Source organism: Microbacterium sp. NPDC019599 (genome assembly GCF_040632175.1).
Lineage (GTDB): Bacteria > Actinomycetota > Actinomycetes > Actinomycetales > Microbacteriaceae > Microbacterium.
Genome location: NZ_JBEYBL010000001.1, coordinates 626,188 through 741,530, shown reverse-complemented (window position 1 = coordinate 741,530; position 115,343 = coordinate 626,188). Strand labels below are relative to the sequence as shown.

Annotated in this window: 102 protein-coding genes and 4 tRNA genes (2 of these 106 only partly in view); 68 read left to right on the top strand and 38 right to left on the bottom strand. The window is 70.7% G+C overall.

What is annotated here, in order from left to right:
• Both rnc and mutM read left to right on the top strand, forming a co-directional pair.
• Positions 1-345, top strand: the 3' portion of a protein-coding gene (gene rnc / locus ABZ477_RS03345; protein WP_360127912.1) for a ribonuclease III. 330 nt of this gene lie to the left of the window's left edge; only the last 345 of its 675 coding nucleotides appear in the window; its start codon lies beyond the left edge, outside the window; it ends in the stop codon at positions 343-345.
• Positions 338-1,255 (top strand): bifunctional DNA-formamidopyrimidine glycosylase/DNA-(apurinic or apyrimidinic site) lyase, encoded by a 918-nt coding sequence (gene mutM, locus ABZ477_RS03340; RefSeq protein WP_360127795.1) that lies wholly within the window; start codon positions 338-340, stop codon positions 1,253-1,255. Before rnc ends, mutM begins: the two co-directional genes overlap by 8 nt.
• 111 nt (positions 1,256-1,366) lie before the next feature.
• Here mutM and ABZ477_RS03335 read toward each other — a convergent pair whose 3' ends face one another.
• From ABZ477_RS03335 to ABZ477_RS03325, 3 genes are all read right to left on the bottom strand, one after another.
• Positions 1,367-3,700 (bottom strand): cellulase family glycosylhydrolase, encoded by a 2,334-nt coding sequence (locus tag ABZ477_RS03335; protein ID WP_360127792.1) that lies wholly within the window; start codon positions 3,698-3,700, stop codon positions 1,367-1,369.
• 149 nt (positions 3,701-3,849) lie between these two features.
• Positions 3,850-4,944, bottom strand: a complete 1,095-nt coding sequence (locus ABZ477_RS03330; protein ID WP_360127789.1) for a GNAT family N-acetyltransferase — start codon at positions 4,942-4,944, stop codon at positions 3,850-3,852.
• Positions 4,937-6,025: a GNAT family N-acetyltransferase gene (locus ABZ477_RS03325; protein ID WP_360127786.1), complete on the bottom strand. Its 1,089-nt coding sequence runs from the start codon at positions 6,023-6,025 to the stop codon at positions 4,937-4,939. The genes ABZ477_RS03330 and ABZ477_RS03325 overlap by 8 nt, the downstream gene beginning before the upstream one ends.
• Positions 6,026-6,494: 469 nt before the next feature.
• Here ABZ477_RS03325 and smc point away from each other — a divergent pair, with 469 nt between their 5' ends.
• Positions 6,495-10,031 carry a chromosome segregation protein SMC gene (smc, locus tag ABZ477_RS03320; protein ID WP_360127783.1) on the top strand — a complete coding sequence of 1,179 codons (3,537 nt, stop codon included), beginning with the start codon at positions 6,495-6,497 and terminating at the stop codon, positions 10,029-10,031.
• A gap of 9 nt (positions 10,032-10,040) precedes the next feature.
• Here the strand turns inward: smc and ABZ477_RS03315 are convergent, their stop codons facing one another.
• Complete coding sequence (locus tag ABZ477_RS03315; protein WP_360127780.1) at positions 10,041-12,629, bottom strand: DUF4062 domain-containing protein; 2,589 nt, start codon at positions 12,627-12,629, stop codon at positions 10,041-10,043.
• Between the two features lie 107 nt (positions 12,630-12,736).
• Between ABZ477_RS03315 and ftsY the strand changes: the two genes are divergently transcribed.
• Both ftsY and ABZ477_RS03305 read left to right on the top strand, forming a co-directional pair.
• Positions 12,737-13,609 (top strand): signal recognition particle-docking protein FtsY, encoded by an 873-nt coding sequence (gene ftsY / locus ABZ477_RS03310; protein ID WP_360127778.1) that lies wholly within the window; start codon positions 12,737-12,739, stop codon positions 13,607-13,609.
• A gap of 67 nt (positions 13,610-13,676) precedes the next feature.
• Positions 13,677-14,177: a DUF2004 domain-containing protein gene (locus ABZ477_RS03305; RefSeq protein WP_360127775.1), complete on the top strand. Its 501-nt coding sequence runs from the start codon at positions 13,677-13,679 to the stop codon at positions 14,175-14,177.
• A gap of 100 nt (positions 14,178-14,277) precedes the next feature.
• Here ABZ477_RS03305 and lipA read toward each other — a convergent pair whose 3' ends face one another.
• Together lipA and lipB are read right to left on the bottom strand one after the other, a co-directional pair.
• Entirely contained in the window at positions 14,278-15,309 is a 1,032-nt protein-coding gene (gene lipA, locus ABZ477_RS03300; protein WP_360127772.1) for a lipoyl synthase, read from the bottom strand.
• Positions 15,306-15,944 (bottom strand): lipoyl(octanoyl) transferase LipB, encoded by a 639-nt coding sequence (gene lipB, locus ABZ477_RS03295; RefSeq protein ID WP_360127769.1) that lies wholly within the window; start codon positions 15,942-15,944, stop codon positions 15,306-15,308. Before lipB ends, lipA begins: the two co-directional genes overlap by 4 nt.
• A 105-nt stretch (positions 15,945-16,049) precedes the next feature.
• Here lipB and ABZ477_RS03290 point away from each other — a divergent pair, with 105 nt between their 5' ends.
• From ABZ477_RS03290 to ABZ477_RS03280, 3 genes are all read left to right on the top strand, one after another.
• Entirely contained in the window at positions 16,050-17,033 is a 984-nt protein-coding gene (locus ABZ477_RS03290) for a TetR family transcriptional regulator (protein WP_360127766.1), read from the top strand.
• 77 nt (positions 17,034-17,110) lie between these two features.
• Positions 17,111-18,679 (top strand): signal recognition particle protein, encoded by a 1,569-nt coding sequence (gene ffh, locus ABZ477_RS03285; RefSeq protein ID WP_360127763.1) that lies wholly within the window; start codon positions 17,111-17,113, stop codon positions 18,677-18,679.
• 206 nt (positions 18,680-18,885) lie between these two features.
• Entirely contained in the window at positions 18,886-19,734 is an 849-nt protein-coding gene (locus tag ABZ477_RS03280; protein ID WP_360127760.1) for a type IV toxin-antitoxin system AbiEi family antitoxin domain-containing protein, read from the top strand.
• Between the two features lie 113 nt (positions 19,735-19,847).
• Here ABZ477_RS03280 and ABZ477_RS03275 read toward each other — a convergent pair whose 3' ends face one another.
• Together ABZ477_RS03275 and ABZ477_RS03270 are read right to left on the bottom strand one after the other, a co-directional pair.
• Positions 19,848-21,011 carry a glutamate--cysteine ligase gene (locus ABZ477_RS03275; protein WP_360127757.1) on the bottom strand — a complete coding sequence of 388 codons (1,164 nt, stop codon included), beginning with the start codon at positions 21,009-21,011 and terminating at the stop codon, positions 19,848-19,850.
• An 83-nt stretch (positions 21,012-21,094) separates the two neighbouring features.
• Complete coding sequence (locus ABZ477_RS03270; protein ID WP_360127754.1) at positions 21,095-21,742, bottom strand: hypothetical protein; 648 nt, start codon at positions 21,740-21,742, stop codon at positions 21,095-21,097.
• Positions 21,743-22,081: 339 nt separating this feature from the next.
• Here ABZ477_RS03270 and rpsP point away from each other — a divergent pair, with 339 nt between their 5' ends.
• From rpsP to ABZ477_RS03245, 5 genes are all read left to right on the top strand, one after another.
• Positions 22,082-22,507: a 30S ribosomal protein S16 gene (rpsP, locus tag ABZ477_RS03265; RefSeq protein WP_360127751.1), complete on the top strand. Its 426-nt coding sequence runs from the start codon at positions 22,082-22,084 to the stop codon at positions 22,505-22,507.
• Positions 22,508-22,510: 3 nt separating this feature from the next.
• Positions 22,511-22,741: an RNA-binding protein gene (locus tag ABZ477_RS03260; protein WP_243075040.1), complete on the top strand. Its 231-nt coding sequence runs from the start codon at positions 22,511-22,513 to the stop codon at positions 22,739-22,741.
• 1 nt (position 22,742) lies between these two features.
• On the top strand, positions 22,743-23,414 hold the full coding sequence (rimM, locus tag ABZ477_RS03255) for a ribosome maturation factor RimM (RefSeq protein ID WP_360127748.1): 672 nt from the start codon (positions 22,743-22,745) through the stop codon (positions 23,412-23,414).
• Positions 23,415-23,449: 35 nt separating this feature from the next.
• Entirely contained in the window at positions 23,450-24,088 is a 639-nt protein-coding gene (locus ABZ477_RS03250; RefSeq protein WP_360127745.1) for a hypothetical protein, read from the top strand.
• A gap of 149 nt (positions 24,089-24,237) precedes the next feature.
• The gene (locus ABZ477_RS03245) at positions 24,238-28,341 is read left to right on the top strand and encodes a bifunctional nitrate reductase/sulfite reductase flavoprotein subunit alpha (protein ID WP_360127742.1); all 4,104 of its coding nucleotides are present in this window, start codon (positions 24,238-24,240) and stop codon (positions 28,339-28,341) included.
• Positions 28,342-28,793: 452 nt separating this feature from the next.
• Here the strand turns inward: ABZ477_RS03245 and ABZ477_RS03240 are convergent, their stop codons facing one another.
• Positions 28,794-30,209: an MFS transporter gene (locus ABZ477_RS03240; RefSeq protein WP_360127739.1), complete on the bottom strand. Its 1,416-nt coding sequence runs from the start codon at positions 30,207-30,209 to the stop codon at positions 28,794-28,796.
• Between the two features lie 164 nt (positions 30,210-30,373).
• Between ABZ477_RS03240 and trmD the strand changes: the two genes are divergently transcribed.
• Positions 30,374-31,048, top strand: a complete 675-nt coding sequence (gene trmD / locus ABZ477_RS03235) for a tRNA (guanosine(37)-N1)-methyltransferase TrmD (protein WP_360127736.1) — start codon at positions 30,374-30,376, stop codon at positions 31,046-31,048.
• Positions 31,049-31,146: 98 nt separating this feature from the next.
• On the opposite strand, the gene ABZ477_RS03230 is transcribed toward trmD, so the two are convergent.
• The 5 genes from ABZ477_RS03230 to nirB are packed head-to-tail and all read right to left on the bottom strand — an operon-like array spanning position 31,147 to position 37,178.
• Positions 31,147-31,851, bottom strand: a complete 705-nt coding sequence (locus ABZ477_RS03230; protein ID WP_360127733.1) for a CbiX/SirB N-terminal domain-containing protein — start codon at positions 31,849-31,851, stop codon at positions 31,147-31,149.
• On the bottom strand, positions 31,848-32,990 hold the full coding sequence (locus ABZ477_RS03225) for a uroporphyrinogen-III synthase (RefSeq protein WP_360127910.1): 1,143 nt from the start codon (positions 32,988-32,990) through the stop codon (positions 31,848-31,850). Before ABZ477_RS03225 ends, ABZ477_RS03230 begins: the two co-directional genes overlap by 4 nt.
• Positions 32,990-34,222 carry a uroporphyrinogen-III C-methyltransferase gene (gene cobA, locus ABZ477_RS03220; RefSeq protein ID WP_360127730.1) on the bottom strand — a complete coding sequence of 411 codons (1,233 nt, stop codon included), beginning with the start codon at positions 34,220-34,222 and terminating at the stop codon, positions 32,990-32,992. Before cobA ends, ABZ477_RS03225 begins: the two co-directional genes overlap by 1 nt.
• The gene (gene nirD / locus ABZ477_RS03215) at positions 34,219-34,599 is read right to left on the bottom strand and encodes a nitrite reductase small subunit NirD (protein WP_360127727.1); all 381 of its coding nucleotides are present in this window, start codon (positions 34,597-34,599) and stop codon (positions 34,219-34,221) included. Before nirD ends, cobA begins: the two co-directional genes overlap by 4 nt.
• Complete coding sequence (nirB, locus tag ABZ477_RS03210; protein WP_360127724.1) at positions 34,596-37,178, bottom strand: nitrite reductase large subunit NirB; 2,583 nt, start codon at positions 37,176-37,178, stop codon at positions 34,596-34,598. The genes nirD and nirB overlap by 4 nt, the downstream gene beginning before the upstream one ends.
• A 301-nt stretch (positions 37,179-37,479) precedes the next feature.
• On the opposite strand from nirB, the gene ABZ477_RS03205 reads away from it, so the two are divergent.
• From ABZ477_RS03205 to treZ, 5 genes are all read left to right on the top strand, one after another.
• Entirely contained in the window at positions 37,480-38,898 is a 1,419-nt protein-coding gene (locus ABZ477_RS03205) for an aminotransferase class V-fold PLP-dependent enzyme (RefSeq protein WP_360127721.1), read from the top strand.
• Positions 38,899-38,996: 98 nt separating this feature from the next.
• On the top strand, positions 38,997-40,427 hold the full coding sequence (gene pyk / locus ABZ477_RS03200; protein WP_360127718.1) for a pyruvate kinase: 1,431 nt from the start codon (positions 38,997-38,999) through the stop codon (positions 40,425-40,427).
• A 115-nt stretch (positions 40,428-40,542) separates the two neighbouring features.
• Positions 40,543-42,753: a glycogen debranching protein GlgX gene (gene glgX, locus ABZ477_RS03195; protein WP_360127715.1), complete on the top strand. Its 2,211-nt coding sequence runs from the start codon at positions 40,543-40,545 to the stop codon at positions 42,751-42,753.
• 4 nt (positions 42,754-42,757) lie between these two features.
• Entirely contained in the window at positions 42,758-45,136 is a 2,379-nt protein-coding gene (gene treY, locus ABZ477_RS03190) for a malto-oligosyltrehalose synthase (RefSeq protein ID WP_360127712.1), read from the top strand.
• Positions 45,133-46,866, top strand: a complete 1,734-nt coding sequence (gene treZ, locus ABZ477_RS03185) for a malto-oligosyltrehalose trehalohydrolase (protein WP_360127709.1) — start codon at positions 45,133-45,135, stop codon at positions 46,864-46,866. Before treY ends, treZ begins: the two co-directional genes overlap by 4 nt.
• Positions 46,867-46,876: 10 nt before the next feature.
• Here treZ and map read toward each other — a convergent pair whose 3' ends face one another.
• Complete coding sequence (gene map, locus ABZ477_RS03180; protein ID WP_360127706.1) at positions 46,877-47,659, bottom strand: type I methionyl aminopeptidase; 783 nt, start codon at positions 47,657-47,659, stop codon at positions 46,877-46,879.
• A gap of 114 nt (positions 47,660-47,773) precedes the next feature.
• Between map and ABZ477_RS03175 the strand changes: the two genes are divergently transcribed.
• From ABZ477_RS03175 to ABZ477_RS03160, 4 genes are all read left to right on the top strand, one after another.
• Complete coding sequence (locus tag ABZ477_RS03175; RefSeq protein ID WP_360127704.1) at positions 47,774-48,289, top strand: MFS transporter permease; 516 nt, start codon at positions 47,774-47,776, stop codon at positions 48,287-48,289.
• Between the two features lie 173 nt (positions 48,290-48,462).
• Complete coding sequence (rplS, locus tag ABZ477_RS03170) at positions 48,463-48,810, top strand: 50S ribosomal protein L19 (protein WP_360127701.1); 348 nt, start codon at positions 48,463-48,465, stop codon at positions 48,808-48,810.
• 170 nt (positions 48,811-48,980) lie between these two features.
• The gene (gene lepB, locus ABZ477_RS03165; RefSeq protein WP_360127698.1) at positions 48,981-49,793 is read left to right on the top strand and encodes a signal peptidase I; all 813 of its coding nucleotides are present in this window, start codon (positions 48,981-48,983) and stop codon (positions 49,791-49,793) included.
• Positions 49,790-50,449, top strand: coding sequence for a ribonuclease HII (locus ABZ477_RS03160; protein WP_360127690.1), 660 nt, complete (start codon positions 49,790-49,792; stop codon positions 50,447-50,449). Before lepB ends, ABZ477_RS03160 begins: the two co-directional genes overlap by 4 nt.
• Positions 50,450-50,532: 83 nt before the next feature.
• On the opposite strand, the gene ABZ477_RS03155 is transcribed toward ABZ477_RS03160, so the two are convergent.
• Positions 50,533-50,856, bottom strand: a complete 324-nt coding sequence (locus ABZ477_RS03155; protein ID WP_325723706.1) for a DUF2469 family protein — start codon at positions 50,854-50,856, stop codon at positions 50,533-50,535.
• Between the two features lie 134 nt (positions 50,857-50,990).
• On the opposite strand from ABZ477_RS03155, the gene ABZ477_RS03150 reads away from it, so the two are divergent.
• The 4 genes from ABZ477_RS03150 to ABZ477_RS03135 all read left to right on the top strand — a co-directional run bounded on the left by ABZ477_RS03150 (position 50,991) and on the right by ABZ477_RS03135 (position 55,117).
• The gene (locus ABZ477_RS03150; protein ID WP_360127685.1) at positions 50,991-51,353 is read left to right on the top strand and encodes a YraN family protein; all 363 of its coding nucleotides are present in this window, start codon (positions 50,991-50,993) and stop codon (positions 51,351-51,353) included.
• On the top strand, positions 51,350-52,879 hold the full coding sequence (locus ABZ477_RS03145; protein ID WP_360127682.1) for a YifB family Mg chelatase-like AAA ATPase: 1,530 nt from the start codon (positions 51,350-51,352) through the stop codon (positions 52,877-52,879). Before ABZ477_RS03150 ends, ABZ477_RS03145 begins: the two co-directional genes overlap by 4 nt.
• Positions 52,876-54,141, top strand: a complete 1,266-nt coding sequence (dprA, locus tag ABZ477_RS03140; RefSeq protein ID WP_360127679.1) for a DNA-processing protein DprA — start codon at positions 52,876-52,878, stop codon at positions 54,139-54,141. Before ABZ477_RS03145 ends, dprA begins: the two co-directional genes overlap by 4 nt.
• 70 nt (positions 54,142-54,211) lie before the next feature.
• A complete protein-coding gene (locus ABZ477_RS03135) occupies positions 54,212-55,117 on the top strand; it encodes a tyrosine recombinase XerC (RefSeq protein WP_360127676.1) in 906 nt (301 codons plus the stop codon).
• A gap of 28 nt (positions 55,118-55,145) precedes the next feature.
• Here ABZ477_RS03135 and ABZ477_RS03130 read toward each other — a convergent pair whose 3' ends face one another.
• A complete protein-coding gene (locus ABZ477_RS03130; protein WP_360127673.1) occupies positions 55,146-55,667 on the bottom strand; it encodes a M23 family metallopeptidase in 522 nt (173 codons plus the stop codon).
• A gap of 318 nt (positions 55,668-55,985) precedes the next feature.
• On the opposite strand from ABZ477_RS03130, the gene rpsB reads away from it, so the two are divergent.
• From rpsB to ABZ477_RS03085, 9 genes are all read left to right on the top strand, one after another.
• A complete protein-coding gene (rpsB, locus tag ABZ477_RS03125) occupies positions 55,986-56,894 on the top strand; it encodes a 30S ribosomal protein S2 (protein ID WP_360127670.1) in 909 nt (302 codons plus the stop codon).
• Positions 56,895-57,024: 130 nt separating this feature from the next.
• Complete coding sequence (gene tsf, locus ABZ477_RS03120) at positions 57,025-57,852, top strand: translation elongation factor Ts (protein WP_360127667.1); 828 nt, start codon at positions 57,025-57,027, stop codon at positions 57,850-57,852.
• Positions 57,853-58,015: 163 nt separating this feature from the next.
• Entirely contained in the window at positions 58,016-58,735 is a 720-nt protein-coding gene (pyrH, locus tag ABZ477_RS03115; protein ID WP_360127664.1) for a UMP kinase, read from the top strand.
• A 51-nt stretch (positions 58,736-58,786) separates the two neighbouring features.
• Positions 58,787-59,341, top strand: a complete 555-nt coding sequence (frr, locus tag ABZ477_RS03110) for a ribosome recycling factor (RefSeq protein ID WP_360127661.1) — start codon at positions 58,787-58,789, stop codon at positions 59,339-59,341.
• 8 nt (positions 59,342-59,349) lie between these two features.
• Positions 59,350-60,396 (top strand): phosphatidate cytidylyltransferase, encoded by a 1,047-nt coding sequence (locus tag ABZ477_RS03105; protein WP_360127659.1) that lies wholly within the window; start codon positions 59,350-59,352, stop codon positions 60,394-60,396.
• A gap of 5 nt (positions 60,397-60,401) precedes the next feature.
• The gene (locus tag ABZ477_RS03100) at positions 60,402-60,971 is read left to right on the top strand and encodes a DivIVA domain-containing protein (RefSeq protein ID WP_360127656.1); all 570 of its coding nucleotides are present in this window, start codon (positions 60,402-60,404) and stop codon (positions 60,969-60,971) included.
• A gap of 107 nt (positions 60,972-61,078) precedes the next feature.
• Positions 61,079-61,792 (top strand): lytic transglycosylase domain-containing protein, encoded by a 714-nt coding sequence (locus ABZ477_RS03095; protein ID WP_360127653.1) that lies wholly within the window; start codon positions 61,079-61,081, stop codon positions 61,790-61,792.
• A 4-nt stretch (positions 61,793-61,796) separates the two neighbouring features.
• Positions 61,797-62,081: a hypothetical protein gene (locus ABZ477_RS03090; RefSeq protein WP_360127650.1), complete on the top strand. Its 285-nt coding sequence runs from the start codon at positions 61,797-61,799 to the stop codon at positions 62,079-62,081.
• Between the two features lie 21 nt (positions 62,082-62,102).
• A complete protein-coding gene (locus tag ABZ477_RS03085) occupies positions 62,103-62,837 on the top strand; it encodes an alpha/beta fold hydrolase (protein WP_360127647.1) in 735 nt (244 codons plus the stop codon).
• 74 nt (positions 62,838-62,911) lie between these two features.
• Here ABZ477_RS03085 and ABZ477_RS03080 read toward each other — a convergent pair whose 3' ends face one another.
• Positions 62,912-63,964, bottom strand: a complete 1,053-nt coding sequence (locus tag ABZ477_RS03080) for an AI-2E family transporter (RefSeq protein ID WP_360127644.1) — start codon at positions 63,962-63,964, stop codon at positions 62,912-62,914.
• 164 nt (positions 63,965-64,128) lie between these two features.
• Between ABZ477_RS03080 and ABZ477_RS03075 the strand changes: the two genes are divergently transcribed.
• Both ABZ477_RS03075 and ABZ477_RS03070 read left to right on the top strand, forming a co-directional pair.
• A complete protein-coding gene (locus ABZ477_RS03075) occupies positions 64,129-65,949 on the top strand; it encodes a glycosyl transferase (protein WP_360127642.1) in 1,821 nt (606 codons plus the stop codon).
• Complete coding sequence (locus ABZ477_RS03070) at positions 65,946-66,887, top strand: tetratricopeptide repeat protein (protein WP_360127639.1); 942 nt, start codon at positions 65,946-65,948, stop codon at positions 66,885-66,887. The genes ABZ477_RS03075 and ABZ477_RS03070 overlap by 4 nt, the downstream gene beginning before the upstream one ends.
• 87 nt (positions 66,888-66,974) lie before the next feature.
• On the opposite strand, the gene glgB is transcribed toward ABZ477_RS03070, so the two are convergent.
• From glgB to glgX (ABZ477_RS03055), 3 genes are all read right to left on the bottom strand, one after another.
• On the bottom strand, positions 66,975-69,155 hold the full coding sequence (gene glgB, locus ABZ477_RS03065; RefSeq protein WP_360127636.1) for a 1,4-alpha-glucan branching protein GlgB: 2,181 nt from the start codon (positions 69,153-69,155) through the stop codon (positions 66,975-66,977).
• A complete protein-coding gene (locus ABZ477_RS03060; protein WP_360127633.1) occupies positions 69,155-71,236 on the bottom strand; it encodes an alpha-1,4-glucan--maltose-1-phosphate maltosyltransferase in 2,082 nt (693 codons plus the stop codon). Before ABZ477_RS03060 ends, glgB begins: the two co-directional genes overlap by 1 nt.
• 66 nt (positions 71,237-71,302) lie before the next feature.
• Entirely contained in the window at positions 71,303-73,387 is a 2,085-nt protein-coding gene (glgX, locus tag ABZ477_RS03055) for a glycogen debranching protein GlgX (protein ID WP_360127630.1), read from the bottom strand.
• Between the two features lie 59 nt (positions 73,388-73,446).
• Between glgX (ABZ477_RS03055) and ABZ477_RS03050 the strand changes: the two genes are divergently transcribed.
• The 4 genes from ABZ477_RS03050 (at position 73,447) to ABZ477_RS03035 (ending at position 78,684) form a co-directional block, all read left to right on the top strand.
• Positions 73,447-74,637 carry a cysteine desulfurase family protein gene (locus ABZ477_RS03050; RefSeq protein ID WP_360127627.1) on the top strand — a complete coding sequence of 397 codons (1,191 nt, stop codon included), beginning with the start codon at positions 73,447-73,449 and terminating at the stop codon, positions 74,635-74,637.
• Between the two features lie 9 nt (positions 74,638-74,646).
• Entirely contained in the window at positions 74,647-75,744 is a 1,098-nt protein-coding gene (gene mnmA / locus ABZ477_RS03045; protein WP_360127624.1) for a tRNA 2-thiouridine(34) synthase MnmA, read from the top strand.
• A 29-nt stretch (positions 75,745-75,773) separates the two neighbouring features.
• Positions 75,774-78,113: an NAD-dependent DNA ligase LigA gene (gene ligA, locus ABZ477_RS03040; protein ID WP_360127621.1), complete on the top strand. Its 2,340-nt coding sequence runs from the start codon at positions 75,774-75,776 to the stop codon at positions 78,111-78,113.
• 76 nt (positions 78,114-78,189) lie between these two features.
• Positions 78,190-78,684 (top strand): DUF4262 domain-containing protein, encoded by a 495-nt coding sequence (locus tag ABZ477_RS03035; RefSeq protein ID WP_360127618.1) that lies wholly within the window; start codon positions 78,190-78,192, stop codon positions 78,682-78,684.
• Between the two features lie 29 nt (positions 78,685-78,713).
• Here ABZ477_RS03035 and ABZ477_RS03030 read toward each other — a convergent pair whose 3' ends face one another.
• On the bottom strand, positions 78,714-80,420 hold the full coding sequence (locus ABZ477_RS03030) for a long-chain-fatty-acid--CoA ligase (RefSeq protein ID WP_360127615.1): 1,707 nt from the start codon (positions 80,418-80,420) through the stop codon (positions 78,714-78,716).
• Between the two features lie 57 nt (positions 80,421-80,477).
• Between ABZ477_RS03030 and gatC the strand changes: the two genes are divergently transcribed.
• The 6 genes from gatC to ABZ477_RS03000 all read left to right on the top strand — a co-directional run bounded on the left by gatC (position 80,478) and on the right by ABZ477_RS03000 (position 86,149).
• Positions 80,478-80,777, top strand: coding sequence for an Asp-tRNA(Asn)/Glu-tRNA(Gln) amidotransferase subunit GatC (gatC, locus tag ABZ477_RS03025; protein ID WP_360127612.1), 300 nt, complete (start codon positions 80,478-80,480; stop codon positions 80,775-80,777).
• A complete protein-coding gene (gatA, locus tag ABZ477_RS03020) occupies positions 80,774-82,297 on the top strand; it encodes an Asp-tRNA(Asn)/Glu-tRNA(Gln) amidotransferase subunit GatA (RefSeq protein ID WP_360127609.1) in 1,524 nt (507 codons plus the stop codon). The genes gatC and gatA overlap by 4 nt, the downstream gene beginning before the upstream one ends.
• The gene (gene gatB / locus ABZ477_RS03015; protein ID WP_360127606.1) at positions 82,297-83,826 is read left to right on the top strand and encodes an Asp-tRNA(Asn)/Glu-tRNA(Gln) amidotransferase subunit GatB; all 1,530 of its coding nucleotides are present in this window, start codon (positions 82,297-82,299) and stop codon (positions 83,824-83,826) included. The genes gatA and gatB overlap by 1 nt, the downstream gene beginning before the upstream one ends.
• Before the next feature lie 106 nt (positions 83,827-83,932).
• Positions 83,933-85,192 carry a DNA polymerase IV gene (gene dinB, locus ABZ477_RS03010; RefSeq protein WP_360127603.1) on the top strand — a complete coding sequence of 420 codons (1,260 nt, stop codon included), beginning with the start codon at positions 83,933-83,935 and terminating at the stop codon, positions 85,190-85,192.
• Positions 85,193-85,260: 68 nt separating this feature from the next.
• Positions 85,261-85,581 carry a hypothetical protein gene (locus ABZ477_RS03005; protein ID WP_360127600.1) on the top strand — a complete coding sequence of 107 codons (321 nt, stop codon included), beginning with the start codon at positions 85,261-85,263 and terminating at the stop codon, positions 85,579-85,581.
• Positions 85,556-86,149, top strand: a complete 594-nt coding sequence (locus ABZ477_RS03000; protein WP_360127597.1) for a hypothetical protein — start codon at positions 85,556-85,558, stop codon at positions 86,147-86,149. The genes ABZ477_RS03005 and ABZ477_RS03000 overlap by 26 nt, the downstream gene beginning before the upstream one ends.
• 4 nt (positions 86,150-86,153) lie before the next feature.
• On the opposite strand, the gene ABZ477_RS02995 is transcribed toward ABZ477_RS03000, so the two are convergent.
• The 6 genes from ABZ477_RS02995 to ABZ477_RS02970 form a co-directional block, all read right to left on the bottom strand.
• Complete coding sequence (locus ABZ477_RS02995) at positions 86,154-86,657, bottom strand: DUF2017 family protein (RefSeq protein WP_360127594.1); 504 nt, start codon at positions 86,655-86,657, stop codon at positions 86,154-86,156.
• Entirely contained in the window at positions 86,654-86,962 is a 309-nt protein-coding gene (gene clpS / locus ABZ477_RS02990) for an ATP-dependent Clp protease adapter ClpS (RefSeq protein ID WP_360127591.1), read from the bottom strand. Before clpS ends, ABZ477_RS02995 begins: the two co-directional genes overlap by 4 nt.
• A complete protein-coding gene (locus ABZ477_RS02985; protein ID WP_360127588.1) occupies positions 86,953-87,303 on the bottom strand; it encodes a metallopeptidase family protein in 351 nt (116 codons plus the stop codon). Before ABZ477_RS02985 ends, clpS begins: the two co-directional genes overlap by 10 nt.
• A gap of 22 nt (positions 87,304-87,325) precedes the next feature.
• Positions 87,326-87,401 (bottom strand) — tRNA-His (locus ABZ477_RS02980).
• A 37-nt stretch (positions 87,402-87,438) separates the two neighbouring features.
• Positions 87,439-88,065 carry an oligoribonuclease gene (orn, locus tag ABZ477_RS02975; RefSeq protein ID WP_360127585.1) on the bottom strand — a complete coding sequence of 209 codons (627 nt, stop codon included), beginning with the start codon at positions 88,063-88,065 and terminating at the stop codon, positions 87,439-87,441.
• A gap of 119 nt (positions 88,066-88,184) precedes the next feature.
• A tRNA-Arg gene (locus ABZ477_RS02970) sits at positions 88,185-88,257 on the bottom strand.
• Positions 88,258-88,409: 152 nt separating this feature from the next.
• Between ABZ477_RS02970 and ABZ477_RS02965 the strand changes: the two genes are divergently transcribed.
• Positions 88,410-88,622, top strand: coding sequence for a methyltransferase (locus ABZ477_RS02965; RefSeq protein ID WP_360127582.1), 213 nt, complete (start codon positions 88,410-88,412; stop codon positions 88,620-88,622).
• Here the strand turns inward: ABZ477_RS02965 and ABZ477_RS02960 are convergent.
• Entirely contained in the window at positions 88,582-89,223 is a 642-nt protein-coding gene (locus ABZ477_RS02960) for a hypothetical protein (RefSeq protein ID WP_360127579.1), read from the bottom strand. The two genes, ABZ477_RS02965 and ABZ477_RS02960, sit on opposite strands and share 41 nt — an antisense overlap.
• 61 nt (positions 89,224-89,284) lie before the next feature.
• Between ABZ477_RS02960 and ABZ477_RS02955 the strand changes: the two genes are divergently transcribed.
• Positions 89,285-90,706: a PLP-dependent aminotransferase family protein gene (locus ABZ477_RS02955; RefSeq protein WP_360127576.1), complete on the top strand. Its 1,422-nt coding sequence runs from the start codon at positions 89,285-89,287 to the stop codon at positions 90,704-90,706.
• Positions 90,707-90,710: 4 nt separating this feature from the next.
• Here ABZ477_RS02955 and ABZ477_RS02950 read toward each other — a convergent pair whose 3' ends face one another.
• Complete coding sequence (locus ABZ477_RS02950) at positions 90,711-90,974, bottom strand: hypothetical protein (protein WP_360127573.1); 264 nt, start codon at positions 90,972-90,974, stop codon at positions 90,711-90,713.
• A gap of 244 nt (positions 90,975-91,218) precedes the next feature.
• Between ABZ477_RS02950 and ssb the strand changes: the two genes are divergently transcribed.
• The 4 genes from ssb to ABZ477_RS02930 all read left to right on the top strand — a co-directional run bounded on the left by ssb (position 91,219) and on the right by ABZ477_RS02930 (position 94,640).
• A complete protein-coding gene (gene ssb, locus ABZ477_RS02945; RefSeq protein WP_360127570.1) occupies positions 91,219-91,728 on the top strand; it encodes a single-stranded DNA-binding protein in 510 nt (169 codons plus the stop codon).
• 40 nt (positions 91,729-91,768) lie between these two features.
• On the top strand, positions 91,769-92,332 hold the full coding sequence (locus tag ABZ477_RS02940; RefSeq protein WP_360127567.1) for a hypothetical protein: 564 nt from the start codon (positions 91,769-91,771) through the stop codon (positions 92,330-92,332).
• A 108-nt stretch (positions 92,333-92,440) separates the two neighbouring features.
• Entirely contained in the window at positions 92,441-94,120 is a 1,680-nt protein-coding gene (gene ettA / locus ABZ477_RS02935) for an energy-dependent translational throttle protein EttA (RefSeq protein ID WP_360127564.1), read from the top strand.
• Complete coding sequence (locus tag ABZ477_RS02930) at positions 94,113-94,640, top strand: thioesterase family protein (protein ID WP_360127561.1); 528 nt, start codon at positions 94,113-94,115, stop codon at positions 94,638-94,640. Before ettA ends, ABZ477_RS02930 begins: the two co-directional genes overlap by 8 nt.
• 96 nt (positions 94,641-94,736) lie before the next feature.
• Here ABZ477_RS02930 and ABZ477_RS02925 read toward each other — a convergent pair whose 3' ends face one another.
• Positions 94,737-95,636 (bottom strand): acyl-CoA thioesterase II, encoded by a 900-nt coding sequence (locus ABZ477_RS02925; protein WP_360127558.1) that lies wholly within the window; start codon positions 95,634-95,636, stop codon positions 94,737-94,739.
• Between the two features lie 56 nt (positions 95,637-95,692).
• Between ABZ477_RS02925 and ABZ477_RS02920 the strand changes: the two genes are divergently transcribed.
• Both ABZ477_RS02920 and ABZ477_RS02915 read left to right on the top strand, forming a co-directional pair.
• Positions 95,693-96,367 (top strand): hypothetical protein, encoded by a 675-nt coding sequence (locus tag ABZ477_RS02920; RefSeq protein WP_360127554.1) that lies wholly within the window; start codon positions 95,693-95,695, stop codon positions 96,365-96,367.
• A 52-nt stretch (positions 96,368-96,419) separates the two neighbouring features.
• Positions 96,420-97,448 (top strand): magnesium and cobalt transport protein CorA, encoded by a 1,029-nt coding sequence (locus ABZ477_RS02915; protein ID WP_360127551.1) that lies wholly within the window; start codon positions 96,420-96,422, stop codon positions 97,446-97,448.
• 43 nt (positions 97,449-97,491) lie between these two features.
• On the opposite strand, the gene ABZ477_RS02910 is transcribed toward ABZ477_RS02915, so the two are convergent.
• The 4 genes from ABZ477_RS02910 to pepN are packed head-to-tail and all read right to left on the bottom strand — an operon-like array spanning position 97,492 to position 103,429.
• A complete protein-coding gene (locus tag ABZ477_RS02910; protein WP_360127549.1) occupies positions 97,492-99,159 on the bottom strand; it encodes an FAD-binding dehydrogenase in 1,668 nt (555 codons plus the stop codon).
• Positions 99,160-99,188: 29 nt separating this feature from the next.
• Entirely contained in the window at positions 99,189-99,728 is a 540-nt protein-coding gene (locus tag ABZ477_RS02905) for a globin (RefSeq protein WP_360127546.1), read from the bottom strand.
• On the bottom strand, positions 99,725-100,825 hold the full coding sequence (locus ABZ477_RS02900) for a mechanosensitive ion channel domain-containing protein (RefSeq protein WP_360127543.1): 1,101 nt from the start codon (positions 100,823-100,825) through the stop codon (positions 99,725-99,727). The genes ABZ477_RS02905 and ABZ477_RS02900 overlap by 4 nt, the downstream gene beginning before the upstream one ends.
• A 57-nt stretch (positions 100,826-100,882) precedes the next feature.
• Positions 100,883-103,429 carry an aminopeptidase N gene (gene pepN, locus ABZ477_RS02895; protein ID WP_360127540.1) on the bottom strand — a complete coding sequence of 849 codons (2,547 nt, stop codon included), beginning with the start codon at positions 103,427-103,429 and terminating at the stop codon, positions 100,883-100,885.
• Positions 103,430-103,612: 183 nt separating this feature from the next.
• On the opposite strand from pepN, the gene ABZ477_RS02890 reads away from it, so the two are divergent.
• The 7 genes from ABZ477_RS02890 (at position 103,613) to ABZ477_RS02860 (ending at position 110,775) form a co-directional block, all read left to right on the top strand.
• A complete protein-coding gene (locus ABZ477_RS02890; RefSeq protein ID WP_360127537.1) occupies positions 103,613-104,818 on the top strand; it encodes a ferrochelatase in 1,206 nt (401 codons plus the stop codon).
• A gap of 47 nt (positions 104,819-104,865) precedes the next feature.
• Positions 104,866-105,420, top strand: a complete 555-nt coding sequence (locus ABZ477_RS02885) for a ribose-5-phosphate isomerase (RefSeq protein ID WP_360127534.1) — start codon at positions 104,866-104,868, stop codon at positions 105,418-105,420.
• Positions 105,420-106,421 (top strand): DNA-formamidopyrimidine glycosylase family protein, encoded by a 1,002-nt coding sequence (locus ABZ477_RS02880; RefSeq protein ID WP_360127531.1) that lies wholly within the window; start codon positions 105,420-105,422, stop codon positions 106,419-106,421. The genes ABZ477_RS02885 and ABZ477_RS02880 overlap by 1 nt, the downstream gene beginning before the upstream one ends.
• Before the next feature lie 65 nt (positions 106,422-106,486).
• On the top strand, positions 106,487-107,125 hold the full coding sequence (locus ABZ477_RS02875; RefSeq protein WP_360127528.1) for an FMN-binding negative transcriptional regulator: 639 nt from the start codon (positions 106,487-106,489) through the stop codon (positions 107,123-107,125).
• Complete coding sequence (locus tag ABZ477_RS02870; protein WP_360127525.1) at positions 107,122-108,621, top strand: amidohydrolase family protein; 1,500 nt, start codon at positions 107,122-107,124, stop codon at positions 108,619-108,621. The genes ABZ477_RS02875 and ABZ477_RS02870 overlap by 4 nt, the downstream gene beginning before the upstream one ends.
• 91 nt (positions 108,622-108,712) lie before the next feature.
• The gene (locus ABZ477_RS02865; RefSeq protein WP_360127522.1) at positions 108,713-110,098 is read left to right on the top strand and encodes a sensor domain-containing protein; all 1,386 of its coding nucleotides are present in this window, start codon (positions 108,713-108,715) and stop codon (positions 110,096-110,098) included.
• Complete coding sequence (locus tag ABZ477_RS02860; RefSeq protein ID WP_360127519.1) at positions 110,095-110,775, top strand: response regulator transcription factor; 681 nt, start codon at positions 110,095-110,097, stop codon at positions 110,773-110,775. The genes ABZ477_RS02865 and ABZ477_RS02860 overlap by 4 nt, the downstream gene beginning before the upstream one ends.
• Positions 110,776-111,097: 322 nt before the next feature.
• Here ABZ477_RS02860 and ABZ477_RS02855 read toward each other — a convergent pair whose 3' ends face one another.
• Positions 111,098-111,583 carry a DNA starvation/stationary phase protection protein gene (locus tag ABZ477_RS02855; RefSeq protein ID WP_360127517.1) on the bottom strand — a complete coding sequence of 162 codons (486 nt, stop codon included), beginning with the start codon at positions 111,581-111,583 and terminating at the stop codon, positions 111,098-111,100.
• 124 nt (positions 111,584-111,707) lie between these two features.
• Here ABZ477_RS02855 and ABZ477_RS02850 point away from each other — a divergent pair, with 124 nt between their 5' ends.
• From ABZ477_RS02850 to ABZ477_RS02840, 3 genes are all read left to right on the top strand, one after another.
• Complete coding sequence (locus ABZ477_RS02850; RefSeq protein ID WP_360127514.1) at positions 111,708-112,250, top strand: gamma carbonic anhydrase family protein; 543 nt, start codon at positions 111,708-111,710, stop codon at positions 112,248-112,250.
• 1 nt (position 112,251) lies between these two features.
• Positions 112,252-112,620: a hypothetical protein gene (locus tag ABZ477_RS02845; protein ID WP_360127510.1), complete on the top strand. Its 369-nt coding sequence runs from the start codon at positions 112,252-112,254 to the stop codon at positions 112,618-112,620.
• 91 nt (positions 112,621-112,711) lie between these two features.
• A complete protein-coding gene (locus tag ABZ477_RS02840) occupies positions 112,712-113,023 on the top strand; it encodes a hypothetical protein (protein WP_360127507.1) in 312 nt (103 codons plus the stop codon).
• Positions 113,024-113,281: 258 nt separating this feature from the next.
• Here the strand turns inward: ABZ477_RS02840 and ABZ477_RS02835 are convergent.
• Together ABZ477_RS02835 and ABZ477_RS02830 are read right to left on the bottom strand one after the other, a co-directional pair.
• Positions 113,282-113,355, bottom strand: a tRNA-Gly gene (locus tag ABZ477_RS02835).
• Positions 113,356-113,395: 40 nt separating this feature from the next.
• Positions 113,396-114,301, bottom strand: a complete 906-nt coding sequence (locus ABZ477_RS02830) for an alpha/beta hydrolase (protein WP_360127504.1) — start codon at positions 114,299-114,301, stop codon at positions 113,396-113,398.
• A gap of 150 nt (positions 114,302-114,451) precedes the next feature.
• Here ABZ477_RS02830 and ABZ477_RS02825 point away from each other — a divergent pair.
• Positions 114,452-114,525 (top strand) — tRNA-Pro (locus tag ABZ477_RS02825).
• Between the two features lie 78 nt (positions 114,526-114,603).
• A protein-coding gene (gene tig / locus ABZ477_RS02820; RefSeq protein WP_360127501.1) for a trigger factor crosses the window boundary here: on the top strand, positions 114,604-115,343 show its 5' portion. Its footprint extends 685 nt past the window's final position; only the first 740 of its 1,425 coding nucleotides appear in the window; it begins with the start codon at positions 114,604-114,606; its stop codon lies off the right edge, out of view.

The window sequence follows — 115,343 nt, the reverse complement described above, 5'->3', positions numbered from 1 at the left end:
ATCCTCGCCGACACCGTCGAGGCCCTCATCGGCGCGACGTACCTCTCCGTGGGACCGGATGCGGCGACGGCCCTCGTGATGCGGCTCATCGAGCCGCTCTTCGCCGACCAGGACCGGTATGGCGCAGCGATGGACCCCAAGACGAGCCTTCAGGAGCTCGCGGCGCGGCGGCAGTCGCCCGCGCCCGTGTACTCCGTCGCGTCGACGGGACCCGACCACGAGCGCCGGTTCACGGCGACCGTCACGGTGGGTGAGATCAGCGCGCAAGGCGCCGGCACGAGCAAGAAGCATGCCGAGGCCGCGGCCGCCCTCGCGGCGTGGCGCATGCTCAGCGGGCGTGCCTGAGCTCCCCGAGGTCGAGGTCGTCCGCGCGGGCCTCGAGCCCGCCGTCTCGCACGCGACGGTCGTCGCGGTCACCGTCCACGACGAGCGGGCCCTGACGCGGCACGACGGCGGAGGCGCCGACTTCGAGACGGCGCTGACGGGCCGCGTCGTGGAGGGTGCCGCGCGGCGCGGCAAGTTCCTCTGGCTGCCGCTCGCCCCGCGCGACGGCGCGGCTCCCGATGAAGCCGTCGTGGGGCACCTCGGGATGAGCGGGCAGCTGCTCCTGCGCGCTCCCGGCGCGCCGGCCGAGCGCCACGAGCGCGTCCGGCTCGACATCCAGCATCCTTCCCATGGCGAACTGGCGGTCGTCTTCGCCGACCAGCGCACGTTCGGGTCGCTCGCGGTCGATCGCCTGATCCCGACGGAGGATGCCGCTCCCGGCGGCCGCGGCACGCACGCGGCCTCCGTGCCGAGCCAGGTCGCCCACATCGCGCGCGACCCGCTGGACCCCGCCTTCTCCGAGCGCGGCTTCCGCGCCGCGCTCGCGCGCAAGGACTCCGCCATCAAGCGCGTCCTGCTGGACCAGACCGTCGCGAGCGGGATCGGCAACATCTACGCCGACGAGGCGCTGTGGGCCTCGCGCATACACCCCCAGACGACGGCCCGGATGCTGTCCGCCCGCGCCGCCGGAAGGCTGCTGGCCGAGATCCGGGCGGTGCTCGAGAAGGCCCTCGCCGAGGGCGGCACGAGCTTCGATGCGCAGTACGTCAACGTCAACGGGCAGGCGGGCTACTTCGCGCACTCGCTCAACGCCTATGGACGCACGGGAGCGCCGTGCCCGCGCTGCGGCCGTCCGATCGTGCGGGTCTCGTTCATGAACCGGTCGAGCCACTTCTGCCCGCACTGCCAGAAGGCGCCCCGCGGGGCCTGACTTCTCGGTTCGTCTCCGTGGAACGTCGTCGTCGCCCGCGGAAATCGCGCGTTCGACGGAGACGAAACCCCTGGGGGCGGAAAGCTGTAGGGTGAGGCGCTCCGGCGCGGGTCAGGAGGCGGTGGCGAGGGAGTAGTCGCCGGCGGCGCAGCCGGTGACGAGCCACCCGCCCTCCACGGCGGTCGCCCGGATGCCGGTGACGCCGTCGGCCGTGACCTCGGGCTCGCGCGTGCCGGGCACCCACACCTGCAGCCCGCACGACTCCTCGGGGGCCGTGCCGGACAGCCGCAGGTCGGCACCCTCCGACTGCAGGGACGTGACCGTTCCGGGGGCGGACCGGGGGTACGCGCGGCTCAGGATCTCGAGCAGGTCGTCGCGCGGGGGAGCGTCGCCGCCTGTCGCGCAGTCCTGCACCATGAGGCCGTCGCCGGTCTCCTGGATGCCGTTCTGCGGGTCGCCGCACGCCTGCTTCCAGACCCAGTACGCGCTGCCGAGGACGTACGCGTCCTCCTCGGCGGCGTAGCGCTCGAGGCGCGCCACGCGGTCCTCGGAGTCGCCCCAGTAGCCGTACTCGCCCGACCACAGCGGCGCGTCGTACGCCTCGGCGACGCGCTCCGCGAGCTCGAACTGGCGCTCGATCCCGATGATGGGCGGGAGCCCCAGCGAACGGTCCATCGTGATGGACTCGGCGTAGAGGTGCGGCGAGAAGACGATGTTGTCGTCATCCGTGAAGCCGGGCGTCGGGCCCGCGTCGAATCCGAGCCCCGACCACAGGATGCTGGGCTCGAAGAACACGATCTGCGGAGCGCCGGCGGCACGGATGGCGGTGATGGCGCGGTCGTAGAAGCGGCCGAGCTGGTACGACGTCGTGACGGGGGCCGTCTCGCCGAAGCCGGGCTCGTTGAGCAGGTCGAATCCGGCGACGATCTGCTCGTCGCGGAAGCGCTGGGCGAGCATCGCCCACGTCTCGACGAGGGCCGACTGCACGCCGTCCGTGTCGAAGTAGAAGTTCTGGAAGGCGCGGTCGCCGGCGGGGGAGATGTCGCGCCCCGTGAAGGCGCAGCGCGGAGCGCCGTCGGTGATCGTCGCCCACTCCGGAGCGCCGTCGTAGCCCCACATGCGATCGGTCCCCGGGCGGCACTCGGTCCCCGGCGCCGTGGGGCCGTTCCACCAGCCGTCCTGGTGCATGTCGAGGACGACGTAGACGTCGTTCGCCTTCGCCCACGCGACGGCGTCCTCGATGCGGCCGAGGTACGCGTCGTCGATCTGTCCGCGCTCGGGCTCGAGCGCCGACCACGAGAAGCCGAGGCGCACGACGTTGAAGCCCTCGGCGGCGACGCCGGCGAAGTCCTTCTCGGTGAGGGCGCGGGTCGGGCTGACGTTGGCTCGCGCCTGGTAGAAGTCGACGAGCTGGTTGACGTTGACGCCGCGCAGGAGCACCTGATTGCCCTCGCCGTCCGAGATGACGTCGCCGTCGGCGCGGAGGAATCCGGCGGGGACAGCCGCAGCCTCATCCTCGGCGGCGTCGGCGGGGATCGCCGACGGCACGGCGATCGCGACGACAGCGACGACAGCGGCGATCGAGGCCGCGAGCCGCAGCGCCCGCGAAGAGCGGGTCGCGACCACGCGGTCGGCGATGAGCGCCGTGACGCCGACGACCCAGCCGAGCGCCGCGCCGAACGAGAGGCCGTCGGCCACCGCGACGTAGGTCGCCATGAGAGGCCAGAGCTCGCCCGTCCAGCCGGCGTCGACGACGAAGGCGACGACGCCCTGCACGAGGCCCATGGCACCGCCGGCGACGATCGCGGCGAGCCATCCGCCGAGGACGCCCGGGACGCGGCTGCGCATCCAGCGAAGGCACAGAGCTGTGAGGCCGGCGAGGAGCAGCATCCCGATGATGAGAGAGAGGGGTCCGCGATCGATGCGGGCGGCGGGGACGCCGGAGGCGTAGACGGCACCCGTCCACCACACCCCGGCGACGAGCGGCGCGAGGATCGCGAAGACGGCGGCACCGGGCCAGATCGACCCCGGCGCCCGGCGCGTGCGATCGACCGGGCCGCCCAGGAGGCGGGTTATCGCGGCGACGATGAGAGCCGCGGGCACGGCCTTCGCGGTGACGTACCCCGCCGCCCATGCGGCGATGCCGAGGTCCCATGTCATGACGAAGCATGCGGCGGCCTGTGCGAGCAGGACGGCCAGCGTGAAGCCCGGCACGAGGGTCCAGTAGCGGTCGCCGGCGCGCACGGCCACCCACGCCACGACCACCAGCAGCACCGGGAGGAACACGGCATAGGCCGCGAACGGCCAGACGCCCGCATCGAGCGAAGGGACGGCTCCGGACCAGCCGACGAGGGCGAGCAGCCCCGTGGGGTCGACGAGCGCCTGGACGAGGACGAGGGCGGTCATCGCGGACAGCGCGACGACGGCACGTCGGAACGGCTTCATTGCACTCCGTCGTGACGAGGATTTCGGGCCTGGAAAGCATCCGCGATCGGGCACCCGATGTCAAACCGAACGGCACTGCGTCCCAGCACATTCGAAGAGAGGGCGGATGCCGCGCGCAGCGTCGCTTCGCGCGCGCGGCATCCGCCGGCTCAGTCGAGGACCTTCTTCCAGGCTCCCGCGTACGACACGGGAGTGAAGCCGATGGCCTCGTTGATGTCGAGCATGTGCCGGTTCTCCTCGGCGTTGAACGTCGTGACGCGCGGCGACTCCGGCACGAGCTCGCGCCAGCGCAGGAGGTTCGCGCACTTCACGATGGTTCCGAGGCTCCGGCCCCGGTGCTCCTTGAGGACGAGCGTGCCCCACTGGAGCGTCGCCGCCGTGTGGTCGGACTGGATCGCGATCTCGTTGTAGGCCGCGATCCGGCCGGTCGGCACATGCTCGACGCAGGCGACCGACACTGTGTACCGCTGCGCCTGGAGCCGCTCGTCGCGGCGCCGGACCCGGTCGGCGTCCCACTTCTGCTCGTCGACGACGAGGCCGCCCTGCGGGGCGTCCGTCGCCATCCGTGATATGGCGTAGGCGAGACCCTCCCGGTACTGCTCGGGCGTCGGCGACGTCCAGACGACGGGCCGGTAGTCCGGTCCCGCCTTTTCGAGGGCGTCCTGGAGCATCCGCTCCACGACGTCGAAGGAGCCCTGCAGGTCGAAGGCGCTCGTGCGCTCCACCTGCTCGAGAGTGAAGCCGTTGTCGAGGTGGAACACGGTCTGCCGGTCGTCGGCGGGGATGGAGCCCCATCCCGTCGACGGCACGAGCGGCCGGCCGCCGTCGGCGGGCCGGTGGAAGGTGAAGATCTGGATCGTGCGCCGGCCGATGGCGAGCGCCTCGGCCTCGATCGCCGCGAGAAGCGCCTCCTCGGCGCCCTCGCCCCAGTGGTCCGGGTCGATCCAGAGCTCGAACTCCGCCGACTCGGCGTCCTCCTCCTTCTGGTACGAGAGCTCCGCGCCGCCGAGCACGACACCGTCGCGCTCGGCGAGGAATCCGACGTGACCCCAATCGACCTGGTCGTGCCACGACACGAGCGCCTCGTGGGGCTCGTAGTCGAGGTCCGAGTGGCCGGCGTCGTGCCGGCACGCGGCGTTCGCGATGCGGATGAAGTCGAGGAACGGGCCGGCATCCGGCGCGTCCAGGCTCTCGGGGATGGCCAGCCGGCCGATCGTGAGCTGCGACAGCGAGAGGTCAGTCATCCAGCACCTTCTTCCAGGCTCCTTCATAGGCGATGGGGACGAAGCCGATGGCTTCGTTGATGTCGAGCATGGGCCGGTTCTCCTCCGCGTTGTACGTGATGATGCGGGGCGACTCGGGGGCGATCTCGCGCCACGAGAGGAGCCCGCGGCACTTCACGAGCGTTCCGAGCTTGTGGCCGCGGTGCTCCTTCAGCACGAGGGTGTCTTCTTGATGCGACGCCGCCGTGCGGTCCTTGCCGATCACGAGCTCGTTGAACGCGCACAGCTCACCGGTCTCGATGTGCTGTGCCGCCGTCACGAGCAGGTGCCGTCCGACATCCGTGTAGGAGGCGTCGTGGACCGCGACGCGCGCGGCATCCCACACCTCCTCGTCGAACTCGAGGCCGGCGGCGGGCGCGTCGGTGGACATGCGGGACTTCATCCACGCATAGCCGTCGGCGTGCTCGGCGGACGTCGGCAGCGTCCACTGCACGACGCGGTAGCCCGTCGAGGCGGCCTCCGCCTCGGCGAGCAGGCGCTCGACGTCGTCGAAGGAGCCCTGGAGGTCGAACGCGCTGCTGCGCACGACCTGCTCCAGGCCATACCCGTTGGCCCGGTAGAAGCGAGCCGGGCGGTCGTCGGGAAGGGCGCCGAAGCCCGTCGGCGGCACGATGACGCGGTCGCCCTCGGCCGAGTGCTGGGCCCAGGACTGCAGCACGGTCCGGCCGTGCTCCCGAGCCGTGTCCTCGACGAGCGCATACGCGACCGAGCCGATGCCCTGGCCCTGCGCGCTCTCCAGCAGCTCGACGAGCCAATATGCGGCCTTCGAGCCTTCTTCGAAGGGGATGTCGACGCCGATGCGGCCGACCGGCTCGCCGTCGCGGACGATGAGCCACAGCAGTCGCAGTTCGTACTCGTCCGGCCGGTAGACGGGGATCATCTCGTCGGCGGGCATGCTGTGGTCGTCGTGGCCGGCGATCTCGCGGTAGATGCGGTTGCGGACGTCGACCATCGTGATGAAGTCGGCGGCATCCGCGGATTCGATGGATGCCGGGATCGTGAGTTGTCGGAATTCGATCCCGGTGAGTGTCGTGGTGTTCATTTCTGCTCTCTTGTCAGAGGAAGTGGGTGGGGATGCGCAGAGCGCGATCGTGTGTCGGAGGCGACGGCGGAGGCGCGGTGGCGCCCGAGCTCCCGTGGGCGGAGCCGCTCGGGTGGGAGGCGGATTCAGGACGCCGGCTGTCGCGTGACGAGCGACGGCGGGCGGAGTCCTCCTATGAGCGGATCAATGCTCCGCGTGCGGGAATGCGCCGAAGGAGCTGGTCGCCGGAATGGAGACGTTGCCGGGGAACGCTGGCGCAGTGGGCTGCGTACGGGCTTCCGTCATCATGGCGACCTCCTCTCGACTTCTGACGCGATCAGCGACGCTAGCGCAGCGGCGGGCGCGCGTCAAGGGTGGTCGGGCGAACGGCCGGTCGCGGCATCCGATCGACCGGCCCGCCTCCGGGGCCCAGGATGCCGTGTCGGGTACGGTGGACGGGATATCCACCGGCCACCGCGGAGGCGCGTCCATGCACCTGAAGAGCGTGACGCTCAAAGGGTTCAAGTCGTTCGCGCAGCCGACGACCTTCGTGCTCGAACCCGGCGTGACGTGCATCGTCGGCCCGAACGGCTCCGGGAAGTCCAACGTCGTCGACGCCCTCGCGTGGGTCATGGGCGAACAGGGCGCCAAGACCCTGCGCGGCGGCAAGATGGAGGACGTCATCTTCGCCGGCACGGCCACGCGCGGCCCGCTCGGGCGCGCCGAAGTCCAGCTCACGATCGACAACTCGGACGGCGCTCTGCCGATCGAGTACTCCGAGGTGAGCATCAGCCGGACCCTCTTCCGCAACGGCGCGAGCGAGTACGCGATCAACGGCGAGTCCTGCCGCCTCCTGGACGTGCAGGAGCTGCTGAGCGACAGCGGCCTGGGCCGCGAGATGCACGTCATCGTCGGTCAGGGACGACTGGACAGCGTGCTGCAGGCCTCGCCGGAGGACCGCCGCGGCTTCATCGAGGAGGCCGCCGGCATCCTCAAGCACCGTCGCCGCAAAGAGAAGACGATCCGCAAGCTCGAGGCGATGGAGGCGAACCTCATGCGCTTGAGCGACCTCGCGGGGGAGCTCCGGCGGCAGCTGAAGCCCCTCGGACGCCAGGCCGAGATCGCGCGCGAAGCCGCGACGATCGCCGCCGTCGTCCGCGACGCGAAGGCGCGGCTCTTCGCCGACGAACTCGTGGGGCTGCGCAACGAGCTCGCGGACCACACGCGCAGCGAGCAGGAGCGACACAGCGAGCGCCTCGTCCTGCAGGATCAGCTCGACGCCCAGCGCCTGCGCATCGAGCAGCTCGAGACCGATCAGCGCTCCGAGGCCGTCGACCGCGCCCGCAGCGACGCGTTCGGCCTCGAACGCGTGCAGGAGCGGATCCGCGGCCTCTACACCCTCGCCGGACAGCGCCTCGCGCTCCTCGGCGAGACGGATGCGGACGAATCGGCCGCCCACGCGACGGTGTCGCAGTCCATGATCGACGAGGTCCGCGCCGAGATCGACGAGATCGCGGGCGGACTGGGCGACGCACAGGATGCCGCGACCGAGGCCGCCCGCGACGTCGTGCGCGCCCGCGCCGAGCTGGACGCGCTGGACGCCGACATCGCGGCGCAGAGCGCGCTCGTCTCGGAGCACGACATGCGCATCACGGCGCTGCGCGGCACCGCGGAGGCGGCGGCATCCGCCCTCGCCGCCGTTCGCGCGGCGGTCGAGCGCCAGCAGCGCGCGCTGGATGCCGCGCAGCAGCGCCGCGCCGAGGCCGAAGGCGTGCTCGCGGGCATCGACCCGGACCTCGTCCCGGAGGAGTCCTCGGCCGAGCACAGCGCCGCCTACGAGCGCGCGCAGCGCCAGGCGACCGAGACCGAGGTGGCCGTCGGCGGCCTCCGCGAGCGCCTGCATGCGGCCGAGCGCGAAGTCGAGTCGCTCACGGCGCAGACGAAGACCCTGGGGCGCGCCCTCGATGTGCGCAACGCGGCGGCCGAAATCGTCGCGCGCGGCGGCGAAGGCGTCCGCGGCCTCATCGGCGACGCCATCAAGGTCCAGCCGGGCTGCGAAGCCGCGATCGCGGCGGTGCTCGGGCCGCTCGCGGAGGGCGTTCTGGTCGGCTCGGCCGACGACGCGTTCGGCGTCGCCGAGACCGCCCGCGACGGCGACCTGGGTGTCGTCGACATCGCGATCGCGTCCGTCGGCGGAGCCACGGCAGCGGCGCCCGAGATCGCCGGTGCGACGGCCGCACGCGATGTCGTGACGGCGCCCGACGGCATCCTCTCCCTCCTCGGGCGGGTCGTGATCGTCGAGGACCTCGACGCCGCGCGGGCCGCGCAGGCCGCAGCCTCGCAGGCGTCCGCGACGATCGTCACGCGGGCGGGCGAGGTCGTGACAGGACAGACGGTGCGGGCCGGATCGGGTCAGAGCCGCTCGCGCCTCGAGCTCGCGGCGGAGCGGGATGCCGCGGCCGAGCGCCTCGCCGAGATCGCGGTCGTCGCGGATTCGCTGCGCGAGGCGCTCGCCGACCGGGTCCACGACCTCGACGCCGCGCGCAAGCGCACCAAGACGGCTCTGGAGACCCTCCGCGCACACGATGCGGCCGCCGCCGCGCACGCCGAGCAGGTCAATCGCGCGACGGTGCGCCACGAGGCGGCGATCGCCGAGTGCGACCGGCTCGCGGCGGGCGTCGCGCAGGCGGAGGCCGCTGTCGCCGACGCCGAGGGCTCGGCCCGCGTCGCGGAGGATCAGCTCACGGTGGCGCTGGAGGCGCCGCGTCCGATCCTCGACGCGTCGGCGCGCGACGGTCTGCTGGCGGCGCTCGAGGCCTCCCGCGAAGCCGAGATGCGCACGCGCCTGGACGTCGAGACGCTCCGCGAGCGCGTGCGCGCAGGCGAGGCGCGCGTCGTCCAGCTCGAGAAGCAGCGCGAGCGTGAGCGCGAGGCCGCCGCCGAGGCCGCGCGCCGCGCCGTCATCCGACGCGCCCAGCGTGAGATCGCGGCGGATGTCGCAGCGCAGGTTCCCGCGCTCCTGGACTCGGTCGACCGGTCGGTCGCGCAGGCGCGTCTGGAGCTCGCCACCGCCGAGTCGGCGCGCACCGCCCTGACCCAGGAGCTGGCCACGCTCCGCGCCGCCGAGTCGGCCGTGCGGGAGCGGCTCGCGGGACTCACCGAGAGCGTCCACGGACTCGAGCTGCAGATCCACGAGAAGCGCCTCCACGTCACGAGCCTGCTCGAGCGCGTGGCATCCGAGCTGGGGCTGAGCGAGGAGGTGCTCGTCGCGGAATACGGGCCCGACCAGCCGATTCCGGTCGAGTCGGAGCTCGCAGCATCGAGCGCGGCCGACGGCGAGGAGACGACAGCATCCGTCCCCTTCGATCGGGCGGGACAGCGCCGGCGCCTGCAGGAGGCGGAGCGCAAGCTCACGCAACTGGGTCGCGTCAACCCGCTCGCCCTCGAGGAGTTCGCGGCGCTCGAGCAGCGCCACAAGTTCCTCACGGAGCAGCTCGCCGACCTCACGCAGACCCGCAGGGACCTCCTGACGATCATCGAGGAGCTCGACGAGCGGATGCAGGTCATCTTCCTCGCGGCGTTCGAGGACACGAAGGTCGCTTTCGGCGAGGTCTTCCCCGTGCTGTTCCCCGGCGGCACGGGCAGCATCTCGCTCACGGATCCCGACAATCCGCTCACGACGGGCATCGAGGTCGCCGTGCGGCCGGTCGGCAAGAAGATCGAGCGCCTGTCGCTGCTGTCCGGCGGCGAGCGGTCGCTTGCGGCGGTCGCGCTGCTGACGGCGATCTTCAAGGCGCGCCCGAGCCCCTTCTACATCCTCGACGAGGTCGAGGCGGCGCTCGACGACGCGAACCTCGGACGCCTGCTCGGCGTGTTCGAGCAGCTGCGCGAATCGAGCCAGCTCATCGTCATCACGCACCAGAAGCGCACGATGGAGATCGCCGACGCCCTGTACGGCGTCTCGATGCGCCAGGACGGCGTCTCCGCCGTGGTCGGCCAGCGCGTGGGGGAGCGCGTCGCCAGCTGAGTCGACGAGCTACTGCCCGGCGCTCAGCGCGTCGCGAACGAGGGCGAGCGCCTCCGGCTTGCGAAGCGCCGATCCGCGTTCGTACGCGCCCTGCCACTCGGAAGCGGGAAGCACGGTGCGCACCTCGCGCCGCAGATCGTCCTCCGTGCCCCGCGAGATGGGCCACGGCGTCACTCCCGCCCGCTGCCGCAGGCCGTCCATCGCGCCGAGCGCTGTCGCCGCGGCGGCTGGGTGACCCTCGAGGATCGACAGCCGGCCGAATGTCACCAGCACCAGGCACGCAGGCAAGGTCACCGTGCGGACGTCGTCGAGACCGTCCACTGCCCGCCGGAGATGAGCACGGGCCGACTCGATCTCTCCGGCGCGGGCATCGATGAGCGCCAGATGCGTGCGGGCGCTCATCGTCAGATACTCGATGCCGAGCTGATCGCCGATGTCATCGACCTCCTGCAGATGCCGACGAGCGGCCGCATCGTCTCCGACGAGCATGCGCAGGATGCCGAGTGTGAGTGCCGACGACGCCAGGTAGGGATCCCGGCGGGATGCGAATCCGTCGTGGGCGGCCGCCGCCGCGGCGAGGGCGCCCTCGATGTCGCCTCGGACGGGAAGGAGCCACGCCCACGCCAGGTGCAGCGCGTCGCTGAGGGGCGGATCGTCGAGATGGGGCCGAAGCGGCTCGGAAGCCTCGAGCGCAGCGAGAGCCGATTCGTCGTCCCCGACCTCCGAGGCCGTCACCGCGATCGAGCACAGCAGCTCCGCCATCGAATGGGCGTCCAGCTCCTGACCCTCCACCTTCTTCCGCAGCTCGCGGACGAGGCCCACCGCCTCCGAGATCCGGTCGGTGATCTGCCAGTGCAGCCAGAGGCTCCGCAGAAGGTGGGGAAGACGGGACACCTCGTTGTCGAAGAACCATCGGATGGCGACGCGGAGGTTCTCGTCGTCGGCTCGAAGGCGGTCGCTCCAGGCGACGACCTCATCCGGCTCGACTTCTTCCTCGGCGAGGGCGGCGAAGTACTCGGCGTGTCGGCGCTCGGCGTCGACGCGGGTCTGCCCGGTCAGCTGCTCGGAGGAGAACTCGCGGACTGTGGTCAGCATCCCGAAGCGGGGAGTGCCGGTGCCGGCCTCCACGCTGATGAGACTGTGGCCCGCAAGGATGTCGAGGAGATCGAGCATCGTGTCCTCGTCGGCACCGACGATCGCGGCGGCCGCCGTCAGAGTCCACCCGTCGACGAAGACCGACAGCGCGGTCAGGAGCGCTCGCTCCTCGTCGCCGAGCAGGCCGACGCTCCACTGGACGGTCGCGCGGAGGCTGCGCTGCCGCTCGGGCAGATCGACCGGCCCGGATCCGAGGGCGTCGAGGACGTTCGCCAGTCGCGCGAGCACGGCGGCGGGATCGAGGAGACGGCACCGCGCGGCCGCGAGCTCGATCGCCAGCGGGAGGCCGTCCACCCGCCGGCAGATCTGGACGACGGAAGCGACGTCCTGAGCAGTCCCGGCAACGGCGCGGCCCATTGCCGCAGCGCGGTCCAGGAACAGCTGCACCGCCGGGGCCGAGGCGGCATCGGCCGTCGCGGTATCCTGCGACGCGTCGCCGCTGGAGAGCGGGCCGAGCACGTACTCGTGCTCCGCCCGCAGACGCAACGCGATGCGGCTGGTCGCGAGGACCGCGAGCCCGGGGCTCGATGCGAGCAGCTCGTCCAGTTGCTGCGCCACCCCTGCCACCTGCTCGAGATTGTCGAGGATGAGCACGGTGGGAGCATCCGAGAAATGCTCGACGAGGATGTCGCGCGTGGGTCGCATCACCTCCAGGACGACTCCCGCGGCTTCGGCGATGCGCGGAAGGAGCTCCGAAGCGTCGGCGACGGCGGCGAGGGGGACGAACACGACCTCGGGCGGCGCATCGGCGGCGAGACGCTCGCCCACGGCGATGGCGACGCGCGTCTTCCCGATACCGCCGGGGCCGGTCACCGTGACCAGACGCACGTCAGCACGGGCGAGGAGCTCCTCGAGCGCCCGCACGCTCGCCTCGCGCCCGATGAGGGAGGTGGTCGGCACCGGCAATGAGCGCGATGCATGGCCAGGGGCCGTCTCCGGACGCTCGTCCTGCCGGCCGCTGACGAACCGCTCGCTGAGCAGCAGGGCCAGGTCATCGCGCACGAGCCGCCCCAGCTCGCGCGCCGATCGGAAGCTGCGATACGCGTCGCTTCCCTCGGCACGGATCTGCTCGATCATCGCCTCGAGGCGAGTCTGGCGCCCCGGCGCGGGCGACTTGAGGTACAGGAGTCTCGGCTTCCCCCTCGACAGCCGGAACTCGTCCTCCAGACCGGAGATGTCCATCCCGGGGCCGACCCAGCCGTAGCTCTCCCAGTACAGTCCGACGAAGACGTCCGACTGGGCGAGGTAGGCCCGGTAGAGCTCCTGAGGAGGGTGCGGTCGCGCCCCGAGCTCGAACATCACGGGCGCGAGCCCGAGAGAGGTGATCGCCCTGGCCACGGCGGCGCGTTCCTCGGCCAGCTCGGCGAGCGTCGAGCTCACGAACACGCGCAGCCGCTGATCGGGCGTGCGGATCGCGCAGTTACCGGCATCCGTCGGCGACATCGCAATCCTCCCACGCTCCATTGCGCCCGTCCTCAGGGTGGCGCAGGACCGCGCGCTTGTCCACGGTCGGACGCGAGTGTGCAGGCGGCGCCCGTAGGCTGGACGGCATGGCAGAAAGCCCCTGGTCCCTCGTTCGCGCCCTGCGTTCGATGTTCGCCGCGCCCGAGATCACGGAGCTCACGTGGCTCGACCTCGAGACGGCGCTCCTGACAGCGGACTTCGGGCCGACCACCACTGAGCGGATCATCGACGACCTGCGCGAGAAGGTCGATCGGTACCATACGAACGACCCCAAGGACCTCCAGCGGATGCTCAAGGAGAGCCTCGAGGAGCACTTCGCGAAGTTCGACACGACGCTCAAGCTCACCGAGCGCCCCGCCGTCGTGCTCGTCGTCGGGGTCAACGGCGTCGGCAAGACGACGACGATCGGCAAGTTCGCGAAGTTCCTGCAGCGCTACGGTCGCTCGGTCGTCGTCGGCGCCGCCGACACCTTCCGCGCCGCCGCCGTCGACCAGCTCGCGACCTGGGCGGAGCGTGCGGGCGCCGAGATCGTCCGGCCGCAGCAGGAGGGCCAGGATCCGGCATCCGTCGCCTTCCAGACGATCGACTACGCCAAGCGCACGGGAACCGAGATCGTGCTCGTCGACACTGCCGGTCGCCTTCACACGAAGGGCGGCCTCATGGACGAGCTCACGAAGATCCGGCGCGTCATCGAGAAGCAGGCGCCGATCAGCGAAGTCCTGCTCGTCCTGGACGCGACGACGGGCCAGAACGGCGTCATGCAGGCCGAGGCATTCCTCCAGCACGCGGGCGTCACGGGCCTGGTCATCACGAAGCTCGACGGCTCGGCGAAGGGCGGCTTCGTGCTCGCGGTCCAGGAGCGCACCGGCATCCCCGTGAAGCTCCTCGGGCAGGGCGAGGGGATCGGCGATCTGACGGGCTTCACGCCGCACGTCTTCGCGGCGTCCCTCGTCGAGTGACACGCCCGGCGTACGCCTGAAAGGCTCCGGGCTACCGCGGGGGCCACGGTGCTGGTTTCATTGGGACATGGCGATCGAGCACGACTTCTTCGGACTCCTGGAGTCCGGGCCGGACGGATCGATCTTCTGGTCCGAGACCGTCGAATTGGGCGATCAGACCGTGACGGTCGACCTCACGGCGCCGGACCAGGACGACGTGTCCGAGGCTGCGCTCGACGTCGCCGCCGGCCTCGTGTCGTCGCTCGAGGCGATCGACCGGAATGCCCGCAACGCCATGGTCTCCGAGCTCGACGATCGCACGAGCGAGGTGACGGAGTACATCCTGCAGCAGCAGGAGTCGCTCGGCGACGAGATCGAGGAAGTCCTCGTCGACGTGTCGGGCGACCTGCACATCGACGTCATCCGCTCGCTCCAGCTCATGAGCATGACCATCCTCGCCGACGAGCACGGCGGCTCCGAGCCGTTCGCCGTCCTCGAGTACGCGCTCGACCCCGACGCCACGGACGACGTCCTGCTGGTCAACCTCGGCTCGGACGGCGACGTGCTGTCCGTGACGAGCGCCGACTAGGCGCTCGACGTCGTCGGATCAGGAGAAAGCGCCGGGATCAGGACGGCTTCGGCCGCAGCGGCCTGATCCGGATGCTCGCTCCTGATCTCAGCGCTCCGGCTCAGACGGCCTGGGCGAACCCTCGGTCGACGTGCACGTCCTCCGCGATGTGCGCGAGGTTGGCCGGGATCTCACGGCCCTTCGAGATCATCGACTGCGCCCACAGGCGCCCCGCGCGATACGAGGATCGCACGAGCGGACCCGCGAGCACGCCGAGGTAGCCGATGCGCTCGGCCTCCTCCTTGAACTCGACGAACTCCTGAGGCTTGACCCAGCGCGCGACCGGGAGGTGCCGGGGCGTCGGCCGCAGGTACTGCGTGATCGTGATGATGTCGGTGCCGGCGTCGTGGAGGTCCTGGAGCGCCTGCACGACCTCTTCGGGCTCCTCGCCCATGCCGAGGATGAGGTTCGACTTGGTGATGAGGCCCGCTGCCCGCGCCTGCGTCAGGACGTCGAGCGAGCGCTCGTACCGGAACGCCGGGCGGATCCGCTTGAAGATCCGCGGCACCGTCTCGACGTTGTGCGCGAACACCTCGGGCCGGCTGTCGAAGACCTCGTCGAGGAGGGCCGGGTCCCCGTTGAAGTCGGTCGCGAGGATCTCGACGCCCGTATTCGGGTTCATGGCGTGGATCTGCCGCACCGTCTCTGCGTGCAGCCACGCGCCGCCGTCGGGAAGGTCGTCGCGTGCGACGCCCGTGACGGTGGCGTAGCGGAGGTTCATCCGCACGACGCTCTCGGCGACGCGGCGCGGCTCGTCGGTGTCGTAGTCGGCGGGCTTGCCCGTGTCGATCTGGCAGAAGTCGCACCGCCGCGTGCACTGCGAGCCGCCGATGAGGAACGTCGCCTCGCGGTCCTCCCAGCACTCGTAGATGTTGGGACAGCCGGCCTCCTGGCAGACGGTGTGCAGCTCCTCCGTCTTCACGAGGGAGTGCAGCGCCTGGTACTCGGGGCCCATCTTCGCCCGCGTCTTGATCCACTCGGGCTTGCGCTCGATGGGCGTCTGGGCGTTGCGCACCTCGAGCCGCAGGAGCTTGCGGCCTTCGGGAGCGGAGGCGGGTCCGGATGCCGCTCCCGGCGTCGCGCACGCGCTCATGCCGCGACCCCCGCGTACTCGGCCTCGAAGAGGCGGACGACCGAGTCGAGCACGTCGACGGGCGAGATGTCGGCGCCGACCAGTTCGCTGAGGGTCGTGACCCCGGCATCCGCGATCCCGCACGGGACGATGCCGCGGAAGCCCGCGAGCGAGTTGTCGCAGTTCAGTGCGAAGCCGTGCATCGTCACCCCGCGCTGGACGCGGACGCCGATCGCGGCGACCTTGTCCTCGCCGAGCGGCCGGCGGACCCAGACGCCGCTGCGTCCCTCGACGCGGTAGCCGTCGATGTCGTACTCCGCGAGGACGTCGATGAGAAGGCCCTCGAGCGTGCGGACATGCCCGACGACGTCGATCGGCTCGTGGAGGCGGACGATGGGGTAGCCGACGAGCTGGCCCGGTCCGTGCCACGTGATCTTGCCGCCCCGGTCGACGTCGACGACCGGCGTGCCGTCGGTCGGACGCTCGTGGCGCGCCGTGCGCGCGCCCGCCGTGTAGACCGGATCGTGCTCGAGCAGGATCAGCGTGTCGGGACGCTCGCCCGCGACGACGTCGGCGTGGACGCTCCGCTGGAGTTGCCAGCCGTCGTGATACGGCACGAAGTCGGGCGCGAAGCCGGGGGTCAGGATGTCGAGCACGGCGCTCCTTCGCTTGTGGCGAGTGGTGGCGAGTTTCTGGATCGCGTCCAACAATACGCCCCGGTCGCGATGGTCAGGCACGGCAGGGCCGGATAGCGTGGAGCGATGAGCACCGAGCCGCGCACCGGCCGCCCCCGCGCGTCGTCGCGCGAGATCCTCGCCGAGGCCGCCTGCGAGCTGTTCCTCGAGCGCGGCTTCGAGCAGACCTCCATCGCAGACATCACGTCGCGTGCGGGAGTGAGCCGCTCGAGCTTCTTCAACTACTTCGCCTCCAAGTCCGACGTCCTGTGGGCGGGCCTGGACGAGCGCATCGCGACGCTGGAGGCGCGGCTGAACGCCGGCACGGGAGCGGATGCCGCGCCCGCGGTCCACGCCGCGCTCACGGCCCTCGGAGAGGACTTCGCGCCGGACAGCCTCGCGCTCGCCCTCGTCAACACGGGCGCCATGGGCCTCGAGGGCGAGCTCGAGCGCGAGGCATCCGTCCGCCGCGCCCGGATCGCGGCAGCCGTGTCTGCGCGACTGCGCCTCGCGGGCGCCGAGGCGCTCGAGGCGGACGTCGCCGGCGCCGCCCACGGAGGTGCCGTGATCGCAGCGATCGAGGCATGGGCCCACGAGGGTGCCGGACGTGCGCCGCTCGCGGGGACTCTCGCCGAGGCGCTGCGCGCGGCGGGGCGGATCCTCCCGACGCCCGTCCGACAGCTGCGGGTCGTCGCCCTCGCCGAGGACTTCGAGGACGCGCTGCGCTTCTACCGCGACGAGCTCGGCCTCGTCGAGCAGGAGTCCTACGAGGGCGAGGGCGATGCCCGGGTCGTGATCCTCGCTGCCGGCGAGGCGACGCTCGAGCTGTCGAACCCCGGTCAGGTCGAGCTCATCGACCGGGTCGAGACCGACGGCGATGCGCCGAGCGAACCGATCCGCATCGCGTTCGAGGTCGGCGACACGGCGGCCGTCGCGGAGCGACTGGCCGCGGCGGGCGCCGAGGTCGAGGCATCCGCCCGCATCACGCCGTGGCGGTCGCTCAACGCGCGGCTTCGCGCGCCGGCAGGGCTCCAGGTGACGCTCTTCCAGGAGCTCGGGCCCGACCGCTGAACTTCGACCGGTCGCGCTGCGCGCCGGGAGCGCCTCACGGCGGGCGCGCACGTGGGCTCCCGTAGAATCGGGGGATCATGGCTACCTTCGGCACGCTCTCCGATCGTCTCACCGAGACCTTCCGCAACCTTCGCAAGAAGGGGCAGCTCACGCCCGCGGACGTCGACGGCACGGTGCGCGAGATCCGTCGCGCCCTGCTCGACGCCGACGTCGCGCTCGTCGTCGTCAAGGACTTCACGGCGAAGGTGCGCGAGCGCGCGCTCAGCGACGAGGTCAACCGCGCGCTCAACCCGGCTCAGCAGGTCGTGCAGATCGTCAACGAGGAGCTCGTGGCGATCCTCGGCGGCGAGCAGCGCCGGCTGCAGTTCGCGAAGAATCCGCCGACCGTCATCATGCTCGCGGGCCTGCAGGGTTCGGGAAAGACGACGTTCGCCGGCAAGCTCGCGAAGCAGCTCGAGAAGGACGGTCACACGCCGCTCCTCGTCGCGGCCGACCTCCAGCGCCCCAACGCCGTAGGCCAGCTGCAGGTCGTCGCAGGACAGGCCGGCGCCGCGGTCTACGCGCCGCAGCCGGGCAACGGCGTGGGCGACCCCGTGCAGGTCGCGCGGGACGGCGTCGAGATCGCGCGCCGCCAGCAGCACGACATCGTCATCATCGACACGGCCGGACGCCTCGGCGTCGACGCCGAGCTCATGAAGCAGGCCTCCGACATCCGCAAGGCGACGAACCCGGACGAGGTCCTGTTCGTCATCGACGCGATGATCGGACAGGATGCCGTCAACACGGCGAGGGCCTTCCAGGAGGGTGTCGACTTCACGGGTGTCGTGCTGTCCAAGCTCGACGGCGACGCGCGCGGTGGCGCCGCGCTCTCGGTCGCGTCGGTCACGGGCCGTCCGATCATCTACGCCTCGATGGGCGAGGGCCTCGACGACCTCGAGGTCTTCTACCCCGACCGCATGGCCAAGCGGATCCTCGACCTCGGCGACATCCTGACCCTCATCGAGCAGGCCCAGGCCGCGTTCGACGAGGAAGAGGCGATGAAGGTCGCCGAGAAGCTCGCGACCGACCAGTTCACGCTGGAGGACTTCCTCGACCAGCTTCAGCAGATGAAGAAGATGGGCTCGATGAAGAAGATGCTCGGGATGCTCCCGGGCATGGGCCAGATGAAGCAGCAGCTCGATGACTTCGACGAGCGCGAGATCGACCGCACCGAGGCCATCATCCGCTCGATGACGCCGGGGGAGCGCCGCAACCCCAAGGTGCTCAACGGCTCGCGGCGCCTGCGCATCGCGCGGGGCTCGGGCATGACCGTGACCGACGTCAACGCGCTCGTCAACCGCTTCGAGCAGGCCGCCAAGATGATGAAGACCGTCGCCCGCGGCGGGGTGCCGAACATCCCCGGCATGGGCCCCATGCCCGGTGCCCGTCCCGGTGCGTCCTCCAAGCGCGGCAAGCAGGTCAAGTCCCGTTCCGGCTCGCGCTCGGGCAACCCCGCCAAGCGCGCCGCCGAGAACGCGGGCATCGCGGCTCAGGCCGCCATCGAGGCTCCGACCGGCTCGGGCTTCGGCCTGGGCGCTGGGGCCGCGAAGGGCGAGCCCTCCGCCGAGGACCTCGCCGAGCTGCAGCGCATGCTCGGCCGCGGCTGACCCCAGCTCCCGGCATCCCGGTCCAACCGATCTACAGGTCAACCACGCGTTCGCAGGCCGATTCGCGGAAATCCATCCTGTAGCCGCGTGGTTGACCTGGGGATAGGGTGTTCCGTCGTCGTCTCCCAAGGCAGGCATGCACCGCCGCTATCCACGGAATTCGGGATGCTGCCCTCCACGGCTTTCCGCGAGTCGATCGTGGACGCATGCCCCAGCTCCGCCTCGCCGATTGGATCTCGGCCCACTCCGGTCTCGCGCATCGATCCCAAGTGCTCGCCTCGGGCTACAGCGACCACGCCATACGGTCTGCAGTCCGGTGCGGCGAACTGCGCCGGCTGCCCCGTGGATGGGTCGCCTTGCGCGACATCGACCCGGAGTTCGAAGCAGCCGCCTCGCTCGGCGGCCGGCTGACCTGCGTCACTGCCGCTCGGCGACATGGATTGTGGGTCCCACGAGGCGACGGCTCAAGTCTCCACGTCCGGGTGCCCGCGACCTCGTCGCGCCACGACGCGACGGACGTCGTGCTCCACTGGGGTGCGCCGCTCGCTCCCGTTGCGCGCTTTGCGCTCGTGGATCCGACACTGAACGTGCTCGAAGCGGTCGCACGATGCCTACCGTTCGAGCAGGCACGAGCCGTCTGGGAATCCGCAATCCGCCGGGGCGACGTATCCGTCGGATTCCTCCGTCTCGTCCGCTGGCGAAGCGTCATCGCGCGGCAGCTGGCCAACGCCGTCGGCAGCGATTCCGACTCGGGCCTGGAGACGATCTTCATCGACCGGCTCCGCCCGTACGGCCTTGCCGTCCGTCAGCAGGTATGGATCGACGGTCATCCGGTCGATGTGCTGATCGGTGAGCGCCTAGCTGTCCAGATCGACGGGTTCGAGCACCATGGCGAGGTCCGTCGACGGCGGAAGGACATCCGCGACGATGCAAGACTCGTGTTGCTCGGGTATACCGTCCTGCGGTTCGATTACCAGCAGGTGATGTTCGACTGGAGGCATGTCGAGGCATCCATCATCGGCGCCGTGGCGCAGGGCCGTCACCTCGTGGCCTGATCGGCAGGTCAACCACGCATTGACAGGACCAATCGGCCGAGTTCTTCCTGCGAATGCGTGGTTGACCTGTAGATCGTTGAGGCGCAGGACGACGAGGATGACCCTCGGCGGGGTCAGCCGGCGAGCTCGGCCAGGTGCTCGCGCAGGGTAGGGCCCGCGCGGAACTCGCGGATGAGGTGCTGCACGACTTCGCGCAGGTCGCCGTCCGCGGCATCTGCCACCATGAGCTGACGGGCGTACGACGCGCCCTGCGTCAGGGTGGTCTCGAGGCCCGCGAACTCGCGCGCGCACTTGAGCTCGACGGCGATGTCGGCGAGCCGCTCCATCGTTTCGCGCAGATGCTCGCGGACGGGCGCCTGCGCGCCGGCAGCGTCGACGATCACGCGTGCGTCCAGGCCGTAGCGCGCCGCGCGCCACTTGTTCTCGCGCACGAACCACGGCGGGATGACGGGGAGCTCGCGGCCCTCGTCGAGCTCGCGTGAGAAGTGCTCGACGAGCACCTGCACGAGCGCCGCGACGGCGGCAAGCTCCGGCAGCGTCGACATGCCGTCGCACGCGCGGACCTCGATCGTGCCCCAGCGGGGTGCGGGGCGGATGTCCCACCGCACCTCGGTCGCGTCGGCCATGACGCCGGTGCGGACCATCCCGTCGAGGTAGTGCTCGAATTCCGCCCAGTCCGCCAGGGGCCACGGCAGTCCCGCCGTCGGCAGCTGCTGGAACACGAGAGCGCGGTTGGACGCGTAGCCGGTGCGATCGCCCGCCCAGAACGGGGAGGATGCCGAAAGCGCCTGAAGATGCGGCAGGTACACCGACAGTGCGTGGATGATCGGGAAGACCTTGTTCACGTCCTCGACGCCGACATGCACGTGGATGCCCCAGATCATCATGTTGCGGCCCCACCACTGGGTCCGCTCGATGAGGGTGTTGTACCGCGTCTTGTCGGTGACCTGCTGGTCGTACCACTGCGCGAACGGGTGGCTCCCGGCGCACAGCAGCTCGATGCCGAGCGGGTTCGTCGCGGTGCGCACCGCCTTGATGGCGTCCGCGATGTCGTCGACGGCGGCCGCGACGGTGCCCCCGACGCCGCTCGTGACCTCGACCGTGTTCGTGAGCAGCTCGCCCGTGACGGTGAAGCGCTCCAGAGCCGTCGTCTCCTCGAGGGCTTCGAGGACTTCCGGTGCGCGCGGGACGAGGTCGCCCGTCCCGCCGTCCGCGAGCATGAGCTCCCACTCGAGGCCTACCGTGGATCGGGCGGATGTCGCGAAAGGCACCGTCATCCGCACAGTCTGGCACGCGGATGCCGCGACCCGGCCGGTCCCGGACGCGCGGTGTCACGCCGAGCGCGGCGAGGGGACCCGGCTCACTGCGGCACGGCGTACACGTCGATCGCGCTGCCGATGATCGTGAAGCGGAGCAGCGTGCCGTCGACGTCGCGCTCGACCTGGGCGGGCACACCGGCAGCCTCGCAGGCGACCTCCGAGAATCCGCCGCCGGTGAAGTTCGTGCGGATCAGGACGCAGCTGCCTGTGCCGTCCTTGAGTGGTGCGGTCCACGCCTGGATGCCGCCGACACGCTGGAAACCCTGCGCCCTGACATAGTCGATGCCCTGCTGGTCGAGCCAGCTGCGGGTGCCGAGCATGACGCGCTCATCCTGTGTCGGATCGGGCAGCGGCGTCACGTGCTCCCCTTCCGCAGGGGAGGCGATGCCGGGCAGCGACGGCTGCAATGCAGCCGGGTCGAACCCTTTCGGCTCTTCCGGCACGGTCCATGTCGGAACGGGCGTCGGAGCAACGGTGCGCGTCGGAACTGCGTCGGCCGGCGAGTCATCCTGAGGCGCGGTGTTCTGCGCGCTCGCCACGACGCCGCCGACCGTTCCCGCGACCAGGAAGGCAATGACTCCCACGAGGATCCATGTGCGCCGTGACACGGCGGGTCGGATTCGCCGCGTGCCGGCCGACTGCAGATCCGGCATGTCCTCGTGTTCGCGGGGTGTCAGCTGGTCGCTCATGGCACCACTCCCATCTGTGCGAGCTCGCCGGGGAGGCGAGCCTTCGCGCGCGCGAGCCGGGACCTGACCGAACCGTCCGCCAGCGGCACGGAAGCGCGCTTCCGCCTCAGTTCGATGAACGCGATCGCGACAGCATCCTTCGCCTCCATTGTCGGTCCCGGTGAGGGGGACTTCGAGCCGCGCGTTCGCGACGGCTTCGAGGGTGTGAGAGAATTATTGGTCGGAACGTGCGCTCGACCCTCTATCCAGCGTGCTGTTCCTCCCTCAGAGCTTCCGCCGGGTGTGCACCCCACTCTCCAGGCGATCGGTTCAATCACTTTCCACACATTCAGGAGAATCGTGGCTGTCAAGATCCGTCTCAAGCGCCTCGGCAAGATCCGTGCGCCGTACTACCGCATCGTCGTGGCCGACTCGCGCACCAAGCGCGATGGTCGTGTCATCGAGGAGATCGGCAAGTACCACCCGACCGAGGAGCCCTCGTTCATCGAGGTCGACTCCGAGCGCGCGCAGTACTGGCTGAGCGTCGGTGCGCAGCCGACCGAGCAGGTCGCCGCCATCCTCAAGCTCACGGGCGACTGGGGCAAGTTCAAGGGCGACGCGAACGCCGTCTCGACCGTCAAGACGGCCGAGACCAAGGCCGAGTTCGAGGTCGACTCCTCGAAGAAGTCGGTCATCAAGCCCAAGGCTGAGAAGAAGGCCGAGGAGCCCGTCGCCGAGGCTCCCGCCGACGAGGCCGAGGCCGCTCCGGCCGAAGACGCCGAGTAATCCGTGCTGGCCGCCGCGCTCGAGCACGTCGTCAAGGGGATCGTCGATCACCCTGACGACGTCCGCATCCACTCTTCGACGTCGCCCCGCGGCGACGTCCTCGAGGTGCACGTGCACCCCGATGACCGTGGTCGCGTGATCGGGCGCGGCGGACGCACGGCGAAGGCCCTGCGCACCCTCATCTCGGCGCTCGCCGACGGACGCCGCGTGCGCGTCGACGTCGCGGACGACTGACGTGAGCGAGAACGAATCGCCCGACTCCCAGAGCGCGGCGAAGAAGCCCACGCGTCCGCCGAAGACGCAGCTGCGCGTCGGCCGGCTCGTCAAGGCGCACGGGCTCAAGGGCGCCATCAAGCTCGAGCTGTACACCGACGACCCCGAGGGTCGCTTCACGCCGGGCGCCACCTTCACGCTGCAGGTGCCCGAATCCTCGCCGTGGCACGGCAAGCCGCTGACCGTCCGCGAGTTCAAGTGGATGAACAGCCACCCCGTCGCCTTCTTCGAGGGCGTCGACGACCGCAACGCGGCTGAGGAGCTCGTCCGCGCGATCCTGTGGATCGATCAGGATGCCGAGGCCACGGCCGACGAGGACGACGCGTGGTACGACCACCAGCTCGTCGGACTCGACGTCGTCCGTGACGACGGGGTCGTCGGCCGCGTCATCCGCGTCGACCACTTCCCGGCACAGGACCTCCTGAGCGTCCGCACGACGGCGGGCGAGGAGGTGCTCGTGCCGTTCGTCAAGGCGATCGTGCCCGAGGTCGACATCGCCGCGGGCCGCGTCGTCGTGACGCCGCCCGCCGGGCTCTTCGAAGAGCTCCCCGCCGCTGACGACGATGACGCCCCGCAGGCCGCTGAGCCCGACGGCGTCGAATCCGACACTCCGGAAGCCACCGACACCGCCTGATTGCACGCCCGCCTGCGGCTCGGCATAATCCGAGCATGCAGCGCCGCCCCCTCGTCGGCTGGCTCCTCGTCGGCGCATCGGCCATCGTGGCCGCCTTCGTGGTGTGGTTCGTGAGCGGATTCGCCCGGTTCTACGGACCGACGACCGGCGTTTGGGCCGACGGTGCGAGCTTCGCCTTCGAACAGGGCCTAGGCGGCTTGCTGCTGGCCGTCGGCCTGGCCGTCCTCGCGATCGTGTTCGGCAGAGGAGTGTGGGTGCGGGTCGCCGCCGCCCTCGTCCTCACGCTCACAGTCCTCGGTCTCGCCGCGGCCGGCGGAGCCGCGGCCGTCAGTCGCTACGAGACGGCTCCCAAGTCCCCGGCGTGCGCCGAGATGGTGCCGAACATCGATCCCGCGATCGAGGAGGCCTTCGACGAGCTCGAGCATCCCGGGTGGGTCGACACGATCGTGGTCGGGCCGAATGCCTGCGCGGTCGTGGTGCGCAATCTCGACGTCGACGAGCTTGTCGACTTCTACGGCGACCAGCTGACGGACAGGGGATGGACGGTCGTCGACGAGCCCGGATCGCGGTTCGTCGCCGAGCGAGGCGAATACCGCTTCGAGATCCTCGACTCGTGCGACGAGGAGCCGTACATCGCGATCAGGCGGGGCGAGATGGAGATGCCGGTCTGCTGAGCCGCGCGCGCACCGGCGGCTGCCGCATCCGTCGATCTCCCCTGACCGCAGCGCGCTCACACCGGTTCCCGGCGAACCGTGAGATCGCTGTGATCGAGCGGTAACACCGGGGAACCCGTCCCGGAACATCCGTCCGGGATCATCGGGACATGAGCCCTCTCGTCGATGCCGCGGCGGCGCGGATCGACGCGCCGTCGAGCGAGTCGCGGGCGGTGTGCTCCTACTGCGGCGTCGGCTGCGGCATCGCCGTCACGACGTCCGCGGAGGCCGACGGCCGACGCGTCACGAAGACCGTGGGCGACCGGCTGCACCCCGCCAACGGCGGCCGCCTGTGCACGAAGGGTGCGACTCACGTCGACCTCATGCACGCACCGGGCCGCATGTCGACGGCGTACATCCGCCCTGCGCGCGGCGAGGACGCCGTGCCCGCGCCTCTGGACACCGCGATCGCCGAGGCGGGCGCGCGCCTGCGCGCGATCGTCGACGAGCACGGACCGGACTCGGTCGCGCTCTACGTCTCGGGCCAGATGTCGATCGAGGCCCAGTACCTGTCGAACAAGCTCGTCAAGGGCTATCTGCGCGGCCTGCACATCGAGTCGAATTCGCGGCTGTGCATGGCCTCGGCGGGGACGGGCTACAAGCAGTCGCTCGGCGCCGACGGTCCCCCCGGATCGTACGAGGACATCGATCGAGCCGACCTGTTCTTCGTGATCGGGTCGAACATGGCCGACTGCCACCCGATCCTGTTCCTGCGCATGGCGGATCGGCTCAAGCAGGGCGCGAAGCTCATCGTGGTCGACCCGCGGCGCACGGCGACGGCGGACCGCGCCGACCTGTACCTCCCCATCGCGCCGGGGACGGACCTCGCGCTGCTCAACGGCATCCTGAACCTTCTCGTCGAGGACGGCGCGATCGACGCCGGGTTCATCGCCTCGCACACCGAGGGCTGGGACGGGATGCCGGAGTTCCTGGCCGAGTATCCGGTGGCACGAGTCGCGCAGATCACGGGCCTGCCCGAAGCCGACATCCGCACCGCCGCGCGCCTCATCGCCGAGGCGGGGGAGTGGATGACCCTGTGGACGATGGGGCTCAACCAGTCGACGCAGGGGACGTGGCACACCAACGCGATCTGCAACCTGCACCTCGCGACGGGCGCGATCTGCCGGCCGGGCAGCGGGCCGTTCTCGCTCACAGGGCAGCCGAACGCGATGGGCGGCCGCGAGATGGGCTACATGGGCCCGGGCCTGCCGGGGCAGCGCGCCGTCTTCACCCCCGCCGACCGCGCGTTCGTCGAGGCGGTCTGGGGGCTCGAGCCCGGGTCGATCCGCGCCGAGGCGGGCACCGGCACGATCGATCTTTACCGATCGATGGCCGCAGGCGACATCAAGGCGGCCTGGATCATCTGCACGAACCCCGTCGCGTCGGTCGCGAACCGCAGGAACGTCATCGAGGGCCTCGAAGCGGCCGAGCTCGTCGTCGTGCAGGACGTGTTCACCGAGACCGCGACCAACGCCTACGCCGACATCCTGCTGCCGGCGACGCTGTGGGTCGAGTCCGAGGGCGTCATGGTCAACAGCGACCGCACGATGACCCTCGTGCCGCGCGCGACCGAGGCGCCGGGCGATGCCCAGCCGGACTGGCTCACGATCTGCCGCGTCGCGCAGGCGATGGGGTTCGACGAAGGCTTCGCGTTCGCGAGCGCGGAGGAGATCTTCGACGAGATCCGGCGGTTCTGGAACCCGCAGACGGGGTGGGACATCCGCGGCGTCTCGTACGAGCGCCTGCGCCGCGGCCCCGTGCAGTGGCCGGCGCCCGAGGGCGACGCCGAGGACCGGCATCCCATCCGCTATCTCAACGACGGCGTGAGCCAGTCGCTGCATCGCGAGGCGGACGGCACGACACCGCGCCTCGCGTTCGCCACGCCGTCGCGCCGAGCCCAGTTCTTCGCGCGCCCGCACCTCGGCCCGCAGGAGCTGCCGGACGACGACTTCCCGTGGATCCTCAACACGGGGCGCCTGCAGCACCAGTGGCACACGATGACCAAGACGGGCAAGGTCGGCAAGCTCGTCAAGCTCAACCCGAAGCCGTTCGTCGAGATCCACCCGCAGGATGCCGAAGCGCAGGGCATCTCGGACGGCGACGAGGTCGAGATCTCGTCGCGGCGCGGCCGCGTCGTGCTCCCCGCCGTCGTGACGGACCGTGTGCGGCCGGGATGCTGCTTCGCGCCGTTCCACTGGAACGACGAGCAGGGCGAGTACCTGACGGTCAACGCCGTCACGAGCGATGCCGTCGATCAGGCGTCGCTCCAGCCCGAGTTCAAGTTCGCCGCCGTCGCCCTTCGGCGGGTCGGCCCCGCCGCCGCCCCGGCGGACGACGAGGTCATCGGGGTGCTGGAACCCGGGTTCGCGCGGGACGTGCTGGCTCGGGCCGGCGTCGAGGGATCACCCGCGCCCGCGCTCACAGAGGCGGAGGGCGCCTACGTGTCCGGCTTCCTCTCCGCGCTCGAGGCGGCGCCGGTCGCCGCGGGCCTCGTGCCCGTGCTCCCGGCCGCCGCGCCGATGCGGGATCTTCCCCGCGCGTGGTTCGACGGCGTGCTCGCGGGGCTCTACTCCCGCACCGCGATCGGCCCGGCCGTCTCGTTCGGCGAGCAGGACGAGGTCACGGTGCTCTGGGGCTCCCAGACGGGCAATGCCGAGGAGCTCGCGACGGCGTCGGTCGCGACGCTGACCGCGCGCGGGATCCCCGCCCGCGCCGTGAGCATGGTCGAGATGTCGGTCGCCGACCTCGCCGCCGTGCGCCGGCTGCTCGTCGTGACCTCGACGTTCGGCGACGGCGGGCCGCCGGACAACGCGGCGGACCTCTGGGACCAGCTCAACGGCGACGACGTGCCGGAGCTCCCGGAACTGGACTACGCCGTGTTCGCGATCGGCGACCCCTCGTACGACGACTTCTGCGGGCACGGGCGAGGCATCGACACCCGCCTGGGCGCCCTGGGAGCGACGGCGCTCCTTCCCCGCGTCGACTGCGAGCCGGACTACACCGAGCCGGCCGCGGCGTGGCTCGAGCAGGTCATCTCGAAGCTCGCGCCCTCCTCCGATGCTCCGGCCGAAGTCGCTTCGGCTCCCACCCGGCGGCTCTTCACGCGCGCAAATCCCGTGAGCGCCGAGCTCGTGACGAATCGGCTCCTCAGCGGCGCCGGCTCGGCGAAGGAGGTCCGCCAGTTCGGCTTCGACCTCTCGCACGCGGGCGTCGCGTACGAGGCCGGCGACTCGCTCGGCGTCGTGTGCGCCAATGCGCCCGCTGTGGTGGACGAGTGGCTCGAGATCACAGGACTCGCGCGCCGCGCCGTCGTGGAGCTCGACGGCGAGGAGCGGTACCTCGCCGACGCCCTCGCGACGCAGCTCGACATCACGAAGGTGTCGGGCGACCTCCTCTCGTTCATCGCCGAGCGCAACTCCGACTCGCGGCTCGCGACCCTGCTGCGCCGCGAGAACAAGGCCAAGCTCGAGGCCTTCCTGTGGAGCATGCAGGCCGTCGACGTCCTGCGCGAGTTCCCCGTGCAGGCCGACCCCGCCGAGTGGCTCGCGGTGCTCAAGCGCCTCCAGCCGCGGCAGTACTCGATCTCCTCGAGCCCCAAGACCAGCCCGCACGAGGTGCAGCTGACCGTCTCGGTCGTGCGGTTCGAGACCGAGGCGGGGCTCCGCCGGGGCGGGGTCTGCTCGACGTTCCTCGCGGACTCGGGCGACAGCATCCCCGCCCCCGTGTACCTCCAGAAGTCCTCGCACTTCCGGCCGCCGGCATCTCCGGACACGCCGATGATCATGGTCGGTCCCGGCACAGGGATCGCGCCGTTCCGCGGCTTCCTTCACGACCGCCGCGCCGACGGGCACACGGGCCGCAACTGGCTCTTCTTCGGCGAGCAGCACGAGGCGACGGATTTCTACTACCGCGAAGAGCTCGAGGCGATGCGCGAGGACGGCTTCCTGACGCGCCTCGACGTCGCCTTCTCGCGCGACCAGCGTCAGAAGATCTACGTGCAGGACCGGATGCTGGAGCACGGCGTCGAGCTGTGGCGCTGGCTGCAGGACGGCGCGCATTTCTACGTGTGCGGCGACGCGAGCCGCATGGCGCAGGACGTCGACGACACCCTCACGACGATCGCACGCCGCCACGGCGGGCTCTCCGAGGAGGCCGCCGTCGAGTTCAAGAAGAGCCTCGTCGCGCAGAAGCGCTACGTCCGCGACGTCTACTGACTGCGTCCTGAAGCCGGCGGGCACAAACTCCTTCGATCGGCCGTTCCCGAGGGCGGCCTCGCGGCGTGTCGCGGCCGGAGAGCCGTGGACTTGAGGAGTTCGTGCAGAGCCTGCGCGGACGGCATCCCGGGGTCGGACGGGATGCTGTCACCGCAATGTCGCAGATAGCCGCAATGTCGCACGCATCGGGCCCGGATCGTGTGACGTTGAGGCGATCTGCGGCGGGGTGGTGCTCGCTTGGCGCTGCGGGCGGGCTGCGGTGACAGCATCCCGTCTGGCGTTCGCGGTCGGATGCTGTCGCCGCAATGTCGCAGATAGCCGCAATGTCCCACGCATCGGGCCCGGATCGTGTGACGTTGTGGCGATCTGCGGCGGTGTGGTGCGGGGCGCCGGCCTCCGCGCACGCGAAAGCGGGCCGCACCCGGAGGATGCGGCCCGCTTCTGCACGAGGGTCAGATGCGCTGACCTGCGAGGGACTTGCGGGGGACGATGTACGCCAGCACCGTCAGGGTGCCGAGCACGACGTACGCGGCGACGAAGCCGTAGAACGCGGCCGTGTAGGCGCCCGTCGTCGTCTGCGAGAGGTTGAGCACCTGCGGGATGACGAAGCCGCCGTAGGCGCCGATCGCCGAGATGAGTCCGAGCGAGGCGGCCGCCTTGCGCTGGATCTTCACGCCCGCAGGGGTCCCGGGCAGCGCGTCGGTCGCGAGGCCGCGCGCCGCGAAGATGTTCGGGATCATGCGGTACGTGGAGCCGTTGCCGACGCCCGTCGCGGCGAACAGCACGAGGAAGCACGCGAGGAAGACCCAGAAGTTGTGCAGCGGAAGCGTCCAGATGAGCGACAGGGCTCCGAGCGCCATGACCGAGAATGCTCCGACGGTGACGCGGGCGCCGCCGACCTTGTCGGCGAGCTTGCCGCCGTACGGGCGCGCGAGCGATCCGGTGAGCGCGCCGAGGAAGGCGAGCGAGACGGCGGCCTGCCCGACCTGGATCGTGGAGAACTCGGGGAACTGGTCGGCGATGAGCTTCGGGAAGACGCTCGCGAAGCCGATGAACGAGCCGAACGTGCCGATGTAGAGCAGCGCCATGAGCCACAGATGCGGCTCGCGCAGGGCCGCGGCGGAGCCCGCGAGGTCGGCCTTGGCGTTGGAGAGGTTGTCCATGAAGCGCCACGCGCCCCAGATCGCGAGGAGGATGAAAGGCACCCACATCCAGCCCGCGAGCGAGATGTTGAGCGTCGCCGCGGCGCCGATCGTCACGACGATCGGGACGGCGAACTGGGCGACCGCCGTGCCGATGTTGCCGCCGGCGGCGTTGAGGCCGAGGGCCCAGCCCTTCTCCTTCTGCGGGAAGAAGTAGGTGATGTTGGCCATCGAGCTCGCGAAGTTGCCGCCGCCGAAGCCGGCGAGCGCCGCGACGACGAGCATGACGCCGAAGGGCGTCTCGGGGTTGCCGACGACGATCCCGAGGAGGATCGACGGGATGAGGAGGAGTCCGGCCGAGATCATCGTCCAGTTGCGACCGCCGAACTTGGCGACCATGAACGTGTACGGGAACCGCATGGTCGCACCGACGAGGCTCGGGACCGAGATCAGCCAGAAGGCCTCGGAGCTCGTGAACGCGAAGCCGGCGGCGGGCAGCATCACGACGACGATGCTCCACAGCTGCCAGACGATGAAGCCGAGGAACTCGGCGAAGATCGACCAGCCGAGGTTGCGGCGGGCGATCGGGCGCCCCTCGGTCTCCCAGAAAGCGGAGTCCTCGGGGTTCCAGCCGTCGATCCAGCGGCCGGAGCGGTGGGTGAGAGTGGTGGAGGTGGTGCCGGTGGCGGCGGCGGCGCCGACGGGGGATGTCACGGAAGTGGTCATCGCTTCTCCTTCGGGAGGGTATGAGAAGAAGCTACGGACGGCGTGTTTCCGCCCTCCTGCCCGAGCAGTTACCTCTTGATCACATGTCCGTCACGCCCTCCGAACCCCGTGGGTTAGGCCTTCGTCACACTTCGGAAACATGGCCGGATGCCTAGACTCGGTGAGTGCGCATCGACATCGTCACGATCTTCCCTGCCTTCTTCGATGTGCTCGACGTCTCGCTCATCGGGAAGGCCCGGGATCGCGGCATCCTCGATCTGCGCGTCCACGACCTGCGCGACTGGACCCACGACCGCCACCGCACTGTCGACGACACGCCCTACGGCGGCGGGGCCGGCATGGTCATGAAGCCCGAGCCGTGGGGCGAGGCGCTCGACGAGGTGCTGACCGATGACGCGCTGCTCATCGTGCCGTCGCCGGCGGGGGAGCAGTTCACGCAGCGGCTCGCCCGCGAGCTCGCCGAGGAGTCGCACCTCGCCTTCGCGTGCGGGCGCTACGAGGGGATCGACCAGCGCGTCATCGACCACTACGCCGCGCGCGGCCGCGTGCGGTCGGTGAGCCTCGGCGACTACGTCCTCAACGGCGGAGAGGTCGCCGCGATGGCGATGATCGAGGCGGTCTCGCGCCTCATCCCGGGTGTCGTCGGCAACCCCGAGAGCCTCGTCGAGGAGTCGCACGAGGACGGGATGCTGGAATACCCGAGCTACACGAAGCCGCCCGTGTGGCGCGATCTCGAGGTGCCCGCGATCCTCTTGAGCGGCAACCACGGCGCGATCGCGCAGTGGCGCCGCGAGCAGAGCCTCGAGCGCACGCGCGAGCGGCGGCCGGACCTCCTGTAGCGCCACGGCAGTGTGGCCGCGGCCCGACCAGGCTCGATCCAGCCGGGGACGCTCGCCGGCAGCTCGGCGCGCGCCGCCTGCCCCTGGCCAGTCCGGCCCTACATGAGGATGCTCGCGGGCAGCTCGCGGCGCGCCGTCTCGTAGCGCTCGGCGACGACGGCCGCGATCCGCAGGTCCGGCGCCAGGGGAGCCGTCACGATGTCGGCCCCCGAGCCCGCGATGACGCCGGCGAAGTGACCGGGGGCGAGGACGTAGCTCGCGGCGATGACACGCCGGGCTCCCGCAGCGCGGGCCTGTGCGACGGCCTCCCCCAGGCGCGGCTCCGCCCCGGCCGCGAACCCGACCGTGACGCGGGCGTGCAGGAGCTCCGCGACACGGCGGCCCATCGTGCGGACGTCGACCTCGGCGGCCGGATCGCTCGAGCCCGCCGCGGCGAGCACGACGGCGTCGCCCGAGCGGATCCCCGCCTCGCGGAGCCGGTCCTCGAGCGCGAGGGCGAGGAGGTCGTGGGGCCCGAGCGCGGGCGTCGCGACGACGTTCTCGAACGGGCGCACGGCGCGCGCGATGTCGACGCGCGTGTGGTAGCCCGTCGACAGGAGCAGCGGCACCACGACGGCGGGTCCGGATGCCGCGACCCGCGCGACGACGTCCGCGACCTCGGGGGTCTCGACGTCGACGAACGCCTGCTCGACGGTGACGTCGGGGAGGATCGCGCGCACCTGCTCGACGAGGCCGCGGATTGCGAGCCTGCCGTCGGAGGACGCCGTGCCGTGGGAGCAGGCGATGAGGGTCGGGCGCGTCACAGCGCACCGCCCGGCTCGAGAACGTTGAGGCGGTAGCCCCGCTTCACGACGGTCTTGATGAGGTCGGGCACGCCGAGGGCTTCGCGCACGCGGGCGACGGCCATCTCGACGGCGTGCGTGTTGTCTCCCGAGCGGGGCAGCGCGCATTGGAGCGCCTGCCGGGACACCACGGATCCGTCCGCATCGAACAGCACGCCGAGCAGGTCGGTGCCGGTCCGCGAGAGCGGGATGAACCGTCCGTCGAGGACGGCGCCCGCGCTGCGCAGCTCGAGGCGTCCCGCCGTCGTGTCGCGCGAGGGCCCGTGCCCGCCGCCGAAGTGCGTGACGACGGCGCGGACGAGCGATCCGAGGCGCCCGCGCTCGGCGACGAGGGGAGCCAGGCCCGCCCGTTCGAGCGGTCCGGCCGTGATGGGGCCGACGGCGGCCATCAGGACGCGCTCGTGCTCCACGAGCCGGCGGATGTCGTCGAGGACGCCTCCGCGCTGCGCGGCGGCGACCCACTCCTCGGCACCCGGCGCCGAGGTGAAAAGGACTGCGTCGATCTCGCCGGCGCCCGTCGCGACGACGGAGCGGCGGACGGCCTCGGCGTCCGGGGGCGGCCCCCAGCGATACACCGTGAGGCTCACGACATCCGCTCCATCGCCCTGGAACAGCTCGTCGAGCCCGTCCGCACCCGAGCCGTGGTGCTGCACCGCGATGCGGCGGCCCGCGACGCCCTCGGCCAGCAGGAACTCACCCAGCTCCGTCGATGTCTCGGACTCCGCGACCCAGTCCGCCGTGAGGCCCGCCTGCTGGATCGCGCCGCGGGCCTTGGGACCGCGGGCGACGATCTGCGCGCCCGCGAAGGCGGCGTGCAGCTCGTCGAGGAGTCCCGCCTCGTCGGCGGCCTCCATCCACCCGCGGAATCCCACGCCCGTCGTCGCGACGACGACCTCGGGGGGATGCGCGATCAGCTCGCGCGTGCGGGCGATGAGGGCCTCGTCGTCGATGTGCGGCACGATCGTGAGAGCCGGCGCGTGGCGGACGGTCGCGCCGTGGCGCTCGAGCGCCGCGGCGAGCTCGCCGGAGCGGCGGTCGACGGCGATGACGATCGTGCAGCCGTCGAGTGCGGCCGAGAGGGTGGGGCGGGGGCGGTCGATCACCGGGATGTATCGCCGATCAGTTGGGGCTGGGGCAGGAGGAGATCGGCTGCGGCGACGTCGCCGATCACGATGACGGCAGGATTCTGGACGCCCGCAGCCTGCGCGTCCGTCACGGCACGTCCGAGGGTCGTGCGGGTCGTGCGCTGGCGGGGCGTGTGGCCGTTCTCGACGATCGCGACCGGGCGGTCGTCGGGTGCGCCGCCGGCGCGCGCGGCCTCGACGATCCGGGGGAGACCGGCGACGCCCATGAGGACCACCGTCGTCACAGTGGGGTCCGACATCGCGGCGGCGGCCGCGGCGGTGGGCTCCGCCTGGCCGTTGACGATATGCACGGAGGCTGCGACTCCGCGGTGGGTCACGGGGATGCCGGCCGCCTGCGGCACCGACACGACGCTCGTGAGACCGGGCACGACGTCGACCGGGATGCCGGCCTCCAGGCACGCCGCGACCTCCTCGCCGCCGCGGCCGTAGACGAAGGGGTCGCCGCCCTTGAGCCGCACGACGCGTTTGCCCGCCCGCGCGTGCTCGACGAGCAGCCGGTTGATGTCGTCCTGGGGGACCGGGTGGTGCCCGGGGCGCTTGCCGACGTCGATGATCTCGACATCCGGGTCGAGGTCGGCCAGGACGTCCGTCGGCCCGAGGCGGTCCGCGACGACGACGTCGGCCTCGGCGAGCAGCCGCCGGCCGCGGATCGTCATGAGGTCGGTGGGGCCGGGGCCGCCGCCGACGAGGTCGACACGGCCCGAGACCGTCGCGCGGCGACGGCGCAGCGGCAGCCGGCCCTCCCGCAGCAGGCCCGCGATCGCATCGCGGAGGCGCCCCGCGCGCCGCGGGTCGACGCCGGCGTCCGAGACGACGCCGACGACGACGTCGCCTGCGCGGGTCTCGGCGGCCAGACGCGCCGATCCGTGCGCGCCGTCCGAAGCGTTCACGCACAGGACGCGCCGCTGCTCGCAGGCCGCGGCGATCGCCGCGTCCGCCTGCAGGTCGCCCGTCGCCGTGTGCACGAGCCATGCGCCGTCGACGTCGGCGGCGACGGCCGTGCGCGGCGTCCACTCGAGGTCGTGCTCCTCGACGAGAGCGCGCACGTCGTCGCACAGCTCGGGGGCGACGACGCGCACGCGCGCGCCGTCCTCGAGGAAGCGGTGGAGCCGCCGCGCCGCGACGGGACCTCCGCCCACCATGAGCACATCGCGTCCCGCGAGCGAGACCCCGAGCATCGTCGTCATGAGCGCGCGCCCTCCTTGAGGTAGACGTCGCCGTCGCGCACGGCGACGGGCCACACCGCGAGCGACTTCGCATCCTTGCCCTGCGTGTCGAGGCACACGCCCGTGCGGAGGTCGAAGACCTGCTTGTACATGGGCGAGGCGACGGTCGGGGCATCCTGCCTCGTCCCGACGATGCCGCGCGAGATGACGTGCGCGCCGCTGTACGGATCGAGGTTCGACACCGCGAAGACGCGGCCCTCGTGCGTCAGGAAGAGCGCGACCTGGTCCTCGCCAAGGAGCGCCGCGCGCCCGCGCTCGACTTCGAGATCGTCGAGCGAGCAGATGCGGACCCACGGCGCAGCATCCCTTGTCGTCACATCGGCCTCCAGAAGCGTCATCGGCGCACCTCCAGCGTCGTTCCGGCGATGAGGACGCGGCCGTCCTCGCGCTCCTCGGCCGTCGCCGGGCGCGGCTGGCCGCGCTCCACGGTGTAGGCGAGGGAGGGGTCGGGGGTGAGGGGGGCGTTGACGAACGACGCGAAGCGGCGGACCTTCTCGGGATCCTCGATCGTCGCCTTCCACTCGTCCTCGTAGGAGTCGATGTGCGTGGCCATCGCGGCGTCGAGATCGGCGCAGATGCCGAGGCTGTCGTCGAAGATGACCGAGCGGAGGCCCTCGATGCCGCCGTCGAGGTCCTCGAACCAGGGCGCCGTGCGCTGCAGTCGGTCGGCGGTGAAGATGTAGTACATCAGGAACCGGTCGATCGCCGTGAGCAGCTCGTCGTCCGAGAGCCCCTCCGCGAACAGCACGGCGTGGCGGGGCGTGAAGCCGCCGTTGCCGCCGACGTACATGTTCCAGCCGGCCTCCGTCGCGATGACGCCGACGTCCTTGCCGCGGGCCTCGGCGCACTCGCGCGCGCAGCCCGAGACGCCGAGCTTGAGCTTGTGCGGCGAGCGCAGGCCGCGATAGCGCAGCTCGAGCTGCACCGCCATGCCGACGGAGTCCTGAACGCCGTAGCGGCACCACGTCGACCCGACGCACGACTTCACGGTGCGCAGCGACTTGCCGTAGGCGTGGCCCGACTCGAAGCCCGCGTCGACGAGGCGCTTCCAGATCTCGGGGAGCTGCTCGAGGCGTGCCCCGAACAGGTCGATGCGCTGGCCGCCGGTGATCTTCGTGTAGAGGTTGAAGTCCTTCGCGACCTGCCCGATCACGAGGAGGCCCTCCGGCGTGATCTCGCCGCCGGGGATGCGCGGCACGACGGAGTAGCTGCCGTCCTTCTGCAGGTTCGCCATGACGTGGTCGTTGGTGTCCTGCAGCGTCGCGTTCTCGCCGTCGAGGACGTGCTTGCCGACGAGGGTCGACAGGATGCTGGCGAGTGCGGGCTTGCAGATGTCGCAGCCGCGGCCGACGCCGAAGCGTTCGATGACGGCGCTGAAGGTCGTCAGCCCCGACACCCTCACGGCGTCGAAGAGCTGGCGGCGCGACATCTCGAAGTGCTCGCACAGCGCGCTGCTCAGCGCGGCGCCCGACTTCGCGAGCTCGGTCCCGACGATCTTCTTGACCATCATGACGCACGAGCCGCAGGCAGCCCCGGCCTTCGTGCAGGCCTTGATGCTCGTGACGTCGGTGCAGCCCTCGTCGTGGACCGCGTTGCGGATCGTGCCGGCCGTGACGCTGTTGCACGAGCAGACGAGCGCCTCGTCGGGCACCTCTGCGGTCGGCGCCGCGACGCCGCCCTCGGGCATGAGGTAGGCCGCGGGGTCTCCGCCCAGCGCACCGCCGACGAGCGGACGCAGCGACCCGTAGGCCGACGCGTCGCCGACGAGGATGCCGCCGAGCAGCGTCTTCGCGTCGTCCGACAGGACGAGCTTCTTGTACACGCCCGCCACCGGGTCTGCGTAGACGACGTCGAGCGCCCCCGGCGTCTCGGCGAACGCGTCGCCGAAGCTCGCGACGTCGACGCCGGAGAGCTTGAGCTTCGTCGACAGGTCGTAGCCGGGGAAGGACGCCTCGCCGCCGAGCAGCCGCGTCGCCGCGACCTCGGCCATGGCATAGCCGGGGGCGACGAGCCCGACGCACATGCCGTCGTAGTTGGCGACCTCGCCGACGGCGAGGATGTGCGGGTCCGAGGTCTGGCAGCCCGCGTCGATCAGGACGCCGCCGCGCGGGTGGACCTCGAGCGCAGCATCCCGCGCCAGCTCGTCGCGCGGCCGCACGCCGACGGTGAAGATCACGACGTCGGCGCGCTCGTAGCCGCCGTCGCGGAACTCCAGTCCCGCGACCTTGCCGCCGCGGTCCGCGTCGAGGCGCGTCGTGATCGACTGCGTCTTGACCTTGATGCCGCGGGACTCGATGAGGCGGCGCAGAGCGTTCCCGCCGGGGAGGTCGAGCTGGGCCGACATGAGCCGGTCCGAGGACTGCACGACGGTGCACGAGACGTCCAGGCCCTGCAGAGCGCCGGCCGCTTCGAGGCCGAGCAGGCCGCCGCCGATCACCATGCCGGTGAGCGGACGGCCCAGCTCGCGGGAGCGGGCCTCGACGAACGCGCGCAGCCGCTCGACGTCGTCGAGCGTGCGGTACACGAAGCACCCTTCGTGCGTGAATCCGTCGACGGCGAGCTTCGCCGCATACGAGCCGGTCGCGAGGACGAGGTGGTCGTAGGAGACGTCACGGCCCGACACCGTGCGGACCGTCCGGCCGCGACGGTCGATCCTCGTGACGGCGTCGCCCCGCAGGAACTCGACGCGGTCGTCCTCGAGGACGGAGGGATCGAGCGTCAGCTCGTCGGGTGTCGCGCCGCCGAAGAAGCCGGTCAGACCGACACGGTCGTACGGATGCCGCGGCTCCTCGCCGATGATCGTGACGCGCCAGTCGGCGCCGTCCGCGCGACTCAGGAGGCTGTCGACGAAGCGGTGGGCGACCATTCCCGCACCCACGACCACGACGTGGGGGCCGTTGTGCGGGGTGGTGCTCATGCCGACACCGTACGGGGCGGATGTTGCACCACTGTCAGCGGATTGTTTCCGGCTCTTGACGGCTCGTGCTTCGACGGCGTCCGAACCCGTGGACGGTGCCTCGGTCATGTCGTCTCCGATCTCGACGAAGGGGCGGTGAAGGACAAGCTAGGAGCGCGGTGTTTCGACGCCGGACGGATTTCCATTACTCCGAGCGAACGTTTCCCTCACGCCGGCCGGGTCGCCGATGTGAGATCCGCCACCGACGCGTGCCGCGGCATCCCCGTCCGCGTTCACGGGGTCCCTTGTTTCGCGGACGCACATGAGCGACGCTCAGGGTGTGCGCACCCTCGCAGCGCGCGAGCTCGAGCTGATCCGAACCGAGTTCGCCTTCCCTCTCCGCGAGCGCATCGTGACGAACAACGCCGCGAGCACTCAGCCGCCGCTCGCGCTGTTCGCGCTCCTTCGCGACGTGTCCGAGACGTACGAGAACGTCCACCGGGGGCAGTCGGATGCCTCCATCCGCACGACCGAGATGTTCGAGGCATCCTTCGACACGATCGCGACGTGGATCAACGCGCCGTCGCGCCGGACTCTGTCCATGCATCGCAGCACGACCGAGGCGATCAACTCGGTCATGTATTCGCTCATGGCCGACTTCCGCGACGGCGACAACGTCGTGACGACGCTCATGGAGCACAACTCGAACTACGTGCCCTGGCACGCGCTGTGCCGAGAGATCCTGCCGCGGTTCGGGCGGAGCGTTCAGTGCCGCCTCGCCCGGTTCGACCATGAGACGGGCGAGCTCGATCTCGCGCACCTGGCGTCGCTGGTCGACGAGCGCACGAAGCTCGTGTGCTGCACGGGCGGCTCCAACTTCCTCGGCACGAAGCCTCCACTCGACGCCGTGCGCGCGATCGCCTCGGCCAGCGGCTACCGCCGGCCCGACGGGACTCGAGGCTCGCTGCTGCTGGTGGACGCGGCCCAGCGGTTCGCAAGCTCGCGCGTGGACGTGGAGGCGCTGGATGCCGACTTCCTCGCGTTCTCGTTCCACAAGCTGCTCGCGCCGTTCGGCGTCGGCATCCTGTACGCGAAGGAGTCGCTGCGCGAGTCGATGCCGCCGTTCCTCTACGGCGGCGACATGATCGCCGAGGGCCAGGTCTACCCCGACCGCGTCGAGTACAACGAGCTGCCCTGGAAGTTCTCGGCCGGGACCCCGAACATCCTCGGCGTCATCGCCTCGGCCCAGGCGCTCCGCCTGCTCGTCGACCTCGTCGGCGCGGACCCTGGGCGTGCCTGGTTCCGCACCGACGATGCCCTGGCTCCCGAAGCGGTGGACGAGGCCATGTCGACCGTCGCCGCCCATGCGGGCTTCCTCACGCAGCGCGCGATGGAGGGGCTGTCCGCCATCGACGGCCTGCACGTCTACGGGCCGCCGCTCGGCGCCGAGCGGACGCCGCTCGTGGCCTTCAACGTCCGCGGGCACTCGCCGTTCGACATCGCGCGGGCGCTGAACGCGCAAGGCGTCGAATCCCGCGCGGGCTGCCATTGCGCGACGCTCGCGCATCACGAGCTCGGCATCGAGCCGGCCGCGAGCTGCCGTGTGAGCTTCACCGTCTACAACACACGCGAGGACGTCGATCTCGCCGTCGCAGCCGTGCGCCGCGCCGTCGCATCGCCCGAGGCGTTCCGGCAGGCGCCGCCGGCCGACGTGCTGCGGGACCCCGCCCCGCTCGCCTGAGCCCTCGGAGAGATCGCCGCGAAACGCATCGGACACGCGCGGGTAATGCCGCGGTCGTGCGCATCGGCCAGAGTGGGATCGACCGCAAGGAGGACCGCATGCGTCGTGCGAAGATCGTCGCCACCCTGGGACCGGCGACCGAGGACTACGAGACGGTCGAGGCTCTCGTCCGTGCGGGCCTGGACATCGCCCGCCTCAATCGCAGCCACGGCGACTACGCCGTGCACGAGCAGGCGTACGCGAACGTCCGACGCGCGAGCGAGGCGACGGGGCGCGCGGTCGGCATCCTCGTGGATCTCCAGGGCCCCAAGATCCGCCTCGCTCGCTTCTCGGACGGCCCCCACACGCTCGCACCCAGCGATCGCTTCACGATCACGACGGAGGACGTCCCGGGGACGAAGGAGATCGTCGGCACGACGTTCCCCGAGCTCGCGAAGGACGTCGCGCCGGGCGACACGATCCTGGTGGACGACGGCAAGGTGCGCCTGCGGGTCGTCGAGTCGGACGGCGTCCGGGTCGTCACGGAGGTCGTCGTCGGGGGCGCCGTCTCGAACAACAAGGGCCTCAATCTCCCGGGCGTCGCCGTCAGCGCGGCGGCCCTGAGCGAGAAGGACGAGGCCGACCTGCGCTGGGCGCTCCGCCTCGGAGCGGACCTCGTCGCCCTCTCGTTCGTCCGCAGCCCCAAGGACGTGCAGCGGGCCCGCGTCATCATGGCCGAAGAGGGGCGCCGCATCCCGATCATCGCGAAGATCGAGAAGCCCGAGGCGGTCGACCAGCTGCAGGAGATCATCGACGCCTTCGACGGCGTCATGGTCGCGCGCGGCGACCTGGGCGTCGAGCTGCCGCTGGAGGCCGTGCCCATCGTTCAGAAGCACGCCGTCGAGCTCGCGCGCAGGTGGGCCAAGCCCGTCATCGTCGCGACCCAGATGCTCGAGTCGATGATCGACAACCCCGTGCCGACGCGCGCCGAGACCAGCGACGTCGCGAACGCCGTCGTCGACGGAGCGGATGCCGTCATGCTGTCGGGCGAGACGAGCGTGGGCGCGCATCCCGTGACGGTCGTCGAGACGATGGCGCGCATCATCGAGTCGACCGAGGAGCACGGTCTCGAGCGGATCGCCCCGCTCGGCACCAAGCCGCGCACCCAGGGCGGCGCCATGACTCTCGCGGCGGCGAGCATCGCCGACTTCGTCGATGCGAAATACGTGTGCGTCTTCAGCCAGTCGGGGGACTCGGCGCGCCGGATGTCCAGGCTGCGCCACCCCGTGCCCATCATCGCGTTCACCGACCTTCCCGAGACGCGATCGCGCAACGCGCTCCTGTGGGGCGTCGAGACGTTCCTCGTGGAGCGGGGCACGACGACCGACGCGCTCATGGACATCGTCGACGACACGCTGCTGACCGGCGGCCGCGCCCAGCCGGGCGACAAGGTCGTCGTGACGGCCGGCGCCCCTCCCGGCATCGCGGGATCGACGAACAACGTGCGTGTCCACACGGTCGGCACCGGCGGCTCCGAAGTCCTGAGCTGACGCGCCGCGGCGGCCGCGGCATCCGGAGCGGACGGGATGCTTGTCACGCAAGCCCCCCGAGCGAGTTCGTCCGCTCCACTAAGGTGGGTAGCCCCACCCCGAGGGAGGACTGCCTGTGCAGGCATGGCCAGGATCCGCGTACCCGCTGGGTGCGACCTACGACGGCAACGGCACGAACTTCGGGCTGTTCAGCGAGGGCGCCGAGCGCGTCGAGCTCTGCCTCTTCGGCGACCGCGGCAAGGAGACGCGCGTCGATCTCATCGACGTCGACGCGCACGTGTGGCACGCGTACCTGCCCAACATCGGCCCGGGCCAGCGCTACGGCTACCGCGTGCACGGCGCGTACGACCCGGCGTCCGGCAAGCGGTTCAACGCGTCGAAGCTGCTCCTCGACCCGTACGCGAAGGCCGTCGAAGGTCAGGTGCGCTGGAACAAGTCGGTCTTCGGCTACGACCTCGACAAGCGCGAGGCGCGCAACGACGACGACTCGGCGACCTCGATGATGAAGGGCGTCGTCATCAACCCCTTCTTCGACTGGGGCGGCGACCGCCAGCCCAAGATCCCGTACTCCGAGAGCCTCATCTACGAGGCGCACGTGAAAGGCCTCACGCAGCGGCATCCCGCGATCCCGGAGGAGATCCGCGGCACCTACAGCGCGATCGCGCACCCCGCGATCATCGAACACCTGAAGAAGCTCGGCGTCACGGCGATCGAGCTCATGCCCGTGCACCAGTTCGTCAACGACTCGACGCTGCAGGACAAGGGCCTCTCCAACTACTGGGGCTACAACACGATCGCGTTCCTCGCGCCGCAGAACACCTACTCGGCCACGGGCGACCGCGGGCAGCAGGTCCAGGAGTTCAAGGGCATGGTGCGCGCCCTCCACGCCGCCGGCATCGAAGTCATCCTCGACGTCGTCTACAACCACACCGCGGAGGGCAACCACCTGGGGCCGACCCTGTCGATGCGCGGCATCGACAACGCGGCGTACTACCGACTCGAGCGCAAGGACAAGCGGTACTACACCGACTACACGGGCACGGGCAACAGCCTCAACGTCGGCAATCCGCACGCCCTGCAGCTCATCATGGACTCGCTGCGCTACTGGGTGCTCGAGATGCACGTGGACGGATTCCGGTTCGACCTCGCCGCGGCCCTCGCGCGCGAGTTCTACGACGTCGACCGCCTCGCCGCCTTCTTCGAGCTCGTGCAGCAGGACCCCGTGGTCTCACAGGTGAAGCTCATCGCCGAGCCGTGGGACGTCGGCCCCGGCGGCTACCAGGTCGGCAACTTCCCGCCCCAGTGGACGGAGTGGAACGGCAAGTACCGCGACACGGTCCGCGACTTCTGGCGCGGCGAGCCGCAGGCCCTGGGCGAGTTCGCCTCCCGGCTCACGGGGTCCGCCGACCTCTACGAGCACTCCGGGCGCAGGCCCGTGGCATCCGTCAACTTCGTCACGGCGCACGACGGCTTCACGATGCGCGACCTCGTGTCGTACAACGAGAAGCACAACGATGCCAACGGCGAGGACAACAAGGACGGCGAATCGCACAACCGCTCCTGGAACTGCGGCGTCGAAGGCCCCACCGACGACAAGAAGGTCCTGACGCTGCGAGCCCGCCAGCAGCGCAATTTCATCGCGACCCTCATGCTCTCGCAGGGCGTCCCCATGCTCCTGCACGGCGATGAGCTCGGCCGCACGCAGAACGGCAACAACAACGGCTACGCGCAGGACAGCGAGCTCACGTGGGTGGACTGGGAGTCGGCGGATCTGCCGCTCATCGAGTTCACGGCGGCGCTCGCCAAGCTCCGCCGCGAGCACCCCACCTTCCGGCGGCAGCGGTTCTTCAACGGCCGGCCGGTGCGCCGCGAGGAGGGCGCCCCCGTCCCCGACATCGCGTGGGCCCGCCCGGACGGCTCGCAGATGCAGCCCGAGGACTGGGACTCCGGCTTCGGCCGGGCCATCACGGTCTTCCTCAACGGCGACGGCATCCGCGAGCGGGATCGGCGGGGCCAGCCCATCGACGACCTCCACTTCGTCATCCTCTTCAACGCGGGGGACGAGCCGATCGACATGTTCATCCCCGATGTCGAGTTCAGCCCCAGCTGGGACCTGATGGTCGACACCGCGGGGAAGCAGGCCGGCGGCGACCCGATCAAGCCAGGCTCCACCGTCATGGTCGAGGCCAAGGCGCTCGTCGTGCTGCGCGAGCACGTCGAGCCCGAGGTCGAGGCCGACCATTCGGTGGCTGCGTCGCTCGCGGCGGGCACGACCGCCGTCGACGAGGTGCCCGCCGCTGCGCCCAAGATCGAGGTCCAGAGGTAGCGGAGTGCACCCGTCCTCGACGTATCGACTGCAGCTCCGGCGCGCGTTCGATCTGGATGCCGCGGCCGCCGTCACGGGCTACCTCCGCGATCTCGGGGTCGGGTGGGCGTACCTGTCGCCGCTCCTGCAGTCTGCGGACGGATCCGACCACGGGTACGACGTCGTCGACCCGACGCGCGTCGATTCGGCCCGCGGCGGACCCGAGGCGCTCGCACGCTTCTCCTCCGCCGCGCGGCGCGCGGGTCTCGGCATCCTGGTCGACATCGTCCCCAACCACATGGGCATCGCGCGTCAGGCCGAGAACCCGTGGTGGTGGGACGTCCTGCTGCGGGGCCGCGGCTCGCCTCACGCCGGCGCCTTCGACATCGACTGGGACCTCGGCGGCGGGCGAATCCGCCTGGCGATCCTCGGCTCCGAGCTCGAGGAGGCGCTCGCCTCGGGGGAGCTGACAGCCGATCCGCGCACCGGCCGCCGGACTCCGTTCGGCGAGCTGCGCTACTTCGACCACGTGCTGCCGCTGGCCCAAGGGACCGCGCCCGAGCAGGAGACGACGGATGCCGCGTCCCTCCGCGGCATCCTGGATCGCCAGCACTGGGAGCTCATGCTGTGGCGGCGTCAGGCGTCGGAGCTGAACTACCGGCGCTTCTTCGCCGTCACGAGTCTCGCCGGGGTGCGCGTCGAGGTGCCCGAGGTCTTCGAGGCGAGTCACGCCGAGATCCTCCGCTGGGTGCACGAGGGGCTCGTCGACGGCCTGCGAATCGACCACCCCGACGGCCTCCTCGACCCGGGCGGCTACCTCGAGCGACTCGCGGACGCGTCGGACGGGGTCCCCGTCTTCGTCGAGAAGATCCTCGAGCACTCCGCGACGGGCGAGCCCGAGTCGCTCCCAGCGTGGTGGGAGGCGGACGGCACGACCGGATACGACGCGCTGGCCGAGATCGACCGCGTCCTCGTCGATCCGGAGGGAGAGGCGGCCCTCGACGCGCTCGACGCCCGGCTCCGCGCCGACACGGGCCTGCCGGATGCCGTGAGCTACGCCGAGCTCAGCCACGCGGCCAAGCGCACGGTCGCCGAGACGATCCAGGGCTCCGAGGTCGCGCGGCTCGTGCGCTGCCTGCCCGAGCCCGTCGACCGCGCCGCGCACGCCCTGGCGGAGCTGCTCGCGTGCTTCCCGGTGTACCGCTCGTATCTGCCGGCGGGCGTGGAGCATCTCGAGGCGGCCGCGGCCGACGCGTCTGCGAGGCGGCCCGAGCTGGCGGCGTCGATCGGGCAGCTCGTGCCGGTGCTGCGCGATCCGGCGCAGGAGGTGGCCCGTCGGTTCCAGCAGACGACAGGCCCCGTCATGGCGAAGGGCGTCGAGGATGCCGCGTTCTACCGGTACACGCGCCTGGGCACGCTCACCGAGGTGGGCGGCGACCCGAGCCTCTTCGCGCTGCCGGTCCCCGACTTCCACGCGGCCTTCGCCCGTCGCCAGGCGTCGTGGCCGGGAGCCATGACGGCGCTCTCGACACATGACACCAAGCGCGGCGAGGACGTCCGGGCGCGGCTCTCGGTCCTCGCGGAGCTGCCCGAGCGCTGGGCGGAGATCCTCACCGGCCTTCGGGGGATCGCGACGACGGGACACGGTCCCTTCGACAGCCTCCTGTGGCAGGCGATCGTCGGCGCGTGGCCCGCGACCCCCGAGCGGCTGCACGTCTACGCCCAGAAGGCCGCGCGCGAGGCGGGTGAGCGGACGGGATGGTGGGACCCCGACCCGGCGTTCGAGGCGCGGGTGCACGGCGTCGTGGACGCGGCGTTCGGCCGCGCCGTCGCGATGGTGAACGAGTTCGTCCGCGAGATCCGCGCCTTCGGCTGGTCCAATTCGCTCAGCGCGAAGCTCCTGCAGCTGGCGGGACCCGGCGTGCCCGACCTGTACCAGGGGTCCGAGCTGTGGGAGACCTCGCTCGCCGACCCCGACAACCGGCGGGCCGTCGACTTCGACGCGCGGCGCACCCTCCTGGCCGAGGTCGATGCGAGCTTCGAGCGGGGCGAGCATCCCACTGTCGACGCAGCGGGCGCCGCGAAGCTCCTCGTCGTCTCGCGCACGCTGCGGCTGCGCCGGGACCGGCCCGACCTCTTCACGCGCTACACGCCGATGACGGTCGTGGGGGAGGCATCCGATCACGCCGTCGCGTTCGACCGCGGCGGTGCGCTCGCGGTCGCGACCCGCCTGCCGGCCGGGCTCGCGCGGCGCGGAGGATGGGGCGACACGGCGCTGCTGAGGCACTCCGGGCCGACCGTAGACGTCCTGACGGGTCGCCGGTTCGAGGGGTCCCGGATCGCGCTCGCGGAGCTGCTCGCGATCTATCCGGTGGCGCTGCTGGCGACGGAGGAGGACACGTGATCGAGGTGTGGGCGCCGCGCGCCGAGCGGGTCCGGCTCCGGCGACCGGCCGGGGGAGAGGACGTCGAGCTCGCCGCCGCGGACGGCGGCTGGTGGCGTGCCTCCGCCGTGCTCGCCGACGGCGAGGAGTACGGCTTCGTGCTCGGCGATTCCGACCGGCTGCGTGCCGACCCGCGCTCGCGCCGGCAGCCGCGCGGCGTCCACGAGGCCTCGGCGCACGTCGACGGGGTCTCGTTCGCGTGGACGGATGCCGCGTGGACGGGCCGCCAGCTCGCGGGCGGCGTCGTCTACGAGCTGCACGTCGGCACGTTCACCCCCGAGGGCACGCTCGATGCGGCGATCGGCAGGCTCGGCCACCTCGTCGAGCTGGGGATCACCCACGTCGAACTCCTCCCCGTCAACGGCTTCAACGGCGTCTGGAACTGGGGCTACGACGGCGTCCTCTGGTACACCGTGCACGAGGCGTACGGCGGTCCGGCGGCGTATCGGCGGTTCGTCGACGCCGCGCATGCGGCCGGGCTCGCCGTCGTCCAGGACGTCGTCTACAACCACCTCGGCCCGAGCGGCAACTACCTGCCGGAGTTCGGCCCGTACCTGCGCGACACGACCCGGAGCACGTGGGGCTGGACGGTCAACCTCGACGAGCCCGCGGTCCGCTCCTACATCGTCGACAATGCGCTCATGTGGTTCCGCGACCTGCACGTCGACGGCCTGCGGCTGGACGCCGTGCACGCTCTGAAGGACGAGGCGCCCGTGCACATCCTGCAGGAGCTCGCCGAGGCAACCGATGCCCTCTCGGCGCAGCTGGGCCGGCCGCTCACGCTCATCGCGGAGTCCGACCTCAACGACCCTCGGCTCATCCTGCCGCGCGAGGCGGGCGGCTACGGGCTGGCGGCGCAGTGGAGCGACGACTGGCACCACGCCGTCCACGTCGCCCTCACGGGCGAGACCGACGGCTACTACGCCGATTTCGCGGCCCTCGACGCGCTCCCCAAGGCGTGGACGAAGGGGTTCTTCCACGACGGCACGCACTCGTCGTTCCGAGGGCGCGATCACGGCCTGTCGATCCCGTCCGAGGTTCCGACGTGGCGCCTCGTGACCTTCGCGCAGGACCACGACCAGATCGGCAACCGCGCGGCGGGCGACCGCCTCGCGGCGGCCCTCTCCTTCGGGCGTCTCGCAGTCGCCGCCGTCCTGACGATGACCGCGCCCGGCACGCCGATGCTGTTCATGGGCGAGGAGTGGGGTGCGTCGACGCCGTGGCAGTTCTTCACGTCGCACCCCGAGCCCGAGCTCGGCGAGGCGACGGCGAAGGGCCGCATGGCGGAGTTCGCCCGCATGGGCTGGGACCCCGCGATCGTCCCCGACCCCCAGGACCCCGCGACGTTCGAGCGCTCGAAGCTGAACTGGGACGAGGCATCCGAGGGTGATCACGCGAGGCTCCTCGCCCTCTATCGCAGCCTCGCGCACCTCCGCCGACAGCGGCAGGAGCTCACGGACCCCTCCTTCGCGGCGCTCGACGCGTCGGCCGAGGAGGTCGAGGGAGGCCGCGTGTACCGGCTCCTGCGCGGCGGCCTGGCCGTGCTGGTCAACCTCGGCTCGGGTGATGCGCGGTTCCCGGAGGCAGGGCACGTCCTTCTGGCAACGGATGCCGCGACCGCCGTCGCGGAGGACGCTCTCGTGCTGCCGCCGGACGCGGCAGCGGTCGTCGAGCTCGCGCCCGGGGTGTAGCGGTGCGGGCTCAGCGGACGCCGAGGAACGAACGGTCGGTCAGGACGATCGGTCCCTCGTCCGTGACGGCGACGGTGTGCTCGGAGTGCGCGCCGCGCGAACCGTCGGCACTGCGCAGCGTCCACCCGTCGGGGTCTGTCACGAGCTCGTCGGTCGTCGCGAGGAACCATGGTTCGAGCGCGACGACGAGTCCCGCGCGGAGGGGGTACCCGCGGCCCGCCTTGCCGTCGTTGGGGACATGCGGGTCGCCGTGCATGACGCGTCCCACACCGTGGCCGCCGAAGTCGGTGTTGATCTCGTAGCCGTCCGCGTGGGCGACCTGCGCGATGGCGTGCGAGATGTCGCCGATGCGGTTGGTCACGACGGCGGCCGAGATCGCGGCATCCAGCGCCCGCTCGGTCGTTTCGATGAGCGCGAGGTCCTCGTCCCGCGGCGTGCCGACGACGAACGACACGGCCGAGTCGGCGACCCAGCCGTCGATCGAGACGGCGAAGTCGAGAGACACGAGGTCGCCGTCGCGCACGGCGTAGTCGAACGGCAGGCCGTGCAGCACGGCATCGTTGACGGAGGTGCAGATCACCTTGCCGAACGGGCGCGCGCCGAAGGAGGGGTGGTAGTCGATGTAGCAGGACTCCGCTCCCACGCGACGGATCATGTCGTGCGCACGGCGGTCGAGGGCGAGCAGGTTCGTCCCGACCTTCGTCTCGTCGCGAAGAGTCGCGAGGACCTCCGCCACGAAGCGCCCCGCGGGTCGCATTGCCTCGATCTCGGCGGGCGTGCGCAGCTCGATCATCCTGCTCCTCTCGTCGGTCCATTCTCTCTGATGGATCCGCACGAGCCTGGGAGGATGCCGCCGTGACGCGCTCGCAGGCCCCTGGGCGTTCCGCGACGGCGTAGCATCAGTCCCATGTGGCTGCGTCGCGTGTTCTACGGCTGGCTCATTCCTGCCGCATTCCTCCTTCCGGCATGGCTGCTGATCGGCTGGGCCGTGTTCCGCGCGGGAGGCTGGGCCTTCCTCTGGGTCCTCTTCCTCGCCATCCCTGCGGTCTTCATCGGTCAGCTCGTGCTGACGATGCTCGTCCGGGCGCGAGGCACCGTCCGCGCGTCGCGCGCCGTCTCATGGTGGGACGTCCTCGGCTTCACCGTGTGGCACGTGCTCATCATCGCCCTGGGCTTCTTCAACCAGTCGTGGTGGGCGCCGGCCATGGTCGTGACGATCTTCGTCGGCATCGGCCTGCTCTGGCTCACGCTCTGGCAGCTGTGGCGCGAGGCCAAGCCCGGGCGCATGGTCATGTACACCACCGAGGGCGTCGCCTACATCCCGGCCGAGCCGACGATGGGCGAGCAGCCCGGCCGGAGCACCGAGAGCGCCGACCCGGAGGTCTTCGTGATCACGGAGAAGCGCGACCCCGAAGCACGCTGACGCGCGCGTTTTGGCCGGTTGCGGCATCCATGGCAGAATGGATGTTTGTGCCCTGACCAGGTTCTGCCTCAGGGGAGCCCGCCGTACGGAAGAGATTCCCGCGGCCTCGGGCACACGACAACCTTTCCATTCTTTTCGCGGTCGACCTGTGGCGGCCGCAGGAAGTGACGATCATGCAGATCCTCGACGCCGTCGACGCGGCCTCGCTCCGCTCCGACATCCCCGTCTTCTCTCCCGGCGACACCGTCAAGGTGCACGTCAACATCACTGAAGGCAACCGGTCCCGTATCCAGGTCTTCCAGGGCGTCGTCATCGGACGCTCGGGCGACGGCGTGCGCGAGACCTTCACGGTCCGCAAGATCAGCTTCCAGGTGGGCGTCGAGCGTACGTTCCCCGTGCACAGCCCCGTCATCGACCACATCGAGGTCGTGACCCGCGGTGACGTCCGCCGCGCGAAGCTGTACTACCTGCGCAACCTCCGCGGCAAGAAGGCCAAGATCAAGGAGAAGCGCGAGAGCTGAGCTTTCGTTCTTCCGATGCCCCGGGGTTCGCGCCCCGGGGCATCGTCGTCCCGGCATCGACCCCGAGTGCCGCCGCGACGACACGACTTCGTCGCCGCCGACAGGCGCCGAATATGCGACCCTTGACGTACGGCACTCCGACACACGCGGCGAGCCCGGTGAGGAACCACATGACGACCGAGCAGACGGCATCCGCGGAGCCGGTGCCCACGCCTCGATCGGCCGCACGCGAGCAGCCTCGGCGCCGCGGCTGGCTTCTCTTCCTCCGCGACGTGCTGGTCATCGTGCTCATCGCGGTGCTCGTGTCGTTCCTCGTCAAGACGTTCCTCGTCCGGTCCTTCTACATCCCGTCCGGGTCGATGGAGGACACGCTCCTGGTCAACGACCGGATCCTCGTCGACGAGATCACGCCCCGCTTCACCGGCTACGACCACGGCGAGGTCGTCGTCTTCCGCGACCCGGGCGGCTGGCTTCCGCCGTCGCCGCCGGAGACCCGTCCCGCCGTCGTCGAGGCGATCGACTGGTTCCTCGCGCTGGTGGGCCTTTCGGCACCTGACAGCGACGACCACCTCGTCAAGCGCATCATCGGCCTCCCGGGCGACCACGTCGTGTGCTGCAACGCGATCGGCCAGATCACCGTCAATGGAGTGCCGATCGACGAGACGGACTACCTGAAGCTGCCGACCGGCGAGGCCGCGGCATCCGCCGATCCTTTCGACGTGACGGTTCCCGAGGACAGCCTCTGGGTCCTGGGCGACAACCGGTACCGCTCCAAGGACTCGCGTTACAACCAGGACCAGCCCGGCCGCGGGTTCGTCCCGATCGACAACGTCGTGGGCCGCGCGTTCCTCATCACGTGGCCCCTCGACCGGTTCGGCGTGATCGACTTCCATCCCGAAGTCTTCGCCGGAGTGCCCGATCCGGGCGAGGCGGACACGGGAGCAGGGGAGTCGGCGGCACCCGCGGAGGACGCCGGGCCGTGACCGTCGTCGAGCCGCGACTGACACTGGAGCGCCGGCTCCTGAAGGAGCGGCCGATCGTCATCGCGTGCGACGAGGTGGGTCGCGGCGCACTGGCCGGTCCCGTCGCGGTCGGGGCCGCCGTCATGACGCCCGCAGGCGCGCGACGCCGCATCCCGCAGGGACTGCGGGACTCCAAGCTCGTCCCCGAGCCGAAGCGGGCGGATGTCGCGCGCCGCGCCGCAGCCTGGGTCGAGGTGAGCGCCGTCGGGTGGGCCAGCAGCGTCGAGATCGACGAGATCGGCATCATGCGGGCGCTGGGCCTGGCCACCATCCGCGCGCTCGCCGACCTGCGCGCGCACGGGGTCGTGCCCGAGGACGCGATCGTGATCCTCGACGGCAACTACGACTACATCACTCCGGCCGGCGCGACGGACCTCCTGGTCCGCCCCGTCATCAAGGCCGACCGCGACTGCGCCAGCGCCGCCGCGGCGTCCGTCATCGCGAAGGTGGCTCGCGACAGCGTCATGACGGGACTGCACGACGAACTGCCCGCGTATCAGTGGGCGAGCAACAAGGGCTACGCGAGCCCCGAACATCGCGAGGCCATCCGCGCGCACGGCATCAGCCGGCACCACCGCGCGTCGTGGTCGATCTACGAGCCCCCGATGCTGTTCTGATCGGGCCAGGCCCTGTTCGGGGTCGGGGCAGACCTCGCTCAGAAGCCTCCCGATGCTGTTCTGAAGCTCGGTCTCGCTCGCGCTCAGGTGTCGAGCGAGAGCTCTTCGGGCAGGTGGAAGTCGCGGCGCGAGAGCTCTTCGACGTTGACGTCCTTGAACGTCAGGACCCGGACGGACTTCACGAACCGGTCCGCCCGGTAGATGTCCCAGACCCACACGTCGTTCATCGAGATCTCGAAATAGAAATCGTGCTCGGTGTCGCGGCGGACGACGTTGACCTCGTTGGCGAGGTAGAAGCGGCGCTCCGTCTCGATCACGTACTGGAACTGCGAGACCACATCGCGGTACTCGCGGTACAGCGCCAGCTCGAGCTCGCGGTCGTAGTCTTCGAAGACTTCGTCATCCATGGTGCATCCATCCTAGACAGCCAGGGTCGGACCGCGGTCCCGCCCGGTCCTCCCCAGGAGGTCGTTCCGGGCGCTGGCTCACGGATGCCGAGCTCAGCCCTCGCCGAGGCCCGGACGCGCGCGACGATGCCGGAATGGCTGACAAGGACGTTCTGGGGCGCGCGGGCGAGGACCGCGCCGCGCGCCATTTCGAATCGCTCGGGTACGTCGTGCTCGACCGCAACTGGCGAGCGCGGGAGGGTGAGCTCGACCTCGTCGTCGCGACGGCGCGCGAGCTCGTCGTCGTCGAGGTGAAGACCCGGCGCTCCGAGCGCTTCGGCCACCCCTTCGAGGCGGTGGGCGATGTCAAGAAGGCGCGCCTGTGGCGGCTGTCGATGGCATGGATCGCGGCGCATCCCGCCGAGGCCCAAGGGCGGCGGCTGCGGATCGACGCCGTCGGGATCGTCGGGGACGACCCGGCTGAGGGCGTGCTCGAGCACCTTGCGGGGATCGTGTGAGCGTCGCGCGCACCTGGTCCGTCGCGCTCTCCGGCCTCGAGGGCGCGCTCGTAGAGGTCGAGGCCGACCTGTCGAACCAGACACCCGGCTTCCAGATCATCGGGCTGCCCGACAAGGCGCTCGGGGAGTCGGCGCGCCGCGTCCACAACGCGTGCGGCAACAGCGGACTTCAGCTTCCCCGGCGGCACCTGACCGTGAACCTGTCGCCCGCGAGCCTGCCCAAGAGCGGATCGGGCTTCGACGTCGCGATCGCGGTGGCGTCGCTCGCGACCGAGGCGCCGATGGATGCCGGATCCCTCGCCGCGACGGTGCATCTGGGCGAGCTCGGTCTGGACGGGCGCCTGAGACCCGTTCCCGGTGTGCTGCCGGCCGTCGTGGCGGCGGCGCGGGAAGGGATCCGCCGGGTCGTGGTGCCGCGCGCGAATCTCGATGAGGCCAGGCTCGTCGACGGCGTCACGGTGCTCGGCGCGGCGACTCTGGCGGAGGTCGTGCGCTGGCACGGGCTGGACGTCGAGGTGCCGGACCTCGAACCCGTCACGGCGTCGATCCCCGAGGCGGATGCGCCCCCGGCACCCGACCTCAGCGAAGTCATCGGCCAGCGCGAGGCGGTCGATGCCCTCATCGTGGCCGCCGCCGGCAGCCACCACCTGCTCATGTGCGGTCCGCCAGGCGCGGGCAAGACGATGCTCGCGCGGCGGCTCCCCGGCATCCTGCCGGACCTGGACGACCGCGCGGCGATCGCGACAGCATCCGTCCGGTCGCTGTCCGGCGAGAAGGTCACGGTCCTGTCACGCACACCGCCTTTCGAGGCCCCGCATCACTCCGCGAGCATCGCGGCGCTCGTGGGCGGGGGCAGCCGGCAGATCCGCCCCGGGGCGATCGCGCGGGCCAGCGACGGCGTGCTGTTCCTGGACGAGGCGGGGGAGTTCCCCGCGAGCGTGCTCGACGCGCTCCGGCAGCCGCTGGAGAGCGGCACGATCGTGATCCATCGCGCGGGTTCCTCCGCGGCGTACCCCGCGCGGTTCCAGCTCGTGCTCGCCACCAATCCGTGCCCGTGCGGCGGGTATGGGGTGGTGGGAAGTGCGTGCACGTGCCCCGCGATGGCGATCCGGCGCTACCTGGGGCGCCTGTCGGGTCCGCTCCTGGACCGCATCGACATCGAGCTGGCTCTCGCCCGCGTGTCTGTCGCCCACGGCCAGGCCGCCGAGCGGGTGCCCGTGAGCTCGGCACACGCCCGGGCCCGGGTCCGGGATGCTCGGGCACGGGCCGAGCGGCGACTCGAGGCGACCCCCTGGACGGTCAACGCCGAGGTCGACGGGTCATGGCTGCGCGACGGACCGTTCGCACCCGCGCCGAACGTCCGCCGACCGCTCGACGCGGCGCTGCATCGCGGCGCCCTCACGCTGCGCGGCTACGACCGCGTGCTCCGCGTCGCATGGAGCGTCGCTGACCTGGCAGGCCACGACCGGCTCGAGCTCGACGACGTCGGCAGGGCCCTCTATCTCAAGAAGGGAATCGCCGCGTGAACGCGTTCGACCTCAGCCCCGAAGCCGCCCGCCGCGCTCTCGCGAGCACAGGAGCACTCGCCGACGGCGACGATGACGACGCCGTCGCCGACCGCTATGCGCGGATCGTGTGGAGCCACCTCACCGAGCCGGGCGACGGCACGGCCGGGCGACTCGTCGCGGAGCTCGGGCCGGCCTCTGCCCTCCGCGCGATGATGCAGAGCACTCCGCCGTCCCTGCAGAGCCTCACGCCGGCCGATTTCTCGGCGGGCCGGAGACGATGGATGCCGCGCCTCTCGCCGGACGCCGCGACCTCGTCATTGCGCACCGCGGCGCTGACGGGTGTGACGATCGTCACGCCCGCCGACCCGCACTGGCCCGATCAGCTCGGCGATCTGGAGGAGCACGCCCCGTTGTGCCTGTGGGTGCGAGGCGAAGCCGCACGGCTGAGCGAGCTGAGCTCCTCGGCAGCCCTCGTCGGTGCGCGCGCCGCGACGTCCTACGGCGAGCACGTCGCGATGGAGCTCGCGGCAGACCTGGCGGGCGGCGGCACGCCCATCGTCTCGGGCGGGGCCTACGGCATCGACGGCGCCGCGCATCGCGCCGCCCTGGCGGTCGGCGGGCTGACCGTCGCGTTCCTGGCGGGCGGGGCGGACCGCGCCTATCCGGCCGGCCATGCCCAGCTCATCGGACGCATCGCGGACCACGGCGTCGTCGTCAGCGAGGTGCCGTGCGGCTCGACGCCCACGAAGTGGCGCTTCCTGCAGCGCAACCGTCTCATCGCGGCGCTGACCGCCGCGACCGTCGTCGTCGAGGCGGGTTGGCGCAGCGGCGCGATCAACACCGCGGGTCATGCCGCGGCGCTGTCCCGCGGACTCGGGGCGGTGCCGGGACCCGTCACGAGCGCGGCCTCGGCAGGCACCCACCGTCTCCTGAGGGAGTTCGGCGCGCAATGCATCACGAGCGCGACGGACGTCCGCGAGCTGCTCGCGGAGTTCGGCGCGCACTGCATCACGAGCGCGACGGACGTCCGCGAGCTGCTCGGGATGATCGACGACCGTCGGCTGCCGTTCCCGCGCGCCGAAGGCGGCGACCGGCCGTTCACCGACGACTGCACCCGGGTCCGCGATGCGCTCAGCACGCGGGTATGGCGCGAGGCCGACGACCTCGCGCGACGGTGTGGAATGGCCGTCGAAGAGGTCGAGAGCCTGCTTGGGCTGCTCCAGCTCGCGGGCGAGGTCGCCCGCGAGGCCGGAGCGTGGCGCAGGATCGGCGCGAGCTGACTCGCGCCGGTTCGCGCGGGCCGCGGTGCGGCTCGGCCGAGCGGCGTGCGCGGGCGGGCATCCTTGGGGGATGAGGATCGACGAGGCCGCGGACCGCTATGCGGTCCACCTGGCCGACGTGCGACGGCTCGCGCCTGCCACGGTGCGTGCGTACCGATCCGATCTCGCCGACCTCGAGTCGTCGGTCGGACGAGTGCCTGTCGCCGAGATCGACCTCGAGCGCCTGCGCGAGTGGCTGTGGATGGCCACCAAGCGCGGCGACGCGAAGTCCACGATCGCCCGGCGGACGGCGGCGGCTCGCGGCTTCTTCGCGTGGGCCGTGGAGAACGGCGGAATCGCGACGGACCCCAGCCTCCGGCTCGTCGCTCCCAAGCGGGGGCGATCTCTTCCCGCGGTCGCACCCGCCGATGCGCTCGCCGGTCTCCTGGACGAGCTCGAGACGCGCGCCCGCGACGGCGATCCCGTCGCGCTGCGCGATCACGCCGTGCTCGAGCTGCTCTATGGCACGGGGGTGCGCGTCTCGGAGCTCTGCGGCCTCGACCTCGACGACGTCGACCGCGAGCGGCGCACCGTGCGGGTCCTGGGCAAGGGATCCAAGGAGCGGGTCGTCCCCTTCGGCGGCGCGGCGGCCCGTGCCCTCGACGCGTACCTCGTGCGGGGACGACCCGCGCTGCTCGCACGACGCGACGACGGCGCGGGGGAGCACGCCGTCCTGCTCGGGGCCCGGGGACGCCGGCTCGGCCCTCGGGCGGCCTACGACATCGTCGCCCGGACCCTGGGTCCCGTCGCCCGAGCGACCGTCGGCCCGCACGCACTGAGGCACTCCGCTGCGACTCACCTTCTCGACGGCGGCGCGGATCTGCGCACGGTACAGGAGCTCCTCGGGCATGCGAGCCTCGGCACGACCCAGATCTACACGCACGTCTCGAGCGAGCGGCTCACCGCGACGTATCGGCTCGCGCATCCGCGCGCCTGACGCCGCCGAGGGCACGAGCCGGACGGCGTCAGCAGCAGGGCAGGAGCACCGCTCGCGGCACCCCGCCCAGGAGCAGCATCGGGTTGACGTACTCGCCGAGATACCGCACGCCGAAGTGCAGTGCCCCCGGCGCCGTGTGCCCGCCGCGCGACACCGCCCCGACCCGCTCGCCCTGCGTCACGGCGGTGCCCTCCTCGAGCGCCGAGTCGATCGGCTCGAAGGTCGTCACGAATCCGTCTCCATGGTCGATCGTGAGGATGCCTCGGCCCGCCACCATGCCCAAGAACGCCACGACGCCGTCCGCCGGCGCTCGCACGGCCGCGTCGTCGAGCGGTCGCACGTCCACACCGCGGTGCCCCGGCCCATAGCGGTGCGCCGGCGCGGCGTAGCCGCGCTCCAGCCGGAAGGCGGCCACGGGCCAGATCCATTCCCGGGCGGCCGCGCCGACGCCGATCGAGGAGGCATCGAGGGCGCGCGGGAGCGCCGCGTCGGCTGGGAGCGGCGCGATGATCATCAGCACCGCCATCGCCGCTGCGCTGAGGTTCGGCATCCCGCCATCCTTTCCTCCGCCCGCACCGCTGATCGCCGACGGCGCAGGAACCGTGCATTCCGACGGGCGCCTGCCGCATTGGGGAGGAGGCGTGACTGATACACTGGTACGGCACCCCGCTCGTCGGGGTGACTCCGCGTGCCCAGAGCGCGACGAATCCCTGAGCCTGTCGAAGGGTGTGTCGCGCGGCATCCACTCCCAACGGTCCCACTGAGAACTCAGCGGGCGGGCGTGTGCCGGGCACCAGGCTCGCCGGCCGTCCGGACCGGCGCGAACAACCGCAACATGGCGCGCGAGCGCCAGAACAGGAGAACGGCCATGGCCGTCGTCACGATTCGCCAGCTGCTCGACAGCGGCGTCCACTTCGGGCACCAGACCCGCCGCTGGAACCCGAAAGTCAAGCGCTTCATCCTCACGGAGCGCTCGGGCATCCACATCATCGACCTCCAGCAGTCGCTGACCTACATCGACAAGGCGTACGAGTTCGTCAAGGAGACGGTCGCCCACGGCGGCACGATCCTCTTCGTCGGCACGAAGAAGCAGGCCCAGGAAGTGCTCGCCGAGCAGGCGACGCGCGTCGGCCAGCCCTACGTCAACCAGCGCTGGCTCGGTGGTCTCCTCACGAACTTCTCGACGGTCTCCAAGCGCCTCGCGCGCATGAAGGAGCTCGAGGAGCTCAACTTCGACGACCCGGCTGCGAGCGGCTTCACCAAGAAGGAGCTCCTCCTCAAGCGTCGCGAGCTCGACAAGCTCCACAAGTCGCTCGGCGGCATCCGCAACCTCCAGAAGACGCCGTCGGCGATCTGGGTCATCGACGCCAAGCGCGAGCACCTCGCGATCGACGAGGCCAAGAAGCTCGGCATCCCCGTCATCGGCATCCTCGACACGAACGCCGACCCGGACGAGTTCCAGTACCCGATCCCCGGCAACGACGACGCGATCCGTTCGGTGAGCCTGCTCACGCGCATCATCGCCGACGCCGCGGCCGAGGGCCTGATCCAGCGTCACCAGCCGGCCGCCGACGAGGCCGAGGACGCCGAGCCGCTGGCCGAGTGGGAGCGCGAGCTGCTCGAGCAGGGTGCGCCCGCGGAGGCCGAGACCGCCGCCGCTGAGCCCGTCGCCGAAGAGGCCGTCGAGGTCGCACCGGTCGCGGAAGAGGCCGTCGAGGCCGCGCCGGCCGCCGAAGAGGCCGCAGCCGAGGTCGCGGACGACGCCGCACAGGCGTAACCCCCGCTTCACCCGCACGCAGGTTCGTCCTGCAGGATTCCGTCCCGGCGGGGTCGAGCATGCCCGCCCGGCACGCGTCGATCCCGCCGAGGCATCCACGAGAACTCTCACAAGCAAGGAGCCGCCACCCATGGCAAACTTCACGATCGCCGACATCAAGGCCCTGCGCGAGCAGCTGGGCACCGGCATGGTCGACACCAAGAAGGCTCTCGAGGAGGCCGACGGCGACCTCGAGAAGGCCGTCGAGATCCTCCGCCTCAAGGGCGCGAAGGGCAACGCCAAGCGTGCCGACCGCTCCACGAGCGAGGGCCTCATCGCCGCCACCGAGCGCGACGGCAAGGTCACGATCCTCGAGCTGAACACCGAGACGGACTTCGTCGCGAAGAACGACCGCTTCATCGCGCTGGCCGACAAGGTCCTCGAGGCCGCGGCCGCCGTGTCGGCCGACTCGGCTGAGGCCGCCCTCGCGGCGCCCGCCGGCACGCAGACGGTCGCCGAGCTCATCTCGGACGAGGCCGCCATCATCGGCGAGAAGGTCGAGCTGCGTCGCGTGCGCACGCTCTCGGGCGACAAGTTCGAGATCTACCTGCACAAGACCAGCAAGGACCTCCCGCCCCAGGTCGGCGTCGTGCTGGCCTACTCGGGCGACGACGCCGAGACGGCGCGCAGCCTCGCGCAGCACATCTCGTTCGCCAACCCCTCGTACCTCACGCGTGAGGACGTGCCGGCGGAGGACGTCGAGAAGGAGCGTCAGATCGTCACCGAGATCTCGCGCAACGAGGGCAAGCCCGAGGCCGCGCTCCCGAAGATCGTCGAGGGCCGCGTCAACGCCTTCTTCAAGCAGGTCGCCCTGCTCGACCAGGACTACGCGAAGGACAACAAGCTGTCCGTCGCGCAGGTCGCGAAGGACGCCGGTCTCACGCTCACCGACTTCGCCCGCTTCAAGGTCGGCGCGTAGTTCACCGGGAAGGCCCGCATCGATTGCCGATGCGGGCCTTTTCCATGAGTTCGGACCGCCGCCCACCGGTGGCGGATTCCATCGGAGGGGTCCGGACCCCGTCTTCGGCGGCGCATGCCCGACCCGAACCTATAGTCTGCAATCGCGACGAGAGGATCCCACTTTGATCGACGAAGCGACCGGACGCCGCCGCGTCCTCCTCAAGCTCTCCGGTGAAGCATTCGGGGGAGGGCAGCTCGGAGTCAATCCCGACGTGGTGAGCCAGATGGCGCGTGAGATCGCCGAGGCCGTCGACCGGGTCGAGGTCGCCGTCGTCGTCGGCGGCGGGAACTTCTTCCGCGGCGCCGAGCTCAGCCAGCGCGGCATGGACCGCGGGCGCGCGGACTACATGGGCATGCTCGGCACCGTCATGAACGCCCTCGCCCTCCAGGACTTCCTCGAGCAGGCCGGCGCGGCCACGCGCGTGCAGTCGGCCATCTCCATGACCCAGGTCGCCGAGCCCTACATCCCGCGCCGCGCAGAGCGTCACATGGAGAAGGGCCGCGTCGTCATCTTCGGCGCCGGCGCCGGCCTGCCGTACTTCTCGACCGACACCGTCGCGGCGCAGCGTGCGCTGGAGACCAAGTGCGATGAGATCCTCGTCGCCAAGAACGGCGTCGACGGCGTGTACACCGCCGACCCGCGCCTCGACCCCTCGGCCACCCGTATCGACGAGCTCACGTACTCCGACGCCCTGCTGCGCGGACTCAAGGTCGTCGACTCGACGGCGTTCAGCCTCTGCATGGACAACCGCATCGACATGCGGGTCTTCGGGATGGAGCCCGCGGGCAACGTCACCCGGGCGCTTCTGGGCGAAAGGATCGGCACGCTCGTCACGGTCTGAGCGGGTGTCGCCGACTAGACTGGTGCTCTTCGATCCACGATGGGAGACACAGTGATCGCCGACGTTCTGTCCGATGCCGCAGCGCGCATGGACCGCGCAGTGGAGGCCGCGAAGGATGACTTCGCAACCGTACGGACGGGCCGCGCGAACCCGCAGCTCTTCCAGAAGGTCCTCGTCGACTACTACGGCAGCCCGACCCCCCTCGCGCAGCTCGCCTCGATCAACAACCCGGAGGCGCGCACGCTCCTCGTCACGCCGTACGACAAGTCGGCGCTGAAGGCGATCGAGCAGGCGATCCGCGACATCCCGAACCTCGGCGTCAACCCGACCAACGACGGCAACCTCGTCCGCGTCACGATGCCTGAGCTGACCGAGGAGCGCCGCAAGGAATACGTCAAGCTCACGCGCAGCAAGGGCGAGGACGCGAAAGTCCACGTGCGCGGCATCCGTCGCAAGGCCAAGGACGACATCGACGCGCTGAAGGGCGAGGTCGGCGACGACGAGCTCGCCCGCGCCGAGAAGGAGCTCGACGCCATCACGCGCTCGCGCGTCGACGCCATCGACGAGGCGCTCAAGCGCAAAGAGGCCGAACTCCTCGAGGTCTGATCAAGCCCATGTCCGACGCATCCGGTGACGTGCCCGGCTCGTCGCCGGGTGAGCCCGGCGCGCCGCAGAGCAGACGCGATGCCGCACGCGCCCGCCGCGACGAGACGCCGGACACCGGGCCGGCGCTCCAGTCGCAGGTGCGCGCCGCGCGCAGCGAGTTCGAGAGCCAGATCGCCCACGCCCGGGCCGAGTTCGACCAGGCCAACGAGCGCATCAAGCAGCGGACCGGCCGCGACCTCATCGTCGCGACCCTCATCGGGCTGACGCTCGGTGCGGCGCTGATAGCCTCGCTCATCTTCGTCAAGTGGATCTTCGTCCTCTTCGCCCTCGCGGCGGCGGTGCTCGGTCTGTTCGAGTTCGGTCGGGCGCTCACGGTCGCGGGGCGGAAGGTCGACCTCGTCCCGCAGATCGGCGCGGGCGTGCTGCTCGTTCTTGCAGGCTTCTTCCTGGACTCGTGGTTCCTGTGGGTCATGACGTTCGCGGCGGTCGCCCTCGTCATCGTGTGGCGTCTCATCGCCCAGATGGCCGCCCGCGACGGCCGGACGTACGGGGCGGTGCTCAGCGACGTGCTCGTCGCCGGGTTCATGCAGCTCTACGTGCCGTTCCTGGCGGCGCTGTGCGTCGTCCTGCTCCGGCAGGAGGGCGGCGAGTGGTGGGTGCTGTCCTTCATCGTCACGGCGGTCGCCGCAGACACGGGGGCGTATGCGTCGGGGCTCGCCTTCGGCAAGCACCCGATGGCTCCCCGCATCAGCCCCAAGAAGACGTGGGAGGGCTTCGCCGGCGCGGCGGCTGCGGCGCTGGTCGCAGGACTCCTCCTGGGCCTGTTCACGATGGGCCTGCCCTGGTGGGCCGGCCTCGTCTTCGGCATCGTGATCCTCATCACCGCGACGGTCGGCGATCTCGCCGAGTCGATGATCAAGCGCGATCTCGGCATCAAGGACATGAGCTCGTGGCTCCCCGGGCACGGCGGCGTGCTCGACCGGCTCGACTCGATCCTGCTCTCGATCATCGCGACCCTCGCCCTGTACTACCTCTTCACCCCCCTGGTCGCCTGAACCCGATGACATCCCCCGCCACACCTGAGTCCCCCGCGCCCTTCCCCGACGCCCCTCGCCGTACGAAGGGCTACGAAAAGCGCACCGTCGACGACTTCCTCGCGCGTGCGAAGGATTCGTTCGAACGCCCCGCCGACGAGTCTCTGACCGCGCTCGACATCCGCCAGGTCGCCTTCCCGCTCGTCAGGAACGGGTACGCCATCGCGTCTGTCGATGCGGCCCTCGGCCGAATCGAGGACGCCTTCGCGGCCCGCGAGCGGCAGTCCGTCGTCTCTCGCGCCGGCGCGCGGGAATGGGTCGGGCGCTCGAAGGAGACGGCGCAGGTCGTACTCGACCGGCTGTCGCGTCCGCGCGGCCACCGCTTCGACCGGGTGAGCGTCCTCCGCTACGGCTACCGTGTCGACGAGGTCGACCTCGTGTCCGACAAGATCGCCGGGTATCTCGAGGCGGGCGAGCCCGTCACGGTCGAGCAGGTCCGATCCGTGGCGTTCCGGATGCAGCGCGGCGGCTACTCCGAGACGCAGGTGGATGCCGTCCTCGACGCCGTCGTCGAGGTCATGCTCGCCGTGTCCTGACCCCGTTGCGGGGCCGCGACCGCCGAATGGCACGCCCACAGGCGGGCGGCTAGACTCGGGGGACTGTGACTTCCGGCAACGAGATGATTCCCGCAACATCCCGACGGATGCGTCGTCACGAATCGGCCGCTGCCGCCGCACGAGGCGGCGCAGCATCCAGAGCCGCCGCCCGTGCCGCGCAGCCGCGCTGGTCACGCCGTCGTGGCGTCCTGGGCGTCTTCGCGGGGCTGGCCGTCGTGGGGTTCGCGGCCGCCTACATCGGCCCGATGGGCTCGGCGCTGTCGGAGGCGAAGGCGGACGAGGCGGCGCCCATCACGCTCTACGCGACGGGCCTCGGCGACATCCAGTCCTTCGAGCTGGCCGCGGTCGACGACGAGACGGATGCCGCGAGCTTCGACCGCGGCGGGTACACCGTCTACAAGACGCCGAAGCCCACCCCCACGCCGACCCCCGTCGCGGTGGCCTCGTCGTCATCGGGCGGCGGCGCCGTGTGGACTCCGCCGTTCGTGACCCCGGACCCCGGATCGGCGCAGGCGATCGCGTACCAGATGGTCATCGCCCGCGGCTGGGGCGACGACCAGTTCGCATGCCTCGTCGCGCTGTGGAACAAGGAGTCCGGCTGGCGGGTCAACGCCTACAACGCGGGCAGCGGTGCGTACGGCATCCCGCAGGCTCTCCCCGGCAGCAAGATGGGCTCGGCCGGAGCCGACTGGGAGACGAATCCCGCGACCCAGATCTCGTGGGGTCTGGGCTACATCGGCGGCCGCTACGGCACCCCGTGCGGGGCCTGGGGCCACTCGCAGAGCACCGGCTGGTACTGACGCCATGCCGCGGTCGAATCGACGGCGGCCCGAGTCCGGCGGGGACGACTCCTTCGAGCGGATGCTGGCAGGATGGAAGCGCAGCGAGACCCGTCGGGGCACCGAGTGGATCGTCCAGCCGGTGAGCGCCGCGCAGGCGCAGAAGGCGTACGTCTGCCCGGGCTGCGGTCGGCAGATCGAGCCGGGCGTCGCCCACCTCGTCGCCTGGCGGGCCGACGGCGTGCTCGGCGAGCGGGCGGACCTCGCTGCGCGCAGGCATTGGCATTCGCATTGCTGGAGGATCAGCTGATGGATCGGAGCAGGAGCTGACATGGAGATCCGTGGACCGCTCATGCTGCCCGCGCGCCGGGAGGACGTGGAGCTCGAGACGCTCGACGGGCTGACGCTCGTGGGCGAACTCGCCCAGCCGCTGCACACGGAGCCCGTCGCGACGCTCGTGACGCTGCATCCGCTTCCCACGGCCGGCGGGTTCATGGACTCGCACATCCTCCGCAAGGCCGCCGCACGGCTTCCCGCGCTCGCCGACCTCGCGGTGCTCCGCTTCAACACGCGCGGCACGACCTCGCCGCGCGGGACGAGCGAGGGCTCGTTCGACGGCGGTCGCGCCGAGGCCTTCGACGTCGCCGCGGCGATGGACTTCGTCCGCGAGCGCGGCCTGCCGCGGCCGTGGCTGCTGGGCTGGTCGTTCGGCACGGAGCTTGCCCTCAAGTACGGGCGCGATCACAGCGTCGAGGGCGCCATCCTGCTCTCACCTCCGCTGCATCGTGCGACGGACGAGGACGTCGCGGCGTGGTCGGGCGATCCGCGCCGCGTCATCGTCCTCGTCCCGGAGTTCGACGACTACCTCCGGCCCGACGAGGCGGCGGATCGTTTCGCGCCGATCCCGCACGCCGTGCTCGTCCCGGTCGAGGGCGGCAAGCACCTGTGGGTCGGCGAGGCGCAGACGCGCCGCGTCCTGACCGAGGTCGTCGCGGCCGTCAACCCCGACGCCCTGCCGCTGCCCGAGGAATGGCACGGCACAGGCGCCGTCCAGCCCGCGGGCTGAGTGGTCTCGTCTCGCTCGCTCAACCGCGACCCGGCCCGCGTCGAGGCCGATTCGCAGCATCGACCCGCGCCGCGTCAGCGCTCGTTCTGCCGCGGGATCACGACCTGCCGGTAGATGATTAGGATGCTGGCCGCCACGGGGATCGCGATGAGCGCGCCCAGCAGCCCGAGCAGCGAACCACCCGCGAGGGCTGCGATGACGACGACGGCGCCGGGCACCGAGACGGCGCGGTTCATGATGCGCGGTGAGATCACGTACGCCTCGATCTGCATGTAGATGAGGTAGTAGATCGCCGCGATGATCGCCGTCTGTGTCGAGCCGCCGAGCCCGGGGACGAGGCACAGGAGGACGATGATCGTCGAGCCGGTGAGCGTTCCGACGAGCGGGATGATCGAGAAGAAGAACGCGATGACGGCGAGGACCGCGGGGAAGGGGGCGCCGATGATCGAGAGGAAGATCGCGCTCAGGATGCCGTTGATCACGCCGAGGCTCAGCTGCCCGATGACGTAGTACCCGACGGAGTCGGTGATCTGCTCGCTCAGGTCGACGAATCGCGGGCGCTTGGACGCCGGCACGAGCTGGTAGACGGAGCGCTTCAGGGCCGGCGTCGCGGCCGTGAAGTAGATCGTCAGGATCAGGATGATGAAGGCGCCCGTAAGGCCCGAGACGAACGCGATGCCGGCGCCGATGACGCCGCCGGTGATCGCGCCGACGTTGTCGATCGCCCACTGCTGCACCTGCTCGAAGACGGCCTCGAGATCGAGGTTGGGGAAGATGCCGCTGATCCACTCGCGCATGTCGTCGAAGAACTCGGGACGGCTCAGCAGCTTCGTGACCTCCGTGACGAGCTGCGTCACCTGATCGATGATGATCGGGAGCACCATGACGACGATGCCGGCGAAGGCGAGCAGGACCGTCAGGAGCGTGATGAGCACGGCCAGCCACCGGGGGAGCCGGCGCCTCTCGAGCCAGGCCACGATGGGATCCAGGCCCAGCGACAGGAACAGCGCCGTGCCGACGTAGAGCAGGATCGTCGACAGGGTCTGGATGCTCGTGATCAGCAGGAGACCCAGTCCCACGCCCAGCGTGGCGACGAACGCGACGCGGAACGGGTTGTGTACCTTCACGGGGCCTCCCTGGCGCGTGTTGTGTTCCGTCAGGATACGCAGAGGAGGCGTCCAGGCCCGGCAATGACCCCTCCCGGGCCCCTTTCAGGTGGTCTTCGCTAGTCTGAAACGTCGAGTAGTCGGTCCGCGTGCCCTTGAGCGGACCTCAGGAAGGTGTTCATCTCGTGCGTTTCGTGTGGGCCGTCGCGGCATTCGTGCTCGCGGCCGTGATGATCGGGGCGGGGATCGCCCAGCGTACGGTCTTCCAGGGACCGACCGCTCAGACGGCCGAGATCTCGGTCGAGCAGGAGGCGCCCTACACGCTCATCGACGGCGCTGTGCTCAATTCGATGCCCGGCACGCAGACGATCCGCGCGGCGGCCGACGGCACGGTGTTCGCCGCCTACGGGCGCACCGCCGACCTCGAGGCGTGGCTCTCCGACGCGACGTACAACGAGGTGTCCGTCGACTCCGACGGTGGCATCGAGACCGCGCTCGTCGAGGCTCCCGCGGACGAGGAAGCGGATGCCGAGGCCGACGCCGCGGCGGAGGGCGACGAAGCGGCTCCCGAAGGGCGCGACCCGGCCGGCTCCGACCTGTGGCTCGACGAGTATTCGCAGGACGACCTCCTCATCGTCCGCGAAGAGCTCCCCGAGACGATGAGCCTGATCCTGGCGACCGACGGCACCGCCGCGGCGCCGGACGACGTCTCGGTGTCGTGGCGCCTGACGAGCTCGACGCCGTGGGCCGGGCCCCTCATCGTGGGCGGCGGCATCCTCATGGCCGCGGGCATCGTGCTCTACATCCTCGGCATCCGCCATGTCCGCCGTTCGCGCGGGCCCCGGCGCAAGGGCCTTCCGCTCCCCGTCACCGAGCCGATCGATCTCGCGGTCGACGGCGCGTCCAAGGGCGTCATCAGCTCCGGCGCGCCCACCCGCCGCGCTCTTTCCGGCGGCAGGCGGTCGTTCGTGCTCGTGCCCGCCGTCGCCGTCTCGGCGCTCCTGTTCACGGGCTGCAGCGCCGACGCCTGGCCCGACCTCGCCGGCTCGCCGACTCCGACCCCCACCGAGACCGTCGTCGTCCCGGAGGGTCAGCAGGCACCCGCCGTCACCGAGGCGCAGGCCACCCGCATCCTCGCCCGCATCGCCTCCACGGTCGCCAAGGCCGACGAGAAGCTCTCCACCAAGCTCGCGGCATCCCGTCTGTCGGGAACCGTCCTGGAGGAGCGCAAGACGAACTACAAGCTGCGCGACCTCGTCCCCGAGTACGACGCGCCCGCGGCGATCCCGACCAAGCCTGTGTTCCCCCTGCTGCCGCAGGCGATCGACGGATGGCCCCGCACGGTCCTCGCCGTCGTCGCCGACGAGGCGAACAAGACGGCCAGCATCATGATGATGACGCAGCAGGACCAGTGGTCGGACTACAAGCTCTCGTACATGTCGAGCCTCGAGGCCGAGACCGACCTGCCGGACCTCGCGCCCGCCTACATCGGCGCGCCCGGCGTGCAGCCGGACTCGCCGTTCCTCGTGCTCCCGCCGGAGGACCTCGCGGCGGCCTACGCCGACATCCTCAACAAGGGCGAGGACAGCGAGTTCTACGACCTCTTCGAGGCGCAGGGCGACGAGTTCCGCACCGGTGTCGCGGCCGATCGCCAGGCGCGTCTCGAGGACTTCAACTCGACGGGCGCGAAGACGGGAAGCCTCACGTTCGATTCCGCGCCGGGCGCCTCCGACCCGCTCGCGCTCGCTACGCTGGAGAGCGGCGCGATCGTCGCCGTGAGCCTCACCGAGACCGACACCGCCACGTCGACCGACCCGGAAGCGGTCATCAAGGTCCCGAACAACCTGGCCACCAAGTCGCTGACAGGCGTCGAGGAGTCCGCGAAGGGGTTCACGACGACGTACAGCGATCAGCTCTTCTTCTACGTGCCCAGTCAGGGCTCGACGGAGAAGATCCGGCTGCTGGGCTACGCCTCCGACATCCTCGACGCGAAAGTCATCAAGTGACCGATCCGGCACCCGGCGCCGTCCTCCGCGGCGCTGTCGACCTCTCTGCGCTGCGCAACCGTCCTACGACGCCCGCCGCCCCCGCCCAGGACCCGGTCCCCGTGGGCGCGGTGTCCACGCTCTTCATGGACGTCACCGACGAGACCTTCGGCCAGGCGCTCGAGCTCTCGCGCACGGTGCCCGTCGTCGTGGACCTGTGGGCCGAGTGGTGCGGGCCGTGCAAGCAGCTCACCCCGATCCTCGAGAAGGTCGTCGCAGAGCTCGACGGCCGCCTGGTTCTCGCCCGCGTCGACGTCGACGCCAACCCGCAGCTGTCGCAGGCGTTCCGGGCCCAGTCGATCCCGATGGTCGTCGCGCTCGTGGGCGGCCAGCCGGTCCCGCTGTTCACCGGCGCCGTCCCCGAGCAGCAGGTGCGCGAGGTCTTCGCGCAGCTGCTCCAGCTCGCGGCGCAGAACGGCGTGAGCGGCCGCCTCGAGGTGCAGCCCGCCGACGGCGAGCAGGACGAAGCGCCCGCCGAGCCGGCGCTGCCGCCCCTGCACGCCGAGGCGTACGAAGCGATCGAGGCGGGCGACTACCCCCGGGCGATCGCCGCGTACGAGCAGGCGCTCGTCGAGAATCCGCGCGACGCCGAGGCGAAGGCCGGCCTCGGTCAGGTCCGTCTCCTCGACCGCATCCAGGATGCCGACCTCCAGGCCGCGCGTGCCGCCGCCGCTGCGGCACCCACCGGCATCGCCCCGCAGCTCCTCGTAGCCGACCTCGACCTGGCCGGCGGCCACGTCGAAGACGCCTTCGGCCGGCTCCTCGACCTCTTCGCAGCGCTTCCCGCCGACGAGCGCGGCCCCGTGCGCGAGCGACTCCTCGAGCTCTTCGGCGTCGTCGGGGACGAGGACCCGCGCGTCCTGCGCGCGCGAGGACGTCTCGCCTCGCTCCTGTTCTGACCCGACTCGGCTATCCGGGCCCGCCGCGCAGCGACCCGGCCAGCGGGGTCCGGCGTGGAGGCCGCTCAGAGACCTCCACGCCGTCAATCAGCCCCGAGTAGGTGAGGGGATGTGCGCCTCCGTGCCGTGCTGCAGCCACAGCACGCCCAGAGGCGGCAGCACCATGCGGGCGCGCTTCTCGTCGTTCGCGTTCACGACCCCCATGTTGCCGACGCCGGAGCCGCCGTAGTCCTGCGCGTCGGTGTTGAGCACCTCGTTCCACACGCCGCTCTCGGGCATGTCGAGCTCGTAGTCGTAGACCGGCACTCCCGAGAAGTTCGCGACGACGACGACGGTATTGCCGTGCCAGTCCCGGCGCGAGAACGCGATGACGTTGGGGTTCCAGCTCGGCGCGCCCAGTCGTGAGAACGCGGCGCCGTCGGAGTCCCGCGCCCACAGCGCCGAGTGGGCCCGGTAAGTCCGGTTCAGGACGCCCACGAAGGACTGGAGCTGCGCGTGCGACGGCTGGTCCAGCATCCACCAGTCCAGACCCCGGCCCTCGGACCACTCGGACATCTGCCCGAACTCCTGGCCCATGAACAGCAGCTGCTTGCCCGGGTGCCCCCACATATAGGCGAGGAACGCCCGCATGTTGGCGAGCTTCTGCCAGTGGTCGCCGGGCATCCGCGCGAAGAGGCTGCCCTTGCCGTGCACGACCTCGTCGTGGCTGATGGGCAGGATGTAGTTCTCGCTGAAGGCGTAGACGAACGAGAACGACAGCTCGCCCTCGTGGTGCGACCGGTACATCGGGTCGCGCTTGATGTACTGGAGCGAGTCGTTCATCCAGCCCATGTTCCACTTGAAGCCGAACCCGAGGCCCGCTCCGCTCGTCGGGGCCGTGACGCCGGGGAAGCTCGTAGACTCCTCCGCGATCATCGCGATGCCCGGGTACCGCTTGTAGGCGGTCGCATTGACCTCCTGCAGGAACGAGATCGCCTCGAGGTTCTCGCGGCCGCCGTGGACGTTCGGCGTCCACTCGCCCTCCTCGCGCGAGTAGTCCAGATACAGCATCGAGGCGACGGCGTCGACGCGCAGTCCGTCGACGTGGAACTCCTCGAACCAGTACAGGGCGTTGGCCACGAGGAAGTTGCGCACCTCGCGACGGCCGTAGTCGAAGATGTACGTGCCCCAGTCCTTGTGCTCGCCGCGGCGGGGATCGGGATGCTCGTACAGGGCCTCGCCGTCGAATCGGGCGAGTGCGAACGCGTCCTTGGGGAAGTGCCCGGGGACCCAGTCCATGATGACGCCGATGTCGGCCTGGTGGAGCCGGTCGATGAGATAGCGCAGGTCGTCGGGATGCCCGAAGCGGCTCGTCGGCGCGAAGTACCCCGTGACCTGGTAGCCCCACGACCCGCCGAACGGGTGCTCGGCGAGCGGCATGAACTCGACATGGGTGAAGCCCTGTGCTGTGACGTACTCGATGAGCTGGTCCGCGGCGTCGCGGTACGACAGCCCCGGTCGCCACGATCCGAAGTGCAGCTCGTAGATCGACACGGGGCTCGAGACGGGCTGCGACTTGGCTCGACGGGCCAGCCACTCCCCGTCTTTCCAGTCGTACTGCGACTGGACGACGACGGATGCTGTCGCCGGCGGCACCTCGGCGAACTGGGCGAGGGGGTCGGCCTTCGTGACCCAGTTCCCGTGGCGCGTGAGGAGCTCGTACTTGTAGTTCGCGCCGGGTCCGAGCGCGGGGATGAACAGCTCCCAGACACCGCTCCCGCCCATCGAGCGCATCGAGTGGCCGCGGCCGTCCCAGGTGTTGAAATCGCCCACGACGCGGACGGCGCGGGCGTTGGGGGCCCACACGGCGAACGAGGTGCCCCACGCGCCGTCGTGCTCGCGCACGTGTGCGCCCAGCGCCTGCCACAGCTGCTCGTGCCGGCCCTCGCGGATGAGGTGCAGGTCGAGCTCGCCCAGAACGGGCGGATGCCGGTAGGGATCGTCGGCGATGAAGTCCGAGCCGTGCTCGTACGTCGTCACGAGGTGGTATCGACCCGCGTCGCCCGCGCGCGAGCCCTCCCAGATGCCGCTGCGCACGTGCTCGAGCGGCACTTCGGTGCCGTCTGCGAAGACGGCCGTGACGCTCTTGGCGAGCGGGCGGCGGGCTCTGACCGTCCACTCGGCGTCTCCGCGGGCATCCGTCCCCTGGTGGATGCCGAGGACCGAGTGCGGGTCGTGGTAGGCGCCGGCCGCGACGGTGTCGAGCAGCTGATCGTCGAGGGGCGTCATCAGGACTCCTTCACGTGGAGGATGTGGACCGGCTCATGGAAGGCGTCGAGCCGGACGAAGTTGTGATCCGACCAGGTCCAGTGGTCGCCCGTGACGAGGTCCTCGACCTCGAACGCGTCGCCGGGTCGGACGCCCCAGATGCGCGTGTCGAGGTGGACCATGGTCTGGCGGACGGAGTGCGGGTCGACGTTCGCGACGACGATGATGGTGTCGCTGCGGCCCGTGGGGGACACGTCGGCGGCGAGGTGCTTCGAGTAGACGAGGATCGCGTCGTCATCGCTCCAGTGCGCGCTGAAGTTGCGCCGCTGGCGCAGGGCGGGATGCTCGCGGCGGATCTCGTTGAGGCGCGTGAGGTAGGGCGCCAGCGACTCGCCGCGGTCGACGGCGCCGCCCCAGTCGCGGAACTTGTACTCGAACTTCTCGTTGTCGATGTTCTCTTCCGACCCCGGGCGCGCGACGTTCTCGTAGAGCTCGTAGCCCGCGTACACGCCGTACAGCGGAGACGCCGTGGCGGCGATCGCGGCGCGGACCTTGTAGCCCGGACGTCCGCCGAACTGGAGGTACTCGGTGAGGATGTCGGGGGTGTTGACGAAGAGATTCGGCCGCATGAAGTCGGCGGTGTCGTTCGCGATCCAGCCGAGGAACTCCTCGAGCTCCGCCTTCGTGTTGCGCCACGTGAAGTACGAGTAGCTCTGCTGGAAGCCGGCCATCGCAAGCGCCTGCATGGGTGCGGGGCGCGTGAACGCCTCCGCGAGGAAGACGACGTCGGGGTCCTCCGCGTTGACTGTCGCGATGAGCCACTCCCAGAACTGCAGGGGCTTGGTGTGCGGGTTGTCGACCCGGAAGGTCTTGACGCCCTGCGAGATCCACAGCCGGACGACCCGCAGCACCTCGGCCTTGATCCCCTCGGGGTCGTTGTCGAAGTTGACGGGGTAGATGTCCTGATACTTCTTCGGCGGGTTCTCGGCGTAGGCGATCGAGCCGTCCGGGAGCGTCGTGAACCATTCCGGATGCTCGGCGACCCAGGGGTGGTCGGGTGCGGCCTGAAGAGCCAGGTCGAGAGCGACCTCGATGCCGAGGGCGCCTGCCGCCCGGACGAAGGCGCGGAAGTCGGCCAGGGTGCCGAGCTCGGGGTGGACGGTGTCGTGCCCGCCCTCGGTCGTGCCGATCGCCCACGGCGAGCCGGGGTCGCCGGGCTGCGCGTCGAGGGTGTTGTTGCGTCCCTTGCGATTGAGGCGCCCGATCGGGTGGATGGGCGGGAGGTAGAGCACCTCGAACCCCATGGCGGCCACGCCCGGCAGCCGCTTGGCGGCGGTGCGGAACGTGCCGCTCTTGACCGTCCCGTCCTTGAGCCTCCGCGCACCCTCGGAGCGCGGGAAGAACTCGTACCACGCGCCGACGCCTGCGCGCTCGCGCTCGACGAGGAGCTCCTGCAGCTCCCCGATCGTGACGAGGGAGGCGAGCGGTCGCTGGGCGAAGAACTCGGCGATCGCGGGGTCGCGCACGATCTCGAGCGCATCGGCGTCCGAGACGCCGATGTCGCGCAGGCGGGCGGCGGCATCCGTCAGCACGCGGCGCTGCGCGACCGGACGCGACCTCTCGGCGACGGCCCGGTCGAACAGCTGCGCGCCGATCTCGCGCATGAGGGCGGCGTCCACGCCCGCCGCGATCTTGAGGTCGGCGGCGTGCTCCCAGGTCGCGAAGTCGTCGGCGAACGCCTCGAAGCGGAATCTCCACACGCCCTGCTCGGTGGGAGCGATGAGCGTCGCCCACCGGTCGAACCCGTCGTTCAGAGCGGAGAGCCGGTGCAGCGACTCATCGCCCGAGGGGGAGTAGAGCCGGACGTGCACTCCGATGCGGTCATGCCCCTCGCGGAAGGCCGTCGTGCGGAACGGCACGACCTCGCCGGAGAACGCCTTGGGCCGGAACCGGCCGCCGGGAGTCGTCGGAGACGGCAGCGCGAGCGCTATGCGGCCCGTCTCGGTGTCTCGAGTGCTCTGCCACGCCTTGGCTGGCCGGAGCGGAAGGGCGGAGGAGCTCCGCCAGGGACGGGAACGCGGAGCGCGCTTCGACGTGACCACGATCCGAACCTACCGTGACCCCGACCAGGGCGACAGGCGGCGGCGCGCCCCTTGACAGTCGGCGACTCATTCGGCGCGGAACAGATGCATCGACGTGCCCACGAGCGGCACGACGTCACCCGGCGCGAATGCCCGCTCGTCGTGGCGGGGGGTCTCGTCAGCGCTCGACCACAGCGAGACGTAGCGCTCGACGCCGTCGATCTGCGGCAGCGTGACCGCGATGGGACGCTCGATGCCGTGCACCATGAGCAGGGTGCGATTGTGCTGCTCGAGTTCGGGGGTCGACGTCGCGACGTACTGGATCGTGCGGTGGCTCGGGTTCGTCCACCGCTCGCCGGACATCGTCTCGCCGTGCTCGTCGTACCAGTCCATGACCGATGCCGACGGCGTGTGCTGATCGAGCCGCGCGAAGCGGCTCGGCCGCAGCGCCGGGTTCTCCTGCCGCAGCGCGATGAGCCTCCGCACGTGCGCGAAGAGGTCGCGCTGCCACTGCGCGTGCTCCCACGGCAGCCAGGTGAGCACGGAGTCGTGGCAGTACGCGTTGTTGTTGCCGCGCTGCGTGCGGCCGAACTCGTCACCGGCCGTGATCATCGGGATGCCGGCCGACAGCAGGAGCGTGCCCATGAGGTTGCGCATCGCCTTGCGGCGCGTCGCGAGGATCCGCTCGTCATCGGTGGGTCCCTCGGCACCGTGGTTGTACGACCGGTTCGTGTCGCTGCCGTCCCGGTTGTGCTCGCCGTTGCCGAGGTTGTGCTTGACGTCGTACGAGACGAGGTCGCGCAGCGTGAAACCGTCGTGCGCCGTCACGAAGTTGATGCTCGCAAGCGGTCCCCGCTCGGCGCTGAAGGTGTTCGACGAGCCCGCGAGGCGCGTCGCGAACCCGCCGATGCCGACGGGCGGCGTCGAGGCGCGGCGCGCGTAGTCGACGTCGCTCAGCCAGAAGTTGCGCACCCGGTCGCGGTAGCGGTCGTTCCACTCGTGCCAGCCGTCGCCGAAGTTGCCCGTCTGCCACCCGCCCATTCCGACATCCCACGGCTCGGCGATCTTCTTGACGCCCGCGAGCTGCGGATCGTCCACGATGGCGCGCAGCAGGGGATGGTCCGGGGTGAACGCGTGCGAGGCATCCCGTCCCAGCGTCGCCGCGAGGTCGAAGCGGAAGCCGTCGATCTGCACCTCGTTCGCCCAGTACCTCAGCGAATCCAGCACGAGGCGGGCCGCGGCATCCGTCGACGTGTCCAGCGAATTGCCGCAGCCGGTGACGTCGATGTACGCGCCGTCGGCGTGCTGGCGGTAGTACGAGCGGTTGTCGATGCCGCGCAGGCTCGTGCGGGGCCCGCCGATCTCCTCCTCGGAAGTGTGGTTGTAGACGACGTCGAGGACGACCTCGAGTCCCGCCTCGTGGAGCGACCTGACCATCTGCTTGACCTCGCGCAGCACGGCGGACGCGCCTTCGATGCGGCTGGCGACGGTCGCGTAGGGCGAGTGCGGCGAGAAGAAGTTGACGGTGTTGTAGCCCCAGTAGTTCGCCAGGCCGTGGTGCAGCAGACGGCGCTCCGACGCGAACGCGTGGATCGGCAGCAGCTGGATCGTCGTGACGCCCAGAGACAGGAAGTGCTCGATCATCGCGGGGTGACCGAGACCGGCATACGTGCCGTGAAGGGCCGGCGGGACGTCAGGATGCCGCTTCGAGAGGCCCTTGAGATGGCCCTCGTAGATGATCGTGCGGTCCAGCGGCACGGCGGGCTTGGCGACGCCGCCCCAATCGAAGGACTCATCGACCGCGACGGAGCGCCAGTCGCCGAGCCCGCCCGTCACGAGACCTTTCGCGTACGGCTCGATGAGGAGGGTCCGCGGGTTGAAGGTGTTCCCCGGCACGTGAGGTCCGTCGACGCGGACGGCGTACAGCGATCCCACGCGCAGGTGGGGCGTCGTGATCTCCCACACTCCGCCGCCGACGGGTTCGAGCGGGATCTCGCGGGTGATCCAGTCGAGATCCTTGCCGTCGAAGATGACGAGCTCGACCGCGTCGGCGGTTCCCGACCAGACGCGCACGCGCCCGCCGTCGGGGGTGTGCGTGACGCCGAGGTCGTCGAGAGCAGGGCTGAGGAGGCCGATCGAGGCGGCTTTTGCGAGGGAGCCCGTGGGGGACATGCGATCTACAGTAATAAGCGCGAGAGTCGCAGGTGTCACCAGGAATCGGGGTGGAGCGCATGAGCGTCTATCTCGATCACGCCGCGACGACGCCGCTGCGGCCCGAGGCACGCGATTCCTGGATCCGTGCGACGGAGTCTCTCGGCAACGCCTCGTCGATCCACGGCCCGGGTCAGACGGCTCGCCGGCTCCTCGAGGACGCGCGGGAGCGCCTCGCCCAGACCCTCGGGTGCGATCCCATCGAGGTCGTCCTGACGTCGGGTGGAACCGAGTCGATCAACCTCGCTGTGAAGGGCCTCTGGTGGGGCAGACGCTCCGCTGCGGATGCGGTCGTGCTCCCGGACGGCGAGCATCACGCGACCCTCGACGCCGTCGATTGGCTCGTGCAGCGCGAGGGGGCGGAGCTGCGTCCCGTCGCCCTGGACGCCGTCGGGGCCGTTCCCGTCGCCGACTTCGCCACGCAGCTGGACGGCGCGGCGCTCGCGACGGCGCTCGTCGCGAACAACGAGGTCGGCACGATCAACGACGCCGCGTCGCTCGCGCGGGCGGCGGCCGAGGCGGGGACCCCGCTGCACCTCGACGCCGTCTCGGCGTTCGGGCACATCCCGGTCTCCTTCGCGCGGTGGCGGGCCGATGCCGTCGGCCCGGCGGGCCTGGTCGCACTGAGCGTCTCGGCGCACAAGATCGGCGCGCCCGTCGGCGTGGGGGCGCTCGTCGTGTCCCGCCACGCGGGTCTCGCGCCGCTCCTGCACGGCGGCGGCCAGCAGCGCGGGCTCCGCGCCGGAACGCAGGACGTCGCGGGTGCCGCGGCGTTCGCGACGGCGGCCGAGCAGGCGATCGCCGAACTCGACGCGGAGGACCGGCGGCTCTCCCAGCTGCGCGACCGGCTGGCGCGCGGCATCCTGTCGGCCGTTCCGGACGCCGAGCTGCTCGGCAGCCCGACCGACCGACTGCCCGGCAACGCGCACCTCCTCTTCCCCGGGGCCAGCGGCGAGACGCTGCTGTTCCTGCTCGATCAGGCGGGGATCGCCGTCTCGACGGGGTCGGCGTGCCAGGCGGGCGTCCCCGAGCCGTCGCATGTCGTGCTCGCGCTGGGGAGGACGGATGCCGAGGCCCGCCAGGTGCTGCGGTTCACTCTGGGGCGCACGTCGACCGAGGACGATGTCGATGCGGCGCTGGCGGCGCTGCCCGGAGCCGTCGAGCGGGCGAGGGCTGCGGCATCCGGGACTCGCTCAGCGGCCCGCTCGTAGACTGGAGCAATGCGGATCCTGGCGGCGATGAGCGGTGGAGTGGACTCCGCCGTGGCCGCGGCGCGAGCGGTCGAGGCGGGTCACGATGTCGTCGGCGTGCACCTCGCGCTCTCGCGGGCCGGTGGGACGCTTCGCACGGGCAGCCGCGGATGCTGCACGATCGAGGATGCGATGGACGCCCGCCGCGCCGCGGACCGCCTCGGCATCCCGTTCTATGTGTGGGACTTCTCCGAGCGGTTCCGCGACGACGTGATCGACGACTTCATCGCCGAGTACCAGGCCGGTCGCACGCCCAATCCGTGCATGCGGTGCAACGAGAAGATCAAGTTCGCCGCCCTCCTGGAGCGCGCGCTCGAGCTCGGGTTCGACGCCGTGTGCACGGGCCACTACGCGACGCTCGTCGACGGCCAGGACGGCCTGGAGCTGCACCGAGCATCGGATGCCGCGAAGGACCAGTCCTACGTGCTCGGCGTCCTCACGGCCGAACAGCTCGCACACACGTACTTCCCGCTGGGGTCGACGCCGTCCAAGGCACTTGTGCGCGCCGAGGCCGCGGAGCGCGGACTCACGGTCGCGCAGAAGCCGGACAGCCACGACATCTGCTTCATTCCGGACGGCGACACGCGCGGATGGCTGGCCGAGAAGGTGGGCACGGCCACCGGCGACATCGTCGACCGGACGGGAGCCGTCGTCGGCTCGCACGAAGGCGCCCACGCCTACACGGTCGGGCAGCGCCGCGGACTCTCCCTCGGCGTGCCCGCGCCCGACGGTAAACCGCGCTTCGTGCTCGAGGTGCGCCCCGTGTCGAACACCGTCGTGGTCGGGCCGAAGGAGGCGCTGGCGACGGCCGAGATCGCGGGGGAGCGGTACACGTGGTCGGGGCGCGCCCCCGAGGCGTCCCGGTTCGCGTGCGACGTGCAGATCCGGGCCCACGCAGACCCCGTGCCGGCTGCGGCTTCACTCGTCGACGGAGTTCTCACGGTGCGGCCGGAGGTTCCGTTCGACGGGGTCGCGCCGGGTCAGACCGCCGTGCTGTACGACGGCACGCGCGTGATCGGGCAGTTCACGATCGATCGGACGGTCTCGGCGGTCGCCGAGCGGGTCTGAGCGTCGGAGGCCCTCCCTAGACTGGCGGGGTGACGGACACTTCGCGCTCATCGGCCGACACCGCGCTTCCCGACGACCCTGGGCTCGAGGCCTCGCGCGACGAAGCACAGCAGCTGACCGAGCGGATCCTCGGCGCCCGCGACGCCTACTACGGCCGCGACGCCGAGATCGTGGACGATGCGACCTACGACGCGTGGATGCGGCGGCTCGAGGAGCTGGAGCGCCTGCACCCCGAGCTGCAGGGCCAGGACTCGCCGACGCAGACCGTCGGTGCTGCCGAGAGTTCGCTGTTCGCGCCGGTGACGCACGCCGAGCGGATGCTGAGCCTCGACAACGTCTTCAGTCTCGATGAGCTGCGCGAGTGGTGCGCCAAGGCACAGGGCGCGGCCGGCCGCGAGGTGCGCTGGCTCACCGAGCTGAAGATCGACGGCCTCGCCATCAGCCTGCGCTACGAACGAGGTGTGCTCACCTCCGCCGCGACCCGCGGAGACGGCCGCGTCGGTGAGGATGTCACGGTCAACGCCCTGCGCGTCGCGGGGATCCCGGAGCGGCTGTCGGGGACGGGACATCCCGACATCGTCGAGGTGCGCGGCGAGGTGTTCATCCCGGTCGCGGCGTTCGAGAGTCTCAATGCGCTGCAGGCGAGCATGCGCGATCGAGCGGTCGAAGAGTCGCGGGCACGCGCGAGGTCCTTCGACGAGGCGCGGGCGCGGCTGAGCGCCGAGCGGCGCTTCCCGTCCTTCGCCAATCCCCGCAACGCTGCCTCGGGCGGCCTCCGGCAGCAGCTCGACAAGAAGGACGGACTCGAGCGCGAGGCCGGCCAGGCCCGACTGGACTCGCTGCGGCTGTTCGTCCACGGCATCGGCGCCTGGACGAACCCGCCTGTCGCGTCGCAGAGCGAGATCTATGCGCTCCTGGCCGAGTGGGGCCTGCCGACGAGCCCCTACTTCCGCACGTCGGACGACATCGAGGGCGTCCTGGACTTCGTCACCCATTACGGCGAGCACCGGCACGACGTCGAGCACGAGATCGACGGCGTCGTCGTCAAGGTCGACGAGCTCGCGCTGCACGACGAGCTCGGCGCGACGAGCCGTGCTCCACGGTGGGCGATCGCGTACAAGTACCCGCCCGAGCAGGTCAACACGAAGCTTCTCGACATCGTCGTATCGGTCGGCCGCACGGGCCGGGCGACGCCCTTCGCGGTCATGGCGCCCGCGCGCGTCGCCGGCTCCGTCGTCCGCCAGGCGACGCTGCACAATCAGGACGTCGTCCGCGCCAAGGGCGTGCTGATCGGCGACACCGTCGTCCTGCGCAAGGCCGGTGACGTCATCCCCGAGATCCTCGGGCCCGTCGTCGAGCTGCGCGACGGTACGGAGCGGGAATTCGTGATGCCGGCGGACTGCCCCGAGTGCGGCTCGCGCCTCGCGCCCGCGAAGGAGGGCGACATCGACCTCCGCTGCCCCAACACGCGGGCCTGCCCCGCACAGGTGCGGGGACGCGTGGAGCACATCGGGTCGCGCGGCGCCCTCGACATCGAAGCCCTCGGCGAGGTGACGGCTGCTGCGCTGACCCAGCCGTCCGTGCCCGAACGGCCGCCCCTCGAGACCGAGGCGGGTCTGTTCGAGCTGACGATCGAGCAGCTCGTGCCGATCGAGGTCGTCGTGCGCGACCCCGAGACGGGTGAGATGAAGGTCGACGAGAGGACCGGCGAGCTCGTGCGTCGCTCGCCGTTCCGCCGCAACCCGAGCGCCGCCGAGAAGAAGGACGGGCTCACGGGTCCCCAGCCGTCCGTGCAGGCCGTCACGCTCCTCGACCAGCTGGAGCGCGCCAAGACGAAGGAGCTGTGGCGCTTCCTCGTGGCCTTGAACATCCGCCATGTCGGTCCTGTCGCCGCCCGCGCGCTCGCGCAGTGGTTCGGCTCGGTGGCCGCGATCCGCAGCGCATCGAGGGACGAGCTCGCAGCCGTCGAGGGCGTCGGCGGCATCATCGCCGACTCGCTCACCGACTGGTTCGACGTGGATTGGCACCGCGAGATCGTCGAGCGCTGGGAGGCAGCGGGCGCGGAGCTCGCGACTCCGGGTCACCCAGGTCCCGGCGCCGCCGTCGTCGCGGGCGGCGTGCTGGAGGGTCTCACGGTGGTGGCGACGGGATCGCTCGACGGGTACACGCGCGAAGGCGCGCAGGAGGCGATCATCCGCGCCGGCGGCAAGGCAGCATCGAGCGTCTCGAAGAAGACCGACTTCGTCGCGGCCGGCCCGGGGGCGGGGTCGAAGCTCGCGAAGGCGGAGGAGCTCGGCGTGCGAATCCTCGACGCGGCGCAGTTCCGCGTCCTCGTCGAGCAGGGTCCCGCGGCGCTCGACGCGGGGTGATGGCGGCGCTGTGCGCGCGAGCCGGGATGTCGTAGCTATGTTCTAATGTCAGAGTCCTTCGAGGAAAGGACCCGCGATGACAATGACCCCCGACCCCGCCACGATCGCCTGGCTCGACCAGGAGGACAAGCGGACCGCCCAGACGATCCGCGAGCACGGGACGACGATCGAGTACGTCTTCGGCGATCCGTCGCGACGGCTGACGCCCTTCGCATACACCGTCGGGCTGTTCGGCATGGCCCATCCCGAGCTGCTCGTCTTCGGGCTCGACCCGCGCACGACGAGCCTCCTGCTCAACGACCTGCGGGATCGCGTCCGCGGCGGCCGCGACTTCGCTCCCGGTGACGTGGCCCGCTTCGACGGATGGGGCCATCGCGTGACGTTCGAGGCGGTGCCCAACCCAGGCGAGATCGTGTTCGCGGCGAACCGGTTCTATCAACGCCCCGACGAGGTGTCCGTCGATGTGCTCCAGGTGACCTACGACGATCGACAGGGGCGGTTCCCGTGGCAGGAGGGCTACGAGACCGCGGCGTGGATCCAGCCGCGGCCCGGCACGTTCCGCGCCGAGTGAGTGGTTTCGGCGGCGTGTGGGGCGACCTCCTAGGCGCCGCCGCTCGTGAGCTTCAGGAGCGATTCGCGCACCTGGCGCCGCAGGACCTTCCCGATGAGCGACTTGGGCAGCTCATCGACGACGAAGATGCGCCGGGGCACCTTGTAGGGGGTCAGGATGCCGCGCGCGAACTCGCGGACGGCTTCGACGTCGATCTCGCGGCCGGCCGCCGGGACGACGGCCGCGACGACCTCCTCGCCCGAGCGCTCGTTGGGCAGGCCCACGACGGCGGCGTCGTCGACGTCGGGGTGCTGGCGCAGCGCGTTCTCCACCTCGGTCGGGGCGACGTTGAATCCACCCGTGATGATGAGCTCCTTGATGCGGTCCACGATCCGCACGAAGCCCGCCTCGTCGATAGTGACGATGTCGCCCGTGCGGAACCAGCCGTCGGCGAAGACCGCGTCCGTCTCCTCGGGCTTGCCGTAGTAGCCCTGGAAGACCTGCGGCCCGCGTACGACGAGCTCGCCGCGGTCGCCGGGAGCGACATCCGTCGTCGGATCGTCGGGGTCGACGACCCGGCACTCGGTCCCAGGGAGAGGCAGACCCACCGTGCCGGGCACGCGATTGTCGGCGACCGGATTGGCCATGAGGACGGGCGAGCACTCGGAGAGGCCGTAGCCCTCGACGAGGTATCCGCCGCTGGCTTCCTCGAACGGGACGACGAGCTCGTGGGGGAGCGCCATCGCGCCGGAGATCGCGACCTGGGTGCCCGTGATGGGGATGCCCTTCTCCTTCGACGCTTTCAGGAGCCGGTCTGCGATGGGCGGTACGAGCGGGAGGAATGTCGCGGGGTGCTTCTTCGTGACGCTCAGCACCATGTCGGGGTCGAAGCGGGGGAACAGCACGAGTCGCGCGCCCATCGACATCGCGAAGGTGAGGCAGAGGGTGAGCCCGTAGGCGTGGAACATCGGCAGGACGGCGTAGACGACGCATCCGTCTCCGCGGACGATCGACGGGACCCACGACCGCGCCTGCGCTGCGTTGGAGATCAGATTGCGGTGCGTGAGGGACGCGCCCTTGGGCGTTCCGGTCGTGCCGCTGGTGTACTGGATGATCGCGAGATCGTCGGTACCCGGCCGCGGGTGCGTCGACGGCAGCCGATCGGCGCCTACCACGTCCTCCCACGACGTCGCGCCCGTGACGCGGGAGTAGAGCGCCTCGCGTCCCTCGCGCGCCTTGGCGATCGGAAGGCGCAGCGCGAGCCGCGTCAGGAACGGCATCGCGCGGATGACGTCGACGGAGATGAGGTTCGGCACGCGGAGGTCGTCGGGGAAGTCCTGGACGGTCGCGACGACCTTGCTCCACACGATCGCATGCTTCGCGCCGTGATCCTCGAACTGCTTGCGCAGCTCGCGGGGCGTGTAGAGCGGGTTGTGCTCGACGACGACGGCGCCCAGCCGCAGGATCGCGTAGAAGGCGACGATGTGCTGCGGGCAGTTCGGCAGGACGATCGCGACGGGGTCTCCGGGCCCGACGCCGCGCTCCTTGAGACCCGCGGCAGCGCGGTCGATGGCCTCGTGCAGCTGCCGGTAGGTCGTGACCTTCCCGAAGAACTGCAGTGCTGCAGCATCCGGATAGTCGCGGGCGGATGCCTCCACGATGTCGACGAGCGACCCGCTCACGGGGTCGAGGTCGTCGGGGACTCCCTCTGCGTAGCTGGCGATCCAAGGGCGCGGCGGGTCGTAGGTGGTCGTCACGGGGCTCAGACTAGTGCCCGGCCGGGGCGGCGCACAGAGCCCAACTAGACTGTCGTGGTGTCTGAAATCACCCCCGATCTCGTGCGCCATCTCGGTGTGCTCGCCAGGATCCAGCTGAGTGACGAGGAGGTCGAGCGCCTCACCGGACAGCTCGACGTGATCGTCGACAACATCGCGAAGGTGTCCCAGGTCGCGACGCCCGACGTCGCCGCGACGAGCCACCCGATCCCGATGGAGAACGTCTTCCGTGCCGACGAGGTGGGCACGACGCTCACCCCCGAGCAGGCCCTCTCCAACGCCCCGGATTCCGCCGACGGCCGCTTCCGCGTGACCGCCATTCTGGGGGAGGAGCAGTGAGCGACCTGATCCGCCTGACGGCCGCAGCCCTCGCCGACAAGCTCGCCTCGGGCGAGGTGTCCAGCGTCGAGGCGACGCAGGCCCACCTCGACCGCATCGCCGAGGTCGACGGCGATGTGCACGCCTTCCTGCACGTGAGCGACCAGGCCCTCGACGTCGCGGCGGACCTCGACCGTCGCCGTGCCGCGGGGGAGTCGCTCGGCGCCCTCGCGGGCGTGCCGCTCGCGATCAAGGACGTCCTCGTGACGACGGACATGCCGTCCACGAGCGGCTCGAAGATCCTCGAGGGCTACATGTCGCCCTTCGACGCGACCGTGGTCGCGCGCTCGCGCGCCGCGGGCCTCGTGCCGCTCGGCAAGACCAACATGGACGAGTTCGCGATGGGCTCGTCGACGGAGCACTCGGCGTACGGGCCGACGCGCAACCCGTGGGATCTCGACCGCATCCCCGGCGGCTCGGGCGGCGGCTCGGCCGCGGCGGTCGCGGCCTTCGAGGCGCCCCTCGCGCTCGGCTCCGACACGGGAGGCTCCATCCGCCAGCCCGCGCACGTGACCGGCACCGTGGGCATCAAGCCCACGTACGGCGGCGTCAGCCGCTACGGCGCGATCGCGCTCGCGTCGAGCCTCGACCAGGTCGGGCCCGTGACGCGCACGGTCCTGGACGCAGGCCTCCTGCACGACGTGATCGGCGGATACGACCCGCACGACTCGACGTCGCTCACCGACGCGTGGCCGTCCTTCGCCGAGGCTGCCCGCGAGGGCGCCCGCGGCGACGTGCTGAAGGGCCTCAAGGTCGGCGTCATCGCCGAGCTCCCCGACAGCGGCTTCCAGGCCGGCGTCTCGGCATCCTTCCGCTCGGCGCTTGCCGTCATGGAGGCGCACGGCGCCGAGATCGTCGAGATCAGCGCCCCCCACTTCGAGTACGGCGTCGCCGCGTACTACCTCGTGCTGCCCGCCGAGGCATCCAGCAACCTCGCGAAGTTCGACTCGGTCCGCTTCGGCATGCGCGTCACGCCGCACGCGAACTCGACGGTCGAGGACGTCATGGCGGCCACCCGTGAGGCCGGGTTCGGCGACGAGGTCAAGCGACGCATCATCCTCGGCACCTACGCCCTCTCGGCCGGGTACTACGACGCGTACTACGGCTCGGCGCAGAAGGTCCGCACGCTCATCCAGCGCGACTTCGACGCCGCATTCGCCCAGGTCGACGTCATCGCGACGCCGTCGGCGCCCACGACGGCGTTCAAGCTGGGCGAGAAGATCGACGACCCGCTGCAGATGTACCTCAACGACGTCACGACGATCCCCGCCAACCTCGCCGGCGTTCCGGGCATCTCGATCCCCTCGGGTCTTGCGGAGGAGGACGGCCTTCCGGTCGGCATCCAGTTCCTCGCCCCCGCGCGCGAGGACGCCCGCCTCTACCGGGTCGGAGCCGCGCTCGAGGCGGCGCTGGAGGATTCGTGGGGCGGTCCGCTGCTGGACAGGGCACCCGCGGTCGGTGCGAGGGGAGGAGTCCGCTGATGGCCAAGGACAAGCTGATGGACTTCGACCAGGCCCTCGAGCTCTTCGAGCCCGTGCTCGGGTTCGAGGTCCACGTCGAGCTCAACACGAAGACGAAGATGTTCTCCGCGGCGGGCAACCCCGCCAACGCCGAGAACCACGGCGCCGAGCCCAACACGCTCGTGGCTCCCGTCGACATGGGTCTTCCCGGTTCGCTGCCGGTCGTCAACGAGCAGGCCGTCCGCCACTCGATCAGCCTCGGGCTCGCCCTCGGCTGCTCGATCGCGCCCTCGAGCCGCTTCGCCCGGAAGAACTACTTCTACCCCGACCTCGGCAAGAACTACCAGATCTCGCAGTACGACGAGCCCATCGCGTTCGAGGGTCAGGTCGAGGTCGAGCTGCCGGACGGCACGATCGTCCAGGTGCCGATCGAGCGGGCCCACATGGAAGAGGATGCCGGCAAGCTGACCCACATCGGCGGTGCGACGGGTCGCATCCAGGGTGCCGAGTACTCGCTCGTCGACTACAACCGCGCGGGCGTGCCGCTCGTCGAGATCGTCACGAAGCCCATCTTCGGCGCGGAGCACGGCGCGCCGGAGCTCGCGGCCGCGTACGTCCGCACGATCCGCGACATCGTCATCGCGCTGGGCATCTCGGAGGCCCGCATGGAGCGCGGCAACCTGCGCTGCGACGCGAACGTCTCGCTCCGCCCGCGCGTCGCGCCCGGCGAGCCCGCCGCGCCGCTCGGCACCCGCACCGAGACGAAGAACGTCAACTCCATGCGCTCGGTCGAGCGGGCCGTGCGCTACGAGATCCAGCGCCAGGCCGCGATCCTCGACGCCGGCGGCTCGATCACGCAGGAGACGCGCCACTGGCACGAGGACACCGGCACCACGTCGCCCGGACGTCCCAAGTCCGATGCGGACGACTACCGGTACTTCCCCGAGCCCGACCTCCTGCCGGTCGCGCCGGCCGCTGAGCTGATCGAGGAGCTGCGCGCCGCCCTGCCCGAGGCGCCCGCCGTCCACCGTCGTCGGCTGAAGGCGGAGTGGGGCTTCGGCGACATCGACTTCCAGGGTGTCGTGAACGCCGGGCTCCTCGCCGAGGTCGAGGCGACGATCGCCGCCGGCGCCTCGCCGACCGCGGCGCGCAAGTGGTGGACGGGCGAGATCCTGCGCATCGCGAACGCCGAAGGCCGCGATGCGTCGGATCTCATCACGCCCGCGGACGTCGCCGCGCTGCAGGGCCTCATCGACGCCGGCACCCTCACCGACAAGCTCGCGCGCCAGGTGCTCGAGGGCGTCATCGCAGGTGAAGGCACTCCGCAGGAGGTCGTCGACGCGCGCGGCCTTGCGGTCGTGTCCGACGACGGTGCGCTCGTCGCGGCCATCGACGAAGCGCTCGCCGCGCAGCCCGACGTCCTCGAGAAGATCCGCGACGGCAAGGTGCAGGCGGCCGGTGCCGTCATCGGCGCGGTCATGAAGGCGATGAAGGGACAGGCGGATGCTGCGCGCGTCCGTGAGCTGATCCTCGAGCGCGCCGCGCAGTAAGCGCGAGCGCTCTCGCAGGGGCAGGACGGTCCAGGCGGATCCGTCCTGCCCCCTCGTCATTGCGGGAACTCGCGCCGCGTCGGCGGCAGCGGGGAGAATCGTTGACATGGGACGCGGCGACGGGACGGGCCGTGTCGTCTCGCCCGAAGGCGCCGACGACACGGGGACCGGCATCCTGCATGTCGACATGGACGCGTTCTACGTGTCCGTCGCGATCCTCGACGACCCGTCGCTGAAGGGGAAGCCCGTCATCACGGGTTCGCCCGAAGGTCGCGGCGTCGTCGCGAGCGCGAGCTACGAGGCGCGCCGGTACGGCGTCCGCTCCGCGATGCCCGTGTCGCAGGCGCTCCGCCTATGTCCGACGGCGATCACGGTGCAGCCGCGCTTCGACCGCATCAACGAGTTGTCGAGTCAGGTCATGGGCATCTTCGACGACTTCACTCCGCTCGTCGAGCCGCTCTCGATCGACGAGGCCTTCCTCGACGTGCGCGGAGCGCGCCGGCTGTGGGGCAGTCCCGGGCAGATCGCGGTGCTGCTGCGCCGGCGCGTGTTCGAGGAGACCGGGCTCACGTGCAGCGTCGGCGTCGCGGCGACCAAGCACGTCGCCAAGATCGCGTCGACGCTCAGCAAGCCCGACGGGCTCCTCATCGTCGCCGGGCCCGACACTGCGGCCTTCCTCGCGACACTGCCGGCGCGCGCCCTGTGGGGCGTCGGGCCGAAGGCGGGCGAGGCGCTCGAGGCACGCGGCATCCACACCGTGGCCGACATCCTGGAAACCCCGCGGTCCGTCCTCGACCGTGCGCTCGGGCCCGCGATGGGTGACCGGGTCTGGCACCTCGCGCGCGGACTGGACGCACGCTCCGTCGAGACCGCGCGCGTCGAGAAGAGCGTCGGGCACGAGGAGACGTTCCTCCGCGACATCGACGATCCGGCGATCCTGCGGACGGAGTTCCGGCGGCTCGCCGATCGGGTCGGCACCCGCTTGCGCAAGCACGCGTGGGAGGCGTCGACGATCTCCATCAAGGTCCGCTTCGCCGACTTCACGACGATCACGCGCTCGCAGACGCTGCCCGAGCCGACGTCGGTCGGCAGGCGGATCGGCGAGGCCGCGCTCGAGCTCTTCGAGGCCGTCGAGCGCCGGCAGCCCGTGCGACTCGTGGGCGTCCGGGGCGAGAGGCTCCGCCCCGTCGCGGGCGACCTGCCCACGCTGTGGGACGACGACGAGGACTGGCGCAGCCTCGAAGGCGCGCTCGACGATGCCGCGGCGAGATTCGGGCGCGGCGCCGTGACGCGGGCCACGCTGATCGGTCGTTCCCGCGACGGCGGCGCGCTTCCGGTGAACCGGCGAACGCCGTCACCCGACTGATCGCTGATCCGACGCAAAGGGTGATGTCGGCCTGGGCAGGGGTCGGCTCCGACGGGTAGCGTGGGCGTATGCCCAACATCGCACTCGAGCTCGGCAAGCAGTCAGCGACCTTCGGCGTCCACAGCGCCTATGGCGAGCAGCAGGATGTCGACGGCATCCGAGTCATCCCCGTCGCCCTGACCTGGTCCGGGTTCGGAGGCGGATCGGACGAAGCGGGCAACGGCGGGGGCGGCGGCGGCGGTTGGTCGGTTCCCCTCGGCGCATACATCCGCAAGGGCGGTGACCTGCGGTTCGAGCCGAACCTCGTGTCGCTGCTCGCGGTGGCGATTCCGTTCGTCTGGGTCGCCGGACGCACGCTCAGCCGTGTCATCCGGGCCCTCAAGAAGTAGCGCGGACCCGGTCGCCGACGCACTCGAGATCGCTGCGGCCAAGGTCGTCGCGGCGGTCCGAGAGCTGCGCGCGGCCAATCCGGTCGTCCTCATCGACGGGCGCAGCGGATCCGGCAAGACGTCGCTCGCCCGCCAGCTGATCGCACGCTGGCCCCTTCGCGGACGGGTGCAGCTCGTCGCGCTCGACGATCTGTACCCGGGCTGGGACGGGCTGACCGAAGGCGTCGAGGCGGCGCGCAGCCAGGTCCTGCATCCGCACGCGCGCGGGCTGATCGGCGTCTGGCAACGGTGGGATTGGGATGCCTCGACCCACGCCGAAGCCCACGCCGTGGATCCGTCGCTCGCCCTCATCGTCGAGGGAGCAGGGCTCCTCACGGAAGCGACGGCGAAGCTCGGCGACGTGCGGGTGTGGCTCGAGTCGCCGGCGACGTCACGCAAGCGCCGCGCGCTCACGCGCGACGGAGAGACGTATCGGCCCCACTGGGATCGCTGGGCAGAGCAGGAGGCACGGCACATCGCCCTCGACGATCCGCGCCGGCACGCGACGCTCGTGTTCGAGGTGCCCTGACGGCCTACGCGCCCTCGGCCGCCTTCACGAGTCCGTCGAGGCGGTAGCCGAGCCAGTCGTAGATCCCGAAGCGCGGGTCCTGGTCGTCGTGGTCGTCCTCATCCTGGATGCCGAGCCGCGAGGCGAGGACGAGGCGGAGCGCCGCGAGCGTGCGAAGCCACGCGTACAGCGCTTCCGGATCCAGCTCGACGATCGACATCCGCGTGAGCGTGTGCTCGTCGTCGGCCAGCGCGGGATCGGCCGCGCTGTGGAGGGTCGCGAGCACGGTCGCGGCATCCGTCGACCGGCGGTCGAGGAGCTCGCGCTGCGTCAGCGAGCGGAATTCACGCGACGCGTCCGGATCGTCCGCGTACGCGTCCGGCACGAGGCGGGCGACCGCGGGATCGTCGGGGGTCGCCTCGCCAGCCTCGGCCGTCTCGGCGAGGAGTTCGGCGAACTGCTCCACGAGGCGAGCGAGGTGCCGCGCCTCCACGTGGGCCATCTCGAGCACGACGAGTCTCTCGGTCATCGGGGTGCCTCCCTCACTGTCGCCCACAGCCCGTAGTCGTGCATCGCCCGCGCGTGGAGCTCCATCTGCTCGCGCGCGCCCTCGGCCACGACGGCGTGCCCGTCGTGGTGGACCGCGAGCATGAGCCGCTCGGCCGTGGCCCGCGGGAATCCGAAGTACTCGCGGAAGACGTGCACGACATAGCTCATGAGGTTGACGGGATCGTTCCAGACGACTGTCTGCCAGACGCGGGCGGAGTCGGTCGTGGAATGGAGATCGACGTCTTCGCGGGTGTCGGGTGTCGCGACGCCGGCCATCACGCCCACCCGAGCTCGTGGAGCCGATCGTCGTCGATGCCGTAGAAGTGCGCGATCTCGTGGACGAGAGTCGTGTGCACCTCGTCGCGCAGCTCGTCCTCCGTCTCGCAGGCCGCGAGGTGGGGCTCGCGGTAGACGATGATGCGGTCGGGGAGCTCACCCACGCCGTACCGCTCGCGCTCGGTGAGCGCCCATCCGTCGTAGAGACCGAACAGGTCGAGACTGCCGTCCTCCGGACGGTCTTCGACGACGAACACGACGTTGTCGAGTCCGTCGACCATGTCGTCGGGGAGCAGATCGAGTTCGTCGACGACGAGCGATTCGAACGCCTCGACATCCATCTCGATCATGCGCGACTCGCATCGCACCACATGGGGTGAGTAACGGGACTTGAACCCGCGACCCCCTGGACCACAACCAGGTGCTCTACCAACTGAGCTATACCCACCATGTCTCCCGCGTGAGCGGGCAACCAGACGATTCTCTCACACCCCGGGAGCGAATGCGGACACGACGGAGGCCGCGGCGGCGCGTGCGCCATCGCTGGTCGGACCGGGCTGCGGGACGAAGACCGCCTGGCGGTAGTACGCCAGTTCGCGGATGGACTCGCGGATGTCGGCGAGCGCGCGGTGACCGCCGCCCTTGGCGGGGGCGTGGATGTAGGCGCGCGGGTACCAGCGGCGGGCGAGCTCCTTGACGCTCGACACGTCGACATTGCGGTAGTGCAGCCAGCGGTCGATGCGCGGCATGTACTTCGCGAGGAACATCCGGTCGGTGCCGATCGTGTTGCCGGCGAGCGGGGCCTTGCCCTCGAGCGGGACGAACTGCTGGATGTACTCCAGGGCCTGGAACTCGGCATCCGCCGTGCTCACGCCGTTGGGGATCTCGTCGAGCAGTCCCGAGCTGGCGTGCATGTCGCGCACGAACTCACTCATGTGGGCGAGCGCCGAGTCGTCGGGCTTGATCACGATCTCGAAGCCCGGATGCAGCGGTCGCAGCTCGAAGTCGGTCACGACGACGGCGATCTCGACGAGCTCGTCCTGGTCTAGATCGAGGCCCGTCATCTCGCAATCGATCCACACGAGCCGATCGTTCCCGGAAGCGCCCACCATGCCGACCATCCTAATAACGGCCGGCGACGCTCTGGCGGCCCTGGTCGGCGAGGATTTCCTGTCCGGCGGAGCAGAGAGCTTCCGCGAGTGTCGCCGGAGCGCGCGAGGAGGTCAGAGGGCCCCTCCGGGAGGATTCGAACCCCCGACCTGGCGGGTAGAAACCGCTCGCTCTGTCCCCTGAGCTACGGAGGGAAGGATGCCTACAGGCTACCGGGCGACAGGTCCGGTCAGGAATCGGCGTTCGCGGCGTTCTTCGGATGGATTCCGTGAACTGCCTGTCAAGCGCTGGCCACGGTGCCGAGGCGGGCGTAGCGTCGGGAACGCGATGCGGAGAGGAGTTCCACATGAGTGAGACGCAGACACGTCGCCTTTGGGTGGCGTACGGACCGGCGGGCGCGGTCGGGTCGATCGAGAAGAGCGCGGAGGACGCCTTCACCGTGAAGATGGTCGGGGCCGACGCCCCAGTGGGCACGTATCCCGCCCTCGAGGTCGCCAAGAGCGCGCTGGTCTCTCACCTCAAGCCGGGTTCGGATCGGCCTGAGTTCCGCGAGCACTGACTCCGACGCGCCGCCCGGCGCGTGACGGACGCCTCGTGTCGAAGACAGGCAGCGCGAGGTGGACGAGCGGTCCGATTAGTACCGCGAAGAGCACCGTGCCGATGCCTACCGTGCCTCCGAGCAGCCACCCCAGCAACAGGACCGTGGCCTCGACGAGCAGGCGGCACAGCCAGACCGGCCACCCCAGGCGTTTGTGCATGCCCGTCATGAGGCCGTCGCGTGGACCGGGGCCGAACTGCGCGCCGATGTAGAGGCTTGACGCCACCGCAACAGCCGCGATGCCGGCAAGGAGCACCGCGAACTGCAGGAGGATCCCGCTCACGGGCGGGATGACGAAGAGCGCGAACTGCATGCTCGTGCCCACGAGCAGGATGTTCGCGATCGTCCCGATCCCGGGCTTCTGGCGTAGGGGGATCCAGAACAGCAGCACGAGGAACCCGATGATGTTCGCGACCCAGCCGATGCCGATGCCCGTGTGGACCGACAGGCCCTCGGCGAAGACCGTCCACGGGTCGACGCCGAGGCCCGCCTCGACCGTGAGGGCGCAACCGACGCCGTAGAGGAAGAGGCCGATGAGCAGCTGGGTGATGCGGCGGGTCATGCATTGATCCAATCGCAAGATTGGACTGAGCTATGCAGTCCAATTCGGCTATTCTGGCCTCATGGACTCCCGCATCTCGGCTCGCGCCCTCACAGCGGCGCTCGGTGGGTGGCGCACGAGCGAGCCGGCGTATGAAGCGCTGGCTGACAGCATCCGTCTGCTCTGCCTCGACAACCGCCTCGCGCCGCGGACCGCTCTCCCGGCCGAGCGGGAGCTCGCCGCCGCGCTGCATGTGAGCCGGAGCACCGTGGCCGCGGCGTACCGGAGTCTGCGCGACACGAGCCACATCTCGAGCACGCGCGGGTCGGGGAGCGTGACGCTTCCGCTGGGGCGACGGGACCCGGGCTCGGCCTCCTTCGAAGGCGCCATCGATCTGCAGCAGGCCAGTCCGCCGTCTTGGCCTGGCCTCGCCGGCGTCATCGGCGATGTCGCAGGACGTGCCGCCGCGCTCGTCGGGCGCACCGGCTACGACGTGCTCGGGCGGCTCGAGCTGCGCGCCGCGATCGCAGAGCGCTACTCCGCCCGCGGCATCCTGACCGATCCGGGCGAGATCCTCGTCACGACGGGAGCCCAGGCAGCGATCCACCTCCTCGCCTCCGTGCTGCTCGGACGCGGCGACCGCGTCCTGATCGAGACCCCGACGTACCCGCACGCCGCCGATTCGCTGCGCGGGGCGGGCGCGCGGCTCGTCGGTCTGCCCGTCACGACCTCGGACGGCTGGGACGTCGATCGAGCGCAACAGGCACTCGCGCGGACGCTCCCGGTCGCGGCCTACCTCATGCCCGACTTCCAGAATCCGACAGGTCGGAGCATGACGGGTCACGAGCGCGACGCGATCCTGGATGCCGCCGAACGCGCGGGCACGGTGCTCGTGCTCGACGAGACGACGGCCGACCTCGACATCGACCGAGGCCGCGTCGCGCCGGGCTTCGGCGGCGCGGAGCACGGTTCGATCGTGCGGATCGGCTCCTTCGGGAAGTCGGTGTGGGGCGGGCTGCGTGTCGGATGGATCCGGGCCGGCGCGGACCTCGTCCGCCGGCTCGTCGCGGCGCGCTCATCGCACGACCTCGGGACGCCCGAGTTCGAGCAGGCCGTCGCCGCCGAACTGCTGCCGCGGTTCGGCGAGATCCTCGCCCAGCGCTCGCACCTCCTGGGGGAGGGTCGCGACGCCGCGGTGGGCGCGCTGCGCGCCGTGCTCCCGGAGTGGACCGTGCCGAGCCCGCACGGCGGTGTCTCGCTGTGGATCGAGCTCGACGCCCCGCTGAGCTCGGCCCTCGTCATGGATGCTCGGTCCCGAGGGCTCCTGCTCTCGGCTGGTCCGCGCTTCTCCGTCGACGGCGGTCACGACCGACACCTTCGGCTCCCGTTCACGGCGCCCGTCGACGAGCTGGAACGCGCGGTCGGCATCCTCGCCGACTCCTGGCGCCGTGTGCGCACGGGTGCTCCCGTCGCGGTCACGGAGCAGCTCGAAGCCCTCGTCTGACCCCTCATCGCCCGAGCCGCAGGCAATCGACGGCGTCGTCCGCCGACCAGAACTCTCCAAGATCGCGGAAGGCTCCGGATGCTGTGTGGAACCGTCGCGCGCGAAATCGCGTGCCGCCGCCGTCGACGGCGAGGGCCTCCAAGTGGCCGATGATCCGGCCGCGGTCGTCGATGACGCGCCAGAGCGCCGTGGCGGCGGCCGCCAGTCGTACGTGAGACCCGCGTCGCAGACGCGGTGCCGAGGGTGCGGGTCGGTCGATGATCGTCATGGTGCTCCTCTCACATTCGAAGATATGTGCGACCTCCGACATCGACCGCGGCTCCGGTCCGGGGGCCGCGACCGTCCGCTCCTCCCCACCGGGGCTCACCTCCCGCGCTGTCCCCACAGCCCTATTTGGGCGACGAAGAGCCGGGCGGTGCGCGGCATCCTGATGCGGTCGCTGCCACCCGACGGGCACTCGGGCGGCAGCGCGGATCCGAGGATCGGCCTCGGGCAAGAGAGAAGGATGCGAAATGACCGACACCATCACCGTCACCGGCAACATCGCGACGCCGCCGGAGCACAAGCGCACGCCAGGCGGGGTCGCCATCACGACGTTCCGCGTCGCGAGCGGCCTCCGCCGGTTCGACCGGAACACCAGCAGCTGGGTCGATTCGGGGACCAACTGGTACACCGTCTCGACGTTCCGCAGTCTCGCTGAGCATGCCATGGCGTCGCTCAACAAGGGCGACCGCGTGATCGTCACGGGGCGCCTGCGACTGCGGGAATGGGACACCGGCGCGAAGAAGGGCATCACCGCCGAGATCGACGCGGATGCGATCGGCCACGACCTCCTCTTCGGAACGACGCGGTTCGAGCGGGGAGCCGGGGTAGCCGGTGCGGCTCCGGCGAGCTGGACCGCTCCGCCGACGCCGGAGGCATGGGCGGTCCCCGGGACGGAGGAGCTCGAGCAGCTGCTCGCCGACGAGGCCGCACAGGTGCCCGACGAGGCCGTACCCGAGGACGTGGAGACCCCGTTCTGACGCGCGGCGAGTGCTCGGGGACGCCGCCTAGACTCTCCCTGTGTCACGACCCGAGCACTCCCGACGCCCATCGCGCCGCCGAGCCGTGGCCGCGTCCGACCACCGCTTGCGAACCTCGGCCGCGCTCGCTGCGGGGGTGATCCTCGCCGCCGGCGTCCTGGCAGGCTGTGCGCCCGCAGGGCCGGGCGAGTCGTCTCCGAGTTCCACGGGCACCCCCAGCCCGACGGCTTCCCAGTCGCCCACATCCTCTCCGACGCCGACGGAGACCACGCCGACCCTGGATCCGGCCGGGACCGCGGAGGACAACCTCGACTACTTCGCGGCCATCGTCGACAGCGTGTGGGCAGGCCCCGACAAGGTGTCGGGCCGCGCATACATCGACGCGCTGGTGGCGGGCGGCTTCGACAAGGGCGCGATGCAGGTCACGAACGACCTGTCCACCGTCGGCAACCCGGCCGAGAGCATCCAGTTCTCCGTGCTGTGGGCGGGGGAGTGCCTCGTCGGCCAGGTAGGACCCGCGACGGGCGAGCCGGTCGCCGTCGTCCTGCCGGTCGTCGGCGACGGTTCGTGCCTGATCGGCAGCACGCGTCCCATCGACTGGTGACTCCCAGTCCTCTAGAGAGGACGTCGTGTCGTGCGGCGACGGGATGATGCCGGTCACACCCGCCCCGCAGAGTGGAACCCGCGACTCGGCCCGTAGACTGGACAGGTTATGGCTGAGTACATCTACCAGATGGTCCGTGCCCGCAAAGCGGTCGGCGAGAAGCTGATCCTCGATGACGTCACGATGGCGTTCCTCCCCGGCGCCAAGATCGGCATGGTCGGTCCGAACGGGGCGGGAAAGTCCACGATCCTCAAGATCATGGCGGGTCTCGACCACCCCTCGAACGGCGAGGCGAAGCTCACGCCGGGGTTCACCGTCGGCATCCTCATGCAGGAGCCCGAGCTCGACGAGACCAAGACCGTGCTCGAGAACATCCAGGACGGCATCGCGATCAAGGAGAAGCTCGATCGGTTCAACGAGATCTCGGGTCTCATGGCCGACCCGGACGCCGACTTCGACGCGCTGCTGGCCGAGATGGGCACGCTCCAGGAGGAGATCGACGCGGCTGACGCGTGGGACCTCGACTCGCAGCTCGAGCAGGCGATGGACGCGCTGCGCACGCCGCCGGGGGATTCCAGCATCCCGGTCCTGTCGGGTGGTGAGAAGCGCCGCGTCGCGCTGACGAAGCTGCTCCTCCAGAAGCCCGACCTGCTGCTCCTCGACGAGCCCACCAACCACCTCGACGCCGAGAGCGTCCTGTGGCTCGAGCAGCACCTGCAGAAGTACCCCGGCGCCGTCATCGCCATCACGCACGACCGGTACTTCCTCGACAACGTCGCGGAGTGGATCGCCGAGGTCGACCGCGGCCGGCTGATCGGCTACGAGGGCAACTACTCCACGTACCTCGAGAAGAAGCGCGAGCGCCTCGACATCCAGGGCAAGAAGGACGCGAAGCTCGCCAAGCGCCTCGCGGAGGAGCTCGAGTGGGTGCGCTCCAACCAGAAGGGCCGCCAGGCCAAGTCGAAGGCGCGCCTCGCGCGCTACGAGGAGATGGCGGCCGAGGCGGATCGCACGCGCAAGCTCGACTTCGAGGAGATCCAGATCCCGCCGGGGCCCCGCCTGGGCAGCGTCGTGATCGAGGCCAAGAAGCTGCAGAAGGGCTTCGACGGCCGCTCGCTCATCGACGGGCTGACCTTCAGCCTGCCGCCGAACGGCATCGTCGGCGTCATCGGTCCCAACGGCGTCGGAAAGACGACGCTCTTCAAGACGATCGTCGGCCTCGAGTCGCTCGACGGCGGAGATCTCAAGATCGGCGAGACCGTCAAGATCAGCTACGTCGACCAGAGCCGCGCGAACATCGACCCCAACAAGACGCTGTGGGAGGTCGTGTCGGACGGACTCGACATCATCACGGTCGGCAAGATCGAGATCCCCTCGCGCGCCTACGTCTCGAAGTTCGGGTTCAAGGGTCCCGACCAGCAGAAGAAGGCCGGCGTCCTCTCGGGCGGCGAGCGCAACCGCCTCAACCTCGCTCTGACGCTCAAGGAGGGCGGCAACCTGCTGCTCCTGGACGAGCCGACGAACGACCTCGACGTCGAGACGCTCAGCAGCCTCGAGAACGCGCTCCTCGAGTTCCCGGGCTGTGCCGTCGTCATCACGCACGACCGGTGGTTCCTCGACCGCATCGCGACGCACATCCTCGCCTACGAGGGCACCGACGAGGACCCCGATCAGTGGTACTGGTTCGAGGGCAACTTCGAGGCCTACGAAGAGAACAAGATCGCGCGCCTGGGCCTCGAGGCCGCCAAGCCGCATCGCTCGACCTACCGCAAGCTCACTCGTGACTGACGACCCTGTCGCAGAGGTGGAGGCGACGCCGGACGGCGCTCGCCTCCACATCCCGATCCCGCTGCGCTGGGGTGACCTCGACGCGTTCAACCACGTCAACAACACGTCGATGCTCAAGCTGCTGGAGGAGGCGCGCGTGCGCGCGTTCTGGCTGCCGGCCCCCGGCGAGGCCGCTCCCTCGACTGCGGTGCTCGAATCCGGCCTGCACAGCGGCATCCTGACCCTCATCGCGCGGCAGGAGATCGAGTACCTCGCTCCCGTGCCGTATCAGCGGCATCCGCTCGACGTGCAGATGTGGTTCGGCAAGCTCGGCGGCTCGAGCATCGAGGTCTGCTACGAGGTGTGCAGCCCTCGTGAGACGGCCGACGAGGATGGCAGCCAGATGGTCTACGCTCGGGCGACGACGGTCGTCGTGAAAGTGGATGCCGAGACCGGCCGCCCGCTTCGGCTCTCGCCCGAGGAGCGCGCCGCCTGGCAGCCGTATCAGGGCCCGCCGATCGTCTACGCGCACCGCGCCTGAGCGAGCACTCGCGCACAGGCGCTGAGGCGCACGCGGACCGCGCCTGAGCCGGCGGCGGACGGCCGCGCCTGCCGCAAGGCCACGGCTGAACCGAGCTCAGTCCGGGATGCGGACCATGATCTCCTGCGCCACGCTGGCGACGAGCACGCCGTCGGACGTGTAGATCCGGCCCGTCGCGAGCCCCCGCCCGCCCCGGGCGCTGGGCGACGTCTGCACGTACAGCAGCCACTCGTCGACGCGGCCCGGACGGTGCCACCACATCGCGTGGTCGAGGCTCGCGACCTTGAGCCCCGGCCGCGTCCACGCGATCCCGTGCGCCCGCAGGATCGACTCCTGGATCGTCAGGTCGCTGATGTAGGCGAGGGCGGCCCGATGCACCGCCGGATCGTCCGGCAGCGGGCTGCGCGCCCGCATCCACACCGCCTGCCTCGGCTCGTGCCCGCCCTCGACCGACAGGTAGATGGGCGACGGAACGTGCCGGAGGTCGACGGGTCGATCGAGGAACAGACGCTTGCTCATGGGGTGCAGGCCCGTCAGATGGTCCTCGAGGTCGGGGAGTTCCTCTGGGCGCGGGATGCCGTCCGGCATCGGCTCCTGATGCTCGATGCCGGGGTCCTCGTCCTGGAACGACGCGATCATCGAGAAGATCGGGACGCCCTCCTGGAACGCCTGCGTGCGCCGAGTCGAGAAGGAGCGGCCGTCGTGGATGCGATCGACGGCGAAGGTGATGCCCTCCGAGGAGTCGCCCGGCCTCAGGAAGTAGCCGTGCATCGAGTGCACGTTGCGGCCGTCCGGGATCGTCCGCTCCGCCGCGACGATTGACTGCGCGAGGACCTGGCCGCCGTAGACCCGCCCGAGCGGCATGGGCTGCGAGACCCCCGTGAAGATGTCCTCCGTGGTCCGCGCCTGCGAGTCGGCGAGATCGAGGACTGCCAGCAGCGACGCGATCGGGTCGGCGTCCGGCTTCGCCTCGTCGGATTGAGCGGCGTCGGTCACGGCATCCTCTCGAACTCTGCGGGAGGGGTCCCGCGACGCTTGGTAGTTTAGGGCGGATGTCGCAGCGCCTGATCTTCCCCGACGCCGAGGCCGCCGCCGACGCTCTCACATTCGCCAGCCGGACCGCGATGGTCGGCGACGGTGGAGTGCGCCTGCAGGCCGCGAACGGCACCCTCGCGATGACGTCGGCTCCGCTCGCCCCGCGCGGCCTGCTGGATTCCACGCCCACGGTCCTGGCTCTGCGCGCGCTCCCGGTGGATCCCGAGCTTCTGTGCGACATCGTCGTCGAGGCGACCCAGCTCGCTCAGGCGCCCGACGACAGCCGAGCCGTCGAGCTGCCCGAGACGGGCCTTTCGCCGGCGTGGGCCGGCGTCGCGCCGCCCCGCACCGGCTGGGAGGCGTCCGGGACGATCTCTGCAGCGGACCTCGCGTCGCGCGCCCAGTTCGGCATCGCGTCGGTCGCCGAGTCGATGCCCGCCGACCCGGGTGAGGACGTCGTCCGCGCCGTCCGGGCGACGGTGTGGGCAGCGCCCGACGACACGCTCCGGGGCCTTCCGCTCGGTGCCGCGTTCGCGGCCTTCGCGCTCGGCTTCATCGTCGGCGAAGAGGAGGCTCGCGTCTTCTCGTCGGGGCCGTGGACGCGCATCACGCTGAGGCGCGGGCACGTACTCGTCCGCGGACCCGTGCGCAGCGGGCTCACGCCTGTCCGCGAGACCGGGGCGGCTCGCTGACGGGAGGCGACAGCATCCGGCGATCCCCGCGTAGCGGTGCCAGACTGACGCCGTGACACTGATCGATGACGCCATCTACGTCGACGGACGGCGGGTCGCGAGCCCGGCGAGCCTCACCGGCACGCTCGAGGCGCTCGACGAGGCGGGCGGATTCGCGTGGATCGGCCTCTACCGGCCTGATCAGGACGAGCTCGGCCTCGCCGCGACGGAGTTCGGCCTGCACGAGCTCGCGGTCGAGGACGCGCTCACGGGACATCAGCGCGCGAAGCTCGATCGCTACGGCGATACGAGATTCGTCGTCCTCCGCCCCGCGCGCTACCTCGACGCGGACGAGGAGGTTGAGTTCGGCGAGGTGCACGTCTTCGTCGGCAGGAACTTCGTCATCGCGATCCGGCACGCGGAGTCGCCGAACCTCGCGAAGGTGCGCGCGCGCCTCGAGAGCCGGCCCGACCTGCTGGAGCGGGGTCCCCTGGGCGTCCTGTACGCGATCGTCGATCAGGTCGTCGACGAGTACGAGCCGGTCGTGGCGGGCCTCGAGAACGACATCGACGAGATCGAGTTCCAGCTCTTCGGCGGCGATCGCGCGGTCGCCCGGCGCATCTATGACCTTTCCGGCGAGGTCATGGAGCTGCAGCGCGCCATCCGGCCGCTCGTGAAGATCCTGTCGACGGTTCGGGAGGATCTCCAGGCCGACCTGCCCCAGGATCCGCATGCGCTCGAGCTCCGCCGGTCGTTCCGCGACGTGCTCGATCACGTCATCTCGATCACGGAGAAGGTCGACGAGTTCCGTCAGACGCTCTCGAACGCGCTCATGACCCACACGACGCTCGTCGCCCAGCAGCAGAACGACGAAATGCGCATCCTCACCGAGACGAGCCTCGCGCAGTCCGAGCAGGCCAAGAAGATCTCCGCCTGGGCTGCCGTCATCTTCGCGCCGTCGCTGGTCGCGGCGATCTACGGGATGAACTTCCGCGCGATGCCCGGGGTGACTTGGGGCGGAGGCTTCCTGTTCGCACTCCTGCTCATGACCCTGTCGGCGGTCGTGCTGTTCCTCGTGTTCCGCGCGCGGAAGTGGCTCTGACCGCCGAGGGGCAGCCAGAGCCCTCGCCGGACCGCGATCGCGCTCAGACGGACGCCGCGACAGCCCTGCCTGCGGCGCGGCCCGAGAAGAGGCATCCGCCGACGAACGTGCCCTCCAGCGCGCGATAGCCGTGCACGCCGCCGCCGCCGAAGCCGCTGGCCTCACCCGCCGCGTACAGGCCCGGAACCGGCTCACCCGACGCGCCGAGCGCTCGCCCTGAGAGATCCGTCTCGATGCCGCCCAGCGACTTGCGCGTGAGGACGTGCAGCTTCACGGCGATGAGCGGACCCGCCTGCGGGTCGAGGATGCGGTGCGGCTTGGCGGTGCGGACGAGCTTGTCGCCGCGGTAGGCGCGCGCCGAGCGCAGCATGGCGACCTGGGCGTCCTTCGTGAACGCGTTGTCGATCTCGCGGTCGCGGGCCTCGAGCTCGAAGCGCACACGGTCGCCGTCGAGCGACTCGCCGCCCGGCAGCTCCTTCATCCCGGCGATCAGGTCGTCGAGGTTGTCGCGCACGACGAAGTCGGCCCCGTGGTCCATGAACGCCTGGACGGGCCCGGCCGCGCCCTTCATCAGCCGGGACTTGACGAGGAGCTTGATGTCCTTGCCGGTGAGGTCGGGGTTCTGCTCGCTGCCCGAGAGCGTGAACTCCTTCTCGATGATCTTCTTCGACAGCACGAACCACGAGTGGTCGTAGCCGGTGGCGCGCAGGTGCGCGAGCGTGCCGAGCGTGTCGAAGCCTGGGTACAGCGGGACGGGCAGGCGGTTGCCCGTGGCGTCGAGCCAGACCGACGACGGGCCGGGGAGGATCCGGATGCCGTGTCCGGGCCAGATCGGATCCCAGTTCTGGATGCCCTCGACGTAGTGCCACATGCGGTCGCCGTTGATGAGGCGCGCGCCCGAGGCCTCCGCGACGGGGTACATGGAGCCGTCGACGTAGGACGGGACGCCGGTGACCATCGTGGAGGGAGCCGGCCCCAGTCGCGACGGCCACTGCGCGCGGACGAGGTCGTGGTTGCCGCCGATGCCGCCCGACGAGACGATCGTCGCGGACGCCGAGACCTCGAACGAGCCGACGACCTCCCGCGAGCTCGCGATGCCACGCGCCGAGCCGGAGGGGGCGAGCACATCGCCCGCCGCGCCCGTCACGGCGCCGTCGGTCGTCACGATCGACGTCACACGGTGGCGCGGCAGGATCGTGATGAGTCCGGCGGTCTCGGCGGCCTCGACGGCCGCCTGGAAGGGCGCGACGATCCCGGGCCCCGTTCCCCACGTGATGTGGAACCGCGGGACGGAGTTGCCGGGGCCGGTCGCCCCGTAGCCGCCGCGCTCGGCCCAGCCCACGACGGGGAAGAGGCCGACGCCCTTCTCGCGCAGCCACGAGCGCTTCTCGCCGGCGGCGAACTGCAGGTAGGCCTCGGCCCAGCGCTTGGGCCAGGCATCCTCCTCGCGGTCGAATCCCGCGTTGCCGAACCAGTCCTGCCGTGCGAGGTCGAGCGAGTCCTTGATGCCCATGCGACGCTGCTCGGGGGAGTCGACGAGGAACAGACCGCCGAACGACCACCATGCCTGCCCGCCCAGGTTCGTGCGCGGCTCCTGGTCGACGATGACGACCTTCTTGCCGGCCGCGGCGGCTTCGCTCGCGGCGACGAGACCGGCGAGGCCCCAGCCGATCACGAGCACATCGGCGGAATGGGTGGTGGCGAGGGGCATGACGACTCCTTCGTCGTTCGGGGGGATTGTCAGGAGGGTGCGCCGTCGGGTGGCGACGCGGTGAGGGGGATGGAGGTCCGGGGCGCGCCGGCTTCGCGCACGTCGGGTCGGGATGCCGCGTCCCGGCCGCCCGAGGAGGGTCCGATGCCCGTCGGCTCGAAGGTGTTCACCATGGCGTGGGCGGCGCGCTGCAGGTAGTCCCACAGCGTCGCCTCGTGCAGCGGCGACAGCTCGAGGCCGTCGACAGCCTCGCGCATGTGCGCGAGCCACCGGTCGCGGGCCTCGGGATTGACGTGGAAGGGCGCGTGGCGCATGCGCAGGCGCGGGTGCCCGCGCTCCTGGCCGTACGTCGTGGGGCCGCCCCAGTACTGCTCCAGGAACATCAGGAGGCGGTGCGCGGCAGGTCCGAGGTCCTCCTCGGGATACATCGGCCGCAGGACTTCGTCGTCGGCGACGCCGCTGTAGAAGCTCTCGACGAGCTTCGCGAACGTCGCGTGACCGCCGACCTCGTCGTAGAAGCTCAGCGGCGAGGGGGTCGGCTCGGCAGCCGGGGTGGCGGCATCCGTCATGGCGTCGGCTCCCCGTCCGCGCGCTCGGCGTTCGGTGTCTCCGCCTTCGGCCGGCGCGGCTTGCGCGGCTTCCACACCGGCTTCTCGGGGACCTGCTGCGCGATGGGGTGGGGCTTCGTCTTGGGCGGGTTCGCACCGCGCACCCGCTGCGCCGCTTCCAGCCCCGTCAGCGTGATCGAGTTCAGCTGGGGGAGGGTGAGACCCAGCTCGTCGATCGCATGCTTCAGGCGCATCCGCAGCTCGCGGGCGACGTCGTCCTTCGCGTTCGCGCGCGTCTTCATGACGACGCGGATGACGAGCGCGTCGCCCGACACCGACTCGAGGCCCCACACCTCGGGCTTCTCGATGATGCGGCTGCGCCACTTGGGATCGGCGGCCAGACTCTTCGCGGCCTCGAGCATCGCCGACTCGACGTCGTCGATGTGGGCGTCGACAGGGACGGCGAGGTCGATGATGACGCGCGACCAGCCCATGGACATGTTGCCGATGCGCGTGATCTCGCCGTTGCGGACGTACCAGAGCGTGCCGTTGACGTCGCGGACGTGCGTCACGCGCACGCTCACGTACTCGACGATGCCCGTCGCAAGGCCCAGGTCGACGACGTCGCCGATGCCGACCTGGTCCTCCGCGACGATGAAGATGCCGTTGAGGACGTCCTTGACGATGTTCTGCGCCCCGAAGCCGAGCCCCGCGCCGATCGCCGCCGTGAGCAGCGTGAACGAGCCGAGGACGTCCGGGCTGATCGCGTAGACGATGAGGACGACGGCCAGGATGACGATCGTCGTGTTGACGATGTTCGTCAGGATCGACCCGAGGGTCCGGGTGCGCTGGACGAGTCGCACCTGAGCGAGCGGCGAGCGGTCCAGCGCCTGCGTGTCGGCGACCTGCGCCTTGGATTTGGCACCCGAGACGATGCGGTTCACGATCCGGTCGATGAGGCGCCGCATGATCCAGACGACGATCATCGCGCAGACGATGATGCCGAGGATCCAGAGCAGCTTCGTGCCCACCGTCTGGAGGAATCCCAGGAGGTTCTCTCCGACTTGCGCCCAGTCGAGCGTGCTCGTGCTCTCTTCCGCGTTTTCCAGTCGCATCATCCCGATCCTAACGACGGATGCCCCGCCCGACCTGGGCGGGGCATCCAGGTGTGTGGACTACTGCGCGTCGCGCTCTTGGACGGCAAGGGCCCGCTCGACGCCCGCGAGGTTCTCGCTCACGAGGCGACGCAAAGCCGGAGCCGCCTCGCCGTTCGCCGCGAGCCACGCGCGCGTCGCGTCGCGCAGCGCGACGCTCGCGAGCGGTGCCGGATACAGCCCGACGATGAGGTACTGCGCGATCTGGTAGCTGCGCGACTCCCACACCGGGAGCAGCATGTCGAAGTACGGTGCGACGAAGTCGCCGAGCACCTCGACACCTGCAGGGTGGACGAAGCCGAGCGCGGCCGAGCGCACGATGGTGTTCGGCAGGCTGTCGTCGTCGATGAGCGACGACCACGCCGCCTGCTTCGCGTCCGACGTCGGAAGCGCGGCCTTGGCCTGAGCCGCGAACTCGCCGCCCTTCGCCGTGTTGTCCGCCGCGAGCGCCGCCTCGATGTCGGACTCGGTCACGACCCCGCCCGCCGCGAGCGACACGAGCAGCTGCCATGAGAGGTCCGTGTCGATGTCGAGCCCGTCGAACGAGACCGCTCCGTCGCGCACCTGCCGGACCTTGTCCCAGTGGGTGCTCGTCGACGCCGCGCTCGCGAACGCCGTCACGAGCTGAAGCTGGCTGTCGCTGCCGGCTTCGGCGGCCTGCGCGAGCTCCCACAGCCCGTCCGCGACCCGCGTGCGAGTCGCCGTCCGCTTCTCGGGGGCGACGTAGGAGTTCGCGGCGAGCTGCAGCTGGGCGAGGGTCGTGCGGATCGTCGTCGACTCGGTCTCGGCGCCGATGTTGCGCAGCACCAGATCGATGTAGTCGCTCGGCGAGGCCTCGGCATCCCGTGTCTGATCCCAGGCGGCGCCCCACACGAGCGAGCGCGCGAGCGGGTCGCTGATCTTCGCGAGGTGCTCGATCGCCGTCGTGAGCGACCGCTCGTCGAGGCGGATCTTGGCGTAGGCGAGATCCTCGTCGTTGAGCAGCACGAGGTCGGGACGCTGCAGGCCCTTGAGCTCGGGGACCTCGGTCAGATCGCCGTCGACGTCTAGCTCCACGCGGTGGACGCGCACGAGGGCGTCGCCCTGGAGGCTGTAGAAGCCCACGCCGAGGCGGTGCGGACGGATCGTCGGGTAGTCGGCGGGAGCCGTCTGGACGATCGCGAAGCGCGTGATGACGCCGTCAGGACCGGTCGCGATCTCGGGCGACAGGGTGTTCACGCCCGCCGTCTCGAGCCACTTCTTCGACCAGGTCGCAAGCTCGCGGCCGCTCGTGGTCTCGAGCTCGGTGAGGAGGTCCGACAGCTCGGTGTTCGAGAACTCGTGCTTCTTGAAGTACGCCGCGACACCGGCGAAGAAGGCCTCGACGCCGACCCACGCGGCCAGCTGCTTGAGGACCGAGCCGCCCTTCGCATACGTGATGCCGTCGAAATTGACCTGCACGTCCTCGAGGTCGTTGATCGTCGCGACGACCGGGTGCGTCGAGGGGAGCTGGTCCTGGCGGTACGCCCAGGTCTTCTCCATCGCGTTGAAGGTCGTCCACGCCTCGGTCCACTCGGTGGCCTCGGCCGTGGCGATCGTCGACGCCCACTCGGCGAACGACTCGTTGAGCCACAGGTCGTTCCACCACTTCATCGTGACGAGGTCGCCGAACCACATGTGGGCGAGCTCGTGCAGGATCGTCACGACGCGGCGCTCGCGGACAGCATCCGTCACCTTCGAGCGGAAGACGTACGTCTCGGTGAAGGTGACCGCGCCCGCGTTCTCCATGGCGCCGGCGTTGAACTCCGGCACGAAGAGCTGGTCGTACTTCGCGAAGGGGTACGGGTAGCCGAACTTCTCCTCGAAGTAGGCGAAGCCCTTGCGCGTGATGTCGAAGACGTAGTCGGCGTCGAGGTGCTGCCACAGGCTCTTGCGCGCGAAGACGCCGAGCGGGATGACGCGTCCCGACGAGCTCGTGAGCTCGGAGCGGGTCTCTTCGTAGGGCCCCGCGACGAGCGCCGTGATGTACGACGAGATGCGCGGGGTGGGCTCGAAGACCCACGTCGCCGCGCCGTCGCCGTGCTTCTTGGGCTCGGGGGTCGGCGAGTTCGAGACGACCTTCCACGGCTCCGGAGCCGTGATTGTGAACTGGAACGTCGCCTTCAGATCGGGCTGCTCGAACACCGCGAAGACGCGGCGCGAATCCGGCACTTCGAACTGCGAGTACAGGTACACCTCGCCGTCGACGGGGTCGACGAACCGGTGCAGGCCCTCGCCCGTGTTGGTGTACAGGGCGTCGGCGTCGACGACCAGCTCGTTGTCCGCCTCGAGCCCGTCCAGCGCGATGCGGGAGTCCGCGAACGCCGTCGCAGGGTCGATCGAGCGGCCGTTGAGTGTGATCTCGCGGACCTCTCGCGCGATGAGGTCGATGAAGGTGGAGGCGCCGGGGGTCGCCGAGAAGCGCACGACCGAGCGCGACCCGAAGACCTCCTCGCCCTGCGTCAGATTGAGGCTGATCTCATACGAGTGCGTCTCGACGACCGCACGGCGCTCCTGCGCCTCGATGCGGGTGAGGTTCTCTCCAGGCACTTCGCTCTGCTCCCGTTCGTGATGGGGGTGGGACGATCTCGATCCGCGGCAGACGCCGCTGTTCGATCCGTGGTCGCATCGACGCTGCTGGCGCCGGCGACAACCGCTCCAGCCTACGCGCTCGCCCCCGCCGCTCGACATGAGCGGTCACGACGCGCGCCGCGCCGGTGGGAGGATGGAAGAGTGACTTCCGGTGAGCATGACGTGACAGCACACGGACCGGCGACGGTCCCCTTCGCCTCGGATGCCGCGGCATCCGGTGCCCCGCACATCGAGGTCCCCGTCGCCTACGACGGGATCCTCCTCGCGAGCTTCGGCGGCCCCGAGGGGCAGGAGGACGTCATCCCGTTCCTCCGCAATGTGACGCGGGGCCGCGGCATCCCCGATGAGCGCCTCGAGGAGGTCGCGCACCACTACCGCCACTTCGGCGGAGTGAGTCCCATCAACGAGCAGAACCGCGCGCTCAAGGCCGCACTCGAGGACGAGCTGGCCCTGCGGGGCATCGACCTCCCCGTCTACTGGGGCAACCGCAACTGGGCGCCGTACCTCGACGAGGCGGTGAAGGATGCCGCGGCAGCCGGTCACACGAACCTCATCGCGATCGCGACCAGCGCGTACAGCTCGTTCTCGAGCTGCCGGCAGTACCGCGAGGACTTCGCGCGCGTGCTGACCGAGACGGGACTCGCGGGCACCGTGACGATCGACAAGGTGCGCCAGTTCTTCGACCACCCCGGATTCGTCGCGCCGTTCGAGGCGGGCGTGCGCGACGCGATCGGCGGCTTCCGCGCCGACGGCGTCGCGCCCGCCGAGATCCGCGTCCTGTTCTCGACCCACAGCGTCCCGACGGCCGACGCGCAGCGCTCCGGCCCGCGCGACGTCGACTGGGGCGAGGGCGGAGCCTACGCCGCGCAGCACCTCGCGGTCGCGCAGCGCATCATGACGGCCCTCGCCGACGAAGATCCCGCGATCGCCGACGTCGGCTGGGAGCTCGTCTACCAGTCGCGGTCGGGCCCGCCGTCGCAGCCGTGGCTCGAGCCCGACATCAACGACGTCATCGCGGGGCTTCCGGATGCCGGCATCCGGGCGGTCGCGATCGTCCCGCTCGGGTTCGTGAGCGACCACATGGAGGTCCTGTGGGACCTCGACACCGAGGCGATGGAAGCCGCGGGCGAGGCCGGGATCCGCGCCGTCCGCACGCCGACCCCCGGCGTCGACCCCGCCTACGTGGCGGGACTCATCGACCTCGTGCTGGAACGCGTCGCGGGCACGCCCGTGAGCGAGCGACCGCACGAGACGGCGCTCGGTCCGTGGTTCGACGTGTGCCGCCCCGCATGCTGCGAGAACGTCCGCGCGGGCTTCAAGCCGGCGGCCGCCGGCATCGCCCCCTGACGTCACGCGCCGATCCCCGTTCCGCCCCGCTCCCTAGGATTGGACCCATGCGCATCCACATCGCGACCGACCATGCCGGCCTCGAGTTCTCGACGCAGCTGCAGCACCACCTCGCCGCGCAGGGGCACGAGGTGATCGACCACGGCCCGCTCGACTACGACGCGCTCGACGATTACCCGTCGTTCTGCATCCGCGCCGCCCAGGCCGTCGTCCGCGACCAGGAGGCCGGGGTCGAGGCGCTCGGCGTCGTCTTCGGCGGGTCCGGCAACGGCGAGCAGATCGCGGCCAACAAGGTGCGCGGCATCCGCGCGGCGCTCGTGTGGAACATCGCGACGGCCGAGCTCGCGCGCGAGCACAACGACGCGAACGTCATCTCGATCGGCGCCCGCCAGCACACGTTCGAGGAAGCGGCCTCCTTCATCGACCGCTTCGTCGAGACCCCCTTCTCGCACGAGGAGCGGCACGCACGGCGCATCCGCCAGGTCGGCGCGTACGAGACCGACGGCAGCCTCGAGCCCGACCCCCGTGCGACTCCCGCGAACGGCCTGCACGCTCCCACGGGCGGCGAGTCGTCCGACTCGATGGACCCCGAAGCCGGCTGATGCCGGAGGGTCATTCCGTCCACCGCATCGCGCGCCAGTTCGACCGCAACTTCGTCGGCCGGCCCGTCTTGGCGTCGAGCCCGCAGGGGCGCTTCGTCGAGGGTGCCGCGCTCCTCGACGGTCGCGAGGCCGTGTCGGTCCGGGCGGTGGGCAAGCAGATGTTCCTCGCCTTCGAGGACGACCTGTGGCTGCGCGTGCACCTCGGCATGTACGGCGCGTGGGACTTCGCGGGCGAGATCATCATCGACCCCACGATCGCGTCGTCGAACGGGCGCATAGGGCACACGAACCAGCGCGGGACGATCGTCGAAGACGAGCCGATCCTGGATTCCGCGGGGGAGAACTCGCTGACCTCGATCGGCGCGCCGCGGCGCACCCGCGTGCACGTGCGCATGTCGGAGCAGACGACGGGGCTCCCCGAGGACGACGGCGAGTGGCCGCCGCCCGTCGTCGGGCAGGTCCGGCTGCGGCTGCTGACGGAGGTCACGTGCGCCGACCTGCGGGGCCCCACGGCGTGCGAGCTGCAGTCGCCGGACCAGGTCGCCGCGACGATCGCGAAGCTCGGCCCCGACCCCCTCGTCGACGACATCGCGGAGGGGGAGGAGCGGTTCACCGCGCTCGTGCGGCGCAAGCCGACGCCCATCGGGCTCCTCCTCATGGACCAGACCGTCGTGAGCGGCATCGGCAACGTGTACCGCGCCGAACTCCTGTATCGCGCACGGCTCGATCCCCACACTCCCGGCCGCGACGTGCCGGAGGAAGTCGTGCGCGGGCTGTGGCGCGACTGGGTGCGGCTTCTGTCGATCGGCGTCGAGACCGGCCAGATGATGACGATGGACGACCTCGATCCCGACGCGTGGCGCGCCGCGATGGCCAGCCGCGACGACCGCCACTGGGTCTACCACCGGACGGGCCTGCCGTGCCGCACGTGCGGCACGGCGATCGTCATGGAGGAGATGGGCGCGCGCAAGCTCTACTGGTGCCCCTACTGCCAGCGTTGACGCTCGCGCGCGGCTGACCTGACCGCGGCGCCGGAGGACGGCATCCGAGATCCTAGGCTGGAGCCATGCGCCAGAACCCGAGCTTCGCGATGACGGATGTCACCGAGCTGCGCCGCCTCATCGACCGCAATCCGTGGATGACCCTCGTCAGCTCGACCGACGAGGGACTCGTCGCCTCGCACTACGCCGTCCTCCTCGACGAGGACCGCGACGACCTCACGATCGTCGGTCACGTCGGCAGGCCGGACGACCTCATCCACGGCCTCGGGGAGCGCGAGCTGCTCGTCGTCGTGCAGGGTCCGCACGGCTACATCTCGCCCGGCTGGTACGGCGACGGGACCCAGGTGCCGACCTGGAACTTCGTGTCGGCGCATCTGTCGGGCGTGCCCGAGATCCTGAGCGGCGAGGAGAACCTCCGGGTCCTCGACCGGCTCGTCGCGCGCTTCGAGAACCGGATGCCGGAGCCCCGCCTCCTGTGGAAGCCGCCGAACGATCCTGCCTACGTCGAGCGCCTCGAGAAGGGCACGGTCGGCTTCCGGCTGACGCCGACGCGGGTCGTGGCGAAGCGGAAGCTGAGTCAGAACAAGACGCCCGATGTCGTCGAGACGATCATCGCCGAGCTGAGCGGAGACGGCGCATACGCGAACCCGTCCCTCGCGGCCGAGATGCGGCGCGCCCACGACGCGATGCGGAAGCCGGCGTGACGGCGGTCGGCCAGTCCGTCGGGACGATCACGGGGGTCCGCATCGCGGGTCCCGGCAGTGAGCTGCTGCCCCACGAGGGTCCGTTCGACGTCTTCCTGGCGGACGGCGTCATCGCCGACATCGCCCCGGCCGGCGCGCTCGCCCCGAGCGGTGCGGTGGTCGATGGGGACGGCGGGACGCTCATCCCGGGGCTGTGGGACCACCACGTCCACGTCATGCAGTGGGCGCTCGTGTCGCAGCGGGTCCCGCTCGGTCCCGCGACCTCGGCCGCGCACGCTGCGGCGCTCATGGCCGACGCCCCCGTCATCGAGGGCCGCCGCGTCGGGATGGGCTTCCGCGACGCCTTCTGGGGCGACGAGCCGACGCTCGAGCTCCTCGACGCCGCGACGGGGGATACGCCCGCCTACCTCATCAACGCCGACGTGCACAGCGTGTGGCTCAACTCCGCGGCGCTGCGCCGCGAGGGATTCGAGTCCGACGGATCGGGCCTCCTGCGCGAGGAGCCCGCGTTCGAGATCTCGCGACGGCTCAACCTCGTGGATCCCGCGACGGGTGACCGGCTCGTCCAGGAGATGGCGAGGGATGCCGCGTCCCGCGGCATCGTGGGGCTCGTCGACCTCGACATGGCGTGGAACGAGGAGCCGTGGGCGCGCCGGACGCGCGGCGGCTTCGACACGCTGCGCGTCGAATTCGGGATCTACCCCGAGCACCTCGCCCGCGCCCTCGCCGAGGGACTGCAGACCGGCGATGTCGCGCGGGGAGCGGCATCGGACCTCGCCCGCGTCGGGGCGCTCAAGGTCATCACGGACGGGTCGCTGGGCACGCGGACGGCCGCGTGCTCGCACTCGTATCCGGGCGACCCGCACAACCACGGACTCCTCACGGTCGACCCCGCAAGCCTCGTCGACCTCATGACGCAGGCGACGGGCGGGGGCCTCGCGTGCGCCATCCACGCGATCGGCGACGTCGCGAACTCGCACGCCCTCGACGCGTACTCCGTGACGGGGGCCGTGGGCACCATCGAGCACGCGCAGCTCGTCGCGCACGCCGACATCCCGCGGTTCGGTCGCCTCGGCGTCACGGCGAGCGTCCAGCCCGAGCACGCCGTCGACGACCGCGACCTCACGGACACGATCTGGGCGGGGCAGACGGCGATGCCGTATCCGCTCGCAGCGCTCGCGGCGACGGGCGCGAACCTCGTGCTCGGCTCGGACGCGCCGGTGTCGCCGCTGGACCCGTGGGCTGCGCTCGCGGCCGCGGTCCACCGGACGCGCGACGGCCGCGAGCCGTGGCATCCCGATCAGGCGCTCGACCCGACGACGGCGCTCGCCGCCTCGACGCACGGCGGATCGCTCAATGCCGCGACGATCGCGCCGGGTGCCCTCGCGGACTTGGCCCTGTGCGAGACCGACCCCTTCACGGCGGGGGAGAGCGCGCTTCGATCGACGCGCGTCGCGGCGACCCTCCTCGGCGGACGCCTGACCCACGTCGGCTGATACGGGGGCCAGCCCCCGGGTGGTTCCGGGAGCGGGTCGGATGCCGCACCACACTGCGATTCGGGAGGCTGGGGGAGACCGAGGAGTTGAGATGAGCACATCGACGGGTGTCCCCGCCGTCAGCAGGGGATTCTGGGCCGCGTACGGAGAACTCTGGAAGCGGGTGCCGGGCAACGCCGTGTACCTGCTGGCCGTGTTCGTGCTCGCGATGACCTCGCTGAGCGTCCTCGCAAGCCTGTTCTGGACCGGCGTCGGGCTCCTCGTCCTCGTCATCGGCCTGCCCCTCGTCGTGGGCGCGCTGCTCGTCGCACGCGGATTCGGCGTGGCGGACCGGTTCCTCCTGCTCCTGACGGGCCTCCCCGAGATCCCCGAGCCCGAGTGGAACCGCGACTCGGTCGAGCGCACCGGCTTCTGGGCCGTCCTCAGCAGACCGCTTCGGAACGCGCACTACTGGCTCTATCTCGTGCACGGCATGATCGTGAGCCCGATCCTGAGCATCATCTCGTTCACCCTCACGGTCGTGTGGCTGAGCGTGAGCCTCGGCGGTCTGACCTACTGGTTCTGGGGCCTCTTCCTGCCGCGCGACGGCAACGAGTGGGGACAGTACGTCGCGCAGGCGATGCCGCGCGTCTTCGGCGGCTGGTCGTCGTGGGCGGTCGAGGTGACGCTGTACCTCGTCGCCGGCATCCTGTTCGCGATCACCCTGCCGTGGGTGCTCCGCGGTCTCTCGCTCGCGCACCACGGCGTGGCCCAGGGCATGCTCGGCCGCTGGCAGTCCGACGACCTCGCCGCAGAGGTGCGGGCCGAGGCGGCCGCGCGCAGCGCCGCCGTGATCGCGGAGGACATGTCGCTGCGCCGGCTCGAGCGCGACATCCATGACGGTCCGCAGCAGCGTCTCGTCCGCCTGCAGATGGACCTCGCGTCCCTCGAGCGGCGGGCCGAGGCGGGCGATGCGGATGCCGCGGCCGAGCTCGCCCGCGAGGCTCGCGGTCACGCGAAGGCCGCACTCGACGAGCTGCGCGCCCTCTCGTCCGGCGTCGCCCCGCCTCTTCTCCAGGACCGCGGCCTCGCGGCGGCGCTCGAGGCGCTCGCGATGGGCAGCGCGGTCCCGACGCGCATCGAACTCGATCCCGCCGTCGACGCCGCCGCATCCCCCGAGATGGCGCGGACCGTGTACTTCATCGTCGCCGAGCTGCTCACGAATGTCGCGAAGCACTCCGGCGCCTCGGCGGCGACGCTGCGGGCGTGGGTGCGACCCGCGAATCCGGGTGAGCCGACGACGCTCGACGTGTGGCTCGTCGACAACGGGCGCGGCGGCGCGCGGCTCTCGCCCGGCCACGGGCTGGAGGGCCTGCGTGATCGCGCGCACGGCCTGCGCGGCGAACTCGAGCTCCAGTCGCCCCTCGGCGGACCGACCACCGTCGGCGTGCACATCCCGATCCCCGCAACTGCGCCTTCGCCGCGGAGCGCATCATGAGCGCCGCCTATCCTGAGCCCGTGCCCACGGATCCGCTGCGCATCGTGCTCGTCGAGGACTCGGTCCTGCTGCGCGAGGGACTCGTCCGGCTCTTCGACGAGGCCGGGTACACGACGGCGGGCGCGTGGGGCGACGCCGACGACATCGTCGCGCGCGTGCGGGATGCCGCGGCCGACGTCGCCGTGCTCGACGTGCGGCTGCCTCCAGGGTTCCGCGACGAGGGCATCCGCGCCGCCGTCGCGCTGCGCGCGGCCCTCCCCGATCTCGGCATCCTCGTGCTGAGCCAGTACGTCGAAGGCGTCTACGCCCGCGAGCTCCTCGCCGGCGGCGAGGGCGGCATCGGCTACCTCCTCAAGGACCGCGTCACGTCGCTGGAGGAGTTCACGGATGCTGTCCAGCGCGTCCGCACGGGCGGCACCGTGCTCGATCCGCTCGTCGTACGGGGCCTCCTCGCGGCTCGCCCGGATCCGCTCGCGCGGCTGACGCCGAGGGAGCGCGAGGTCCTCGAGCTCATGGCCGAAGGACGCAGCAACTCCGCCATCGCCCAGCGCCTCTTCATCGGAGTGGGAGCCGTCGAGAAGCACATCAGTGCCATCTTCGCCAAGCTCGGGCTCGAGGAGTCCGCGACCGAGCACCGCCGCGTGCTCGCGGTGCTCGCGTTCCTGCAGCACGGCTGAGCGACGGCATCCGGCTGCGACGAAGCCCCCGGGGTCGTCCGGGGGCTTCGTCGTTCAGCGTCTGCTCGGATCACTCCGCGAGGTGGGCACCCTTCGATACGGCCGCGGAGCGGCCTACTCAGGGGCCGGGCCCGCACCGCCGCGTGCGGTTTGCTTACTCCGCGAGGTGCGCACCCTTCGATACGGCCGCGGAGCGGCCTACTCAGGGGCCGGGCCCGCACCGCCGCGTACGGTTTGCTTACTCCGCGAGGTGCGCACCCTTCGATACGGCCGCGGAGCGGCCTACTCAGGGACCGGGCCCGCACCGCCGCGTGCGGTTTGCTTACTCCGCCAGGTGCGCAAAGAGGAACCAGCGGTCCTTCTCGAGCGACTCCTTGATCGCCAGGGCGATGTCCTGGCTCGCGAGGTCGATCTCGTCGAGACCGTCGATCGCGGCCTGCACGTCGGCGATGACGACGTCCATGTCGGCGATGATCGCGCGGACGACGTCCTCCCACTGGGCGAAGCCGGCCGGGACGGCGGTGGCCTTGACCTTGTCGTTCACGGTCGCCAGGCGCGCGTCGATCGGCAGTCCGAGCGCCACGATGCGCTCCGCCGCGTCGTCGGCGCCGGTCTGCGCGTGCGCCACGACCGAGTCGAGCACCTCGTGGATCGCGATGAAGTTCGCGCCGCGGACGTTCCAGTGGGCCTGCTTCCCGTTGACGGCCAGGGCCTGCAGCCCGAGCGCGACGGGCGTGAGGAACTGGGCGGTGCCGGCGGCGACCTCGGGGCCTGCCGCGGTGGCGGGAGTCGTGTGGGTCTTCGTCATGTCAATCCCTCCGAAAGTGGACGATTCCTGTGTCGTCTGTGCCAACGCTACTCAGCACGATGCATTCCGCAAGCAAGCTGAGGCTGGGCTCACTCAGCCTCGACGCCTCCCGTAATGTCGGGTCATGAGCATCGCCGCAGACGCCTCCGTCCTCTCGCTGCCCGGCAAGACGCCGTCCATCGATCCGACCGCATTCGTCGCCTCCGGTGCTCGCATCGTCGGCGCCGTGACCCTCGGCGAGGGAGCGAGCGTCTGGTACAACGCCGTCGTGCGCGGCGACAGCGACGCCATCACTGTCGGGGAGGGCAGCAACCTCCAGGACAACGTCGCTGTGCACGTCGATGCGGGGCATCCCACCGTCATCGGTCGGAACGTCTCGGTGGGCCACAACGCAGTCGTCCACGGCTGCTCGATCGGCGACGGCTCGCTCATCGGGATGGGCAGCGTCGTGCTGTCCGGCGCCGTCATCGGTGAGGGATGCCTCGTCGCCGGCGGCGCCGTCGTGCTGGAGGGTTCCCAGATCCCGGCCGGCTCGCTCGTCGCGGGCGTCCCGGCGAAGGTGCGGCGCGAGCTGACAGCCGAGGAGCGGGCGGGGATCCTCCGCAATGCCGAGACCTATCGCGCGCATCTCGCGACGCACGAGTCCGCCACGGACGCCGGGGCCTGACATGCGCATCGATTCGCTCCAGCCCGGCGAAGTGTTCGTCTTCGGCTCCAACGCGCAGGGGGCGCACGGCGGGGGAGCAGCGCGATTCGCGTACGACCGCTTCGGCGCCGTGTGGGGGCAGTCCGAGGGCCTCCAGGGACAGTCGTACGGCATCGACACGATGTCGGGCCTCGCCGTGTTCGAGGAGCAGGCGGTGCGTTTCGTCGCCTTCGCGGGCGAGCATCCCGAGCTCCGCTTCCTCGTGACGGAGGTCGGCTGCGGCATCGCGGGCTACACGCCGGAGGAGGTCGCCGGCTTCTTCCGCGGTGCCCCGGAGAACGTCGTGCTGCCTGAGAGTTTCGCCAAGGTGCTCGGCTCCGCGAGCGCATGAGGGGCGCGGGCGCAAGCCCCTCGGGGGTACGGGAGCGTCCGCTTAGCCTGACGATCCGCGGTGGGTACCGCCCGTCAGGAAGGGGCCCCGCATGTCCCATCAGGCCGAAGCGTCCGAAACACGCCTCGCCGACATCTTCTTCACGATCATCCTGTGCGTCTGCGCCGGCTTCGTGTCGGCCGTCCTCATCCTGTTCGCCCTGGTCTGGGCCGGACACGAGGGCGACGCCGACAACTGGGCGATCGCCCTCGGCATCGTCGGGCCGGTCCTCGTGACGCTCGTGGGTGTCGTCTCCGCCGTCGTCAGGGTGCTCCGAGGCCGTCGCGGCTGGCGTGTGGCCCTCCTCACGATCGCGGGGAGCATCTTCGTGTGGTGGCTCGCGTCGCTGCTCGCCGCCGGCTGAGCCCTGTTCGGCGGAGCGGGACCGCCCGCGGGCGTGTCGCTTCGGACGGCATCCACGCGAATGCCCCCGCGGGCGACCTTCGGCCGTCCGCGGGGGCATTGGAGGGGATGACGGGAATCGGCCACTCCGCCCCTCCACGCGCCGACTTCGTCGTCGCGCGGAGCCTCTGGCGGAGCGGGACCGCCCGCGAGCGTGTCGCTTCGGACGGCATCCACGCGAAAGCCCCCGCGGACGACCTTCGGCCGTCCGCGGGGGCATTGGAGGGGATGACGGGAATCGAACCCGCACCATCAGTTTGGAAGACTGAGGCTCTGCCATTGAGCTACATCCCCGAGTGCGCCAGGCGCACCGGTCGATTCTAATACACGGGAATCAGTCGCCCTGGACCGGCGGGTGGTTCACCCCCCGATGGACCTCGTAGATGCGCGTGTGCTTCATGCCTTCGCTGTGGTCGACGATGGGCTTGTCGTCCATGAAGAGGCGGATGACGTGCGCGAGCTCGTCGGGGTGACTGAAGTTGATGGCGTGCGCAGCCGTCTCCATCGACACCGCCAGCACGTGGTTGTCGGTCTGCGAGGCGACCTCCTGCACGCGGGCGGCGCCGGGCAGCAGCGGGTCCCGCTCGCCGAGCACGACGAGAGTCGGCAGGCGCAGCTCCAGCAGCCGCTGCAGCGTCGGGTACTGCGTGAGGGCCTTGAACATCTTGAAGGTGCTCGGCACGCCGAACCGCAGGTAGTCGGGGGTTGCGACGCCGACCATCTTGACGGGCTCCCGCCCGCCGTCCTTGCTGAGCTGGCCGATGGCCCGCGCGAGCGGCTGATTGTGGATGCCGCCTGCGGGGGAGACGAGCACGGCGCGCTCTATGCGATCGGGGTAGTGGTGTGCGAACTCGCAGATGACGGGGCATCCCATCGAGTTGCCGACGAGCGTGGCCTTCTCGACTCCCCGATCGTCCAGGAATCGGGCGGCGGCGTGGGCGAGGTCGGGGACGTCGAGCGCGTTCGGGGCCTTGCCGCTGCGCCCGAAGCCGGGCAGATCCGGCACAAGCGTGTGGAATTCGTCGGCGAGCTTCTCGGCCGTCGGAAGGAGATAGCGACCGGACAGGCCGAATCCGTGCACGTGCATCATGACGCGGGCGTCCGGCGGGTTGACCGACTCGCGATAGAACACGTCGATGCCGTCGACGAGCGTCCAGCGCTCCGCGAGCGTCGTCTGCGGGCGACGCGGATGCATCCGCCTGCGATGCCGGTAGTTCGGTGCGTCGTCGATGCGGCTCATCCTGCGCGTCCTTTCGGTCCCCGAAGAAGAACGTCCCACCCGGCGCGAGGCTCGTCAACTCCCGGCCGATGACCTGCGCTCAGGTGAGGCCCACGCGAGTCGGCTAGACTTCTGGGGGCCGTTCGGCGTACGCGCGCGTGCGCACCCGCCCGGGGCGTAGCTCAGCTTGGTAGAGCGCCCGCTTTGGGAGCGGGAGGCCGCAGGTTCAAATCCTGTCGCCCCGACATCACGGCCCCTCAGAACTCACGACCCAGACCTTCATCCGCGCGTGTGCGCGGTACACACGAGGAGAACGAACAGGCATGGTCAACAGCACCGTCGAGAAGCTCAGCCCGACCCGGGTGAAGCTGCACATCACGGTCACCCCGGATGAGCTCAAGCCCAGCATCAAGCACGCGTACGAGCACATCGCGCAGGACGTGCAGATCCCCGGCTTCCGCAAGGGCAAGGTCCCCGCGCCCATCATCGACCAGCGCATCGGCCGCACGGCGGTCCTCGAGCACGCCGTGAGCGAGGGTCTCGACACCTTCTACCGCGAAGCCGTCGCCGCCAACGAGGTGCGGGTCCTCGGCCGTCCCAAGGCCGAGGTCACCGAGTGGCCGAGCGAGAAGGACTTCTCGGGCGACCTGCAGGTCGAGGTCGAGGTCGACATCCGTCCCGAGTTCGAGCTCCCCGAGCTCGAGGGCACGACGGTCACCGTCGACGCCGCCGAGGTCGACGAGGCCGCGATCGACGCCGAGCTGGAGCGCCTGCGCGGCCGCTTCGGCACGCTCGTGACGGTCGACCGTCCCGCCGCGAATGGCGACTTCGTCGAGCTCGACCTCGTCGCGACGATCGACGGCAACGAGATCGACCGCGCCGAGGGCGTCTCCTACGAGGTCGGCTCGGGCGAGCTCCTCGAGGGCATCGACGAGGCGATCGACTCGCTCACCGCGGACGAGGACACGACGTTCCGCTCGAAGCTCGTCGGCGGCGACCACGCCGGCGAGGAGGCCGAGGTCTCGGTCACCGTCAAGGCCGTCAAGGAGCGCGAGCTTCCCGA

Coding starts and splice junctions, on each gene's coding strand:
- ABZ477_RS03270 (WP_360127754.1), bottom strand. CDS start 21,742: ATGAGCGACCAGCTGACACCCCGCGAACACGAGGACATGCCGGATCTG.
- ssb (WP_360127570.1), top strand. CDS start 91,219: ATGACCGACACCATCACCGTCACCGGCAACATCGCGACGCCGCCGGAG.
- smc (WP_360127783.1), top strand. CDS start 6,495: ATGCACCTGAAGAGCGTGACGCTCAAAGGGTTCAAGTCGTTCGCGCAG.
- ABZ477_RS03135 (WP_360127676.1), top strand. CDS start 54,212: ATGAGGATCGACGAGGCCGCGGACCGCTATGCGGTCCACCTGGCCGAC.
- nirB (WP_360127724.1), bottom strand. CDS start 37,178: ATGAGCACCACCCCGCACAACGGCCCCCACGTCGTGGTCGTGGGTGCG.
- ABZ477_RS02845 (WP_360127510.1), top strand. CDS start 112,252: ATGCGCATCGATTCGCTCCAGCCCGGCGAAGTGTTCGTCTTCGGCTCC.
- ABZ477_RS02920 (WP_360127554.1), top strand. CDS start 95,693: ATGTCGCAGCGCCTGATCTTCCCCGACGCCGAGGCCGCCGCCGACGCT.
- ABZ477_RS03330 (WP_360127789.1), bottom strand. CDS start 4,944: ATGACTGACCTCTCGCTGTCGCAGCTCACGATCGGCCGGCTGGCCATC.
- ABZ477_RS02905 (WP_360127546.1), bottom strand. CDS start 99,728: ATGACGGATGCCGCCACCCCGGCTGCCGAGCCGACCCCCTCGCCGCTG.
- ABZ477_RS02900 (WP_360127543.1), bottom strand. CDS start 100,825: ATGATGCGACTGGAAAACGCGGAAGAGAGCACGAGCACGCTCGACTGG.
- ABZ477_RS03100 (WP_360127656.1), top strand. CDS start 60,402: ATGACATCCCCCGCCACACCTGAGTCCCCCGCGCCCTTCCCCGACGCC.
- ABZ477_RS02995 (WP_360127594.1), bottom strand. CDS start 86,657: ATGACCGAGAGACTCGTCGTGCTCGAGATGGCCCACGTGGAGGCGCGG.
- ABZ477_RS03290 (WP_360127766.1), top strand. CDS start 16,050: ATGAGCACCGAGCCGCGCACCGGCCGCCCCCGCGCGTCGTCGCGCGAG.
- ABZ477_RS03205 (WP_360127721.1), top strand. CDS start 37,480: ATGAGCGACGCTCAGGGTGTGCGCACCCTCGCAGCGCGCGAGCTCGAG.
- rplS (WP_360127701.1), top strand. CDS start 48,463: ATGCAGATCCTCGACGCCGTCGACGCGGCCTCGCTCCGCTCCGACATC.
- ABZ477_RS03095 (WP_360127653.1), top strand. CDS start 61,079: ATGCGTCGTCACGAATCGGCCGCTGCCGCCGCACGAGGCGGCGCAGCA.
- orn (WP_360127585.1), bottom strand. CDS start 88,065: ATGGTGGGCGCTTCCGGGAACGATCGGCTCGTGTGGATCGATTGCGAG.
- lipA (WP_360127772.1), bottom strand. CDS start 15,309: ATGAGCGCGTGCGCGACGCCGGGAGCGGCATCCGGACCCGCCTCCGCT.
- pyk (WP_360127718.1), top strand. CDS start 38,997: ATGCGTCGTGCGAAGATCGTCGCCACCCTGGGACCGGCGACCGAGGAC.
- ftsY (WP_360127778.1), top strand. CDS start 12,737: ATGGCAGAAAGCCCCTGGTCCCTCGTTCGCGCCCTGCGTTCGATGTTC.
- rpsB (WP_360127670.1), top strand. CDS start 55,986: ATGGCCGTCGTCACGATTCGCCAGCTGCTCGACAGCGGCGTCCACTTC.
- ABZ477_RS03090 (WP_360127650.1), top strand. CDS start 61,797: ATGCCGCGGTCGAATCGACGGCGGCCCGAGTCCGGCGGGGACGACTCC.
- ABZ477_RS03315 (WP_360127780.1), bottom strand. CDS start 12,629: ATGTCGCCGACGGATGCCGGTAACTGCGCGATCCGCACGCCCGATCAG.
- ABZ477_RS02950 (WP_360127573.1), bottom strand. CDS start 90,974: ATGACGATCATCGACCGACCCGCACCCTCGGCACCGCGTCTGCGACGC.
- ABZ477_RS03155 (WP_325723706.1), bottom strand. CDS start 50,856: ATGGATGACGAAGTCTTCGAAGACTACGACCGCGAGCTCGAGCTGGCG.
- dinB (WP_360127603.1), top strand. CDS start 83,933: ATGGGACGCGGCGACGGGACGGGCCGTGTCGTCTCGCCCGAAGGCGCC.
- tsf (WP_360127667.1), top strand. CDS start 57,025: ATGGCAAACTTCACGATCGCCGACATCAAGGCCCTGCGCGAGCAGCTG.
- ABZ477_RS03085 (WP_360127647.1), top strand. CDS start 62,103: ATGGAGATCCGTGGACCGCTCATGCTGCCCGCGCGCCGGGAGGACGTG.
- ABZ477_RS03175 (WP_360127704.1), top strand. CDS start 47,774: ATGTGGCTGCGTCGCGTGTTCTACGGCTGGCTCATTCCTGCCGCATTC.
- cobA (WP_360127730.1), bottom strand. CDS start 34,222: ATGACGACGATGCTCGGGGTCTCGCTCGCGGGACGCGATGTGCTCATG.
- ettA (WP_360127564.1), top strand. CDS start 92,441: ATGGCTGAGTACATCTACCAGATGGTCCGTGCCCGCAAAGCGGTCGGC.
- glgX (WP_360127630.1), bottom strand. CDS start 73,387: ATGTCCCCCACGGGCTCCCTCGCAAAAGCCGCCTCGATCGGCCTCCTC.
- ABZ477_RS03240 (WP_360127739.1), bottom strand. CDS start 30,209: ATGACCACTTCCGTGACATCCCCCGTCGGCGCCGCCGCCGCCACCGGC.
- glgB (WP_360127636.1), bottom strand. CDS start 69,155: ATGACGCCCCTCGACGATCAGCTGCTCGACACCGTCGCGGCCGGCGCC.
- lepB (WP_360127698.1), top strand. CDS start 48,981: ATGACGACCGAGCAGACGGCATCCGCGGAGCCGGTGCCCACGCCTCGA.
- ffh (WP_360127763.1), top strand. CDS start 17,111: ATGGCTACCTTCGGCACGCTCTCCGATCGTCTCACCGAGACCTTCCGC.
- ABZ477_RS02885 (WP_360127534.1), top strand. CDS start 104,866: ATGCGCATCCACATCGCGACCGACCATGCCGGCCTCGAGTTCTCGACG.
- ABZ477_RS02830 (WP_360127504.1), bottom strand. CDS start 114,301: ATGAGCCGCATCGACGACGCACCGAACTACCGGCATCGCAGGCGGATG.
- gatB (WP_360127606.1), top strand. CDS start 82,297: ATGGCCAAGGACAAGCTGATGGACTTCGACCAGGCCCTCGAGCTCTTC.
- mnmA (WP_360127624.1), top strand. CDS start 74,647: ATGCGGATCCTGGCGGCGATGAGCGGTGGAGTGGACTCCGCCGTGGCC.
- ABZ477_RS02955 (WP_360127576.1), top strand. CDS start 89,285: ATGGACTCCCGCATCTCGGCTCGCGCCCTCACAGCGGCGCTCGGTGGG.
- ABZ477_RS03250 (WP_360127745.1), top strand. CDS start 23,450: ATGCAGCGCCGCCCCCTCGTCGGCTGGCTCCTCGTCGGCGCATCGGCC.
- ABZ477_RS02860 (WP_360127519.1), top strand. CDS start 110,095: ATGAGCGCCGCCTATCCTGAGCCCGTGCCCACGGATCCGCTGCGCATC.
- ABZ477_RS03150 (WP_360127685.1), top strand. CDS start 50,991: ATGGCTGACAAGGACGTTCTGGGGCGCGCGGGCGAGGACCGCGCCGCG.
- ABZ477_RS03005 (WP_360127600.1), top strand. CDS start 85,261: ATGCCCAACATCGCACTCGAGCTCGGCAAGCAGTCAGCGACCTTCGGC.
- ABZ477_RS02960 (WP_360127579.1), bottom strand. CDS start 89,223: ATGACCCGCCGCATCACCCAGCTGCTCATCGGCCTCTTCCTCTACGGC.
- ABZ477_RS03280 (WP_360127760.1), top strand. CDS start 18,886: ATGCCCCAGCTCCGCCTCGCCGATTGGATCTCGGCCCACTCCGGTCTC.
- ABZ477_RS03245 (WP_360127742.1), top strand. CDS start 24,238: ATGAGCCCTCTCGTCGATGCCGCGGCGGCGCGGATCGACGCGCCGTCG.
- ABZ477_RS03105 (WP_360127659.1), top strand. CDS start 59,350: ATGTCCGACGCATCCGGTGACGTGCCCGGCTCGTCGCCGGGTGAGCCC.
- ABZ477_RS03130 (WP_360127673.1), bottom strand. CDS start 55,667: ATGCCGAACCTCAGCGCAGCGGCGATGGCGGTGCTGATGATCATCGCG.
- ABZ477_RS03050 (WP_360127627.1), top strand. CDS start 73,447: ATGAGCGTCTATCTCGATCACGCCGCGACGACGCCGCTGCGGCCCGAG.
- ABZ477_RS03305 (WP_360127775.1), top strand. CDS start 13,677: ATGGCGATCGAGCACGACTTCTTCGGACTCCTGGAGTCCGGGCCGGAC.
- ABZ477_RS02985 (WP_360127588.1), bottom strand. CDS start 87,303: ATGATCGAGATGGATGTCGAGGCGTTCGAATCGCTCGTCGTCGACGAA.
- ABZ477_RS02855 (WP_360127517.1), bottom strand. CDS start 111,583: ATGACGAAGACCCACACGACTCCCGCCACCGCGGCAGGCCCCGAGGTC.
- ABZ477_RS02840 (WP_360127507.1), top strand. CDS start 112,712: ATGTCCCATCAGGCCGAAGCGTCCGAAACACGCCTCGCCGACATCTTC.
- ABZ477_RS03275 (WP_360127757.1), bottom strand. CDS start 21,011: ATGACGGTGCCTTTCGCGACATCCGCCCGATCCACGGTAGGCCTCGAG.
- ABZ477_RS02880 (WP_360127531.1), top strand. CDS start 105,420: ATGCCGGAGGGTCATTCCGTCCACCGCATCGCGCGCCAGTTCGACCGC.
- nirD (WP_360127727.1), bottom strand. CDS start 34,599: ATGACGCTTCTGGAGGCCGATGTGACGACAAGGGATGCTGCGCCGTGG.
- ABZ477_RS02965 (WP_360127582.1), top strand. CDS start 88,410: ATGAGTGAGACGCAGACACGTCGCCTTTGGGTGGCGTACGGACCGGCG.
- map (WP_360127706.1), bottom strand. CDS start 47,659: ATGATCGAGCTGCGCACGCCCGCCGAGATCGAGGCAATGCGACCCGCG.
- ABZ477_RS02875 (WP_360127528.1), top strand. CDS start 106,487: ATGCGCCAGAACCCGAGCTTCGCGATGACGGATGTCACCGAGCTGCGC.
- ABZ477_RS02865 (WP_360127522.1), top strand. CDS start 108,713: ATGAGCACATCGACGGGTGTCCCCGCCGTCAGCAGGGGATTCTGGGCC.
- ABZ477_RS03335 (WP_360127792.1), bottom strand. CDS start 3,700: ATGAAGCCGTTCCGACGTGCCGTCGTCGCGCTGTCCGCGATGACCGCC.
- ABZ477_RS02910 (WP_360127549.1), bottom strand. CDS start 99,159: ATGCCCCTCGCCACCACCCATTCCGCCGATGTGCTCGTGATCGGCTGG.
- ABZ477_RS03325 (WP_360127786.1), bottom strand. CDS start 6,025: ATGAACACCACGACACTCACCGGGATCGAATTCCGACAACTCACGATC.
- ABZ477_RS02850 (WP_360127514.1), top strand. CDS start 111,708: ATGAGCATCGCCGCAGACGCCTCCGTCCTCTCGCTGCCCGGCAAGACG.
- ABZ477_RS03035 (WP_360127618.1), top strand. CDS start 78,190: ATGACAATGACCCCCGACCCCGCCACGATCGCCTGGCTCGACCAGGAG.